Origin of the sequence: Ruminococcus sp. OA3 (assembly GCF_022440845.1) — a bacterium.
GTDB lineage: Bacteria > Bacillota > Clostridia > Lachnospirales > Lachnospiraceae > Ruminococcus_G.
Genome location: NZ_JAKNTO010000001.1, coordinates 1,555,517 through 1,670,859, shown reverse-complemented (window position 1 = coordinate 1,670,859; position 115,343 = coordinate 1,555,517). Strand labels below are relative to the sequence as shown.

102 protein-coding genes, 1 tRNA gene and 1 riboswitch (2 of these 104 running past the window's edge) are annotated in these 115,343 nt (G+C 47.1%); of the genes, 14 read left to right on the top strand and 89 right to left on the bottom strand.

The genetic code is table 11. The features are described from left to right. The 11 genes from MCG98_RS07550 to MCG98_RS07500 form a co-directional block, all read right to left on the bottom strand. A protein-coding gene (locus tag MCG98_RS07550) for a 5-deoxy-glucuronate isomerase (protein WP_240301419.1) crosses the window boundary here: on the bottom strand, positions 1-258 show its 5' end (the start). It extends 558 nt beyond the left edge of the window; 258 of the gene's 816 nt are visible here — the first part of the coding sequence; the start codon lies at positions 256-258; its stop codon lies off the left edge, out of view. Continuing rightward, complete coding sequence (locus tag MCG98_RS07545; RefSeq protein ID WP_240301418.1) at positions 230-1,123, bottom strand: class II fructose-bisphosphate aldolase; 894 nt, start codon at positions 1,121-1,123, stop codon at positions 230-232. Before MCG98_RS07545 ends, MCG98_RS07550 begins: the two co-directional genes overlap by 29 nt. 96 nt (positions 1,124-1,219) lie before the next feature. Further along, positions 1,220-2,239 (bottom strand): 5-dehydro-2-deoxygluconokinase, encoded by a 1,020-nt coding sequence (iolC, locus tag MCG98_RS07540; RefSeq protein ID WP_240301417.1) that lies wholly within the window; start codon positions 2,237-2,239, stop codon positions 1,220-1,222. 117 nt (positions 2,240-2,356) lie between these two features. Next, the gene (locus tag MCG98_RS07535; RefSeq protein WP_240301416.1) at positions 2,357-3,193 is read right to left on the bottom strand and encodes a 3-hydroxyacyl-CoA dehydrogenase NAD-binding domain-containing protein; all 837 of its coding nucleotides are present in this window, start codon (positions 3,191-3,193) and stop codon (positions 2,357-2,359) included. Beyond that, positions 3,190-3,870 carry a 3-oxoacid CoA-transferase subunit B gene (locus tag MCG98_RS07530; protein WP_240301415.1) on the bottom strand — a complete coding sequence of 227 codons (681 nt, stop codon included), beginning with the start codon at positions 3,868-3,870 and terminating at the stop codon, positions 3,190-3,192. Before MCG98_RS07530 ends, MCG98_RS07535 begins: the two co-directional genes overlap by 4 nt. After that, positions 3,867-4,541, bottom strand: a complete 675-nt coding sequence (locus tag MCG98_RS07525) for a CoA transferase subunit A (RefSeq protein WP_345891632.1) — start codon at positions 4,539-4,541, stop codon at positions 3,867-3,869. Before MCG98_RS07525 ends, MCG98_RS07530 begins: the two co-directional genes overlap by 4 nt. A 31-nt stretch (positions 4,542-4,572) precedes the next feature. Beyond that, positions 4,573-5,463, bottom strand: a complete 891-nt coding sequence (gene iolE / locus MCG98_RS07520) for a myo-inosose-2 dehydratase (RefSeq protein ID WP_240301414.1) — start codon at positions 5,461-5,463, stop codon at positions 4,573-4,575. 22 nt (positions 5,464-5,485) lie between these two features. After that, positions 5,486-7,345, bottom strand: coding sequence for a 3D-(3,5/4)-trihydroxycyclohexane-1,2-dione acylhydrolase (decyclizing) (gene iolD / locus MCG98_RS07515; protein ID WP_240301413.1), 1,860 nt, complete (start codon positions 7,343-7,345; stop codon positions 5,486-5,488). Positions 7,346-7,486: 141 nt separating this feature from the next. Beyond that, positions 7,487-8,290 carry a DeoR/GlpR family DNA-binding transcription regulator gene (locus MCG98_RS07510; protein ID WP_240301412.1) on the bottom strand — a complete coding sequence of 268 codons (804 nt, stop codon included), beginning with the start codon at positions 8,288-8,290 and terminating at the stop codon, positions 7,487-7,489. 114 nt (positions 8,291-8,404) lie between these two features. Further along, positions 8,405-8,722, bottom strand: coding sequence for a hypothetical protein (locus tag MCG98_RS07505; protein WP_240301411.1), 318 nt, complete (start codon positions 8,720-8,722; stop codon positions 8,405-8,407). A gap of 11 nt (positions 8,723-8,733) precedes the next feature. Next, positions 8,734-9,996, bottom strand: coding sequence for a DNA polymerase IV (locus tag MCG98_RS07500; RefSeq protein WP_240301410.1), 1,263 nt, complete (start codon positions 9,994-9,996; stop codon positions 8,734-8,736). A gap of 203 nt (positions 9,997-10,199) precedes the next feature. On the opposite strand from MCG98_RS07500, the gene MCG98_RS07495 reads away from it, so the two are divergent. Continuing rightward, complete coding sequence (locus MCG98_RS07495) at positions 10,200-10,928, top strand: helix-turn-helix transcriptional regulator (RefSeq protein WP_240301409.1); 729 nt, start codon at positions 10,200-10,202, stop codon at positions 10,926-10,928. 70 nt (positions 10,929-10,998) lie between these two features. Here MCG98_RS07495 and MCG98_RS07490 read toward each other — a convergent pair whose 3' ends face one another. Then, positions 10,999-15,534 carry a chitobiase/beta-hexosaminidase C-terminal domain-containing protein gene (locus MCG98_RS07490; RefSeq protein ID WP_240301408.1) on the bottom strand — a complete coding sequence of 1,512 codons (4,536 nt, stop codon included), beginning with the start codon at positions 15,532-15,534 and terminating at the stop codon, positions 10,999-11,001. A 132-nt stretch (positions 15,535-15,666) separates the two neighbouring features. Then, on the bottom strand, positions 15,667-17,052 hold the full coding sequence (locus tag MCG98_RS07485) for an MATE family efflux transporter (protein WP_240301407.1): 1,386 nt from the start codon (positions 17,050-17,052) through the stop codon (positions 15,667-15,669). Between the two features lie 183 nt (positions 17,053-17,235). Here MCG98_RS07485 and MCG98_RS07480 point away from each other — a divergent pair, with 183 nt between their 5' ends. Further along, on the top strand, positions 17,236-18,102 hold the full coding sequence (locus MCG98_RS07480; protein ID WP_240301406.1) for an AraC family transcriptional regulator: 867 nt from the start codon (positions 17,236-17,238) through the stop codon (positions 18,100-18,102). A 58-nt stretch (positions 18,103-18,160) separates the two neighbouring features. Here MCG98_RS07480 and MCG98_RS07475 read toward each other — a convergent pair whose 3' ends face one another. The 21 genes from MCG98_RS07475 to MCG98_RS07375 form a co-directional block, all read right to left on the bottom strand. Continuing rightward, positions 18,161-21,913, bottom strand: a complete 3,753-nt coding sequence (locus MCG98_RS07475) for a phosphoribosylformylglycinamidine synthase (protein WP_240301405.1) — start codon at positions 21,911-21,913, stop codon at positions 18,161-18,163. A gap of 41 nt (positions 21,914-21,954) precedes the next feature. Continuing rightward, positions 21,955-22,332: a RidA family protein gene (locus tag MCG98_RS07470; RefSeq protein WP_240301404.1), complete on the bottom strand. Its 378-nt coding sequence runs from the start codon at positions 22,330-22,332 to the stop codon at positions 21,955-21,957. Between the two features lie 89 nt (positions 22,333-22,421). After that, the gene (locus MCG98_RS07465; protein ID WP_240301403.1) at positions 22,422-24,788 is read right to left on the bottom strand and encodes an ATP-dependent DNA helicase; all 2,367 of its coding nucleotides are present in this window, start codon (positions 24,786-24,788) and stop codon (positions 22,422-22,424) included. Between the two features lie 135 nt (positions 24,789-24,923). Continuing rightward, positions 24,924-25,151 carry an HPr family phosphocarrier protein gene (locus tag MCG98_RS07460; RefSeq protein ID WP_240301402.1) on the bottom strand — a complete coding sequence of 76 codons (228 nt, stop codon included), beginning with the start codon at positions 25,149-25,151 and terminating at the stop codon, positions 24,924-24,926. Positions 25,152-25,308: 157 nt separating this feature from the next. Further along, positions 25,309-26,124 carry an Mrp/NBP35 family ATP-binding protein gene (locus MCG98_RS07455; RefSeq protein ID WP_240301401.1) on the bottom strand — a complete coding sequence of 272 codons (816 nt, stop codon included), beginning with the start codon at positions 26,122-26,124 and terminating at the stop codon, positions 25,309-25,311. A gap of 13 nt (positions 26,125-26,137) precedes the next feature. Then, complete coding sequence (locus MCG98_RS07450) at positions 26,138-26,488, bottom strand: metal-sensing transcriptional repressor (protein WP_240301400.1); 351 nt, start codon at positions 26,486-26,488, stop codon at positions 26,138-26,140. A 49-nt stretch (positions 26,489-26,537) separates the two neighbouring features. Next, entirely contained in the window at positions 26,538-26,765 is a 228-nt protein-coding gene (locus MCG98_RS07445; RefSeq protein ID WP_240301399.1) for a hypothetical protein, read from the bottom strand. A gap of 104 nt (positions 26,766-26,869) precedes the next feature. Further along, positions 26,870-27,097, bottom strand: coding sequence for a hypothetical protein (locus MCG98_RS07440; RefSeq protein ID WP_345891710.1), 228 nt, complete (start codon positions 27,095-27,097; stop codon positions 26,870-26,872). Continuing rightward, complete coding sequence (locus tag MCG98_RS07435; protein WP_240301397.1) at positions 27,045-28,016, bottom strand: cation diffusion facilitator family transporter; 972 nt, start codon at positions 28,014-28,016, stop codon at positions 27,045-27,047. Before MCG98_RS07435 ends, MCG98_RS07440 begins: the two co-directional genes overlap by 53 nt. Before the next feature lie 132 nt (positions 28,017-28,148). Next, the gene (locus MCG98_RS07430; protein WP_240301396.1) at positions 28,149-28,643 is read right to left on the bottom strand and encodes a QueT transporter family protein; all 495 of its coding nucleotides are present in this window, start codon (positions 28,641-28,643) and stop codon (positions 28,149-28,151) included. 635 nt (positions 28,644-29,278) lie between these two features. Beyond that, a complete protein-coding gene (locus MCG98_RS07425; protein ID WP_240301395.1) occupies positions 29,279-30,607 on the bottom strand; it encodes a hypothetical protein in 1,329 nt (442 codons plus the stop codon). A gap of 340 nt (positions 30,608-30,947) precedes the next feature. Further along, entirely contained in the window at positions 30,948-31,898 is a 951-nt protein-coding gene (locus MCG98_RS07420) for an NAD(P)-dependent oxidoreductase (RefSeq protein WP_240301394.1), read from the bottom strand. 58 nt (positions 31,899-31,956) lie between these two features. Beyond that, a complete protein-coding gene (locus MCG98_RS07415; RefSeq protein WP_240301393.1) occupies positions 31,957-32,742 on the bottom strand; it encodes an SDR family oxidoreductase in 786 nt (261 codons plus the stop codon). Between the two features lie 22 nt (positions 32,743-32,764). After that, a complete protein-coding gene (locus MCG98_RS07410; RefSeq protein ID WP_240301392.1) occupies positions 32,765-33,082 on the bottom strand; it encodes an L-rhamnose mutarotase in 318 nt (105 codons plus the stop codon). Next, on the bottom strand, positions 33,079-34,095 hold the full coding sequence (locus MCG98_RS07405; protein WP_240301391.1) for an ABC transporter permease: 1,017 nt from the start codon (positions 34,093-34,095) through the stop codon (positions 33,079-33,081). Before MCG98_RS07405 ends, MCG98_RS07410 begins: the two co-directional genes overlap by 4 nt. After that, complete coding sequence (locus MCG98_RS07400; protein WP_240301390.1) at positions 34,092-35,600, bottom strand: sugar ABC transporter ATP-binding protein; 1,509 nt, start codon at positions 35,598-35,600, stop codon at positions 34,092-34,094. Before MCG98_RS07400 ends, MCG98_RS07405 begins: the two co-directional genes overlap by 4 nt. 86 nt (positions 35,601-35,686) lie before the next feature. After that, the gene (locus MCG98_RS07395; RefSeq protein WP_240301389.1) at positions 35,687-36,697 is read right to left on the bottom strand and encodes a sugar ABC transporter substrate-binding protein; all 1,011 of its coding nucleotides are present in this window, start codon (positions 36,695-36,697) and stop codon (positions 35,687-35,689) included. A gap of 19 nt (positions 36,698-36,716) precedes the next feature. Beyond that, the gene (locus MCG98_RS07390) at positions 36,717-37,712 is read right to left on the bottom strand and encodes an aldo/keto reductase (protein ID WP_240301388.1); all 996 of its coding nucleotides are present in this window, start codon (positions 37,710-37,712) and stop codon (positions 36,717-36,719) included. Between the two features lie 36 nt (positions 37,713-37,748). Further along, positions 37,749-38,681 carry a dihydrodipicolinate synthase family protein gene (locus tag MCG98_RS07385; protein WP_240301387.1) on the bottom strand — a complete coding sequence of 311 codons (933 nt, stop codon included), beginning with the start codon at positions 38,679-38,681 and terminating at the stop codon, positions 37,749-37,751. Positions 38,682-38,693: 12 nt separating this feature from the next. Next, positions 38,694-39,602: a TIM barrel protein gene (locus MCG98_RS07380; RefSeq protein ID WP_240301386.1), complete on the bottom strand. Its 909-nt coding sequence runs from the start codon at positions 39,600-39,602 to the stop codon at positions 38,694-38,696. Then, on the bottom strand, positions 39,580-40,338 hold the full coding sequence (locus tag MCG98_RS07375; protein WP_240301385.1) for an aldolase/citrate lyase family protein: 759 nt from the start codon (positions 40,336-40,338) through the stop codon (positions 39,580-39,582). The genes MCG98_RS07380 and MCG98_RS07375 overlap by 23 nt, the downstream gene beginning before the upstream one ends. Positions 40,339-40,707: 369 nt before the next feature. Between MCG98_RS07375 and MCG98_RS07370 the strand changes: the two genes are divergently transcribed. Continuing rightward, entirely contained in the window at positions 40,708-41,517 is an 810-nt protein-coding gene (locus MCG98_RS07370; protein WP_240301384.1) for an IclR family transcriptional regulator, read from the top strand. 88 nt (positions 41,518-41,605) lie between these two features. Here the strand turns inward: MCG98_RS07370 and MCG98_RS07365 are convergent, their stop codons facing one another. From MCG98_RS07365 to MCG98_RS07265, 21 genes are all read right to left on the bottom strand, one after another. Beyond that, on the bottom strand, positions 41,606-42,721 hold the full coding sequence (locus MCG98_RS07365) for a substrate-binding domain-containing protein (RefSeq protein WP_240301383.1): 1,116 nt from the start codon (positions 42,719-42,721) through the stop codon (positions 41,606-41,608). A 94-nt stretch (positions 42,722-42,815) separates the two neighbouring features. Further along, the gene (locus tag MCG98_RS07360; RefSeq protein ID WP_240301382.1) at positions 42,816-43,781 is read right to left on the bottom strand and encodes an ABC transporter permease; all 966 of its coding nucleotides are present in this window, start codon (positions 43,779-43,781) and stop codon (positions 42,816-42,818) included. Continuing rightward, positions 43,778-45,289 (bottom strand): sugar ABC transporter ATP-binding protein, encoded by a 1,512-nt coding sequence (locus MCG98_RS07355; protein WP_240301381.1) that lies wholly within the window; start codon positions 45,287-45,289, stop codon positions 43,778-43,780. Before MCG98_RS07355 ends, MCG98_RS07360 begins: the two co-directional genes overlap by 4 nt. A 278-nt stretch (positions 45,290-45,567) precedes the next feature. After that, positions 45,568-46,554, bottom strand: coding sequence for an AraC family transcriptional regulator (locus MCG98_RS07350; RefSeq protein WP_240301380.1), 987 nt, complete (start codon positions 46,552-46,554; stop codon positions 45,568-45,570). Between the two features lie 78 nt (positions 46,555-46,632). Continuing rightward, entirely contained in the window at positions 46,633-47,964 is a 1,332-nt protein-coding gene (locus MCG98_RS07345) for a hypothetical protein (protein WP_240301379.1), read from the bottom strand. A 215-nt stretch (positions 47,965-48,179) separates the two neighbouring features. Further along, positions 48,180-49,403, bottom strand: coding sequence for a hypothetical protein (locus tag MCG98_RS07340; protein ID WP_240301378.1), 1,224 nt, complete (start codon positions 49,401-49,403; stop codon positions 48,180-48,182). 225 nt (positions 49,404-49,628) lie between these two features. Continuing rightward, positions 49,629-50,597: an AraC family transcriptional regulator gene (locus MCG98_RS07335; RefSeq protein ID WP_240301377.1), complete on the bottom strand. Its 969-nt coding sequence runs from the start codon at positions 50,595-50,597 to the stop codon at positions 49,629-49,631. 115 nt (positions 50,598-50,712) lie between these two features. Next, the gene (locus tag MCG98_RS07330; RefSeq protein WP_240301376.1) at positions 50,713-51,846 is read right to left on the bottom strand and encodes a sugar ABC transporter substrate-binding protein; all 1,134 of its coding nucleotides are present in this window, start codon (positions 51,844-51,846) and stop codon (positions 50,713-50,715) included. 55 nt (positions 51,847-51,901) lie between these two features. Next, a complete protein-coding gene (locus MCG98_RS07325) occupies positions 51,902-52,870 on the bottom strand; it encodes an ABC transporter permease (protein ID WP_240288937.1) in 969 nt (322 codons plus the stop codon). Continuing rightward, positions 52,857-54,368 carry a sugar ABC transporter ATP-binding protein gene (locus MCG98_RS07320; RefSeq protein WP_240288938.1) on the bottom strand — a complete coding sequence of 504 codons (1,512 nt, stop codon included), beginning with the start codon at positions 54,366-54,368 and terminating at the stop codon, positions 52,857-52,859. The genes MCG98_RS07325 and MCG98_RS07320 overlap by 14 nt, the downstream gene beginning before the upstream one ends. Positions 54,369-54,386: 18 nt before the next feature. Then, entirely contained in the window at positions 54,387-55,415 is a 1,029-nt protein-coding gene (locus MCG98_RS07315; protein ID WP_240288939.1) for a zinc-binding dehydrogenase, read from the bottom strand. Positions 55,416-55,618: 203 nt separating this feature from the next. Beyond that, on the bottom strand, positions 55,619-56,623 hold the full coding sequence (locus MCG98_RS07310) for an AraC family transcriptional regulator (protein WP_240288940.1): 1,005 nt from the start codon (positions 56,621-56,623) through the stop codon (positions 55,619-55,621). Between the two features lie 167 nt (positions 56,624-56,790). Next, positions 56,791-57,429, bottom strand: coding sequence for a corrinoid protein (locus MCG98_RS07305; RefSeq protein ID WP_240288941.1), 639 nt, complete (start codon positions 57,427-57,429; stop codon positions 56,791-56,793). 103 nt (positions 57,430-57,532) lie between these two features. Then, entirely contained in the window at positions 57,533-58,345 is an 813-nt protein-coding gene (locus MCG98_RS07300) for a methyltetrahydrofolate cobalamin methyltransferase (protein ID WP_240288942.1), read from the bottom strand. A 29-nt stretch (positions 58,346-58,374) separates the two neighbouring features. Next, entirely contained in the window at positions 58,375-59,340 is a 966-nt protein-coding gene (locus MCG98_RS07295; RefSeq protein WP_240288943.1) for a transketolase C-terminal domain-containing protein, read from the bottom strand. Between the two features lie 14 nt (positions 59,341-59,354). Then, a complete protein-coding gene (locus MCG98_RS07290; RefSeq protein WP_240288944.1) occupies positions 59,355-60,194 on the bottom strand; it encodes a transketolase in 840 nt (279 codons plus the stop codon). Positions 60,195-60,386: 192 nt separating this feature from the next. Next, positions 60,387-61,562 carry a malic enzyme-like NAD(P)-binding protein gene (locus tag MCG98_RS07285; RefSeq protein WP_240301375.1) on the bottom strand — a complete coding sequence of 392 codons (1,176 nt, stop codon included), beginning with the start codon at positions 61,560-61,562 and terminating at the stop codon, positions 60,387-60,389. Positions 61,563-61,594: 32 nt separating this feature from the next. Next, positions 61,595-62,845: a nickel-dependent lactate racemase gene (gene larA, locus MCG98_RS07280; RefSeq protein WP_240301374.1), complete on the bottom strand. Its 1,251-nt coding sequence runs from the start codon at positions 62,843-62,845 to the stop codon at positions 61,595-61,597. Positions 62,846-62,854: 9 nt separating this feature from the next. Further along, on the bottom strand, positions 62,855-64,105 hold the full coding sequence (locus MCG98_RS07275; protein WP_240286124.1) for a phosphoglycerate kinase: 1,251 nt from the start codon (positions 64,103-64,105) through the stop codon (positions 62,855-62,857). A 33-nt stretch (positions 64,106-64,138) separates the two neighbouring features. Next, complete coding sequence (locus MCG98_RS07270; protein WP_240286122.1) at positions 64,139-65,173, bottom strand: type II glyceraldehyde-3-phosphate dehydrogenase; 1,035 nt, start codon at positions 65,171-65,173, stop codon at positions 64,139-64,141. Between the two features lie 461 nt (positions 65,174-65,634). Further along, positions 65,635-67,056 (bottom strand): glycoside-pentoside-hexuronide (GPH):cation symporter, encoded by a 1,422-nt coding sequence (locus MCG98_RS07265; RefSeq protein WP_240286121.1) that lies wholly within the window; start codon positions 67,054-67,056, stop codon positions 65,635-65,637. A gap of 302 nt (positions 67,057-67,358) precedes the next feature. Between MCG98_RS07265 and MCG98_RS07260 the strand changes: the two genes are divergently transcribed. Further along, positions 67,359-68,243, top strand: a complete 885-nt coding sequence (locus tag MCG98_RS07260; protein WP_240286119.1) for an AraC family transcriptional regulator — start codon at positions 67,359-67,361, stop codon at positions 68,241-68,243. A 78-nt stretch (positions 68,244-68,321) separates the two neighbouring features. Here MCG98_RS07260 and MCG98_RS07255 read toward each other — a convergent pair whose 3' ends face one another. From MCG98_RS07255 to MCG98_RS07245, 3 genes are all read right to left on the bottom strand, one after another. After that, positions 68,322-69,458, bottom strand: a complete 1,137-nt coding sequence (locus MCG98_RS07255) for a Gfo/Idh/MocA family oxidoreductase (protein WP_240286117.1) — start codon at positions 69,456-69,458, stop codon at positions 68,322-68,324. Then, positions 69,448-70,299 carry a TIM barrel protein gene (locus MCG98_RS07250; RefSeq protein ID WP_240286115.1) on the bottom strand — a complete coding sequence of 284 codons (852 nt, stop codon included), beginning with the start codon at positions 70,297-70,299 and terminating at the stop codon, positions 69,448-69,450. Before MCG98_RS07250 ends, MCG98_RS07255 begins: the two co-directional genes overlap by 11 nt. 227 nt (positions 70,300-70,526) lie before the next feature. Next, complete coding sequence (locus MCG98_RS07245; RefSeq protein WP_240301373.1) at positions 70,527-71,366, bottom strand: AraC family transcriptional regulator; 840 nt, start codon at positions 71,364-71,366, stop codon at positions 70,527-70,529. A 351-nt stretch (positions 71,367-71,717) separates the two neighbouring features. On the opposite strand from MCG98_RS07245, the gene MCG98_RS07240 reads away from it, so the two are divergent. The 3 genes from MCG98_RS07240 to MCG98_RS07230 all read left to right on the top strand — a co-directional run bounded on the left by MCG98_RS07240 (position 71,718) and on the right by MCG98_RS07230 (position 75,291). After that, positions 71,718-72,743 (top strand): sugar ABC transporter substrate-binding protein, encoded by a 1,026-nt coding sequence (locus MCG98_RS07240; RefSeq protein ID WP_240301372.1) that lies wholly within the window; start codon positions 71,718-71,720, stop codon positions 72,741-72,743. 66 nt (positions 72,744-72,809) lie between these two features. Then, positions 72,810-74,315 (top strand): sugar ABC transporter ATP-binding protein, encoded by a 1,506-nt coding sequence (locus MCG98_RS07235; RefSeq protein WP_240301371.1) that lies wholly within the window; start codon positions 72,810-72,812, stop codon positions 74,313-74,315. Further along, positions 74,308-75,291, top strand: a complete 984-nt coding sequence (locus tag MCG98_RS07230; RefSeq protein ID WP_240301370.1) for an ABC transporter permease — start codon at positions 74,308-74,310, stop codon at positions 75,289-75,291. Before MCG98_RS07235 ends, MCG98_RS07230 begins: the two co-directional genes overlap by 8 nt. 78 nt (positions 75,292-75,369) lie before the next feature. Here MCG98_RS07230 and MCG98_RS07225 read toward each other — a convergent pair whose 3' ends face one another. From MCG98_RS07225 to MCG98_RS07215, 3 genes are all read right to left on the bottom strand, one after another. Then, the gene (locus MCG98_RS07225) at positions 75,370-76,350 is read right to left on the bottom strand and encodes a hypothetical protein (protein WP_240301369.1); all 981 of its coding nucleotides are present in this window, start codon (positions 76,348-76,350) and stop codon (positions 75,370-75,372) included. 14 nt (positions 76,351-76,364) lie between these two features. Continuing rightward, positions 76,365-77,849: a sugar ABC transporter ATP-binding protein gene (locus MCG98_RS07220; protein ID WP_240303392.1), complete on the bottom strand. Its 1,485-nt coding sequence runs from the start codon at positions 77,847-77,849 to the stop codon at positions 76,365-76,367. A 105-nt stretch (positions 77,850-77,954) separates the two neighbouring features. After that, positions 77,955-79,091 (bottom strand): substrate-binding domain-containing protein, encoded by a 1,137-nt coding sequence (locus MCG98_RS07215; protein ID WP_240301368.1) that lies wholly within the window; start codon positions 79,089-79,091, stop codon positions 77,955-77,957. Positions 79,092-79,527: 436 nt separating this feature from the next. On the opposite strand from MCG98_RS07215, the gene MCG98_RS07210 reads away from it, so the two are divergent. Further along, entirely contained in the window at positions 79,528-80,421 is an 894-nt protein-coding gene (locus MCG98_RS07210; RefSeq protein ID WP_240301367.1) for an AraC family transcriptional regulator, read from the top strand. A gap of 75 nt (positions 80,422-80,496) precedes the next feature. Here MCG98_RS07210 and MCG98_RS07205 read toward each other — a convergent pair whose 3' ends face one another. From MCG98_RS07205 to MCG98_RS07100, 22 genes are all read right to left on the bottom strand, one after another. After that, positions 80,497-81,762, bottom strand: coding sequence for a uroporphyrinogen decarboxylase family protein (locus MCG98_RS07205; protein ID WP_240301366.1), 1,266 nt, complete (start codon positions 81,760-81,762; stop codon positions 80,497-80,499). 461 nt (positions 81,763-82,223) lie between these two features. Continuing rightward, positions 82,224-83,399 (bottom strand): scyllo-inosose 3-dehydrogenase, encoded by a 1,176-nt coding sequence (iolM, locus tag MCG98_RS07200; protein ID WP_240301365.1) that lies wholly within the window; start codon positions 83,397-83,399, stop codon positions 82,224-82,226. An 87-nt stretch (positions 83,400-83,486) separates the two neighbouring features. After that, positions 83,487-84,542, bottom strand: a complete 1,056-nt coding sequence (locus MCG98_RS07195) for a zinc-binding dehydrogenase (protein WP_240301364.1) — start codon at positions 84,540-84,542, stop codon at positions 83,487-83,489. An 82-nt stretch (positions 84,543-84,624) separates the two neighbouring features. Then, the gene (gene iolN, locus MCG98_RS07190; RefSeq protein WP_028529797.1) at positions 84,625-85,587 is read right to left on the bottom strand and encodes a 3-dehydro-scyllo-inosose hydrolase; all 963 of its coding nucleotides are present in this window, start codon (positions 85,585-85,587) and stop codon (positions 84,625-84,627) included. A gap of 49 nt (positions 85,588-85,636) precedes the next feature. Beyond that, positions 85,637-86,458 carry a sugar phosphate isomerase/epimerase gene (locus MCG98_RS07185; protein ID WP_240301363.1) on the bottom strand — a complete coding sequence of 274 codons (822 nt, stop codon included), beginning with the start codon at positions 86,456-86,458 and terminating at the stop codon, positions 85,637-85,639. Between the two features lie 275 nt (positions 86,459-86,733). Further along, positions 86,734-87,738 carry a M14 family metallopeptidase gene (locus tag MCG98_RS07180; RefSeq protein ID WP_240301362.1) on the bottom strand — a complete coding sequence of 335 codons (1,005 nt, stop codon included), beginning with the start codon at positions 87,736-87,738 and terminating at the stop codon, positions 86,734-86,736. A 109-nt stretch (positions 87,739-87,847) separates the two neighbouring features. Next, on the bottom strand, positions 87,848-89,857 hold the full coding sequence (locus MCG98_RS07175; RefSeq protein ID WP_240301361.1) for a molybdopterin-dependent oxidoreductase: 2,010 nt from the start codon (positions 89,855-89,857) through the stop codon (positions 87,848-87,850). 93 nt (positions 89,858-89,950) lie between these two features. After that, a complete protein-coding gene (locus tag MCG98_RS07170) occupies positions 89,951-90,874 on the bottom strand; it encodes an SH3 domain-containing protein (protein WP_240301360.1) in 924 nt (307 codons plus the stop codon). Positions 90,875-90,924: 50 nt separating this feature from the next. Continuing rightward, positions 90,925-90,997, bottom strand: a tRNA-Arg gene (locus tag MCG98_RS07165). Positions 90,998-91,073: 76 nt separating this feature from the next. Next, entirely contained in the window at positions 91,074-91,991 is a 918-nt protein-coding gene (locus MCG98_RS07160; protein WP_240301359.1) for a DUF5688 family protein, read from the bottom strand. Between the two features lie 216 nt (positions 91,992-92,207). Continuing rightward, entirely contained in the window at positions 92,208-92,765 is a 558-nt protein-coding gene (gene efp / locus MCG98_RS07155; RefSeq protein WP_240301358.1) for an elongation factor P, read from the bottom strand. A gap of 86 nt (positions 92,766-92,851) precedes the next feature. Next, complete coding sequence (locus MCG98_RS07150; protein WP_240301357.1) at positions 92,852-93,370, bottom strand: shikimate kinase; 519 nt, start codon at positions 93,368-93,370, stop codon at positions 92,852-92,854. A gap of 1 nt (position 93,371) precedes the next feature. After that, positions 93,372-93,875, bottom strand: coding sequence for a YqeG family HAD IIIA-type phosphatase (locus tag MCG98_RS07145; RefSeq protein WP_240301356.1), 504 nt, complete (start codon positions 93,873-93,875; stop codon positions 93,372-93,374). A gap of 16 nt (positions 93,876-93,891) precedes the next feature. Continuing rightward, complete coding sequence (locus MCG98_RS07140) at positions 93,892-95,250, bottom strand: citrate/2-methylcitrate synthase (protein ID WP_240301355.1); 1,359 nt, start codon at positions 95,248-95,250, stop codon at positions 93,892-93,894. Between the two features lie 175 nt (positions 95,251-95,425). Beyond that, positions 95,426-96,334, bottom strand: coding sequence for a LysR family transcriptional regulator (locus MCG98_RS07135; protein ID WP_240301354.1), 909 nt, complete (start codon positions 96,332-96,334; stop codon positions 95,426-95,428). Further along, positions 96,325-97,677, bottom strand: a complete 1,353-nt coding sequence (locus tag MCG98_RS07130) for an MATE family efflux transporter (protein WP_240301353.1) — start codon at positions 97,675-97,677, stop codon at positions 96,325-96,327. Before MCG98_RS07130 ends, MCG98_RS07135 begins: the two co-directional genes overlap by 10 nt. A gap of 104 nt (positions 97,678-97,781) precedes the next feature. Next, on the bottom strand, positions 97,782-98,771 hold the full coding sequence (locus MCG98_RS07125) for an ABC transporter ATP-binding protein (protein WP_240301352.1): 990 nt from the start codon (positions 98,769-98,771) through the stop codon (positions 97,782-97,784). After that, positions 98,761-99,549, bottom strand: a complete 789-nt coding sequence (locus MCG98_RS07120; protein WP_240301351.1) for an ABC transporter ATP-binding protein — start codon at positions 99,547-99,549, stop codon at positions 98,761-98,763. The genes MCG98_RS07125 and MCG98_RS07120 overlap by 11 nt, the downstream gene beginning before the upstream one ends. An 11-nt stretch (positions 99,550-99,560) precedes the next feature. Beyond that, entirely contained in the window at positions 99,561-101,162 is a 1,602-nt protein-coding gene (locus tag MCG98_RS07115) for an ABC transporter substrate-binding protein (RefSeq protein ID WP_240301350.1), read from the bottom strand. A gap of 72 nt (positions 101,163-101,234) precedes the next feature. Continuing rightward, the gene (nikC, locus tag MCG98_RS07110; RefSeq protein WP_240301349.1) at positions 101,235-102,059 is read right to left on the bottom strand and encodes a nickel transporter permease; all 825 of its coding nucleotides are present in this window, start codon (positions 102,057-102,059) and stop codon (positions 101,235-101,237) included. A gap of 1 nt (position 102,060) precedes the next feature. Next, on the bottom strand, positions 102,061-102,999 hold the full coding sequence (gene nikB / locus MCG98_RS07105; RefSeq protein WP_240301348.1) for a nickel ABC transporter permease: 939 nt from the start codon (positions 102,997-102,999) through the stop codon (positions 102,061-102,063). A gap of 39 nt (positions 103,000-103,038) precedes the next feature. Beyond that, positions 103,039-103,953 (bottom strand): LysR family transcriptional regulator, encoded by a 915-nt coding sequence (locus tag MCG98_RS07100; RefSeq protein ID WP_240301347.1) that lies wholly within the window; start codon positions 103,951-103,953, stop codon positions 103,039-103,041. A 299-nt stretch (positions 103,954-104,252) separates the two neighbouring features. Then, a riboswitch (cobalamin riboswitch) is annotated at positions 104,253-104,436 on the bottom strand. A gap of 257 nt (positions 104,437-104,693) precedes the next feature. Here MCG98_RS07100 and MCG98_RS07095 point away from each other — a divergent pair. Continuing rightward, complete coding sequence (locus MCG98_RS07095) at positions 104,694-107,300, top strand: heavy metal translocating P-type ATPase (RefSeq protein WP_240301346.1); 2,607 nt, start codon at positions 104,694-104,696, stop codon at positions 107,298-107,300. A gap of 186 nt (positions 107,301-107,486) precedes the next feature. After that, the gene (locus tag MCG98_RS07090) at positions 107,487-107,771 is read left to right on the top strand and encodes a metalloregulator ArsR/SmtB family transcription factor (protein WP_240303391.1); all 285 of its coding nucleotides are present in this window, start codon (positions 107,487-107,489) and stop codon (positions 107,769-107,771) included. A 79-nt stretch (positions 107,772-107,850) separates the two neighbouring features. On the opposite strand, the gene MCG98_RS07085 is transcribed toward MCG98_RS07090, so the two are convergent. Then, the gene (locus tag MCG98_RS07085; protein WP_240301345.1) at positions 107,851-108,225 is read right to left on the bottom strand and encodes a NifB/NifX family molybdenum-iron cluster-binding protein; all 375 of its coding nucleotides are present in this window, start codon (positions 108,223-108,225) and stop codon (positions 107,851-107,853) included. Beyond that, a complete protein-coding gene (locus tag MCG98_RS07080; protein WP_240301344.1) occupies positions 108,203-108,586 on the bottom strand; it encodes a DUF134 domain-containing protein in 384 nt (127 codons plus the stop codon). The genes MCG98_RS07085 and MCG98_RS07080 overlap by 23 nt, the downstream gene beginning before the upstream one ends. Before the next feature lie 189 nt (positions 108,587-108,775). Here MCG98_RS07080 and MCG98_RS07075 point away from each other — a divergent pair, with 189 nt between their 5' ends. From MCG98_RS07075 to MCG98_RS07060, 4 genes are read left to right on the top strand one after another with little or no spacing between them, the layout of a single operon-like run. Continuing rightward, positions 108,776-109,699, top strand: a complete 924-nt coding sequence (locus MCG98_RS07075) for a rhodanese-like domain-containing protein (RefSeq protein WP_240301343.1) — start codon at positions 108,776-108,778, stop codon at positions 109,697-109,699. Further along, on the top strand, positions 109,692-109,838 hold the full coding sequence (locus MCG98_RS07070; RefSeq protein ID WP_240301342.1) for a CD1871A family CXXC motif-containing protein: 147 nt from the start codon (positions 109,692-109,694) through the stop codon (positions 109,836-109,838). Before MCG98_RS07075 ends, MCG98_RS07070 begins: the two co-directional genes overlap by 8 nt. Continuing rightward, on the top strand, positions 109,831-110,709 hold the full coding sequence (locus MCG98_RS07065; RefSeq protein ID WP_240301341.1) for a 4Fe-4S binding protein: 879 nt from the start codon (positions 109,831-109,833) through the stop codon (positions 110,707-110,709). Before MCG98_RS07070 ends, MCG98_RS07065 begins: the two co-directional genes overlap by 8 nt. After that, positions 110,706-111,131, top strand: a complete 426-nt coding sequence (locus MCG98_RS07060; RefSeq protein WP_240301340.1) for an Rrf2 family transcriptional regulator — start codon at positions 110,706-110,708, stop codon at positions 111,129-111,131. The genes MCG98_RS07065 and MCG98_RS07060 overlap by 4 nt, the downstream gene beginning before the upstream one ends. 89 nt (positions 111,132-111,220) lie before the next feature. Here the strand turns inward: MCG98_RS07060 and MCG98_RS07055 are convergent, their stop codons facing one another. The 4 genes from MCG98_RS07055 to MCG98_RS07040 form a co-directional block, all read right to left on the bottom strand. Beyond that, complete coding sequence (locus MCG98_RS07055; RefSeq protein WP_240301339.1) at positions 111,221-112,435, bottom strand: aminotransferase class I/II-fold pyridoxal phosphate-dependent enzyme; 1,215 nt, start codon at positions 112,433-112,435, stop codon at positions 111,221-111,223. Positions 112,436-112,448: 13 nt separating this feature from the next. Next, positions 112,449-113,243 carry an ABC transporter ATP-binding protein gene (locus tag MCG98_RS07050; protein ID WP_240301338.1) on the bottom strand — a complete coding sequence of 265 codons (795 nt, stop codon included), beginning with the start codon at positions 113,241-113,243 and terminating at the stop codon, positions 112,449-112,451. A gap of 2 nt (positions 113,244-113,245) precedes the next feature. Beyond that, complete coding sequence (locus MCG98_RS07045; RefSeq protein WP_240301336.1) at positions 113,246-114,160, bottom strand: ABC transporter permease; 915 nt, start codon at positions 114,158-114,160, stop codon at positions 113,246-113,248. A 196-nt stretch (positions 114,161-114,356) separates the two neighbouring features. Next, positions 114,357-115,343, bottom strand: the 3' portion of a protein-coding gene (locus tag MCG98_RS07040; RefSeq protein WP_240301334.1) for an ABC transporter substrate-binding protein. Its footprint extends 84 nt past the window's final position; only the last 987 of its 1,071 coding nucleotides appear in the window; its start codon lies off the right edge, out of view; its stop codon occupies positions 114,357-114,359.

Sequence of the window (115,343 nt, the reverse complement as noted above, 5' to 3'; positions counted from 1 at the left end):
TTCCGGGACGTTCAGACACCACAGATCGTCATCGAGGAAGCTCTTTCTCTTCGCCCGCACCGTCTTGCCTTCAAACGTGACCTCTATCTCACCGTACAGTAACAGATACGCACGTTCCAGCATAAGCGCGTCCTCAAACTCTGTACCCGGTTTTAGCTTTAAGACGCCAAAATCCATCATCATATCACTGTGCTTCCCCTGAAGCTCTGTAATTGCCTGATACCCCGTCTTAAACGGTTCTTTCTGCTGAATTCTCATTTTTTCCTCCTTCGCCGCACTTGCCGCGGCTCAAATCTGGTATGCCCTGCAGCATGCTGATAATCTGATATGCTTCCTGCTCTACCCTGGTGACAGGATACGCAAATAATTTCAGCCGGTCAAATTCCTCCGGATGTTCCTGCATCTCCATTCTCAGCGCATCAGAAAAAGCTTTTCTGAGAACAGTTCCAAAGTTCATTTTACCGATGTGCTCATGTTTCAGCCTTTTAATATCGCCGCTGCTAACGCCGCTGGATCCATGAATGACAAGCGGAAGCCGGCAAACCTTCTGTATCTGATGCAGCACTGAAAAATCTATCGTGACCGTACGGTCCACAAGCCGGTGTACATTTCCGACAGACACAGCCAGCCAGTCCGCCTCTGTTTCAGATGATATACCGGCAGCCTCCTCCGGTGAAGTATACCGTATCTCCGTCTCTCCCAGGTCACTGTACGGCACCTGTCCAAGCTCTGCTTCCAGCAACACCCCGCAGGCATGTGCATATTCTGCCATCTGCTGTGTGATCTCCCGGTTCTTTTCAAACGAAAGTTTTGACCCGTCATACATGACCGAACTAAATCCGCTGTCAACTGCACGTCTGATGATATCCGTATCCGAACAATGGTCCAGATGAACCCCGACGGGAACTGCGGCACGCTGTGCAATCGAGGAAAGCAGCTTTCCCCAGCATTCTGCATCCATCGCATCTACTGCGCCTCTGTTCACCATCAGGAGCACCGGACACCCGGCTTCCTCCGCCGCACGTGTGACTGCGAGCGCATCTTCATATCCAAAAATGTTGAATCCCGGTATCACCCTCCCTGAATCAGCGGCCTCTTTTACATAATCTCTATCCCATCTCATGTTTACCTCCCATGCGGCACTTGCTGCGGCTCATACAATCGAAAGCCACCCTGCGCCTTCGATTGTCAGGAATCAGGGATGGGGGAAAGTTTTCTTTCACCCTTTATTCCTCTCAAAGTATGCCGTCCTGACCTGCTCTGCCTTCTCGAGCTTTGGAATCCCATCCGCACAGCTGATATTTGTCAGTGCAATGGATGCACATGCCGTTCCCAGCTGCATCGCATGGCGCAGACTGCAGTCATTTAAAAGTCCGTACATCAGCCCCGCAGCATAAGCATCCCCTGAGCCGAACGTCTTCAAAGCCCTGGTCGGTATGACCTGGCACTGCACGGCAGGTTTCTCTTTTACATATCCCCATGATCCTTTCGCTCCGTCTTTTACAATGACGAGCCGCACTCCCTGTTCGATCAGTGTCCTGGCAGAATGTTCGTTGTCTTTGTTGTCCGGCATTGTCAGATACTCGACCGCATCGAATTCCTCCCGGTTGCCGATCACGACATCTGCCTGCACAACGACCTCCGTATAGCAGCGTGCGGCTTCCTCCCTGCTCTTCCACCCGAAGGGTCTGTAGTCAATATCCAGAATCACCGCAGTCTCATGCTTCTTTGCATGTTTGATTATCTGAAACATGGCTTCGCGGGACGGACTGGCAGAAAACGCAGTTCCCGAGAGCAGCACTGCACGTGCATCCGCTATATAAGCCTCATCAATTTCATCCGGACTGAGCAGCAAATCTGCTGTCCCTTCCCGATACAGATAGGTTCCATGGTGAAACGCCTCTGAACTGCTCTGATAGGTGCCGCTGTTGTCCGGACTTAAAATTTCCGTCAGTGCAATGCAGTTGCGCGCTCCCGTATGATCCACCTGAATCCCAAATGTATCAATTCCCTGTTCCTTAAAACTCTGTAATATGTACTCTCCCATACCATCTTTTGCTACTTTTCCTACGAACCCGGTTCTCAGACCCAGCCGGGCTGCGCCCTGTGCAATATTTGCCGGAGAACCTCCAATTGATTTTGTAAAAGAAGGTATCTGTGCAAACGGACAATTAAGCACCGTCGTATTCAAATCAATTCCAGCACGGCCCGCCAAAATCAAATCCAGTTTTTTCACCATATCCGTCCCCAGCCTTTCCTTTCATTTTATTTTATTCTAATGTATTATATTTATGATTATATCATTTCGTTTTCCTTATTTCAAGTTTGGTTTCTTTTCTTTCATCGATCCGTACTCCTAAGCATACCGATAAAAACCACTGCCGCTTTTTCTTCCCAGTTGCCCCGCGCGCACCATCTTTTTAAGCAGCGGGTGCGGTCGGTATTTAGAATCCCCGGTTTCGTTCTGCAGAACTTCCATAATTGCCAGCACAACATCCAGTCCAATCAAATCCCCCAGCTCCAACGGTCCCATCGGGTGGTTTGCCCCTGCTTTCATGGCAGCATCGATCTCTTCGGCTGATGAGATTCCATTGGCATAGAGCAAAATTCCTTCGTTGATCATGGGAATCAAAATCCTGTTTACAATAAAGCCTGCCGATTCCTGTACCTGAACCGGTGTCTTTCCAATACTCCGGGCAATCTCTGTTACCCGACTGACCAGAAATTCCGGCGTATTCATTCCAGCCACAACCTCAACCAGCCTCATCATTTCCGCAGGATTAAAAAAATGCATTCCCACAATTGGCCGTTCCAGATCCTGTCCCATCTCCGTGACGGACAACGCGGAGGTATTCGTAGCAAAAATGCAGCCTTTTGGGCAGATTGTCTCCAGCTCCCTGAACAGATTTTTTTTGGTATCCATATCTTCCTTCACGCTCTCAATGACCAGATCTGCCTGAGCGCATATTTCTTTCGTCCCTGTTTTTATCCTTTCCAGGATCTTCTCTGATGTTTCCTGTGTCAACTTGCCCTTCGCAACGCGTTTTTCCAATGCCTGCCTGATTTTTTCTTTTCCGTTCTCTGCACCCGCTTCTTTTCTGCTGCAAAAATGCACTTCATAACCCTCCGTCTGTGCAAACGCAAGCGCAATGCCCCTCCCCATGGTCCCGCTTCCAATTACTCCTGTGATCATCCTGCCACCCCGCAATCTTTCAGTCCTTCATCTGTCATTGGTTTTAATTCCCTGCTTATCAGCAGTTTGCATCCTGTAGCCTCCTGAATCTGTTCTATGGTATATGCAGGATGATACTCCGTAAGAATCATTCCCTTTTCTGTCACCTCCATAACGCCCATTTCTGTAATGATCGTATCGACGGCGCCCACAGCCGTAAGAGGAAGCGTACATTTCTTCAGAATTTTATGATTTCCTTTGTTTGTATGTTCCATTGCAACAATTACTCTTCGTGCGCCTGTCAGAAGGTCCATCGCCCCTCCCATCCCCGGAACCATCTTACCCGGTATGATCCAGTTGGCAATGTCACCATTTTCGTCAACCTGCAGTGCTCCCAGAATCGTCACATCAACGTGCCCGCCGCGGATCATGGCAAATGATGACGCACTGTCAAAGAATGCACCGTCCTTTGCAATGGATGCAAAATTTCTGCCCGCATCGACTACATTGCTGTTCTCCCTGCCCGCCTCCGGCCGTCCCGACAAGCCGATAAACCCGTTTTCAGACTGTATCATAAGGCTGATCTCCTGCGGTACGGATTCTGCCACGAGTGTGGGAAGTCCGATTCCAAGATTCACCACATCCCCGTCCTTTAATTCTCTGGCCGCACGCGCTGCAATTAACTGTTTATGATTCATACTGCCGCTCCTTTCCCGGATTTGCTTTTTACAAGATAATCCACATAGATTCCCGGTACGTGCACATGCTCCGGCCCAATTTCTCCTGCCTCCACGATTTCTTCAGCTTCCACGATCACAAGATCAGCAGCCGGAGGCATGATCTGTCCAAAATTTCTGGTTGCCCCCGCCAAAAACAGATTACCGGACTTATCCGCTCTGGCTGCCTTAATCAGCGCCACATCAGCGCGCAGCGGTTTCTCCAGTAAATATTTTCTGCCGTCAATTTCCATGACCTGCTTTCCCTTCTCAACCACAGTCCCGATACCGGTCGGTGTCAGAAATCCTCCGAGTCCTGCTCCGCCCTGGCGCACTGCCTCTGCAAGTGTCCCCTGTGGGATCAGCTCTACCTGTGTCTCTCCATTCTGCATCTGACGCCCTGTTTCCGGGTTTGTACCGATATGGCTTGCCAATATTCTGGTAAACTGCCTGTTTACAACCATTTTTCCTACACCCTCATCCGGAAATGCCGTATCGTTACAGATTAAGGTTAGTCCGGACACTTTTTTATCAATCAGCTTATCCAGAATACCGTTGGGTGCTCCGCATCCCAGAAATCCTCCAACCATCAAAACTGTATTTTCTTTTATGAAATCCGCCGCCTCATCAAGACATATGATTTTACTTTTCACAGTCATCCCCCCTGTCTGCTCCTTTGGAAAGCTAAACTCCCAGTTTTCCTTTCATATAAGCTCTCGCCCGCTGTGCATATTCCAACGGATCGGCCATCGCAGGGTCCTGCTCTGCCTCCACGACAATCCATCCCTCGTATCCGCATTCCCTTAACGTGTCAAATATTCCGTCCCAATCCACTTCTGTTCCGTCGCCCGGCACTGTGAACATCCCCGCCAGCACTCCCTGCAGGAAGCTCAGATTTTCTTCTCTGACCCTGCGCAGAACTTCACCTCTCACGTCTTTCACATGGATATGTCCAATTCTGTCGATATACTTTTTCAGGATCTCCACTGCGCGCTCCCCTGCAACGGTACTGTGCCCTGTATCGAAGGTCAGAAATACCAGTTCCGGTTCTGTATGTTCCATCAGCCTGTCGATTTCTTCAAGCGTTTCGACCCCTGTGCCGACATGTGGATGAAAACAGACTTTCATCCCTTTTCTTTTTGCCCTGCGTCCCAGCTCATTCAAACCTTCACAGAGGTTCTCAAACTGTTCATCTGTCAGAACCGGTCTGTTTGCCACAAGCGGCTGATCGATATCTCCATGGATCGTCACACCGCATTCGCCCACACCGATGACTCTGGCGCCCAGATCGTATGTATAGTCCATATGCTCTTCAAATGCTTGATACGTCTTTTCGTTTTCAAAGCTGGTAAAATAGCTGCTGAACCACATATTGCAGATTACCAGCCCCCTCAGGTCCAGGGCCTTTTTTATGACTGATGATTCTTTCGGATATTTCCATCCCCCTTCGCTGCCCTCATATCCTGCCAGTGCCATCTCACTCAGACATTGCTGATATGTCAGTTCGGCACCGAGAGAAGGCAGGTCATCGTTGGACCAGTTGATAGGTGCACAGCCGTATTTAATATTCAACATCGTATGTTCCTCCATTTTAAAATTAATACTGTCTTAATTCCCGGACGGTTTCCTCGAGTTTCCGGTAACATGTCCGTACACTCTCTTTATCTGATACAGAAGCCAGTCCGACACGCCAGAATGACTCATAGCCATCTGTCATCGTTCCCGGGAGCACAGCAATTTCAATTAATGTGGATCTGCTGCTCTCTCTGCTCTCCCAAAAGGCCTGTTCAAGTTCTTCCATGGTGGAAACTTTCCATACATCCGCACCGTAAGCACTGGCTACACCGGCAAAATCTATCTGCGTATATTCTCCGGTCAGTTCCCCGGTTTTCGGTTCCCGGTAGCGAAATTCTGTCGCAAAGGAGCCGATTCCCTGATTCTGCTGCAGATTATGAATACATTGATGTCCCCCATTGTTAAACAGCAAAATGTTGATCTTAATATTTTCCTGAAGACTTGTTACGAGATCAGAGTGTGCCATAAGAAAGCTTCCGTCCCCCACAAACGCGTACACTTCACATTTGGGGCATGCAATTTTAACTCCCAGGGCACCCGAGATTTCGTATCCCATGCAGGAAAATCCATACTCCAGATGATACCTCCCCTTTTGTTTCGGCCTCCAGATTCTTTCCAGATCCGACGGAAGACTTCCTGCGGCAGCCACCACAATATCTTCTGTTCCGAACATGTCGTTTAATGCCAGCAGCACTTTTGTCTGACTCAGGCCCTGTTTACAGTCTGTTTCCACCATCTCGCCGCGTATATGATCCCATTGTTCTCTTGCTCTGTCAATCTCTCCAGAATACGCTGACCGGTATCCCTCCTGAGCCAGCCTCTCCTTTAGCACTTCCAATCCTCGTTTTGCATCTGCCGCGATTGAAAGCGCATCCAGTTTCATGCTGTCCATTACACTGGTATTAATTGATATTACCGCGGCATCTCTTCCAAATGCCGACTTGGATGAAGTCACGAAGTCATTTAGCTTTGTACCAACAGCAAGTATCAGATCTGCATCTTTTGCCATAAGATTGGCGCTGAGAGTTCCACAGACACCGACACATCCGAGATTATAAAATTCTTCAGACGTATTTTCTCCTTTTCCAGCCTGGGTCTCCGCAAACGGTATGTGAAACTTCTTCGCAAATGCTAAGAGCTGTGCTCCTGCATCGGAATACCGAACCCCGCCTCCTGAGATGATCATCGGTTTTTTCTTTGTCCTGATCAGTGCCACAGCACGGCTGACCGCCTGATATGAAGGTTCTCTTCTCTCTGCATACCAGATCCGCTTTTCGAGAAACTCTTCTGGATAATCATAAGATTCGCCCTGCACATCCTGTGGCAGACAGATCGCAACAGCCCCTGTCTGTGCAGGATCCGTCAGTACACGCATTGCGTTCAGGCATGCTCTCATCAACATTTCCGGCCTGCTGATCCGATCCCAGTATTTTGTCACGGGCTTAAACGCATCATTGACCGAAACTGTGGCATCAGACTCACATTCCATCTGCTGGAGCACTGGATCAGGCTGCCTGTCAGCATAGGCATCCCCGGGCAGAAACAGTGCAGGTATTCTGTTAACGGTAGCCGTTCCCGCAGCAGTCACCATGTTCAGAGCACCCGGACCAATGGAGGACGTACATGCGTATATTTTTCTTCTTCTGTTTTGTTTTGCAAATGCAATACAGACATTCGCGATATCCTGTTCGTTTTTTCCCTGGATATATGTAATTTCATTTTTATACTGTTCCAGTGCCTCACCCAGTCCTACGACATTTCCATGTCCAAAGATACCCATTACACCCTCTACAAACTTGATTTCCTCTCCATCAACACTCAAATATTGGTTGTTTAAAAATTTAACCAGTGCCTGTGCCGTTGTTAATCTGATTTTTCTCATGCCGCCTCCTCTTTCTTTTTATTGTGTTTTGTTTGATTATATTCTGTTTTGTTTTATTTGTCAACGATTTTGTTTGATTTCTTTCCAGACAACAAAAATACGGCCGCACCGCGATGCAAAATCGCAGGTACAGCCGCACTTTTAACTTTCTGTTCCGTTCTCCAATAACCGGATATTATGTTCTTTTAAATAATTCTGATACGGATCCGGGACTTCATCCGCAATCACACAGTCTACCTGTTCCAGTTCCGCCACCTTATAAATCCCGATATGCCCGAACTTTTCTTTATCCACCATCATATACCAGTTCTCATGGATATCTGCAATTGCCCGGTAGATATAAGTACTGATGATAGAATTCACAGTGATTCCCGCGTTCAGGTCGAGTCCCGAACAACTGGTAAAAACCTTCGATACATAGATACTTTTCAAATACTGCGACGCATTTTCAATACTTGAAAAATATGTTGCTGAATCTACCGAGGTGACTTCCCCCCCGATCACAAACAGTTTGCAGGGAAAACAAAGTAAATCCGCCAGAGCTGAAATATTGTTCGTCACAACTGTAAGGTTTTTATACCGCTTCAATTTCTTTGCCAGCATGCAGCAGGTAGAACCCGACCCGAGAAACAATGTATCGCCATCCGTTATCCTGGAGGCAGCCAGTTCTGCCACCTTCATCTTTCCGGTATAATTTCCGTCTTTCGGATATTTCCTGCCCGAATCAGCCAATGCAAACGGCGTTTCCGCCTTACGTGTGCCATCCTCGTTCAGCAGCGCCCCCCCGTATATTTTCTTCACCAGGCCTTCTTTCTGCAAAATCTGCAGGTCTTTCCGTATGGTTACATCACTCACCTGGTATCTTTCGCACAATTCACTTACCAGTACTCTTTTATTTTCAATTACCAGCTTTCTGATTTCATTTACACGCTCTTCCTGGAGCATAACACTCCCCCTTATCTTTCTGATAGCAACATTTTATTTTTGATATGTCATATGTTATCACATTCAAATCCAAAACACAATCCATTCAAACCGATCAGAAGAAGTACGCGTCTTCTATCTTTTGTCCTCTGTCATAATCCACCTGCACTCTTCCTGCAGAAAGATCAGTTTTACTTCCTTCCTGATGCCCTCCCAGACGATCTCACAGCCGTATTCCGTGGAGGGGATTCCGGAATATGACTTTTGTTCACAATATCTGACCCCGATCTCCCGAATCGTCCGGATTATCCCGTCTTCATCCTCCAGTTTGATCATCAGGGGAATCCCCTCCCCTTTTCTGGTAAACCAGCATTTGCAGGCGATGTCCCGCACCTGCCCGCGGATTGCTCCTGCATCCCCCGTCTGTATCTCACTGCCGATTTTAAAAGTCACATTCAAACACCTCACTCTATTTTCAGCCTGCTGTAGTCCACGTTTCTCTTTTCCCGACTGATTCCTCCGCTCATGTGATCAACCGGCGTTTTTAAAAATGCCGCCCTCTTTACCGCATCAATCCCGTATTTTGCCCTGATCAGGTCAACAGTCCGGTCCATCCTTTCTAATTTTCCGTAATCGGTCCTGTCAAACATATCCGCCTGTCTGTATGTCTCTCCATCTCTGATCCTGCTGGTATGGATACCGAGATGCCTGATAGGGTTGCCATTCCAGAGTTCGTCAAAAAGACGGCTTGCGGCAGCATGTATTTCAATGGTAATATCTGTGGCTGACGTTAACGTCATCTGATGTGATGCATAACACAGGCTGCTGTCCTTGATGCCCACACAGATGACTTCTGCTTTGACGCTATGCTTCCTCAGCCTCGCTGAGACAGTCTCTGAGAGGGCAAGCAGAACCATTTTTGCCACAGCTGCGTCTGTCACATCAAAGGCGATCGTGGTAGAATTGCCATATCCCTTATTGGGCGGCGCTTCGGCTTCCACAATCGATATGTCTTTCCCATTCGCAAACTCCCATATCACTTCCCCATGTTTTTTCAGATGGTATCTCAAAACCGCCGGATCTGACCGGGCAAGCTCCCCGATCGTACGAATCCCAAGACTGTGCAGTTTTCTCGCTGTTGCTCTTCCCACAAAGAAAAGCTTCCCTGCCGGCAGCGGCCACATTTTTTGTTTTGCCTCTTCCGGAAACAGAGTATGCACAAGATCAGGTTTCTTCAGTCCGGAAGCCATCTTGGCCAGCAATTTATTTTCTGATATCCCGACATTCACTGTGAAGCCCAGCTCCCGGCAAATCCTGCTGCGTATCTGCTCTGCCGCCTCTTCGGGACTTTCCCACTGTCCTCCTGTGCCCGTCATATCCAGAAACGCTTCGTCAATACTATACTGTTCTACATCCGGAGTATATTCCCGCAAAATCTCCATCAGTGCACAGGAAGCTTTTTCATACAGACTGTAGTTGGGGGGGACAAGCAGCAGCCCTGGACATTTTTGCTTTGCCTCCCATATAGCCTCTCCTGTGTGTATCCCATGCTTTTGAGCCGGTATGGATTTTGCCAGTATGATCCCATGCCTCATGGCTGTATCGCCTGCCACCGCCGACGGAATTTCACGCAGATCCAGTCTGCCCCCCAGATGATGCAGCCGATGGGCGGCTTCCCAGCTGAGAAATGCCGAATTCACATCAATATGAAAAATAAGTCTTTTCATTTTCCCACTCCATTCTCATACTTTCTAACTCGAATATACCAGAACATCTGTTCGTATTCAACCGGTAAAAAATTACAGAAAGACAAAAACAGGAAGGATTGATTGAATCTTTTGCCTCCGGGTGGTATGCTCTATAAGTGGATAATCTGAAAGACACCCTACAAAGTAAAAAGCCTGTAAATACGGGCAGGAGAAGTAAGTTTATGGATTACAAAAAAATAAAAGAAATTATGAAGGACAGGAAGTATACGCTCGAGGAATTATCCGAACTGAGCAAGATTCCTCTGAGTACACTTTCAAAAATAACAAGCGGCATCACACCAAACCCCAGATACGACACGATGGCCGCAATCGCCCAGGCACTGAACTGTTCCCTTGATGAGTTTTCTGAATCCGCCCCCAAGATATCTTACACCTTCAAAAAATACTCTTCAAAATTCGAGGCACTTCCTCCGTACTGGAAAAATTATATCACCTTTAATATTGATCTTGAATATAATCGCCTGATTCATAAAGTGTCAAAAGATAAGATTCTGCTGAAGTGCTTTGAATTTTTCAATCCCGAAGACGGAAGAGTTGAATACAGCATCCGTATTACGCGAAATCTTGTGGTGGACTGTAATTCTCTGACTGTGGAATGTACGTTTGGTGTGATCCTGCACACCAACGAACTTTCCCCCAGTTTTTTCAAAAATTCTATTCTGGGATTTCAGTACGCTGACTGGATTCAACCTAAAAACGGAGAAATATGGTTGTTTCTGCACAATGGATACCTGATCATCGGACGATTTTACCGGAAAAGAAATATGACGCTGCTGAAATCCCTTACAGATACCCAGCATGATCTGGTGATGACCGACCCTGATGCTTATAAACGGATGGGGCGTTATCTTGGAGTTATCCCCTTCCCGGAAAACTTTTCGCCAGGCTGAAGATCTTTAAGAATATTTTCCGACATCTGCAGAAAAAGACGGCTCGTATCCGAACCGTCTTTTTCCATTGTTACCTTTCACTCTTCTTTCTTCTGTATATGCTTATAACGATACAGCTCCCGGCAGCAGTCATCAGTGCAAGACTGCGCATGGGGCTTTTGTCATCTCCGGTCTTTACATCTTTTCTGCCGCTTCTGTAAGCACTGTTTCCGGTGGTTCCCGGTTTCTTCCCGGTCCCGGAATCATCGCCGCCATTGCCCCCGGGAGTATCATCTCCGCCAGGTTTAACAGCAGGAGTCCCTTTCACCGTAATCTCTGCCGTCGCCTGCACGGTTCCGGCCTTTGCAGTGATGACAGCCGTTCCCCCGGAAAGAGCTGTCACAACGCCGTCTTTGTCCACATTGGCGATCTCCGGATGGTCACTTGACCACAGAATCGTCTGGTCAGCGGCATCCGCCGGTTCTGTCACTGCGGTCAGGCTGGCTGTCTCACCCTTATTCATCATCAGCTTGTCAGGCTTTAACGTAATGGTCTCTATCCCCTGTACGGTGATGGTGACCTCACAGCTGGCGGTGACCGTCATATCCGCCTCACTGGCAGCCGTCAGTGTAACCACACCGGGTTTCCGTGCCGTGATCACCGGCACGGCCTCACCGCTTGCACTGGCAGTATGCTCGAGGCGGACACTGTCCACATCACCGCTCACGCTCCAGTTGACCCTTGTGCTGGACGGACTGTCCGCATCCATGAGGCTGGCGGTCAGGCTGACCGTCTGTTCCGGCGCATCTTTTGTCAGAAGCACCGTTTTTTCACTGGCACTCAAACTGATGCCGCTGGGATAGTCCACAGCAAAACCACCGTTTCTGGCAATATTATTTTCCACACATGCTGTGGCGGCAAAGGTCCAGCAGCTTCCGAGTGATTCCTGATCGCGCACCGGTGTCAGCGTCCCCGTGTCCCGAAGGTCAAATCTGTCCGGAAGGTCTGCCCTCGGTGCAGGGGTGTCTCCTGCTCCTTCGATGGAAGCAGCCAGCGCACCGTTTACTGCAGTGGTATCCTGACCTGTCAGACGCACATTCTGCAGCTGCCCTGCGACCTCCACCTGACGGTCGTCTTCTGCATAATGCGTACCTTCTCCTGCCCCGATCATCTTCTCCGTATAGGTTCCGGAATTCACGTCACAGGTGTAGGCTCTGATATTCGGAAAGACACTATCCATTCCCACGTCGGTCTTCTGCCCGTTCACAGTGATAAACGCCACATTTTCCACCGGTTCACACCCGCTGACCTGCCCATATATATTCGTGCTGCAGCCAATGGACGGACTCAGGGACGGATCCAGCGTTTCCAGACGCACGTTCACGGAGAACTCACTGTCCGGCAGAACCGTGATCGCCTGATTCAGGCGTTCGGTGTAAAAACCCGCATATTTTTTAATCCCCTCGGCCACCCTGCTGGTCACCCCGTTCTGAGTGATGCTGATCTCATAACGGGTGTCGGCGCTGCCGGTGACAAACGACACCGCTTTTAACAGTTCCGGTGTATCGTTTTCATTGGCAAAGCATTGTGTTGCGGTAAAGCTGCCGCTCTCCCTCCAGAAATCAGCTGTGCCGAAAGGATCATTCATATACTGATGATTGTAGTTATCCGGCATGTCGTCGGCAATAAAAACCGCAGGGTTGTTCGTCATTAAAAAGGCATCCTCATAGGACAGATAGAAATAGCCGTTTTCCCCCATGGTTTCTCCCCAGGAGTTTTTAACAATAAACGCGCCGTCACCGTCTGGTTTTGGGATCTCGACCGTCTGGTCCGGATAATAATTTTTTGCAAGTTCAGGGTTTCCCGTGAAATGTTCTCTGCTGTAATTATCATCCCATCCCACAACCGTCACGATATGTCCTCCGTCAGCGTAAGAGACAGGATATCGATACTCCGAATCGACATACAGGTTTTTGTATTCCGGATCCCAGTACGCATGGGCAGACTGGATATAAATGTCAGCGGCACCGTAACTGTATACCGCATTTTTCACGTGATCGATATAGCTCTCACGATTATCATTCGGCAGGTACAGCGCGTTCTGCACATGGTACCGTGGATAATCGGAGAGATTTTTGTATGTAAAATCCCCATACTCACGGTATGGGTCAAGTCTTTCTTCTACCGGGCCGCCCCAGTGGGAGAAATACGCCATGGACATAAGGAAGTGTCCGCCTCCATTGATTCCAAAATCCCATGCGTACCCGCTGCCTGTTGTGGTATCCTGATCATTCAGGGCGGTCAGCATATTCATTTCAGACAAATCCAGACCCGCAACAGATTCCTCATCCATCTCCTTCATCAGACTCAGAATATACGGCTGACGCTCAGAAGAACTGCCTTCTGTCCCCGCAACTTTTACCAGATATCTTCCGAAGGGAACCGAACTGCGGATGCTCTGGCTTTTCCCGTCCATGGCAGATTCCGCAAGCATATTGCCCGCCGCATCATAAAGTGTCAGACTGAAGGAGGAGCCCGCAGGAGGTGTCAGTGTCAGGCTCAGATCCGCACTGTTGTCCAGTGAAAACGCATAGAAATCCACATCCTGAGGATTGTGAATCGTCGCTTTGATCCTTCCCGGAAAACTTACAGCCACGGCATCCGCAGTGCTGTTATTCGGTTCATAATTGTCACCGTTTCCCTCTCCCGTCTCATATACAAAGGTGCGGATGTCGCCCGGCAGCACGTCTTCCCTTCCTGACATTACACTGACGGTTTTGATCGTCACAGTCTGATCGATCCTGACAGGTCCGCTGTATACAGCACCGTTATCGGCGGACGGGTCGCTGCCATCCGTCGTATAACGGATCCCGGCTCCCGGCGTATTACAGGACAGCGTCACCTCTGTCCCCGTCTCCACCCGCCCGGATGGTATATCTGCATTTACCGCATCCGTTTTCACCATATAATCCCAGGTGTTTACCGGTGAATACCGTCCGTCCGCTGCGATCGTACATGCTGACAATGTCATCTGCCGTGTCACAGGAATCGGCGCCTCATATTTTACGCCGTCATATATCGGATTGCTGCCATCCGTCGTATAGTAGATATCCGCATTTTCATCAGAGGTGCCTAAAGTAACCGTCTCTCCGTAAAGCAGAACCCCTTCCGCTGATTCCAGATATGCTCCCAGCAGAACATCCGCTGTAATGCCCGCAAAGTACACATCAGCGCCGTATCCCTCCGGCGTCACACTCTGGCCGTCAAGATTCAGGCAAAAGCTGGCAGCCCCGCCACCGGGAAGTGTCTCCGGCATACTTTGGCTGTGCATAATGCGATCGGTTATTACGCCGTCCACATCGGAAGGATCTTCGGCATTCCCGCTCAGACTGTAGATCCCGGACGGTTCCCGCAGGTAAAGCGCCAGATTATAGTTTGTGATCAGATCATTCATGTCCGAAGCCAGGCCGTCTGCTCCCAGATATCCAATGTCTGTAAGCGCCGCTTCCAGAGCAGCCATGGTACAGCTTCCGTTCTCCAATACCGTGCGGTAAATATCTTCTCCTCCGCCCGGCAGCCCCCCGGTCTGATAGACCAGATACCTCCCAAAGAGATACCAGCTTCCGTAGGGAACGGCCGCCGTATAACCGCTCGGAACGTAAAAATCTTTGAAGATAAACGGATGTGTATAGCCGCTTGATGCAGCAAAGTCTGTCAGACTCCCCACTTCATATACGCTGTGAGTGCTGGCAAGACCACAGACCGCAATGGCGCTTTGCGAAAAGGTCTCATTCAGCCAGCTATCAAAATCCCCCCCGGTCTGTGCATAGTTGATCAGGTGCTGCAGCTCATGTGCAAGGGTGCCCAGAGTGGTGTCTATATCCTCCGCCTTACCACTGTCCATATGAAGCATATCCATGACATTCCCGCTGGCCCAGTCATACTGCTCCTTCGCATAGAGGTCAGAACTGCTGAAAAGACCCGCGTAGTCCATCGGATAAAATACAAAGGCGGTTTTGCCGTCGCCGTCTACATCTGCACTGCTCCATTCCCCAAAAGCGGCTTCCATCGGATCATGGATTCCGCTGTCGATGGCATCTGCATAAGCCTGAGCGGTTTCGTCACTCAGCTGTTCTCTGTTATCAGCGTCTCTCCAGACCGTACAGGTCTCTCCGACAGCTGCCACCTCTGCTGTAAAGCTTTCCGGATGTTCCGGGGAATAATCCGTGTAAATCGTTTTCTGATCCCCGATCTGATATTCCAGGGGAACTGCATTTCTGGCGGAAGGCTGCTTTGTTAATTTCGCACCCTCGTGTCCGGGAAGGAACTGCATCCCGCAGCGCACATCTGTGTACTGCTGCCCGTCCCCTCCCCCTTCCGGTGCCTGGCTGCCTCCCGGTGAGCCGGCGGCCTGTTCCGGCATACCAATCTCCTGTACCGCCTCCATCTCTTCATTGGAAGCAATATTATAATTCAGATTCTCCGCCATGATCACATTTCCGGTATAGTCAGGTCCCTCCTTGTCCACCGTGGTCTCCTGCTGTGCCGATACAGGGACTGACCCGACCAGAACTGCCGAAAGAACAGCCAGTGCAATCAGGCGTCGACTTACTTTTTTCTTTTTCATTACATCGCCTCTCCCTTTTCTGTAAAAATAGTTGTATCTATTATAGCAGATTTACGTTACACTTTCATTCATAAATGAAAAAATGGTCCCCCGAATTGTCCGGAAACCATCTCCTCATTTTCAGTCCGCTCCTTATGCCGTCATCTCTTCCGCCCCCGACAATGCCTCAGGAGCACTCCGGGTTACCTCTTTTACCCATTTCCAGCTGTGCAGCCGGATCGTGACGGGTATAATTTTGTAGATCTGATCCCATTTCAGCAGAAAGAATACGACGACCGGCGGCCAGTGGAACACAAATGCAGCCAGCGCAGAGAACGGCACAATGATCAGCCACATACTGATCAGATTCATTTTCATACTGAACGCAGTGTCTCCGCCTCCTCTGATGATACCGTTATCGCACGGCAGCTGGAAGGAAGTACCCACAGTAGTGATCGACATAACGACGATGAACTGCAGCGCCAGGTTATGTGCCTCCTCAGATATATTATAGAGCATCAATACCGGATTTCTCACAAGATAAATCACGATGCCGGTCACGATTCCGATACCGATAAAAAGCACCTCCATTGTATGTACCATCTGGCGAAGCTTATCCCGTTTTCCCTCACCGATCGTCTTTCCGACAAGGACGCTGGATGCACTCGTTGAGCCGTACGCAATGACAGAAATGATCTGATATACGATTGTCGCGATCGAATTCGCTGCGATCGCCGCGGCTCCCATATGCCCCAGAATACCCGTCTGCACCATCTGAGCGATTCCCCACTGTGCCTGATTCATAAGCACCGGAAGCGCTACTCTGCGGTAATCTTTATAATATGATTTATCGATCATCACCAGTTTCTTCAGTGTCAGCTTCAGCTGTTTCTCCTTATACTTCAGATACCAGATAACAATCAGGAGTTCCACACATCTGGATACCAGTGTAGCGATCGCCGCCCCCCGTATACCGAGCATCGGAAAACCAAAGTTACCATAGATCAGGCAGTAATTCAGCGCAATATTGATACACAGTGTCGATGCTGAAATGATATATCCGATCTTTACGATACCGATCGCCCGCAGAGAGGCTGTCAGGATATTCGTCGCGGTAAATATCAGATAGGTAAAGCAGATGATCCGAAGATACTTTGCACCTTCTGTGATCACTGCGGTATCACTCGTCAGCAGTCCCAGTACCTGTGTTGGAAAACACAGCACCGCCAGAAACATCACCGCGGCCATCCCCACGCCGTACCTCAGGGCGACGCCGATAATGTGGGGAATCGGTCTCAAATCTTTCTTCCCCCAGTACTGGCTGCCCAGCACCACAACGCCTTCTGCCGCCCCCATCACCAGCATCTGCAGCAGGAACTGAAATTGATTACACAGTGCCGACCCGGACAGCGCCGTCTCGCTGTAGGCACCCAACATCACGTTGTCCATCAGGTTTACGCTGTAGGTCAGCAGATTCTGCAGCGCCAGCGATAACGTCAGAACCGTAAATGTTTTATAAAATCCTTTTTCGTGAACCATCTTCCCTCACCTTTCTCCGACTTTCTTCGTGCTTTCATAGTAATCGTTTTTCTTCGAAAAGGCAATGATATTAACTTGCAATTCATTAATATTTTGTGCTATTCTTTTTACTATGAAAGTCCCGGACAGCGGCTGACTTTCATTCATGATAATGACCGTTTAGCTTAATCAGGAGGCACGATTATGAAAGTTTTAAGTGAGCCGGGGGTCCTGCCCCAGTCAGAACGTTACTTTTCCACTCCTTCTGCTCTCGCACGGCAGCTGTTTTTCTACGTCACCCGCTGCGGGCACTATTACTTAAGTGAAGCCTATGATTTTCGTGATTCCTGTGAAGTTGGCCGCATGGAGAGTCACCAGACTTATCTTCTCGACTATGTCCAGAAAGGCGCCATGCATATTGAGGCCGACGGAACCACCTTCACTGCAGAGGCCGGTCAGCTGGCTATCACAGACTGCCGCAGGCCGCACCGCTACTATACCAGCGGCTATACAGAAAGAATCTGGATCCATATCGACGGTGCCAATATGGATGACTTTTGTCAGCAGATCCTCTCATTCCGCGGACGCCATGCGTTTACTCCGTTTCCGGGCAGCCATACGGAACGCGCCATGACGGACCTGGTGGCTGCAGTCAAGAACAGCGCCGTCCACTCAGAAGCTGACATATCCCAGCAGATCTACAGTCTGCTGTGCGGACTTTTATTTCCCCCGAGGAATCAGGATACAGAACAGAAGGACCCTGTTGTCCAGGCACTTGCTTATATCAACGGACATCTGTTTGAAGATCTCGCAATTCCGGACATTGCCGCGCATGTGGGGCTGAGCCCTTCACACTTTTCCAGGCAGTTCCGCAGTCAGACCGGGTTCTCTCCGCATGAGTATATCGTGGTCCACCGGATCGATGAAGCCAAGGCACTTCTCCACGATACAACTCTCTCTGTTAAAGAAATCGCTTACCGCACAGGGTACCACAGTGAAGTTAATTTCATCGCTTCGTTCACGGGAAAGGTAGGAATTTCCCCTTCCGCATTCCGAAAGATTCCACTGTGATCAGAAACTGCAAAAAGAAGAAGGTACCTCAGGCGGTACCTTCTTCTCACTTCTCTTATTATCTGAAATATTCCACACCGGATTCGAAGATCTGAATATCCTGTTCTCCGTAAATATTGACAGCCACAGAATCATCGCGGCGTTCTGAATGTGCCATCTTTCCGAGCACGCGTCCGTCAGGACTTGTAATACCTTCGATCGCTGCATAGGAGCCGTTGACATTCCACTCTTCATCCATGGACACATTCCCGTCCAGATCACAGTACTGCGTCGCCACCTGCCCGTTAGCAAACAGTTTCCGGATCCATTCGTCACTTGCAACGAAACGTCCTTCGCCGTGAGATGCCGGATTCGTATAGACACCTCCCAGCTGCGCCCTGGTAAGCCATGGGGATTTGTTCGTAACCACCTTCGTATATACCATTTTGGAAATATGGCGTCCGACTGTATTGTACGTAAGTGTCGGTGAATCTTCTGTCTGTCCCACGATTTTGCCGTGAGGAACGAGTCCCAGTTTGATCAGCGCCTGGAAACCGTTGCAGATTCCAAGTGCCAGTCCGTCCCGCTCATCCAGCAGCTTCATGACGGCTTCTTTGATCCTTTCATTGGAAAACGCCGTCGCAAAGAATTTGGCAGAGCCATCCGGCTCGTCACCCGCGGAGAAACCGCCCGGGAACATGATGATCTGCGACTGCCCGATCGCCTCCTCGAAGATGCGGACAGAATCACGGATATCTTCCTCTGTCAGATTCCTGAAGACCTTCGTCACGACATCTGCTCCGGCGCGCTCAAATGCCTTCCTGCTGTCGTATTCGCAGTTGGTGCCCGGGAATACCGGAATAAAGACCGTCGGCCGTGCAACTTTATGCCTGCAGACATATACGCTCCCTTTGTCGTACAGGGGGCTTTCCACCGGCTGCACATTGTCTGTTCCTTTTGTCTTAAATACGGATTCGAGAGTGCCTGTCCATGCATCCAGCGCCTCATCCATACCGATGTTCACACTGCCGTATGAGAATGCGGCATCATCCGTCACTTCACCGATCACAGTATAGGTGGATACCAGCTCACCGACTTTTCCATCCGCAACCTCGCAGACGACATCTCCAAAGCCCGGAGCGAAGAAGTCTCTCGCATCGAGATTATGTTCAATCTTCACACCCAGTTTATTTCCAAATGCCATTTTGCTGACTGCAGCGGCAATTCCATGACGGTCCAGCGCGTATGCAGAGACGATCCTGCCAGCCTGAATGTCCTCATGGAGCCGCTCATACATCGCCATCGCCTCCGCATAAACCGGCATATCATATCCGTCTTTCGGCAGGGCAAGCCATACCAGACGGTTTCCTGCTTTTTTCAGCTCCGGAGTGATGATATCCTGCTCCTTCGCGATATCCACTGCAAAGGATACAAGCGTCGGCGGAACATCCATATCATTAAAAGTTCCGGACATACTGTCCTTTCCTCCGATGGACGGCAGACCAAATCCGAGCTGTGCGCTGTATGCGCCCAAAAGCGCTGCGAACGGCTGGCTCCAGCGGGAAGGCTCCTCTGTCATACGGCGGAAATATTCCTGGAATGTAAAACGAATCTTCTTATAATCTCCGCCGGAAGCTGCGATACGTGCAATGGACTCTGTCACAGCATAAATTGCTCCGTGATACGGGCTCCAGCTGGAGATATACGGGTCGAACCCGTAGCTCATCATCGTCACGGTATTTGTGCTGCCATTTGCCACAGGCACCTTGGCAACCATCGTCTGCGTCTCCGTCAGCTGATATTTTCCGCCGTACGGCATAAATACGCTCGCCGCACCGATGGAGCCGTCAAACATCTCCACAAGTCCCTTTTGAGAGCATGTGTTCAGATCCTTCAGCGTATCCAACCACTTCGCCTTCACATCAGAGACTTCTCCGCGTACCATTACATTTCCGTCACGATTCGGGATATCCACAAGTACTTCTGTTTCCTGATGTGCACCGTTGGTATCGAGAAAGGCTCTTGAGATATTTACAATCTCTTTGCCTCTCCAGCAGAGTACCAGGCGCGGGTTTTCGGTTACAACTGCGACCTCAACAGCCTCCAGATTCTCTTCCTTTGCATATTTCAAAAACTCTTCGACATCTTTCGGGTCCACGACAACAGCCATACGCTCCTGAGACTCGGAGATTGCAATCTCTGTACCGTCCAGGCCCGCATACTTTTTCGGTACCTTATCCAGGTTTACCCTAAGTCCGTCTGCAAGCTCTCCGATTGCAACGGAGACGCCGCCGGCGCCAAAATCGTTACATTTCTTGATCAGCCTGCTGACCTCTTCCCTGCGGAACATTCTCTGGATCTTGCGCTCCGTCGGAGCGTTACCCTTTTGTACTTCTGCTCCGCATGTCTCGATAGATTCCTCCGTGTGAACCTTGGAAGAACCGGTAGCTCCGCCGCAGCCGTCACGTCCGGTACGCCCGCCGAGCAGGATGATGATATCACCCGGATCAGAAGTCTCCCTGATCACTGCGCGTCTCGGAGCTGCCCCCATGACGGCACCGATCTCCATACGTTTTGCAGCGTAATTCGGATGATAGATTTCTTTCACGTAACCGGTTGCCAGACCGATCTGGTTACCGTAGGAACTGTACCCGTGTGCGGCGGAACGGACCAGTTTTTTCTGCGGCAGTTTACCCTTCATCGTCTCCTGTACCGGAACCGTCGGGTCTGCAGCGCCCGTCACACGCATTGCCTGATATACATACGTACGTCCCGAGAGCGGGTCGCGGATCGCGCCGCCGAGGCATGTGGCGGCTCCACCGAACGGCTCAATCTCAGTCGGATGGTTGTGTGTTTCATTTTTGAAATTGATCAGCCACTCCTCTTCCACGCCGTCCACGTCGACCGGCACTATGATACTGCAGGCATTGATCTCTTCTGATTCTTCCTGGTCCTGAAGTTTTCCTTCTGCTTTCAGTTTACGCATCGCCATCAGCGCCAGATCCATCAGGCAGACAAATTTGTCATTGCGGTCTTTAAAGATAACCGCACGATCCGCCAGATACTGCTCATATGTGGCGACGATCGGCTCTTTATAATCACCGTCTTTGAAATCCACTTTTTTAAGTTCCGTGGAAAATGTCGTATGGCGGCAGTGATCAGACCAGTACGTGTCCAGCACACGGATTTCGGTCATGGAAGGATCACGTTTTTCTTCCTTTGTATAATAATTGTGGATATGCAGGAAATCTTTGAAGGTCATCGCCAGATTCAAAGAATCGTACAGGTCTTTCAGTGCGTCCTCACCCATACCGAGGAATCCGTCAAAAATCTTAACATCTTCAGGCTCGTCAAACACCGTCACCAGAGTTTCCGGTTTCACCATATCAGTCTCACGGGAATCTACAGGGTTGATGCAGTGATTTTTAACAGCCTCAAATTCCTCATCTGAAATGTCCCCCTCGATCACATATGTCGTCGCAGACCGGATGATCGGTTTTTCATCTTCTTTCAGAAACTGCACACACTGCACTGCCGAATCCGCACGCTGATCAAACTGCCCAGGCAGATATTCTACTGAAAAAACACGTGCACCGTCAGCGACCGTAAACTCTTCACGGTAAAGAACATCTACCGGCGGCTCGGAGAACACACTTCTGCACGCCTTCTCAAAAATATCGTCAGAAATATCCTCCACATCATAACGGATCAGTACCCTTACGCCTGTTACACCCGGAATGTTGAGGTAACTGCCGATCTCGTGTCTCAATTCCTTTGCCTGTACTGCGAAATCCGGTTTCTTTTCTACGTAAACTCGTCTTACACTACCCATTTTCTCCTCCTATGTTTCCACACTTGCTGCAACCTGCAGCCTCATTCGTTGGTGACTGCGATAACTTCAACTTCACAAAGTACATTTTTGGGAAGCGTTTTCACCGCCACACAGGAACGTGCCGGTTTCCCGGTAAAATACTTTCCATACACTTCATTAAAAGCCGCAAAGTCATCCATATCTGCCAGAAAACAAGTCGTCTTGACCGCCTGTCCATAGCTGCTGCCCGCCTCTTTTAAGACCTCTCCCAGATTCTGCATCACCCGTTCTGCCTGTTCGGTGATATTTGCCCCTGTTATCTCACCCGTCGCCGGATCGATCGGTATCTGCCCTGAAGTAAATACCATATCCCCCGTGATAATTGCCTGTGAGTATGGTCCGATCGCTGCCGGAGCTTTTGTGGTGCTGACTGTTTTCATGTCCTGTTCTCCTCTCTTTACGTTGCTTCCGTTCATTCTTCTAAGAATGCAGTCTTCATGCCTATTATAGCGAATAATGTCCTTGTACGTCAAGAAGTCCCCTCCCAGAATTCACGCACCAGATTCTCCACCTGTGTCAGAGAGCACCCTCTGTAATCAAGCCACTCCCGCGGAAACAGTTTCCGGTAGTCCGCCGTCAGGAAACGCTCGTCCAGGAGTGCAATCACCCCCCTGTCCTGATCAGTCCGTATGACTCGCCCTGCCGCCTGCAGAACTTTGTTCATTCCGGGAAAACGATATGCATAGTCAAAGCCATTTTCACCTGCCTGATCATAATAATTCATCAAAATCTCTCTCTCGATTCCGATCTGGGGAAGTCCCGTACCTATCAAAACTGCGCCGATCAGCCGCTCTCCCGAAAGGTCGATCCCTTCCGCAAAGATCCCTCCCATCACACAGAATCCAACAGTAGTATGCTCCCCGTCAAGTGCAAATGCCTCCAGAAACGCTTCCCTCTCTGCTTCATTCATGGACGTATACTGCACCAGATAGCGGGTGGTCCCGCCTTCCTCGTCTGCATATTGTTCACGGTACACTTCATAGACATCACTCAGCATCCGGTAAGATGGAAAGAAGATCATGTAATTCCCCTTTTTCCCCGAAATGATCTCATGAATATACGAAGATATTCTGCTGTACTCCTCATATCCCCTCCGTCTGTATCTGCTGCTCACATCTCTGCCGATCAGCAGCGCCCTGTTTTTGCGCGGAAAAGGTGAATCCACATAAATCGCATAATCATCACCTTCCCTGCTTCCGAGCAGCTTCCTGTAATACGTGATGGGAAGCAGCGTGGCCGAAAAGAACACGGTACAGCGTCCCCTGCTCAGGCATTGCTGCAGGTTCTGAGCAGGATTGACGCAGAACAACCGAAGGTAAAATTTTCCATCCCCATCGTGGTACGCATACGTCACATAATTTTCATCGAGCAGATCACAGATATTCAGAAAGGTCCGAACCTGAAAATAGAACTCCAGAACGTCTTTTCTAAGCTCTCCCTCCGCCAGTTCTTCCAGAAATGTCTCCAGCTCTCCCTGGAGATTCATCAGCGAAATCCCAAGAGCTCCCGGTCCGTCCAGCACCTGGTATGATTCACATTCCCGCTTCAGTTCCAGCAGCTGGCGGTTGCTCCTGCCCAGGTACCGTTCCAGCTTTTTATTATACGGGGCAACCTTTTTCCGTATCGACAGAAAATCTTCCTTGCACAAAACAGCACTGAACATCTCCCTCCCCCGCTCCACCAGATTATGTGCTTCATCGATCAGAAACAGATACTCCCCCTTTACTCCCTCAGAAAAAAAACGGCGCAGATGAGCCCTGGGATCAAATACATAGTTGTAGTCACAGATTACCGCGTCCGTCCAGATTGCCAGATCCAGACTCATCTCATATGGACATACCTTCCATTTTTCGCTGTGTCTGAGCAGTGTCTCCCTGTCAAATGCACTCTCACCGGTCAATATTTCGTACACTGCATCATTGACGCGGTCAAAGTGTCCCCTGGCACGCTCACAGTGTTCCGGGCTGCACTCCATCTCTTCACAGGCGCACAGCTTCTCCTTGGCCGTCAGTGTAATGACCTTAAATGCGAGTCCATGATCTTTCAGAATGCCAAAGGCCTCCTCCGCAACAGTCCTTGCGATCGTACGTGCCGTAAGATAAAAAATTTTATCTCCATGTCCTTCCCCCATCGCGCGGACAGCAGGAAAAACAGCTGACATCGTTTTTCCTACCCCTGTAGGCGCCTGTATAAACAACTCTTTTTTCCGCAATATGGTCCGATATACACTGCTTACGATCTCCCGCTGGCCTTCACGGTAAGAAAAGGGGAATTCCAGGCCCTGCATCGATTCATTCCGGCACTTCTTCCAGCTCACACAAAACTCAGCCCACGGATAATAGTCCTCCAGCAGCTCCCCAAACCATCGCTTTAGTTCCGCCTGCGTATACTTCTCATGAAAATAGCGGATATCCTCGTCCTCCATATTACAGTAGGTGATCTGTACCGTAATACTGTCGCAGGGGTGATTTTGCATGTACATCCATGCATAGCACATCGCCTGCGCCGTGTGAAGCGGATCCGGCCCTTTTAGATCTTCCAGGTTACGAAATGTCCCCTTGATCTCGTCAATCAGAACCTCTCCCTTTTTATCAACGATCCCATCTGCGCGCCCTTCGAGCACAAACAGAAATGTATCATATTCCTTTTCAAAACGCAGCGGTACTTCAGCCTGATACTCCGCCCCCATACTCTTTTGTATCTTCCGGTGTATCTTGCTTCCCAGCTGCATTGCCTCTTTATCCGGTGCTGCCCCGGTCCTGCTGTCCAGATCTCCGCTGCGCAGTATAAACTCTACCAGACCGCGCACGGAAATTTTGACCACTTCTTTTTTCATGTCTACCCTCGTCCTCTGCATATAGACAGCATTGTATCACATTTTCCCAAAAAACAAAACTGCTGCAAATGCGGATAGTTCACTATCCGTTTTGCAGCAGTCTTTCAGTCTCTTCTATCGTTTATTCTTTTTTCTTCAGGCTATCGCATACTTTTTCAGCATACGTGTAAATTCCGGATTTTCGCCATAGCTCTGTACTGTCAATGGCTTCGTCAAATCCATGCTCAGAATCCCAAGAATTGATTTCGCATCGACAACAACACGATTATAAAAAATGTCAATGTCAAAATCGCATTTGCCCGCAACGGCTACAAATTCTTTTACTTCTTCTGCAGCGCTCAATTTAATCTTACATTCTGCCATAGTTATCATTCCTCTCTCGTGACCCGCATTAATCTTTTTATTTAACACATTATGGCACCTTGCAACGAGAAAGTCAATTCAAAATCCTGTATAAATTCAAGCCTCAAATCGGCAGATTTATGTGATTTTACACAATTCCTGTCTGAGTCTGTATCTGTTATCCCAGAATACTTTGTATGTGCTGATTACTGACTGTGTGAAATTTTCCTTCGTCCGCCGCTTTCGCATATTCGGGATGAACAGGGACTTTTCCAAGTACCGGAAGCCCATACGCCGACGCAACCTGATCCACTTGGCTCTCCCCAAAGATAGGTATCGCCTTCCCGCAGTCAGGGCAGACCGCGTAACTGTAATTCTCCACGATGCCAAGTACCGGAACCTTCATCATCTCCGCCATTTTCACCGCTTTTTTTACGATCATCTTCACCAGATCCTGCGGTGAGGTAACGACAACCACGCCATTCACCGGAAGCGACTGGAATACCGTGAGCGGTACATCGCCGGTTCCCGGAGGCATATCAACCAGCAGGAAATCCAGTTCTCCCCAGATGACGTCTGTCCAGAACTGTTTTACCATATTGGCAATGACCGGGCCCCTCCAGATCACAGGGTCATCCGCGTTGGGGAGCAGAAGGTTAATGGACATAATTTTAATTCCATTTTCCGCTGCTATTGGCTCAATCCCGCGGTCACCGGCTTTTGCAGGTCCTTTGATGCCGTACATTTTCGGAATGGACGGGCCCGTGATGTCCGCATCCAGAATCCCCACCTTAAAGCCCTGCTCGCACAGCTGATTTGCAATTGACGCCGTGACGAGAGATTTACCGACTCCTCCCTTTCCGCTGATGATTCCGATCACCCGTCCAATCCGGGAGTCTTCATTCATTTTTTCCTGAAAGCTGTGCTGCTGTTTGCTGGGACATCCCTCACAGCTCTCTTTGCTGCATGTTGTACTGCTGCATTCTTTTGCCATTTTTTCCACCTTCTTATTTAATAAATCTGTCTATTGCTTTATGAAGCTCTGCAAGCGTTTCCTTATCCCCGCTCTCCACTGCATCTACAATACAGTGTTCGATATGATCCTGCAGGATCACCTTCCCCGTATTGTTGATCGCAGCTTTTACTGCGGACAGCTGAATCAGCACCTCACTGCAGTCTCTTCCATCTTCCACCATCCGTTTAATTGATTCCAGATGGCCAATCGCCCTTGACAGCCGGTTGATAACCGCTTTCGTATTCTGATGAGTGTGGGTATGCGTATGATTGTGTGTATGCTCCACCACTGTTCCATCTTCCAATACATGCATATGCTTTACACTGTTCTCATGCTCTGCCATCGGTTTCCTCCTGATGTACCTTTGTCCCTTTTCTATCCGCAGGTTCTGTTTATACCTCTGTAAATGTCATGCGCTGCTTCATCCCGGAGGTCATGATCTCAAACACAATACTGCCGTCTTCTTTATGAATGATATCATATTCCAGAACCTTGTCCCTGAATTTATGCCTGACATATTCTTCCGGATCTTCTATCTCGATCTCATCAATATAAACATCCCGCATCTGATTGTTTGAACATTTATTATATATTTCCCAAATGGCTTCATAACGTTTCATTCGTTTCTCTCCTCCCATAAATAAAACCGTATTTTTAATTATAGCAGGATATCTCCGTTCCTACAAGCAGGGGTGGGGGATATCCTGTCAAAATAATTCCGCCTTTACTCTTCCTCAGAGAATTCCACAAGCGTATAAAACCCTCGTTCTGTCTCATTAATCTCTTTCACGATTCCACGTGTGGCCTTTAAACGCTCATGCGGCTGATAATTTTTGCTCATCGCTATGGCAGGTATGATCGTATAATAATAGGAAGTGGGAAGCGCACTTTCCGATATCTCAACTTCCTGCCCGATCTCCAGAAGCCCCTGTCGTTCCATCTTGAATTCCATCGTTTTCAATCTTTTGTCCCTCCCTGCAAATATAAGGATTCACATGCACCATGCAGTGCTTCACTCCTTCTATTTCACTCTCAATTCTATCATGTACAGCTTCCGCAATTCCATGCGCTTCTTCCAGTGTTTTTTTCCCATCCTGACTGATCTCCAGATCCACATACTTTTTATTTCCAAACATCCTGGTCTTCACGTCATCTACCGCGATCACTCCCTTTTGTTCTATCGCAATCCTGTATATCTGCCTGACTGTTCTCTCATCACAGGCCACATCCGTCATCTTGCATATCGCATCACAGAAGATACTCACTGCGGCTTTGACGATAAAGAGGCAGATCACAGCTCCGGCAGCCGGGTCCAGCACAGGATACCCGAGCCTCGCTCCTAAAATCCCGATAAAACTCCCCACTGACGACATCGCATCAGAGCGGTGATGCCAGGCATCCGCCATAAGGGCCCCTGAATTGATCTGTGTTGCGGCGGCCTTCGTGTACCAGTACATTGCCTCTTTTACTATGATGGACATCACCGCAGCGAAAAGCGCCAGCAGCCCCGGTGCTTCCAGTGCCTGATAGTCCGCATCTATGATCTTAATGATTCCTGAATATCCAATTCCAACCCCTGTAGCCGCAAGTGCGATCGCAAGGATCAGTGAAGCTACACATTCCAGGCGTTCATGCCCATACTGATGGCGGACATCTGACTGTTTACCGGCCATTTTGACACCGATCACCACAACAACCGTACTGAAGACATCCGAAGCGGAATGCACGGCATCCGAAATCATCGCACCCGATCCGGAGATAATTCCGGCTGCAAATTTGGCTACAGACAATACCACGTTAACGATAATGCTGTTCACTGATACACGTACTGCAATACTTTCTTCTATGGTACGTACTGCCTGTTTACCCAAATCAGTTACCTCCTGACAAACGGGGATGCATATCTTATTCTATGCATCCCCGTTCGGAAGGTTCCTGCCTCACAGGCACCACATTTTATAATATGATACCCACGGACTGCCGGGCACAATGTGCCCCCGGTATCATGACATTACTGTATTTTTAAATATCACGTGTTTTACTTTATTCAGCGCAAACATCAGTATATACCCGAGTACTCCGCATGAGATAATTTCTCCAAGCCCTACTGTCAGCATCATAAATGGAATCGGGAGCGGCACTCCGTACCCATAGCGAAGAACAAACGGTACGATCAGTACGTTCACGATGATCGGCGGAATCGGAACCAGATACCTGTGCTTCCGAAGCAGCCAGGAACCCACAGCCCCGACCAGGGTCGCAATACTTCCGAATACCACGTCCAGCACGATCGCGCCGCCCATCGCATTCCCAATGATACACCCAATAAAAAGTCCCGGGATCGCTGCCGGCGTGAACAGTGGAAGAATCGTAAGTGCCTCAGAAATCCTCACCTGCACCTCGCCGAAGCTAAATGCTGAAAACACGACAGTTACAACCACATAGATGGCGGCGATCATTGCCGCCTGGGTGATGAATAGTACTTTTTTGTCTCTCATTCTTGTCTCTCCTTTAGTTTTGTTTAGCGTGTGGAAGGTCTCGAACACACGGTTATTTAGTTATCTCCATCCCCTGTTTATCAGGGTTTTGGCGATTATTACTATAGCACGGTTTTGGGGGAAATGCAAGCTGTGCCCTGTCCCGGATTATCTTGTCCGCATAACCAGGTCCAAGTGCTCTTTGGTGAGAAATGACTGCAATCGAAAGCCGCTGTTTTTGCTCTCCCGACAGAAAAGCGGGAAGCCGTTCCCTGAAACACAAACCGACCAGATAGCTCTCTGCGCAGTCCGCAAATACCGTGTCAGCAGGCTTTGTCTTTTTGTAACCGTCAGCTTTTATTTCTTTTAGACGCTGGAGGAAACAAAGTGGCTGTGCTGATGATGACAACAAGCAATAACTTCATTCGGGGGTCTAAATTGCGTACCCTGTTTGAATGTTGGATCCGGGACATTGCCATCATATCCCACATTTTCATAAGCGATATGATACTGGTCAATATGTGGAAGGCTGTTTCAATGAAAAATCAGAAAAAACCAAAAGAAAAACTCCATGCAAATGGTCTGGCCATTCACATAGAGTTTTTTATGTCCCGTTTACCTGGCGTAAGTCAGTATATTCGTAATACTTCTATCTGTTACAACTGGTCTTTGCACAGCTCAGACACGATCTCAACCCATCTCCACAGTCTCTGCGGATCATACCGGATTGTGCTCACATCCTTGATAATAATCTCCACATTACAGTTCTTCAAAAGCTTCAGTTTCCCTTCCACATCCCGTCGGACGGCATCCTCATCGAATGTATCAAAGGCAAAGCATGCCGGACTCGGCTTGAGTGACACTACGTAATCCCGTCCCACAACTTCCGCCATATGTTCCGTGTTACTCCACGGACTGCAGGAAATCTTCCGCAGGTTTTTAATCTGCCGCAGCTGATCCATTTTGATATCCAGACGCTCGCAGCATCCATAATAGCTCAGTCCAAACCGTTCCATCCACGGTTTTTCATAAGCGATCGAAAATTCATCATGCATTTCCGGAGACACAGAAGTGAAGAACTGACTGGCGGATGCCCCCCACATGTCACAGCACTTCATATTTGTCATGGTTCCTCTTTTCAGTTCTTTCGAATATCCATACGCACCGGATCCCATTCGATAATTGAGGTTGTTGGAACCGAGACATCCGAGAGCCTCATACTGATCCAACGCCGCCATATAGGCTTCTGAGATTTTTTTCATGGATGCATGGACAAGTTCCGGTTCCATCACAACATTCAGCAGCAGTTCATTCGTACCCATCAGCTGCACCAGGTCGTCCACCGGAGCGTACCAGAATCCCTGAACACCTTTGATCTCCACCGGCATCACCGGTCCCAGAATATCCTGATAAGCTTCATATGTAGCCTGTGTCGCATCTTTGTCCAATGTCACTTTCGGCGCTGTGATTTTCTCGGTATCTTCTATTGTGACAATCTGCGGAATAAACTTATGGCTCACAATGTTATTGTCCGCATCACTGGCAATTGTTTCCTCTGTGATTGCAATGCCCATGCCGGAGTTCTCAATAATCATCGGCGAATAAAACACCGGCTCCAGCACCATGTCTCCCGGCATGTGTTTCCACAGATAAATTTTTCTGCGCAGCTCTTCCTCAATCCTCTGCGCAAACGGCGTAGAGGTTCGCAGTGTCAGCTCATCATTTACATTCATCTCGTGCCAGGGCAGTTCATTATGCCACACGACTGGACGGGCAGATTCCAGGTCATTGACTCTCTCCCAGAGTTCTGCCGTCTCCTTCTGTTCAGGAAGATTTGCGATCTCCATAAATTCACGGGCCAGTTCCCTGATGACCTCCGCATCCTCACTATTGTATTCAATCGGCAGGAACATATAAGTCGTATCATTGGATACCGCCGTCCCCGGTGCATCAAACGCTGCATGTGTTGTCATATTTGTTGCCATCTTTTTATCCCCTTTCCATCTTTGGATCTACTTAATTATACATTTTGATTTTTTGTAACTTTCACTGTTTCTTTTCCTTTGTTAGTGTTATTGTACGTTTTACGATAATATTTCGTCAATATCTTTCTATTATTTCATCAAATTCACGATTCTCTCTTTTTGTGCACGCGAACATCATTATTGTTTTTGTCTACATTTACGTTCCATTGTAAATAAAAATAGGGTTTTTGCATTTTTAGTTTACATTTTTATTTTTTGTCTATATGGTCATTGCCGCCGAAACAAATAAAAATGCCGGAAGTGCTGATTTTTTCAACACTCCGCGGCATATCACACAGGACTAAGAATTCAGCAGGAAATAAGGCTTTTGTCCATTTAACGAATCAACAACCGCCTGCGCAGCTGAAACAGACATCGCTTCCCTGGCTTCATAATTATTCCCTCCTATATGAGGCGTGGCTATAAAATTATCAAGGGTCAGCAATGGATTGCACGGATCGGCCGGTTCCGGGTCCATCACATCTACAGCAGCCCCCGACAGTTTTCCACTCTTTAATGCATCATATAAATCATGTTCATTGACAAGCATTCCACGTGCGGTATTTACAATAAATGCCCCTTTCTTCATCTGACTGAAAACCGCTGTATTAAAAATGTGCCTGTTTTCAGGAAGTGCGGGAACATGAATACTGATGATATCACTTTCAGCAAGCAATTGCTCCTTTGCCACCAGCTTCACATTCAGCTGGTTAGCAGCCGCAGGGTCAGGATACATGTCACAGGCAATCAGTTTTACCCCTGCTGCCGCAAGCTGTCCCGCAAGCGCTTTTGCTATTGCACCGAATCCAAACAGACCAACCGTTTTCCCGCAAAGCTGTCTGTTTTCTGTAATCTGCCTGAATTCTTTTTTTATGACATATTCCGAATATCTCTGCGGTATATGATAAAGCATAGTCATCATTAGTGCGTAAGCAAGCTCCGCAACACCATTGATATGTTCCATAACTCTTGTGATAGTAACTTGTATCCCATGCTGAGCTGCTGCTTTCAGGTCAATTTCATCAAAACCCACACCCAGCCTGGATAATATTTTTAACCGTTTAGCCGCTGAGAAAAATCTGGCATCAGGAGAAAATCCCCCACAGTAGATCACGGCATCATACTGATCAATTATTTCCAGAATTTCTCCATTATTTAAATAACAAGAAGCCACTGCCGTCTCAATACCGTTTCCTTCCAGTATTTTGAGTCCGTGCCCTGAATGCATCGGATCATAATCATCATATGGCATGGCAATCAGTACTTTTGATTTAATCTTAGAACACCTGCTCTCTTTTATTATTTTTAAATCAATCGCTGCCTTTTAATGGACGCTCCACTTTCCATCCCTCCACTCCCATCGACAGATATCCTCCGTCAACTCTCAGGTCTGTAGATGTGATCGCGCTGGCATAATCGCTCAGCAGAAACAGGATCGGCGCCGCAACCTCTTCAGACTCAATCACTCTTGCTATCATGTGATATCTCTCAAAAAAAGGATCCTCGTGATCGCGGTCACATTCATCGGTCCATACAGCAGCGGGTGAAACGCTGTTGACTCTTATGTAAGGTGCCAGGTCCATCGCAGCACATTTAGTCAATTGGCCTACCGCACCTTTTGCCGTATTGTACGTCCACCGGTGAGGCTGCGCAATGTATTGCGAAATGCTACTTACATTTACTACCGCCCCCGGCCTTTTGGCTCCATGGACCCGCACATATTCCTTAATCATCGTTGCATAGGCAATCGGACCCGCACTCATCACGTGTTCCCAGTCGGATCTCTTTGCATCCAGGTATTTTGCTGTGAACGGGAATGCATTATTTACCAGATAATCAACCTTTCCAAAAAGCTCTTTTGCCTTATCAGCCACATTAACGCAGACGCTTTCCTCTCCCATATCTCCCTTAAAAAAGAAGACAGGCGCATCATATGTTCCACGCAGATGCTCTACCGCTTTATTTCCAGCTTCCTCATTGCGTCCTGTAATTAAAACACTTGCTCCGTTTCCCAGCAGCAATTCCGCTACAGCTCTTCCTATGCCCCGTGTTCCTCCCGTAACAATTGCCGCTTTCTCCTGAAAACAATTCATCATGAACCTTCCTTCTATCTATTCGCTATTCATGGAAAAATACACATTCCAGTTCTAATGCTTCCCCGGTTTCCGGATCTGTTACTGCTTCAATCAGATCACCTGTATGCTCCGCCCAGCGACTTTCCAATTGAATTTCTTCCTCTGTCGAAGGTACGGCAAAGGCATCTTTATCCAATTCATAATAGGCGAACAGATTATTGTCATAAAACCAGATCGTATAATTATGGATCCCCTTTTTTGTCATCTGCCTGCTTAATTCCGGCCAGATATTATCATGCCTTTTTCTGTATTCTTCCTTCATGCCAGGTTTTAATTTATACACATAGGCTTTTCTCGTCATCTGATATTCCCCCTGTTTTTATGTAATTGCTGGTACACTTTTTCCTGTTCCTGAAGCATTTTTCTATTTCCAACATCATGCCTTACAATATCAACCAGTACAGCCAAAAGCAGCATCAGTCCCAATGCAATCTGCTGAGCACTCGAGCGTGCCCCCAGAAGATTCAAACCGTTATTCAAAAGTGCAATAAATACTGCACCTATAAATGTTCCGACTGCACTTCCCTTTCCTCCCGCGAAAGAGCCACCGCCAATGACAACAGCCGCCACCGCCTGCATCTCCAGTCCCTGACCGGACGAAGGATAGGAAACTGTCAGTCTTCCAATCAATACAAGTCCCGCCAGTGCTGCAAGGAATCCCGACACCATAAACACAAAATTAATTACCCTGTCCGTTTTCACCCCGGACAACCGTGCCGCCTCAAAATTTCCGCCGGTGAGATAAATATTGCGCCCCATAGTCGTTCTGTTCAAAAAGACAGAGGCAAACACCGTCACAAACAACGCGAGCAGGAAACAAATCGGCATAAATCCGATATCATTCCGTCCAATGTACAAAATAGCATCGGTGAAATTATTGGTCGGTCCCTGATTCGTCAGCAGCACACAGCAGCCCCGCAGAATCTGCATCATAGCCATTGTAGATACAAACGAGTTTGGCAGCCGCAGTTTTGTGTATAAAAGTCCATTCACCAATCCGCAGATAACGCCAACTGCCAGGCATACTGAAATCAGAATAAAAGGATTGTTCACTCCCGTATCACGATAGAGCACAGCAAGCACGGAAGATGAAAAACCAAGGATAGACCCAAGGGATAGATCAATCTGCGCCGTCAGCAATACAAACATCATTCCTGTTCCCAGCAATAAGTTGACGGACATCTGTCTCAGGATATTAATCTGATTGGTAAATCCTAAAAATTTCGGGTGAAAACACAACAATACATAGAGTATAACCGTAGCAACAATGGGTCCCAACAGATGGGAACCTCTTTTTAATGTTTTTTTAATCAAGCTCTCAACTCCTCTCCCCATGCAGCCCTCATGATATCCTCCTGATTAAAATGTTGACTGTCACGGTCAATTGCAGCCATAATTTCGCCTTCCCGCATCACAACTACCCGGTCACACATTCCAAGGATTTCCGGAAGCTCAGATGAAACCATAATGATGGCTTTTCCTTCTTCTGCAAGCTGGTTCATAATGTTATAGATTTCCAGCTTGGCGCCCACATCGATTCCCCGTGTCGGCTCATCAAAAATATAGATTTCCGTATCTGTATTCAGCCATTTTCCAATGATCACTTTTTGCTGGTTTCCGCCGCTCAATTCTCCGGCAATTTTATCAATCGAATTTGTCTTGATTTCCAGCTGCTTAACTGTTTCTTCTGCCTGTAAACGGACTTTTTTTTCGTTGATAATGCCGAACTTCTGGTAAGACTTTAAATTTACCATTGACATATTTTTATAGATCGGAAACTTCAGCACCAGGCCTTCTTGCTTCCTGTCTTCTGTGATAAATGCAATCTTTTTAGCAATCGCCTGCCTTGTGTCACGAATATTCACCTTTTCCCCATGGATATAAATCTCTCCCTCATCGTACGGGTCTGCTCCAAACAGGCATCTCATAAGCTCTGTCCTTCCCGCCCCAACCAGTCCGGAAAATCCCAGAATCTCTCCCTTTCGCAAAGAGAAACTGATATTCCTGATCACACCTGTACGCCTCAGATTCCTGACCTCAAATACTGCCGCACCAGGTTTAGAAGTTTTTTTTGGATAAATATTTTCCATCTTACGCCCGACCATCATCGTAATCAAATCGTCTTTGGTGACTTTTGACACCGGCGTTGTGACGATATGTTTTGCATCACGCATCACCGTCACAACGTCGCACAGCTCAAAAATTTCTTCCAATTTATGAGACACAAAAAGAATCGCGACGCCCTTCTCCTTCAGTCTTTTTACCGTCTGAAACAGGTTGTTGATCTCTCCCTCGCTCAATGACGCGGTGGGCTCATCCAAAATCAGGACTTTCGCATCATGCAGCAGCGCTTTCCCTATTTCAATCATCTGTTGCTGTCCTACGCCAAGAGTTTGCACTCGTGCAGAGACCTCAATCTCCTGATTCAATGATGCCATAATTTCTCTTGCACGGCGGTTCATATATGTATAATCCAACAACGGGCTTCCCTTTTTTCTTTTGAGACTGCCGGCAAACATATTGTCCGTCACCGACAGCGGCTGTGCAATATTCAGCTCCTGATAGATGCAGGCAATCCTGTGCTTTAAAGCATTCAGTGGATTCCTGATTTTAAGTTCTTTGCCATCCAGACGGATGCTGCCCGAGGTTGGCTGATAAACACCAGAAAGAATCTTAATCAAGGTAGACTTTCCTGCCCCGTTTTCTCCCACCAGCCCATGTATCTCCCCATATTTCAATACAAGGTGCATACTATCAAGTGCAGTGACGCCGGGAAATACTTTTATAATGTCTTTTAATTCGACTGCCGATTGATTCACACTGTTCCACCACCTTTCTTCACGATCCTCAGCATGAACAAAAACTGTTTCTGTTGAGGATTTCATGAACCTGACATCTTCCGCCGTTACTCTAGCCAGTCATAATCCAGCGTCTTGTAGTTGTCGATGGTGGCGGCTTCTCCGATAAAGTCGATCGTTCCAAAAACCTCGTCCGTCTTTACGCCTTCAAGTGCGCAGTCCACGGCTTTTTCTCCCATCGCAAACGGCAATTGTGTGGAAACAGAATAGAGCCATCCCTTCTCCAGCAGATCGCGTTCAATCTCAAATCCCCCCTGCGAACACAAAAGAATATCTCCCGGTTTAGCCCCTGCATTTTCAAGCACTGATGCAATGGCAGTCGTAATAGAAGGCGCCCAGGCACAGATAGAATCAATTCCATCTAATCCAAACCTTGTGATCGCATCCTCAGTCACATTTGTCGTGGTGTCTCCGGTTCCACTGGTGCACACAACATCCAGCACTTCAATGCCATACTCCTCTGCCGCCTGTTCATAGCCTTCGGCTATCTGACGGCAAGCTTCAAACTCCTCAGGTCCGGTGATAATCAATGTGTTTTTTCCCTCCCCCAGATGTTCAAACATCGGCGTGGATCCTGCAACCATCCTTTTTGCATAGTCACCGCCAATATGAGCCGTCATTCCCTCCATATCAATCGGATCACTGATGGAGACAACCTTCACTCCCTGTTCAAAGAGTTGCGGCAGTACACCCATGGCTGCAGCCGGATGCTGGCTGTCGATCACTACCATATCCACCTCCTTAGCCAGTGCATCTTCAAGACTTCGTGCGGTAGCCTGTTCGCCATCATCCGGAAGATAACCTATCGCATCATAATTGATGCCCAGCTCCTCACACCTTGCTTCCACACCTTTAAATAATGTCTGTGTATAAACGTCTCCCTCATAGCTGATAGCCAGCAGCGTCAGAGAATCATGTGACACCTCTTCCCCTGTTTTCTCTGTTTCTGATTGTGTACCTTCTGAATTTTCCTGTTGTTTATCATCGCTTTGGCATCCCTGCATAAACATCAGTAACATTACACAGCACATCACCCACGCTAACCTCTTTTTTCTCATATACATTCTCCTTTACGGTCTAATCCCGGTATCCAAGCGCCCATGGATTGCTCCTCTGCCTGCAATAAGTTTCCTGATCCCCCAGAAAAACATCTATTTTTTCATCAATGGAAATCATCTCATCGTCAGAAAGTTCCCAATCCATACACGCGCAGTTTTCATCTGCCTGCTGCGTATTGATGACACCTACCAATGAAGTATCCACAAATTCTTTTTTCAGATTCCAGTTAATTGTCACCTGGGCAACGGGCACTCCGTGTTCTTTAGCGACAGTGTCCATCACCTTAAGGATTTCCATCACCTTTGAAAATTTCGGTTCGTGGAACGAATCATAGGTGGAAAGCCGTATGTCGTCTTTGTCAAAATCCGGAAGTGTCCGAAATGCTCCGGTTAAAATGCCACCGCCCAGCGATCCCCATGACATAATTCCAATGTTATGATCGTGATACCATTTCATAAATCTTTCCTGAGATCGGTTTACCATCGAATAAGGGACCTGCGCCACATCAATTTTTGCATATTTCTCTGCTTCAAAAATCTGTGTGAGTGAAAAGTTAGAAACACCAATGTGGCGGATTTTTCCCTGTTCTTTGAGTCTCTCCAGCGCTGTAAATGTTTCCTCAAACGGTACATTATAATCCGGCCAGTGAATCATATACAAATCAATATAATCCGCGTTTAATCTTTTTAAAGATTCATCGCATTGTATAACCAAATTTTCACCGGAACTGTCTCTTACGGTACGACCGCCAATGTTTGTAACCCCTCCCTTCGTAGCCACAAAAACCTTATCCCTGATTTTGGGAAGTACCTCTCCAACCACACATTCAGCGAATCCGTGATTATATGCCGGTGCCGTATCTATAAAATTTACTCCATGATCGACCATCCGGTATATCGCATCCACCGACTGCTGTCTGTCTACATCTCCCCAGCCGGCACCGCCAATTGCCCACGTACCGATTGTAATTTGTGATACTTCCATGTCCGTTGTACCCAGTTTCGTGTAGCGCATTTTGCATCATCCTCCTTCTTTCATGTATTTATCCTGTTAATAGTTTCTTCCAACATCGATAATCTGTTTAAGATTCTCTCTATATTCGTCAAACATATTCCACAGCCTTTCGTCAAACGAAACACAGGTTGGCTTCCTGCAGCAGGAACTCTTGATGATGCCGCGCTTTACCATCATCATCTTTTCATATTTTACAAGCGTCTCAATATCCTGATTGATAACAAGGACCATCGGCATCACGGCATCATATAACTCTTTTGCCTTTCGTCTGTCGCCTGCCATATAGGTGTCAAATATGGTACGGAAAATTGGTACAAGTGAGACTCCCGGCATAAATCCCAGCACTCCTCTATCCATAAGATCTATCATATGCAGACACATATTTCCGGCGAAAATTCTGATTTTCCCATCGGTAATCTCGCGAACCTTGTCCACAAAAGGAGCTGCTGGTATTGCTTCCGCTTTAATGCAGAGCGGATTATTAATTTTCTCACAGATCATTTGAATTGCCTGTGCAGTCAGTGTTCCGCCCCCGGAACCCGGTGTATATTGGATCACACACGGCAGAGCGGTGCTGTTCCCAACACTGATGATATGTTCGGCAAGTGCCGGTGTGGAAGGAGCAATCACACTGGGAGAAAGCACCATTACTGCGTCCACGCCTGATTTCTCATAATGCTGTGCTGTCTGAACAGCGACTTCTGTAGAGCCGCACGTAATCGACGCAATCACCGGTACACGGCCATCCACTGCTTTAACTGCAGTCGTTACCATGTCTTCCCGCTCGCGGTCCGAAAGTTTGTAAAATTCTGTGCCATAGCCAAACAAGGCAATCCCTTTTGCCCCGTCACAAACGGTCGCATCACACATACTTGCAAAATCATCGTAATCCACTGCACTTCCATCGTCTGTAAAAGGTGTCTGCATAATCGGGATGATTCCCTGCATATCATCAAATTTTGCTTTCATTTTCTCTCCTTATCACTCTGTTTCTTTCCACAATTTCAAAAGGTGTTCTCTTAAGCTGACGGTTTCTCCAATTGTATCCACTCTGTTTTGATTTTCCCACGGGCTGGAACAGAATTCGATTGCCATCTCCCCCGAATAACCCTGCCGCTTTATCAAATGCAGCATTTTTTGATAATCTATGCATGATTCGTCAAAAATCGTCTGGGAGCTTCCACTGCATGCGTTCCTGAAATGCATATGTGCCGCAAAAGGCAGCAGCCTGTCAATCTCTTCTTGTTCTTCTCCATTTTTTATAAAGTGGGAGTAATCCAGGGTAACGGTTGCACTTCCCGCCCGTTCTAAAAGTTCGAGGGTTCTCTCCGTCGTATCAGCGATCGACCCTATATGCGGTTCAAAAGAAACGACAATCCCGTGTTCCACCCCATATCCAGCACGCCATTTGAGTTCCTGTGCAGCCCGCTTCAGTGACTCACCATAATCATTATCAAAAACCACCCCCGGAACAATTGTGATATGGCCGCTGCCGCAGGCTTTTGCATAGGTGACCGCTTTTTTAAAGTAATCCGCATTCACCAGCCGCCGTTCCCTGTTTGGAGAGTTAATGGCCCATTTTTCGTGATCACCCAAAAATATAAAAAGATCTGTCGGCACGAAACCCTCTCCGGAAAGCTTCTCTGCAAGTATTTTCCCATTTTCCATAGGATGATCCAGTTCTTGAAACGTATGTAGATGACGATTTCCAGCATATTCATTCAGCACAACATCAATTTTGTCAAATGACAACAGCTTAAACATCTTCAGTGAAGTCTCAAAATCAAGTTTTGGAAATGTATGATCAACGCATGAAAAATCCGGAATATACAAATAATCATCCCCCTTTCTTCCGATATCTTCCTGATTACCGGATTTTCTCCAGCTCATCAAACAGGTTGTTATAAGCGGTTTCAAATATATTCATTTCCATCGAGGTCCATAGCAGATTGGCACCCTGTTCATAATATTTTCTGGCATCACGCGCATCCTGACAGAAAATTCCCACAGACTTTCTCTTTTCATGGCATATATCGAAAATGGTTTTCACCGCCTTATTCATCTCGTCACTTCGAAGCACCAGTGGTGTGCCTATCATAATCGAAAGATCACACGGGCCCACCAGAATGCCGCTGATGTAATCGCCAAACCTGTCAAGTATCTCCGATAAGTTTTTGATGCCCTCCGGCGACTCTATCTGCAGGAAAATAAGCCGCTTAAATTCATAAATGCTCTCGTTTTTCCGGAACTGATTAAAGTATCCAAATCCCTTTTTCCCCACCGGTGCAAAGTAAGAAGCATTTACAACCGTTTCAACCTGCTCCACGGTTTCAACTCTCGGTATCAGAACCCCATCTGCTCCCATATCGATGACTTTTGAAACCAGATAGTACTCCGGATTTTGAATTCTGACGATGGACGGTATTTCTTCCTTTCTGCAGGCATTCAAAATCTCCGGAAGTGTTTCCGTGTTGAATCTTCCATGTTCCATATCAAACACTAAAAAATCCATCTGATGATGCGTCATTTTTTGAACAAGGCAGATTTCATTCAGCATACTGATCGTAGTAGCACATATCTTTTCTCGGTTGTTGCATTTCTCATCCAGTCTTTGATACCTATCCATTCTTTCTACCTCTTGCTAGCATAATTAAACTTCGCTGTTTCTCTTTTTTTGTTTCATATTATGAAACTCATTTTCATATTGTGGAATATACTTTATTTTTATCACAGATAATACAAAATGTCAACCGTAAATAACAAACATTTTTACTTTTCTTTTTCTTATTTATCTGATAATATATTTTTGATGCAATATTTATCAGTTACACTTTATTATTTTCCATGCTTAACCTTTGTCTCTCCTCCTGCAGATTGCTAGAATCACAGGGCTGTGATACAATAGTCGTTAATATATACATTTTTTTCCAAATTTCACTGTACTATTGAGGCTTGAAATAATCTTGTTATAGAATTGGAGGTTTACATAGTTACCATGACAAATCAACCACAAAAAAGTCATTCGCCAACACCCGTACAGTCCCTTGACCGGGCATTTGATATCATCGAAGCGCTCGCCAGTACTCCTCACGGTACATCTCTCACCAACCTGGCACAGGAAGTTTCTTTGAACAAAAGCACGGTGCACCGCATACTCGCTACGATGATTTCCCGTGGCTACGTACAGCAGACCGCCGATTCCGGCAAATATCACCTTACGATGAAATTCTTCAAAATAGGCAGTTATGTTGTGGGGGGATTAGATATCTTATCGGCCTCACGCATATATCTGGAGCAGCTTGCATCACAAACCGGCCACACCATACATTTAGCAGTAAGAGATGGCGATGAGATATTTTATCTTTACAAAGAGGACCCATTGAACGGAATCCTGAAAACGTCTTCCCGAGTAGGTTTACATTTGCCAATGTACTGTACAGGACTCGGAAAAAGTATACTGGCGTTTTTACCCGAAAAAGAAATCGAAGCAATCTGGAGTCGCTCAGACATTAAAAAATTCACACCCAATACGATCACCGACTGTCAGATTTTCCTTCGGCAAGCCGAACGTATCCGTAAATGTCGTTTTGCTATCGATGACGAGGAACACGATGCAGGAATTCGCTGTGTCGCATCCCCCATCATAGATTATTCCGGCAAACCGGTTGCCGCAGTAAGCATTTCCGCTTCCGCTTCCCTGCTGAGCAACGCCGAAATTGAAAATTATTCCGGTATTGTCAAAGATGCCGCTGCCAATATTTCGAAAGCGATGGGAGCCGATGAATCGGCCTTTGAGTTTAATTAAGGATATTAAAAATGGAGAAGGGGATGAAATCCGAATATCGGATTTCATCCCCTTATTAAGGAAGTGAAATGAATAACTTTATTAAGAATTAATACTGATCAACATTATCAGCTGTTACCAGCTCATAAGGAATATCGAGCGTTGCGAAATCTTTGCCCTGCGATGCTGCGTAAGCTGCGATCGCACCCCATTTTCCCTGGCCTTCTGCTGCCTGGAATACTGTACATCCGAAAGATCCTGCCTTTACTGCCTCTTTGGCATCATCGTTTGCATCGATACCACATACAATGATATCACTCATGCCTGCACCCTGGATTGCGTTCAGTGCGCCCATGCCCATCTCGTCGTTCGCTGCAACGATGACATCGATATCATCGCCGTACTGGATCAGCCAGTCTTCTGTGATTTCCATGCCGCGGTCTCTCAGGTATTCTCCTTCCAGATCTGCCAATACTTTATAGTTGTAATTTGCTTCATCGAGTGCCTCATAAAAGCCCTGACGACGCAGTGTCGTATGTGTAAATCCATCAGTACCGCCAAGATAGCAGATATTAACGGTTTCGGAATCATCAATGTTGTCCCTTACATACTCACCCTGCAAATGACCCGATACATAGTGATCGGAACCTACAAACCAGTGATCGATCGGGTCACATGCGATATCTGAGTTAACCACTACGAAGGGAATCCCCGCTTCTTTTGCCATATCACAGATAACAACCTCACCGTTTGAGTCTGATGCTGTCACGATCAGACAGTCAACTCCCTGTGTGATAAAGTTTTCTGCCAGCTCAATATGGGTATTTACTTCCTGCTTTCCATCTCCGACATTCAGTGTCACATTCGGATAATTCTGTTTCGTATAATCTTCCATCGCTTTTTGTACCCTGGAACAGAAGGTATCGGTAAAGCTCTGTGCCACATATCCCCAAACATATTCTTCGTCGCCGCTGATGTCATACGTCTTTGCATATTCTTTTTCCCAGTCCTTCAGATCTGAAGTATCTGCTGCTGACTCATCACCGGAAGCATCCTCTTTCGCTGCATCACCCTTCGGTGCCTCTGTAGTGTCTTCCGCCGCTGCGTCGTCTGCTACTGCTGTATCATCAGCCGGCGCTGCCGCATCCTTGTCTCCTCCACCGCATCCAAACAGGCTGAGTGCCATCACAAATGTAAGACCAAGTGCCAATACTTTTCTCCGCATTTTTTCTCTCCTTCTCAATACTTCATCTTCGTTTTTGCTGCTTTTCTTTCGTTTCATGCCGCTTTCTTATTCTCTGTCCGTGCATCACCTCTTTTTATTTTGCATTCGCCTTACGAACCTGAACATCGATGATAACTGCCACGCAGATCAGGATACCCAGTACGATGTCCTGGAACGATGAGTTGATGTTCTGCAGGTTCATGAAGTTCTTGATGATACCGATGATCAGGGAGCCCACGATCGTGTTCAGGATATTCCCCACACCCCCGCTCATACTCGTTCCTCCCACGATTACGGCTGTGATCGCATCCATCTCCATCCCTTCACCGGCTGCCGGCTGCCCCGAACTCATCCGCGCCATCAGCAGGATTCCTGCAAGCCCCGTACAGACTCCGCCGAACGCACACGCGAAGAACTTGGACCTCTTTACACGGATACCGGATGCCAGCGCCGCCGCCTGGTTGCCTCCGATCGCATACAGCGACCTCCCCATCGGCGTCCACGCCAGGATCAGGTACGTGATCGCCAGCACGAGGATCATGATCACCACCGGGAACGGGATGAAACCGATGTAACCCTGCCCCAGGAAGTTAAACGATGCCGGGAGGTTCGAATAGTTCTGGCCCCCCGTGAACGCCATGATCGCACCGTCCGCCATCTGCATGGATGCCAGCGTTGCGATGAACGGCGGGATGTCAAACGCCGTGATCAGCGCCCCGTTAATCGCACCGAACAGCAGGCCGCATGCCAGGCCTACCACCAACGCCAGGAACAAATTTCCCGTCTTCATCATGCAGTACGCCGACAGCGTTCCCGCAAACGCCAGCACGCGCCCCGGCGACAGGTCCACCATCCCCGAGATCAGCATCAGCTGCTCCCCGCATGCCAAAATCGTGATCACCACGACCTGCCGGACAACGTTCCTTAAGTTCACCCCCGAGATAAAGTTCCGGTTCACGGCCGACATGATCACAAACAACAATACAAAGATCAATACGATCCCAAATTTACTGTAACATTCAGCCACCGAAAAACTGCCTTTTTTACTCTTCACCATCATGCCTGCCCTCCTATTGCAAAACTCATAATCCTCTCCTGCGTCAGGTCGTCCCCCTGCACCTCCCCGGTGATCCGGCCTTCCGCCATGACCAGTGCCCGGTCACAGACACCGATGATCTCCGGGAGCTCAGACGAGATCATGATCACCCCTGCCCCCTGCTGGGCCAGGTCGCACATGATCTTATAGATCTCATACTTCGCACCGACGTCGATTCCCCGCGTCGGCTCGTCCATGATGAACACCGTCGGGTTCTGCAGCAGCCATTTCGCGATGACCACCTTCTGCTGGTTCCCTCCGCTCAAAGATCCTGCGCTCGTCTTGATCGACGGCGCCTTGACGGTCAGCTTTTCGGACATCTGTGCTGCCTCCCGGTCCTCCTGCTTCCGGTTCAGCAAAAATCCGCGGCTGAAATGCTTCAGGTTCGCCAGCGCGATATTCTCCCCGATCGAGCGGCACAGCACCAGGCCTTCGCCCTTCCTGTCCTCCGACAGGTAGATGATCCCCGCCCGGATCGCATCCGGCACATGGCGGATCTCCACCTCTTTCCCCTTCAGCCAGATCTCGCCCGACTGCAGCTTATCCAGCCCGAAGACCGCCCTCGCCACTTCCGTACGCCCTGCCCCTACCAGCCCGGACATCCCAAGGATCTCCCCGGCACGCAGGGTAAACGACACGTCCTGAAACACGCCCTCCCGCGTCAGGTTCTTCACTTCCAGGATCGTCTCGCCGATCTTCGGGTGTTTCGGCGGGTACACGTTCGTCATCTCGCGCCCCACCATCTTCGCGATGATCTCATCCGTCGTGATCTCCCCGACCTTATGGGTCGAGATCGCCTTCCCGTCCCGCAGGATCGTCACCATATCCCCGATCTGCCCGATCTCATCCAGCTTGTGGGAGATATAGATGAAGCTGATCCCCTGCTTTTTCAGCATCCGGATCTTCTCATGGAGCACCTCCACCTCGCTCTCCGTGATCGAGGAAGTGGGTTCATCCATGATGATGACCTTCGCATTTACGGAGATTGCCTTGATGATCTCGATGATCTGCATGTCCGATACCGTCAGGGAACGCATGGTCCGCCTGGCATCATAGTGGAACCCGAAGTTGTCGATCAGCTCCTGCGCCTGGGCATACATCTTTTTCCACTGGATTGTCCCAATCCTTGTCAGCGGTGCACGGCCCAGAAAGATGTTCTCTGCGATCGTCAGGTCCAGTACCGGGCTTAACTCCTGATGGATGGTCGCCACGCCGATGCTGTTCATATACCTGGGGTTATGCGCCGTGATCTTTTTTCCGTACAGGAACAGGTCGCCTTTATCTGCCACGTACAGCCCGTTGATGATCTTGATCAGTGTGGACTTTCCGGCGCCGTTCTCGCCCGCGAGTACATGTACCGTCCCCTCCCTGACTGTGAAGCTGACGTTGTCCAGTGCCTTTACCCCAGGAAACGATTTGGAGATGTCCTTTAATTCCAGCACGTTTTTCCCTTCTTCTCTCTCCTTTTCCATTTCCCTCCTCCTTCCGATTTCATTTCTTTTTTTGGTCATTTATGACCTTTTGCGCTGCTGTTCCCCACGCTTTTTGTGCATTTTGAACATATTATTATCATACCACAATCACTCTTTTGTCTTCTGGATAATCCGGATATCTATTAGCACAAAAAAGATGTTTTCCCCACATTTTTCTCATAAAAAGATTGCAATTCAGCGCAATTGGTGCATTTTTTAGCTGCACAAAAAAGTGCAGAAAAACCTTTATCAGGTTTTCCTGCACACTTCTGTTTTACTCACCGGATGCTTTTAAAATATTTGGGTGAATAACCCAGTATTTTTTTAAACAGGCGGGTATAATAATTGGCATCATATATACCTACACTGGCGGCTGCATCCGCTATATTACATTGATTCCGTTCCAGGTATTCCAGTGATTTAATGATACGGATCCTGTTCAGATATTCTACCGGAGTCATACCGGTCTCTTCCTTGAAGACAGTCCTGAAATGACGGCTGCTCCAGTAAACACTCGCTGCCAGTTCTTCCATATCCATTTTTTCTTCCAGATGATTTTCCATATACTCGATCGCCCGGTAAATCGCATCCTTACGGGTATCTTTAATTACCCCTTTTGCCTCTTCCTTCTTGCAGTGGATCCTCTGAAAAAAAACCAGAAGCATCTGAAGACAGGCCGATTTTACACATTTAATTCCTTCCTGCTGATATTCCTGTTCCTGCATCATCTTATTCAGCCAGTATTCAATCTCACGCCTTTCCTGCATATTGAGATGAATAATGCCCTGTTTATTTAATTTCACCTGATTCAGTTTTCCATTCTGAAAATCTTCCTCCTTGCTGAACATCTCATGGACAAGATCATCCCACTGCTTGCCCAGCCCTTCATTCTGATACAGGCGTCCTATGCTGCTTTTTGCCTTATCCAGGGTCATATTACATTCTTCCCCCAGCATCTCAGGATAGAACTGGCAGTTAATGAGCTCAAGGCTTGAATTTACTTCATACCCATGCCGCTCTCCCGGCTCAATAAAGAAAATATCTCCCGGTGCAAGAGATACCTTAACTCCTCTGTACTCATGAAGACAAGAACCTTTCGTTATCATGGCAAATTCATGAAAATGATGTCGGTGCGGCTTTACCGAAACCTTATGTGCCCACATGGTCACAGCTATCCCGGTATCGTCCTGTTTCGGAAAGTCCAGAAACTCTCCGTTATGACTGATTCCCCATCCATTGTCTTTATCTACAACCCGCATTTTCATTTGTAAAAACCCCTTTTGCAGTAAACGCGGTGAACACTGCCCCACCAGTTCTCACCGCGTCCTCATCAATACATATGATCAGTACTTTCTCTCAATCTCCTCTCTCATAATCTGTGTCCATCGAATTAGATTATTTGGATTGTTGCCGATTGTATGGTTGTCTTTCATAACAAATTCACAGATACCCCCGTAAGTCTCCTCCACTGCCCTGCGGCATTCTCTTCTGACATGCTCTTCATTCATATCCGGCATCGCAAGGGGCGTTGGTTTCAGTTTAACACTTGCTATATAATCTTTGCCGAGATAATCCGGAACTGTCTTATAATCTGCCCAGGGTGATACAGATACGTGCCTCAGGTGCGGAATCTGTTTCAGATATTTCCAGCGCACATCGTACGGTTCACAGCAACCGTAATGAGCCAGCCCAAACCGCTCAGCCAGACGTTTAAAATGCGGCAGGATAAATTCACCGAACATATCCGGATTACAGGACACTGTCTCCTGCGCCTGCAGTGTAACCCACATATCCTTCGTACGCACTTTCCCGTCAAAATCAGGAGCCGGAAGTGCCGTTGTATATCCCTGACCACCGGTTCCGAGATACGTATTGTCATTATTCAGGGACAGAAGTCCCTGTTCTTCCAGATAATCGAACCGTTTCATGATGCCGTCCGTCATAAATGTCATCAGACGCTCAATCCATTCCGGGTCCGTCACAAAGTCACACATGAAATCTTCCATACCGCGGAATGCAACAAATTCATTTAAGAAATCGTCTGCCCAGTGCCATTTCATGGAGAATCGGCAGTTCAGGATATCCCCAAAGGTATCTTTGGCAAGCTCCATAACCTGATTGCTCTTATCCCAATCCACTGTTATCTGCGGAAAATGCATTTTAGGAAAATCTTCCTCGTAATCCTCGATGGCGGGCAATACATGGTAAGATCCGCCCTTTTGACCGGTATACTCGATTTTTGGAGTAATACCAAATCCATTATCTGTATAATACCACGGCACGTTGAAATCTTTTGTGATCACCCGGTCATCCTTAATCATCTTGGCCGAATAGATATCTTTGCGAAGTGTATTCTCCCATGTCCTGGCCAGCGGATCTTTACATTCAAACACATCATCTGTCATAATCTCATTCCAGCCATTTTCCGGATCCACAAAAATAACCGGATATGTGCTTTTCAGGTCATGATTCTCTGTCCATAACTTTCTTTTGATTTTCATGCTGTCTGTCTCAGCAATGGCAGCAACTTTTTCCGCCAGTCTCCGAAGTACCGCCTTATCTTCATCAGAAAACTTCAGTGCCGTGTGTATCTGTGCAACCGGGGGATGCTTGTACATATACTGTTCTCTGAACAATTCCCCTCCGCTTACGGATATTTCTGTATCTACACTCATTAAAACAATCTCCTTTCAGGTCTTTTCATCAGGTTTACGAAATCGATTTCAGCTCTTAATAATATTTATAGCACAAACCACGATACGATGCACTACAGCCTTTTTGTGAATCCTATCATTTTTTTTAGGTTTTCCCAACTCCTTTTGCACACAAAAAAAGCAGTTCAGAATTATGCATAAGTTCTGACCTGCTTTTTTATAAAATTTGACGAAGATTATCCGATTACTTTTCTCATGATCTCAGACCATTTTGTGAGACGCTGCGGTTCATAACAGATTGTAGAAATATCCTTTAAGGTGAACTCAACCGGACAATGATATTTCTGTGCGGCATTCAGGCGCGTACGAAGATCTTCCTCGACTGTTTCCGGGTTCCAGTTCGGTGCAGCCACAAGAGCCGGAGCCGGTTTATTTGAGTATACATAGTTTCCTTCCATTTCCTCCGCGATCCGTTCAAAATCCTTAACCCAGGCACTGACTGAAATCTTGTGGATTCCTTTGATCTGTTTCACATATTCCATACGGTCATCCAGAGGTTCACAGCACCCATAGTAGCCAAGACCAAACTTATCATACCACTCGCCGGCATACTGGAATTCAAATTCATTGTGCATTTCCGGCGATACAGTATACAGAATCTGTGCCATACCATATGTCCATACATCCTTCAACTCCGGTTTTTCCGGATTCTCCGGCAGCAGATCTGTCCATGCACCAGTGCAGTGAACCACCTGCTGCTGACGCATCAGGCAATCCATATCCTTAAGCCTGTTGATCGTCTCCAGATGAACATCAATAGTTTTACGCATCAGCGCATGTACCCAGTCCTCATCAAACAACATTTTATCGTACAGCGTATCGATATCCGACCACTCCATAAAATGATCCCACGGGCGGTATTCATATTCCGGGCCGTCCATGATGACTTTCAGGATATCTCCGACCGCCTCATTCGCCATCTCTTCCCTGCGTTTTGTCTCCTCTTCATCCAGATAAAAATCCGGAACCTTAATCTTTTCAATATCGTCCCAGTCCTGCAGCTGGCTTACATAAGAATGCGCTTCTACCACGTTCCCGTCATCCCTGGTCAGTTTTTCTTCGATGATATCCAGACCAAAATTCAGGCCGCGAATTACTTTTGGTATGTAGATGAAAGGTTCGTATACCCAATCATCCTGAATGTGTTTATGCCGGTACAGAAGCTGCCTGAGTGTGGTCTCCATTTCCTGATAAAAAGGATCCTCACACCGAAGCGTCAGTTCATCATTTACATTCATCTCATTCCACGGGAATTCTCCCATTAAAAACATTGGCTTGTCAACTTTCCGGGCATTCAGATTGTACCACTGCTGTTTTCTCTCTTTCATAATGGGAAGCGTCGACAGTTCCGCCAGTTCATTCGCCAGGTTCCTCAGTACCTGAATATCGTTTTTCAACATTATACATTTCCTCCTTACATTGTATGTTGATTGCACCACAGCTCCTATGCATCATAGCATAGCACAGACGGATATGAAAATGTTAGGACACCGCGGATTAAAACTTGGACAAAACACAGATTTCTCTCGGGTTACTATTTTTTATCGCTACGAGCATTTAGCGACCATTTTTGGTCGCTTACGTGCGATGCATAAAAAATAGTTGGCGAGGTCTTCTCGAGGTTACTATTTTTTAAAATATCTCGGCGAATACCCCATGATCTTTTTAAACAGCCGGCTGTAATATGCAGGATCGTAATATCCGACACGTTCAGCTGCCTCCGATACATTTAAGTTCTCTTTCTGCATATATTCCAACGACTTCAGGATTCTCAGCCTGTTCATGTATTCAGTAGGAGTAAGCCCCGTCACGTCCTTGAATACCGATCGGAAATATCCAACACTCCAGCAAGCGTTGTCCGCCATCTGCCTGAAATCCAGCTCTTCCGCTATATGCGTCTCCATGTAAGCCAGTATCTCATAAACCTTTTCTTTTCGGCAGTCCTTGTGATAACTGCTCTGCTCGAGCTGACGCCTTTGAATCCTCCTGAATTTCACGAGAATCATCTGAAGACAGGCAGTCTTGATATGCTCCATCCCTTCCTCACGTTTCTCCTGTTCTTCCATCATACTGTTCAGAAGATATTCAATCTCCCTGCGCTCCTGCATTTTCAGATGGATAATCCCCTGACGGTTCAGATTACTCTGCCGGGACTGAAAGCTAAAGTCCTCCTCCGAGTCAGATAACCCCTGAATCAGCTCATTCCACCTGTTCTGTATTTCCCGTTTTTCATAAACGGTATTGGTTCTTTGTTTCACACCTTCCAGCATCTCATTGCATTCCCGGCTCAGCTCCTCCGAAAAAAACTGACAGTTGATCAGTTCAATCGGAGCCTGAATCTCATAGCTGTGTTCCTCACCGGGCTCAATCAGAAATACATCTCCCGGAATCAGCGGGACCTGAACACCCTTGTATACATGAATGCAGTATCCCTTGGTAATCAGTGCAAATTCTAAAAAGTTATGTCGATGTGGTTTCACAGAAATCATATGATTCCATACCGTCACGGCAATTCCGCTGCTGTCCTGCCTGGGAAATTCCAGATAACCGCCATGACAGGGTACCATCCAGCCATTTTCGTCCCGTACATCCATTTTTCATCACTCCGCTTTTATTTATCCATCAACGTATAGTATTCAAAAGACACAACTCCCCCTGCAGGAAGCTGTGTCTTTTATTTTACCAAACCAGTTGGCTTACTGCCAGCAATTAATCCAGATACTCATCAACATTTTTTGCGTCAACCGTCTCGAACGGAATCGAAAAGCTGACCGTTTCTTTCTTGTTGTTCACACATGCATCATATGCGGAGATGGCACCCCATTTTGCCTGACCCATGGCATTCTGAAATACGGTACAGGCAACGTTGCCTGCCTTCACTTCTTTCAGACAGTCCTGATTCGCATCAATACCCAGTATTTTTACTTTGTCGGCAAGCCCTGCCGCCTGGTAGGCCTGAAGTGTACCCATCGCACTCTCGTCATTGCAGCAGGGGATAACCTGTACTTCATCGCCAAAAGATGTGATCCAGTCCTCAGCGTTTGTCATCGCAATATCTCTCATATATTCAGAGATCAGCACGGCTTTGAGGTCATAGTTATAACCTGCTGCATCGAGCGTCTCAAAAAGTCCGTTGTGCCGCTGCGCGGAGTGATCGTAACCGTCAGAACCTTTCTGGTAGCACATGACCACCGGTTCTGTATCATCCACATTTTCAATAAGCCATTCAGCCTGAAGCTTACCTGCCTCATAATTGGAAGATCCGACATAACCAATTTCTTTTTCCAGATGGTCACTGTGAATGACTGAATTCAGACAGACAAGCGGCATCCCCTCTGCCATACAGGTATCCACCACCCCTACACATCCATCTGCATCCTGAGGTATGATGATAATACAGTCAACACCCTGGGCGATAAAGTTCTCAGCAAGCTGAAGCTGAACATTGGGATCCAGTTCGCCATCCGCCTCCAGGACCTTCACATTCGGAAAATTTTTCTTACAGTAACTCACGAACGTATTTCGAATCTTCGTTGTAAATGTGTCCTCGAAGCCCATATCGATAAATCCCCAGGTGTACTCTTCCTCTCCGCTGGGCGCATATTCCTCCGTGTAGGCTACTTCCCAGTCTCCGAGTGTCTCCTCCGATGCGGCCTGAATCTTGTCCTCCGAAACCTTAATATCTGTCTCCACCTTACCTGCACCGCCTGACGCTTCCGTCCCCTCACTCAATGCCGGATCATCGCCTGGCGAACCACCCGCCGTTCCTGCCGAGCCGCCAGAACACCCCGTCATGCCCAGCACCAGTCCCATTGTCAAAAGCACTGCCAAAAGTTTCTTCATTTTCGTCTTCCTCCTGTTTTTTTATTTGTAAAATAAATTGAATTTGTAACCTTCTCTACCCCTTCGACCTTGATTTGCGGACCTGAATATCAATGATAACCGCCAGCATGACCAGAAGGCCCAGTACAATTTTCTGATAGGAGGCATTGATATTCTGCAGGTTCATAAAGTTCTTGATAACACCGATGATCAGAGAACCGACAATTGTGTTTACGATGGTTCCCGTGCCGCCTGACATGCTGGTACCTCCGATGATAACAGCCGTGATGGCATCCATCTCATAGCTCTCGGCAGCGGCCGGCTGACCGGAATTCATGCGGGACATCAGCACGATACCTGCAATGCCTGACATCACTCCGGCAAACGCAGCCGCAAAAAACTTCGTAAAACGCACGTTGATCCCGGAAGCTCTCGCTGCAGCTGTATTGCCGCCGACAGCGTACATGGCGCGTCCAATAGGGGTCCACGAAAGAATATAATATGTAATTAAAAGTATAAATGCCATGATAAATACCGGAAATGGAATCGGTCCGATATACCCCTGTCCGATGAACTGGAAGGCAGCTCCCAGGTTTGAATAGTTCTGACCACCGGTAAACGCCATGATCGCACCTTCTGCAACCATCATTGATGCGAGTGTTCCGATAAACGGCGGGATATCGAAAACGGTGATGACAAAACCGTTGAACGCCCCGAATAAAAAGCCTGTCAGTATACCTACGGCAATTGCCAGAAACAGATTACCGGTTACCAGGACCACGTATGCTGAGAGTGTACCGGCACATGCTAGGACACGCGAAGCCGAGAGATCGATCATACCGCAGATAATCATCAGCTGCTCACCGCAGGCCATGATCGTAATAACAACAATCTGTCTCAATATGTTTCTGACATTCATTCCGGACAAAAACGACCGGTTCCACACCGAAAATATAATGAACATCAGCAAGAACACAAGAAATATACCAAATCTGTTATAAAATTCACCAATACTAAACTGTTTTTTTTCTCTACTCTTTTCCATGAACCGCCGCTCCTCCTAACGCAAAACTCATAATTCTCTCCTGCGAGAAATCTACCCGTGCAACCTCCCCGGTTATTCTTCCTTCTGCCATAACGAGCGTCCGGTCACACACACCGATGATTTCAGGAAGCTCCGAGGAGATCATGATGACCCCTGCACCCTGTGCAGCTAAATCGCACATAATCTTATAAATCTCATATTTGGCGCCAACGTCGATTCCCCGGGTTGGCTCATCCATGATAAAGACCAGCGGATTCTGAAGAAGCCATTTTGCAATAACCACTTTCTGCTGATTTCCACCGGAAAGGCTCTGCGCCTCCGTATGGATTGTAGGTGTCTTGATCGCAAGTTTTTTCTTCATCTCTTCCGCATCCTTCCGCTCCAGTTTCTTGTTGAGCAAAAAACCACTGTAGCGTTTCAGATTCGGCAGCCCGATATTTTCAGCAATCGAACGGATCAGCACAAGCCCTTCCAGTTTTCTGTCTTCCGACAGCATGATGATCCCTTCCTTTATCGCATCCGATACCTTTTTGATCCGGACCTGCCTGCCATCGATATAGACCTCCCCGGTTTCATGCGGATCGAGTCCGAAGATTGCCCTCACCACCTCTGTACGTCCCGCCCCCACGAGCCCTGCCATTCCCAGAATTTCACCTCTGTGCAAAGTAAATGACACATTTTGAAATGCCTTATGCCGGGTGAAGTTTTTGACTTCAAAAAGTTTCTCCCCTATGCCGGTGTTTTTGACCGGATAGACATTATCCATCCTGCGCCCAACCATTTTGGTGATAATCTCCTCCGTGGTCAGTTCATCGACTCCATGTGAAGATATCACTTTGCCGTCCCGTATGACTGTCACTCTGTCCCCCACCTGTTTAATCTCCTCCAGTTTGTGGGAGATATAGATTATGCTGATTCCCATTTTTTTCAACTTATGTATCTGTTCATGCAAAACTGCGACTTCTGATTCTGTGATGGAAGATGTCGGTTCATCCATGATGATCACCCTGGCATTGACTGAAATGGCTTTGATGATCTCCATAATCTGCATATCTGAAACCGTGAGCGACCGCATGATGCGTCTCGCGTCATAGTGAAATCCAAGCTCGTCGATAAGCTTTTGGGCCTCTTTCACCATACGTTTTTTATCCACTGTTCTGGGACCGCGTGTCGGTATCCGACCCAGGAAAATATTCTCTGCGATTGTCAGATCCGGAACCGGATTCAACTCCTGGTGAATCGTCGCAATTCCGATTTCCTTCATATACCTGGGATTATGTGTTGTGATTTTTTCCCCGAATACGTAGAGTTCCCCCTGATCTGCGGTATACATCCCATTAATAATTTTGATAAGCGTAGACTTCCCTGCACCGTTTTCCCCCACCAGAATGTGAACACTGCCCTCCTCCACAGCGAAACTGACATCGTCAAGTGCTTTTACGCCCGGGAATGACTTGGAAATACTTTTTAACTCCAAAGCTGTTTTTTTCTTCTCCACCTTATCCCTCCTCAAACACTAGAATCGAATCGCACCTTTTATGTAAGCCGGATCCTTTCCGGTCATAACCTCGAATGCCTCATTGATATCCTCCAGTTTAAATTCATGCGTTACATATTCATCGATCGGCATCACACCGTCAATATAAGCCTGAACCGCGATCTCCCGATCCCTCTCCAGATCCTGCGAATACCAGGGATGGACGGAATGAAGCTGTGCGGATTTGATCATCAGGTTATAACCCGTCTCTGCATCCCACATTTCTGTCTTTCCGTACATGGAGGGGATCAAAATTTTTCCGCCCGACAGTGATCCGAAAAATTCTGCATTTCGTACAATTTTGGATGCAGTCTTAAGCCCCCCCAGGCTTCCGGTAATCTCAATGACAACGTCCACACCGCGATTCCTGGTGACTTCATAGATTATTTCATCCAGATCCTGTTTCTTCGGATTGATCAGCAGCGTAGCCCCGAGCTTTTTTGCATGCTCCAGCCTGCTGTCATCAAAATCTATCGCTATGATCTCTCCCGCACCACTGTTTTTTAAGCCTCCGATCGTCATCAGTCCCATAATTCCACATCCGATGACAGCACAGGTGTCATAAAACTGCGGGTTCGCCGCCCGCACGATATTCACACAGCACTGCATCGGCTCCACCAGACATTTTTCAATGTTTCTGGTTCCCTCCGGTATCCTTGCCATCTGCACTTCTTTCACGATAATATAAGTTGCAAAAGCTCCCTGAAGAAGCGTCGGGCCAGACACATAATCACCTTTTTTAAATTTTTTGATATTCTTCCCCGTCTCAACGACAATACCTATCGGTTCATGACCAAATTCAACCGGATATTGCATATCACCCATGCACATATTGCCATATTTATTGTATATAATATTGGCTTTTCCCATATATACGTTCACATCCGAATGACAGAGTCCGGAAGATATCGTTTGAATCAGCATTTCATCATCGGCAATCTGACGCAGTTCCTCATCAAACAGTTCAAATCTTTTGGGTTCAACTAAAAAAGCAATTGTTCTTTTCAATTCTGTTTTTCCTCCCTGAATATTTTGTCTTTTATTTTAAATATGCATATTTATCTAATAAATAAAGTATATCATTTAAATTTTTGCTTTTTTAGGACGTTTCAAAGATTAACTTGGACTTTTTGCAGATATTCACATTTGTCAATAACCCGGGGCATAAAAAATGGAAGCAATGCTTCATCTGCATCACTTCCATCTCTCAACTATATACTCTTAAAATAACGCGGCGAATACCCAATCACTTTTTTGAACAGCCGGCTGTAATAACTGGGATCATAGATTCCCACTTTTTCGGCTGCCTCCGAAATCATCAGATGATCCTTTTCCATGTGTTCAAGCGATTTTACGATCCTGAGCCGGTTAAGATATTCTACCGGTGCCAATCCGGTCACATCTTTAAATATCGCCCGGAAATAACCTTCACTCCAATAACTCTTCTTAGCCAGCTCTGTCAGGTCTATTTTTTCAGCCAGATGTTCTTCCATGTAGTCGATGACCTGAAAAATCTGTTCCCGTTTGTCATCCTGGTGCTGTGTTAATTTCTGAAGACGTCTCTTCTGAATTCTCTGAAGCATTACCAGAATCATCTGAAGGCAGGCTGATTTCACATTTGCAAATCCCTGCTCTTTTTTGCGCTGCTCGCGCATCATCCGCTGCAAAAGATACTCGGCATCCCGTCGTTCTTCTGTCTCCAGGTGAATGACACCCTGTCTGTTCAGATTATTCTGTCGTGTCTGTTCGTGCCCCTCACATGCAATTTCCGCATAAGCGGAAACATTCTGCAGCAACTCATTCCAGCGTTTTTTCAGTTCAAACTTATCATACGGGATTTTCCGTTCACCGCTGACCTTTTCCAGCATCTGACTGCACTCATCATTTAAACCCTCTCCATAAAACTGACAGTTGATAATTTCAATCGGCATCTGTGTTACATACCCATGGAACTCATGAGGAGCAATCAGAAAGACGTCTCCGGGTATCAGAAGTACATCAACCCCCTGATAACTGTGCACACAGCTTCCCTGTGTCAACAGTGCAAACTCGTAAAATGCATGACTGTGCATGCCGACCGCCAGATGGTTCCAGGTTGTGACAGAAATATTGCTGGAATCCTGCGTCATAAATCTCATATAACCATCCCGCTCCGACATTACCCAACGCTCGGCATCAAACTCCTGCAACGGCACATTTATCTGAAACTTATCCAAATATACCCCCCCCCCCCGCAAAAATAGGTTTAATTATTGGAATTTATATTAAATTATACCATATTTTCTCATAATTTCAACAGATAAAAAATATAAGATTTTAAAAAAATGCCGCGACTTTTTATTGTCGCGGCATCCAAGGTTTGATGATTATTTTTTCAGTTAAATTATTTTACTAATTCTTTTGCAAGAGTAGCTGCTGAAGCTGCATCCTCTGAATATCCATCTGCTCCGATTTCATCAGCAAATTCCTGTGTGATAGGTGCTCCGCCTACCATGATCTTGATGTTGCTTCTGAAGTCTGATTCGTTCAGCGCTGCTACGGTGTCTCTCATGGACGGCATCGTTGTTGTCAGCAGTGCGGACAGGCATACGATCTTTGTATCCGGGTTTGCTTTGTAGCACTCGATGATTTTCTCGATCGGCACGTCTACTCCGAGGTCGATCACTTCGAATCCTGCACTTTCGATCATCATCGCTACCAGGTTCTTTCCGATATCATGAAGGTCGCCTGCTACTGTCGCGATGATCAGTTTTCCCATTGCCCCTGTGCTTCCTGCTGAAAGGTGTGGTTTCAGTACTTCTACACCTTTTTTCATTGCTCTTGCTGCTACCAGCATCTCCGGTACGAAGATCTCGTTGTTTTTGAATTTCTCTCCGACAACTGCCATTGCATCGATCATTCCGCCGTTCAGGATCTCTGTAGGATCACATCCATCATCCAATGCTGCCTGTACTGCCGGTCCAACTAATTTTGCTTTTCCCTTTGCTACTAAATCTGCTACTTCCTGAATTTTTGGTGACATGTTAAATTCCTCCGCTTCTTCATATAATGTTTTGATATTTAAACCGAAGGATAAGTCTTCCTCAAAACTTATCCTCCGATTACATCACCACTGATGTTTTTTATTATGCTTTCTGTACCGGTCCGATCAAACCTTCCCTGTAAGCTCCGATGTATTCCATGCAGTAATCATCCAGTCCCAGAAGCGCCTCTGTCGCATAGATGAGTCCCATCATATCCCTGTTCAGCGGATCAAGGATCGCGCTGTCGAGTCCTGCGTTCATCGCAAGTACGGTGAATCCTAAGTTCACCAGTTTTCTTGCCGGCAGGTTGAAGGAGATGTTGCTGACTGCCGCCGTGATATGTATGGTCGGGTACTGTGCGCGGATCGTGCTGATCACTTCTGTGATCATTGCGATGCCGTCCTCTGATGTACACAGCATTTCGATCAATGGATCAATATGGATCCTGCTCGGATCGATCTTGTACTCTTTTGCTTTCTCCATGATCCTTCCGAATACTTCCAGTCTCTTCTCGGCTGTCTGCGGGATTCCGGTGTCATCACACAGCAGTGCGACTACTTCCCATCCCGGATTTGCCGCTACGATCGGGAACAGCTCATCAATCTTATCACCTTCCATGGATACGGAATTGATGATACCCGGTCTGCTGCAGCACTTGTATGCTTCACTTAACACTTTTGCACTCGGGCTGTCCACTGCGATCGGAAGATCCGTCACGCTCTCCACGAGACCGATCATCCATTTCAGCGTCTCAACTTCCACTGCCTCGTCAACAGATGCACACACATCGATAAATGTTGCGCCCGCCTCTGCCTCTTTTTTTGCAATATCTTTGATCCATTCCTCATCACGTGCGGCGATTGCTTTTGCCATGGATGGAATGGAACCGTTTATTTTTTCACCAATAATAATCATGTTGGGTAAACCCTCCTAAAAGTATTTTCTTATTTAGCCTTACGGGAAATTGCTTTCTTTACTTTTCTCACGATATGATCAGAGGTAAGGTCAAATCTCTCTCTCAGATAATCCTGAGGACCAACTTCACCGTATACATCTTCAACTGCAACGTATTCGACCGGAACTTCCATTTCTGTAGCCAGAGCTTCTGTTACAGCGCTGAACAGACCGCCGATTTTGTTGTGGTTCTCTGCTGTCACAACTGCACCTGTCTCTTTTGCATACTTCAGTGCGCACTCTTTATCAAGAGGTTTTACCGTAAACATATCTACGATGGCAATTTCAACGCCCTCTTTTGCCAGCTCTTCAGCTGCCATGAATGCCTCATGAATCATGATACCCGTTGCAAAGACAACGGCGTCTTTGCCTTCACGCAGAGTGATACCTTTACCGATCGGCATCTCTTCTCCGTCTCCGTAAACTTTTGCAGCCATTTTACGTCCGCAGCGGATATATTTTACGCCTTCAATATCGTTTACCTGATGCAGAACGCTTGTCAGCTGATTTGCATCCGCGATATCGATAACAGTAGCTGTCGGGATCGCACGGTACAGTGCCATATCCTCAAACGGCATATGTGTACCACCGTTGAAAGCTGCACAGATACCTGCGTCAGTTCCGATTACCGTGATATCATTCCCTGTGTATCCTGCAGATAAGAATACCTGGTCGAAACAACGACGGGATGCAAACGGTCCGAATGTATGTGCAATCGGTTTAAATCCCTGAGAAGCCAGCCCAGCTGCGACTCCCATCATGTTGCCTTCTGCGATACCGCAGTTGATCGCTCTGTCAGGATTGGCAGCGCCCCATTTTGCGGTTCCGATACAGCTCATAAGGTCTGCATCCAGATAAATAACGTCAGGATCCTTTTCTGCTAATGCAGGAATCTCTTTTCCAAGAATATCCTTGAATGCGCGGGATTCCATTTCACCATTATATACTATCTTCATCTCTTTCCCTCCGCTTATGCCATAGCAGCAAGTTTTTCATTTAACTCGCTTAACCATTCGTCAAACTTATCAGCGCCTACAGCCATACTATGATTGCCCATAGTCTCTTCGATCTCTTTTACACCTGCACCTTTTACAGTATCCATTACGATGGCATACGGCTTGTCACCGCCCTTTTTCGTATTTTCCAGTGCATCGTAAAGAGCTTCAACATCATTTCCGTTTACTGTCACAGTCTCGAATCCGAATGCAGCCATTTTCGCACCCAGATCTCCTGTCGGCAGTACATCAGCAACATAGCCGTCCAGCTGTTTCTTATTGTTATCAACCAGAACAACCAGATTGGACAGTTTCTTGGCTGCTGCAAACATAAACGCTTCCCAGCACTGTCCTTCATTGATTTCACCATCACCTACGATCAGGAAAGTACGGCTGTCTCTGCCTTTTAATTTATCAGCAAGTGCAATACCATCTGCCAGGGAAGTACCCTGTCCGAGAGAACCTGTGGTAATATCGATACCAGGTGTCTTCTTGCAGTCACAGTGGCTCGGGAAATTTGTTCCAGGCTGATTCAGAGTTTTAATCTCCTCATAAGGATAGAATCCTTTCAATGCCAGTGTTGCGTATATAGCCGGACCTGCATGGCCTTTGGAGCAAACCAGTTTGTCCCTTTCCGGCATTTTTGGGTTTTTCGGGTCTACCGTCATCTGTGATCCGTACAGTACAGCCAGTGCATCACATACACTTAAAGCTCCGCCGATATGACCAAATCCACGGGATTTGATAGACTCAACGGTGCCGATACGAATCTCGGTTGCAAACTTCTGTAAGCTTTTCTTTAATTCAGCATCCATGTTCTTTTCTCCTCAACTATTATTCATTTATTTGTATTCGCTGCTGCGCGCTCATACCTGGTGGTACCGGATTGTCCAGAAGGACAATCCGTAGCAAAATTATTCGCCGCTACGCGCTTGTACCTGATGGAACCGGCTTGTCCAAAAGGACAATCCGTAGCAAAATTATTCGCCGCTACGCGCTCATAATTTTTATATCCTGGCTACACCAGATTTTCTTGCCGCTTCTGCCACTGCTGCTGCTACCGCTTTACCAACGCGTGGATCAAACGGTGCCGGAAGAATGTATTCTTCATTGAGCTCATCATCACTGATCAGGCCTGCGATCGCATCTGCTGCGGCGATCTTCATCTCATCATTGATATCTCTTGCGCGCACATCAAATGTACCGCGGAAAATCCCCGGGAACGCGAGTACGTTGTTACACTGGTTCGGGAAATCACTTCTTCCTGTCGCGATAACCCGTGCGCCGCCTGCTTTTGCATCATCCGGGAAGATCTCCGGAGTCGGGTTTGCACATGCAAAAATGATCGCATCTTTATTCATGGTCTTAACCATATCTGTCGTAACCATACCCGGTGCACTTACACCGATGAACAGGTCCGCACCAACCAGCATTTCCGCCAGAGTGCCTGCTTTTTTCTCGGCATTTGTAATTTTCGCCATCTCTTCTTTGACCGGATTCATGCCGTCTGTTCTTCCTTCGTAGATCGCGCCTTTTCTGTCGCACAGAACCGCATGTTTCACCCCTGCAGAAAGCAGCAGTTTTGTGATGGAAATTGCAGCAGCACCTGCACCGTTGACTACAACCTTGATCTCATCGATCTTTTTGCCTACCAGTTTCAGCGCATTTTTAACGCCTGCAAGTGTAATGACAGCCGTACCGTGCTGATCATCATGGAAAATCGGAATATCACATTTTTCTTTCAGTTTTTTCTCAATCTCAAAACATCTTGGAGCTGCAATGTCTTCCAGGTTAACGCCGCCGAAACTTCCTGAGATCATATAGATTGTATTTACAATCTCATCTACATCTTTGCTCTTAATGCACAGCGGAAACGCATCTACATCGCCGAACGCCTTGAACAGCACGCATTTACCTTCCATAACCGGCATACCTGCTTCAGGTCCGATATCTCCCAGTCCCAGAACAGCAGTGCCGTCAGTCACAACAAGACACATATTATGGCGTCTTGTGTAGTCGTAGCTCTTATCCACATCCTTCTGGATTTCCAGACACGGCTGTGCAACACCCGGCGTGTATGCCAGAGACAGATCGTCTTTGGTTGCTACCGGCACTCTTGAAATCACTTCAATTTTTCCCTTCCACTCATCATGGAGTCTCAGGGACTCTTTTGCATAATCCATAATTGTATACGCTCCTATTTTTATTGTTTATTCTACTCCGCTACAAAAGGGAGTGTAGAACCTCCGTACGGCATCGCCAGTACTTTGGCATCTTTTCCAAGCTTTTCAAAGGCACAGTCCAGCGCTTCCTGTGCGGATGCTTTCGGCTCCAGGAAAATCCCGCGCACAAAATCATCTTCCAGGTCGGATACAAGATAAATATCTGCGTTTTCCAATACCATGGCAATTGCAGCAGCCTTATGTCCTCCCAGCTGAAAGTCCTTCTGGATCCTGGGGATCATAGACTGAGCTGAAGGGGATTTCGTCATCCACTCCTCAAATACATGCTCACCGAGTCCCTCCTTACAGGATCCGATCAATATAATAATTCCGCCTTTTCTGACGGCATGTTTTGCATTATCCAGCGCTTTCTGCGTCTGATACAGATTCAGGTCCTTCGGAGCCCCGCCCTGTGATACCAGCACGATATCAGCCCTCTCAGGAATCTCTTTTCTGTAAATCTGATCCAGAAATCTGCAGGCCTCTCTGTGTGCTTTCACAGCATCGCCGGCAGCAGCCATAATCACTTTTTTATGTTCGTCCAGCACAACATTCACGATATAATCAATACCGCAGATCTGTCCGGCCTCCTCAATATCTTCACGAACCGGATTGCCTTCCAGTTTTCCTGCACAAGCCTCCGGTTTTACCATCTGACTGTGGTTGGACTGAATCGCATCACGGGTGGAAACGCCCGGCATGATAGCTTTAGCTCCCCCGCTGTACCCGGCAAAATAATGGTATTCGATATTACCCAGACAGATTCTTCTGTCCGCCTCTGCAACAACACGCACAACATCGACCGGGGTACCATGTGAAGTAGTTCCCATATGTACACAGTCTGTGGCATCACCGTCTATACAGGTGATTTCTTCATATGCACGCTCTCCAGCCAGTTTCTTCATCTCCTCCGGAGTATGCATTCTGTGGCTTCCAAGCGCAAATACCAGCGTAATATCCTCTTTTTTGATCCCCACATCATACAACGCATCCAAAAGTGGAGGCATCACAACATATGTGGGCATCGGACGTGTGATATCACTGGTAACAATCGCAATTTTCTCACCCGGTTTTACCACTTCGGAAAGAAGCGGGGCGCCAACAGGCTGAGAAAGTGCCCGACGCACTTCCTCTTCACCCATCAGTTCATGTTCAACCTGGTTTGCGTGCAGCACATCCATGACGTTCTCGTCCGGTAGCTCCACCGTCTGAACCGTAGTTCCAAAACCAAATTCTAACTTCATATTATTCTCCTAAGCAAATGTTTTTGCAGCATAGCGCAGCGCCTTTACAACCGGAAGTTCTTCTCCCGAAAGAAATCTGATCAATGCGCCTCCTGCCGTACAGATATAGGACATCTGATCTTTCAGATCATATTTCTCTGTGGCGGTTACGCTGTCGCCGCCGCCAATCAGAGTATAGCCCTCTGTTTTTGCCAGAGCTTCCCAAACCATTTTCGTCCCGTACTCGGTGATCTCTTCTTCAAAGATCCCCATGGGTCCGTTTACGCATACAGTCTTCGCACCGAGAATAATCTTCTGATACTCATCGGATGCTCTATGTCCGATATCCACAAGCCCTGCATGAGCCGGTATCGAACCAACACCTGCTTCTTTTCTTTCTCCGCCTTCTACGTAAGCGAGATCGCATGGAAGCACAATTTTATCTTTATACTGTTCATAAAGAGGTTTTGCTTTCTCGATCCAGTCCGCGTAGTTGGACTTTACGATAAAGTCCATACTGCCTTTACCGATTTCTTCACCTGCCGCTGCCAGCAGGATATTTGCCACGAGTCCGCCTGTCAGCACCTTGTCAGCAATCCCACGGCTGAGAACAGTCTCCATCATCATAAACGCATCAGAAATCTTCGCTCCGCCCAGCACAAACACGCATGGACGTTCCGGTGTTTCCATGACCTGGGAAACTGCACAGTATTCTTCCTCGAACAGCCTTCCCATTGCCGACGGCATTACCTGTTCAAAGCCGCACAGCGACGGCTGATCGCGATGTGCAGCTGCAAATGCATCGCACACATAGAGATCACCCAGAGGAGCAAGCTTGCGCACCATAAGGGTCTGCGCCTGCTCCTCATGAGACAGATTCAGTTTCAATTCAAACAACGTCTGTTCCTCCGAGACAAAACGAACGTTGTCCAGCAGAAGGATCTCTCCTTCCTGCAAATCGGCAATTGCTTTGCGGGCAGCCGGTCCGCATACGTCATCAATAAATTTGACCTGCTGACCTAATAGTTCGGTCAAAACCTTTGCATGAGGTTCCGTGGTATAAAAGTTTTTATACTCGATATCACTTCCCTGGTGAGCCATCAGTACAACTTTTGCACCCTTGTCCACCATCTCTTTAATTGTAGGAACGCAGGCCTTTATACGATTGATACTCTTCAGCGTATTGGTCTCTTTGTCGACCGGCTGGTTCATATCAACACGGCAGAGCACTGTCTTCCCTTTTAAATCATATTCATCTAATGTTTTTATTCCGAAACGCATTCAATTTTCCCCCGCAAATTCAAACTATTCTGATTAAAGGTTTTTAAAAGCACCGATGTTCAGGTATTTGTTTGTTTCTGCGGTACCTTCTTCACGTGTTGCCTGCATTCCGCATGCTGCACGGATACCATCCATTGTCTCCGGAATTGTTACAGATTCCTGCGGAATGTGGATTCCGAACATGATATCATTTCCAGTCTCTACGATACTGTCAGCCCACAGACCGATTTCATACATATCGCCTCTTGTGTGTCCGAGATCACGGGCATATTTGAAGAATGATGCATTACCCATAAATCCTTCTTCCAGTGTCACGACACGGATACGAGGATGTTTCTCGAATGCCTCCAGCGCCATCTCTTTTGTGATCTTTTCTTTACCTGTTGCCACAACAGTGATGAAATGTCCGTGAGTTACCGGTGTATGTACGAGGATACCTGTCGCATCAACGTGCGGCATGATCGTCATAAGGTCAACTGCCTGATGAGTAGGAGCTTTTTCTACCTGAAGCGCATTTGTCAGTCCACGGTTGTAATCGCCCGGGTCAGCAACACGGCGTACGATTGTGATCGCAACTTTCTCAATGCCGTATGCACGATCCAGACAGTCTACAGTACGGATCAGACCTGTTGTATTACAGGATGTCAGTTTCAGGTAATCTTTATTAACACCTTTTTCAAAGTTAGCATAACCATGGAAGAAAACGTCGGCAACATCATTTTTCTCGCCGCCCTGGAAAATAGCTTTTACACCTTTTGCAGCATAGATCTCTTTGTTTTTCGCTCCAACACCTGCCGGTGAAGAGTCAAGCATGATATCTACTTTGTCCACTAAATCATTAAAGCTTCCGGCTACCGGGATATTATATTTGTCGAAAGCTGCTTTGTCAGCACCATCAACCAGATATAAATCATAAGGCATACCTTTTTCTTTCAGTGCACGTACAGCTAATGTCGGCGCAAAATCTGCAACACCTACCAGCTCCATATCGCCCTGAAGTGCAACACCGTCAGCAAGACGCTGTCCGATGGTACCATAACCTGCTACTCCAACTTTAACTTTTCCCATTTTAAAAACTTCCTCCTTAAAATAATTTACAACAATATCCGTACTGTATTACCATCAAAACCCGGCGCAAATCCTAGCGCTTCACGCCTGTCCTCTATCTGATAATACTCCGATTTTCAATCGTTGTACGCTACTAATATTATATTCTGTCCCCCTTTCCATGTCAACACTTTATTTGGCTGAATTCCACAAGCAGCCATGCCGAAAAATGGTGAATTTTACTGCATGTTTTACAACATGCCAACAGTAACCATTTATAATTGTTTGTGACTTTTTTTGATTTTTTTTGCCCTTTTTTGATTTCTTTTCTATATAAGGAAAGGTCTGTCCGGCCAGACTCCTGACCTTGACAGACCTTTTCTACTTATTCCAATGTCTTAAACTGAATTACTTCATATGACAGCTTATGTAAAATGTGTTTCTTTCATATTATAACATCCCCGGGGAATGTTCTTTTCCTTCTAAATTCTCCCCTGCGCCTCCCGCTCAGCGAGCTCACTCATCATGCGGTTGTAGTTCTTATCGAGGCCGTAGAAGCATGCGATCACCAGCATAATAACCCATACGGCGATCGGCACATACAGATAGGCATTGGATATTGCCGCGTTGGCTGCTGCTCCCTGTACCGCCATCGTTCCATCATATCCGGCTTTCGCAAAATACATACCGAGTACGGCACTCGTGATTCCCGAGCCGAACTTCTGACCCACTGACATAGACGCAAACATAAGGCCTTCCACCCTTGCTCCCAGCTTCCATTGACCGTATTCGATAGCGTCACTCGGGAGTGAAAAGCTTACGCCATAAAAGAATGACATGCCAACGCCGCGCATTGCGGCAGTAATAATAGCAAGCGGCACACTCGTATAATTGCCAATAAAGATAAGCTGCCCGATAATCCCCAGTATGCAGCCGCCAACGATCAGATTTCTCTTTCCAAACCTTGGAAGCAGGACCGGCAGACACAGTATCACAATAACCATCGGAATCTTTTCTGCAAGCGAGATCGGCATTACCAGATCAACATTTCCAAGAATGTACTGACAGTAATAGGTGAGATCTGTCCCTATTATGATCTGATAAACGGTATAGAACAGCATCAATCCCAGTGAAATCAGGAAATAGCGGTTCTTCACCAGAAGCTTCAGCGCCCTGCCCGCAGATATCTTGTCATCCGTCTTTTCTGAAATGCGTACACGCTCACGCGTGCTCGAAAATGTGTTAAACAAGATCAAAACTGACAATACTGCATACGCTGCGGTTACCAGAATCCACGCCATCTGCTCATTCCCGGTCAGGGCGGCCACTTTGTTGATCAGCGGCAGTGTCAGAGCTGTGATGATCATGCTTCCCGTGATGGACAGTGCCATACGGATATTGCAGATAGTCTCGCGCTCATTTCGATTTCTGGTCATATTGGAACCAAGTGTATGGAACGGCTGACTGATTCCCGTGTAAATCACGGTATTCATCAGGTTATAAGTCAGAAAAATGTAAATCGTCTGACCAACAACACCCACAGGGGGCACTGTAAACAGCAGAACTGCCATCACCGCATACGGAACAGCAAGTCTGAGGATCCAGATCCTGGCTTTACCGTATTCAGAATGCGTGCGGTCGATAATCATACCCATGATAAAATCCGAAAAACCATCAAATATACGCGAAATCAGCATGATAATACCGACAATTCCGGCAGAAATCCCAATGACATTTGTGTAATAATAAATCAATAACGTTGTAGTCAACGTGTATACTATAGTTAATGCAGGGTCTCCAAAGCAGAAAGACAGTTTTTCTTTCCATGAAACCTCTGCGTATTCATCATCCTCATTTGCTAAATGTTTTTTTCCAAAACCCACTTTCATCATATCTCTCTTCATAATAATTCTCCTCAACCTTTTGAGGCATATGCCCTCTTTCCTACAAACGTCATATGATTTACGCTATTCAGTTTTAAAAATCAAGGTAACTGTTCATGACTACAGGTCATGCAAGAAGATAAGCCGTCCTGAATAGTTACCAATTCAGATTATGAAATAAGTTCCTCCTTTTTTTACAACATACGACACTATTCTAAATCAAACAGTTTCAACATGCAACATAAAATTATGATATTTTTTCTGGATTTTACAAATCCAATACTATATAATGACCATATAAGACACAGAAAGGATGGAACGTCATGATACAATGTTTTGCAAAAAATTCTTTTACACCTTCATTCAAAGACGGGAAAATGCCGCGCCTTCTGTCGGCCAGCCATATTACCATCGGTTTCAGTCAGCACTCCCGGATTCTGCACAATCACAAAGACAGACTGGAACTTCTGTTCATCAGAACAGGATCGGGGTCTTACGTTGTGGACGATGAATATTATGACGTAAAAGCAGGCAATATCATCATTTGCAATGCCGGTGTCCTGCACGACGAAGTCCCTCAGTATAATCGTGAACTTTCCATGCTCTCTATAGCCATTGACAACCTGCAGCTGGAAGGACTTCCTGAAAATCATCTGATTTCAGCAGATATCAAACCCGTCCTGAAAGTCGAGAAACATTTCGTCCTCATGGATGCAATCTTCCAGACAATTTTTGACTCCGTCGCTTTCGACAGTGAGGAACAGCAGGAAACGAATCAGTACTTGACACAGGCGCTTCTTTCCCTGTTGATCTATGCATTCAAACAGTACGGACAGCCAAATACCGAGCATTCAAAAGAAGATCCTCTGCTAAAGGACATTAAACAGTATATTGATGAAAACTATTCTGAAGACCTGACACTCCAGAAGATCAGTGACCAGTTCTTTATCAGCCCGTCTTATCTGTCACACCTGTTCAAACGGAAACTGGGCTATTCCCCGATTCATTATATCGTGAGGCGCCGGATCGGAGAGGCACAGTCGCTGCTGATCATGTCACAGAAATCAATTACAGAGATCGCGTCCATGGTTGGTTTTGACAACTTAAGTCACTTTAATGTTCAATTCAAAAAATATGTAGGACTTTCACCGCTGTCTTACCGAAAAAAATACACTCTGCGGGACCCATCAGATGAGTTGTCTGATTAGGATGCGGTACATAAGCAGGGGACAGCCGGCCCATTATCCGGCCCCTGTCCCCCGTTTTAATCTTTCACTCATGTCGCTTCACAGCTCTACCCAGACATTTCCGTTTGCATTGCTTTCTAAGCAAGCGTCCACAAAACGCACGCCCTGAATACCATACTCAATATCGGGATACGTATACTGCCTGCCCGATGCCCCGTTTTTACGCGCGATGACGTCCTTGCAGAACAATTCATAAATATTTCCAAATGCTTCATAGTAGCCTTCCGGGTGTCCTGCCGGCAGATGAGACATAGACAGGCTCTCACCGGCATTATAGTCCCGGTTCATCGTCAGATACTGCACAGGCTCCCCAAGGCGTGCCAGCTTCAGCAGGCCAGCTTTCCCATGATACCATTCCAGGCTTCCTTCTGTTCCATAGATACGGATTCTCACATCTGCATCATGTCCCACAGCCACAATGGATGACCAGAGACTTCCGGAAGCTCCGTTACTCAGCTGCAGCATTACATTGCTGTTCGTCTCAAGAGGAAGTCCATCCACCGTATAATCAAATCTCGCGAGTACTTTTCTGATTTCCAGTCCGGTCGCCGCGTGCAGCAACGCCTCCAGATGCGTACCGATATCCACAGTACAAAGAGAACCGTTCGCACGTTCCGGGTCGATTCTCCACATCTTTTTCCTGGCTTCCTCATCCCGCAGATTTAAAAGCAGCCAGTCCTGTGGATACTCCGTTGTGACATATACGATTTCACCAATTTTTCCCGAATCAATGATTTCCCGTGCCTGATGAACCATAGCATAACCAAAGTAGGAATACGTCACCCCGAAGCAAAGATTTCTTTCCCTGGCGATCCGCTGCAGATCTTTGGCCTGCTCCACCGTCGAAGTCACCGGTTTATCACAGATCACATGAATTCCGTGCTCTAAAAAGGTTTTTGCAATCACATAATGCGTATCATTTGGTGTTGTGACGGAAACAAAGTCAATGCCGTCTTCCCTCTCCGCCTCCCCTTCCGCCATTTCTACATAGTTTGCATACACACGTGTCTTGTCCGGCACACCCCACTGCTCTGCCGCCTCCCTGTTTTTCTCCGGGTTTCTTGTAAAACAGCCGCACGTCAGATCCGCGTATCCGCCCAGAAAGGCTCCTCTTCTGTGTACATCACCGATAAAGGCTCCATTACCGCCACCGATCATTCCATAATTAAGCTTCATAGTTAATCCCCCCCGCCCAGCTGTTTCTTATCGAATGTTTCAAGACCGTAATATCCTCACGCAACAGCTCAAATGGATTTCCCGCATTTAAACGCAGCGGAAGCTGATCATAATAATTCTCCAGCAGGATATAGCCCGTATAATCATTCAGCCCAAGCCACTTCATGGTTTCATCGAATCCCGAATCCCCCTTACCCAGTATCATACCGCTCATGGCATTCAATCCGTCTTTTACATGCAGCTGATCGCACATATACGGATACAGTTCATTCAGGATATCCGTCTGACGGTATCCACGAAACAGATGGTAATTCTGACTGTCATAGTAAAGATAAAAGTTATCCCGCTTCACACATTCATAAAATGTTTTAAATTCCTCCGGGTTCATCAGATTTTCACTCGCGACGCCGATCCCATATTCGCCTGCAGTATCACATAAGTACCGAAAAGCCGCCGCACTGTGTTCCATATCTTCTTCTGTCTTCACTTCACTTTTTCCAAATCCCGGTACCTGAATGATCCGAACGCCGAGTACGCTCGCCGTAACGACAGCACGCCTCAGCAAATCCCACACAATATCATACTCCCTGGTGCCTTTACGCGCATGCATTGGAATATGATCAAAATCATTCAACGCGATCGCACAGTATTCAATACCATATCTTTGTTGTTCTTCCAGGTAGATTTTTTGCATTTCAGGCTGTGTCAGCGGATAATCATTTTCATATAATCCGATTCGCAAAGACAATGCCTCCAGCCCAACGGAGGCAGCAATTGCAGCGGCATACAGCCCCGCACCCGGAAGTCCCCAGTCACATGCTCCAATTTTAATCTGCTTCATAATGTAATCCCCGCTCCGCCGCCAACCCGGCGGCATTCTTTGTAATGTTTTTCGATGCGTTTATCATTCAGAATGGTTGTCAATACTATTTTAACTGAAAATTTCCAGGGGAGTTAGATAAATCGTGCCATATTTTTGCGGATATTTCAGCGTTCTTTAACCGTTATTTTTTAAAATTATGTATTTTCTTGCTCTTAAATAATGCCATATATGCTGTTATCCCTTCGCTATACTGTGGTATTCTTGAAATACTGACGGTATTCTGTCGGCGACAGACCGGTATACTTTTTAAACATCACGTTAAAATGGCTGTTGTCATTAAAACCCAGCTCTTCGCTGATAGATCCAATTGACTTTTCGGTATTCATAAGCAGTTTCTGTGCCTCTCCTATCTTAAGCTGAACCACGTATTTCATGGGAGAGTAACCTGTCTGCTCTTTAAAAATATGCGACAGATAGTAATGGCTGACATGGAACCGATTGCCCAAATCACTTAATGTAATCGGCTCTTTATAGTATGTTTCCAGATACTTTATTACCAGATCGATAAAATCATCGACATTTTTATGGAGCACCGTATCCTCCTGATGCCGCTGCAAAAGCTTTTCACACACAATAATAAGTATTGTTTCCGCAAGCAGGTCCCGCGTTTTTGAAAAGGCTGCCGCTTCCGGATTGAGAGATGCCAGTGCAAGAATAAGATGTTCCACACACTGGCGTTCTTCCACAAAGTTCAGAATCGGGTTTTGCGTCAGTCTCTGAAAATCATTTCCAGGCAGACCTTCAATCGATATATTCTCCAGCACACAGCAATACGTCTCCATATTGTTTGCAGAAAAATACGTTTCCCCATGAAGGACCCCGGCATTACAGATGACAAGATTGCCATTATGTACTGGCCATTGCCTTCCGCCGACGATATACTGTCCTTCCCCGTTCATAATGTACAGCAGCTCCAGACAATCTTCGTGGCTGTGAAGAAGCTGAGAGTGATTGGAATGGTAATCCTGATCAACATAATGAAGCCTGGAAAACCGGGCGTGAATTGACAGTTCTTTTTTATCCATAATTTCCTCCCATACCGCTCGTCCCGCGGTTCATACAATCGAAAGTCGTGTCGCGCTTTCCATATGTCAGGCCTCAGGAAGCCCGTAAAACAAACAGTAAATACAAGTACTTTACCTATAAGTGTATTATATATTAATTTTTCACATTTTCAAATCATTCCATTTGCTTTTTTCAGCAAGAATACACAAAAAGCAGCATCAATTCCCGGAATAACAACCGGAATTATTGCAAAAATACTGAAATCTTTAACAAGAAAACTATAACTATCGCACAGTTACTTTGTTTAAAATATAATTGTAACATTCAGGGGTGGTTGCAAAAACTATATTCAGTGTGAAGGAGAGATTTCTATGAAAAGAAAAATGATTGGTGTAATGTTAGTGATCACAATGGCATTTTCGTTAATAGCCTGCAGCTCCAGTGACAAGGATACCAAACCCGCTGACGGCTCATCAGCATCAGAAGACGTTTCGGCTTCTGATGATACTTCGGCCTCAGAGGATTCGGATACAGATGTTTCCGGTTTAAAAGTCGGAATTGTGATGAAGTCATCCGATGAATTTCAGAATGCAGTAGTCAGGGGTGCAACAGAAGCCGCCGTTGATGCCGGTGTTTTGGAATCCAATATCAAGGCAGTAGCTTCAACAAGTGAATCTGATTCCATGCAGCAGGTTACAGCGATCGAAGATATGATTTCGAACGGAACCAATATTCTGCTGTGTGCCTGCCAGGAAGAAAATGCTTTGAAAGGTGTTCTGGGGCAGGCGGCAGATGCAGGAATAAAAGTTGTCATGGTCGATACCGATTGTCCATCTTTTGAGGATAAAGTGACTTTCATCGGTACTGACAATTACCAGGCGGCATATGACGGAGCATTAGAATTCGCCAAGCGGTTGGAAAAAGGATCCAGCGTTGTCATTCTGCGCGGAAAACTCGGTGATGTGAACCACGAGAGCCGAACTGAAGGTCTCAAAACCGCGCTGGAAGAATCCGGCATGAAGGTTCTGGAAGTGCAGGATGCCAACTGTGAAACCGATAAAGCCGCCAATACCATGGAGTCATTTCTCTCCAAATATCCGGATCAGATAAACGCAGTCATGGTCACTTCTGATTCAATGGCAGTCGGAGCCGCACAGGCTATCGAGAGTGCCGGCGCTGAGGGAATAAAAATCTGTGGTTTTGATGGATTTCAGTCAGCGATCGAACTGGTGGAGACAGGCGAGGTCGAAATGATCATCGGGCAGAAACCGTATGATATGGGCAGCGAAGGGTTTGCGTGCGGCCTGGGCTCACTGGAAGGCGAAACTTATGATGCGTACATCAATCCCGGCATTCAGGTCATCGACAGCGAGAACTATAAAGATTTTCTCGGTTAATAATGAGCCGGGTATCCGGCCATGATCAGGATACCCGGCCTCCATCAAAGAGAAGGAGGGGCTTAATTGGAAAATGTCGTAGTTGAATTAAAACATATACGAAAGGAATTCCCCGGTGTCGTGGCTCTGGATGATATGTCACTTCAGTTAAAAAGAGGGGAGGTCCATGGCCTTATAGGCGAAAATGGCGCCGGCAAATCGACTCTGATTAAAACGATCACAGGTGTCAACATTCCAGAACAGGGAGAAATCTTTATAAATGGCGAGAGAACGGTTTTTCATGGTCCTGCCGATTCTAAATCAAGGGGTATCGCCTGTGTATATCAGGAATTGAATATCGTCAAGGAACTGCCGATCGTCGACAATCTGTTTCTGGGGAGTCATGTAAAAAGCAAATCCGGTTTTCTGGATTATGCCTATATGAATCAAAAAACCGAAGAGGTCATGGCATCCATGGGTCAGAAAATTTCTGCAGGTGAAATATGCGGCAGACTCGGCATGGGCCAGCAGCAGATGGTCGAGATCGGCCGTGCGGTTCTCAGGGATGCCCAGGTAATCATCCTGGACGAACCTACATCCAGTTTAGGAGAGAGAGAGTCTGAAGAACTGTTTAAAACTGTTAAAATTTTAAAGAAGAAGAATATCGCGGTATTATTTATCTCCCATAAACTAGAAGAAATTTTTGAAATCTGCGATATTGTTACCGTCATGCGGGATGGAAAACATATCTCAACAAAACCTTCCAAAGACATGACGAAGGATTCTTTGATCGCTGATATGGTCGGACGTACGCTGGACAATCTTTATCCAAAGCTTGAGCACGAGCCGGGAGCAGTTGCCCTGGAAGTCTCCGGTCTCACTAAGACGGGTCAGTATTACGATGCCAGCTTTAAGGCGAGACGCGGAGAAATACTTGGATTTTCGGGACTGGTAGGAGCAGGCAGAACCGAGTTAATGCACGGTATATTTGGTTCCGCGATACCGGATTTTGGAGAGATCAAAATCAACGGCAATACCGTTGCCATCAAATCGCCGCAGGACGCGATCAAAAAAGGAATTGCTTTTCTGACCGAAGACCGGAAACAGGAAGGACTGGTTTTAACAGAATCCATCGCCAGAAATCTGTCTCTTGTAAACCTCAGGAAAATACGCAGAGGTATTTTTATTGATTTTTCCAGAATAAGGGAACAGGCAGAGGCCTGTGTTGCAAAGCTGAAGATTGCAACGCCGTCGATACAGAAAAATGCCGGAGAACTTTCCGGCGGAAACCAGCAAAAAGTTGTGATAGGAAAATGGATGAATCAGGATGCTGATATCTACATATTTGATGAACCAACCAGGGGTATCGACGTCGGCGCAAAAATTGAAGTTTATAATCTGATGAATGAACTCCTCGCAGCAGGCAAATGTGTGATCATGGTATCCTCCGATCTCCAGGAAGTGCTCGGAATGTGTGACCGTATCATTATCATGAGGGAAGGGAAAATCAGAGGGGAATTATCATCACGGGATGATCATTTCAATCAGGAAGACATTATGAAATTAGCATGGGGAGGGAAATTAGATGACTAAGAAAAAAATGCCGTCCTTTATGGGGCCGCTTATCGCAGCTATATTACTTTCAATCGTTTTGGCGATCATCTCATCCACTTTTTTGAGTATCAACAACCTGATGAATATCCTCAGGCAGGCATCAATCAATGCTATGGTATCACTGGGTATGCTGCTGGTTTTATTGACCGGCGGAATCGATATTTCAGTCGGACCTATGGTGGCCTTATCCTCCTGCGTCATGGGCGTATTGCTGAAGAGCGGAATCACAAATCCTTTTATACTGATCTGCTCCTGTCTGCTTGTAGGTGCACTCTGCGGGGAAGTAAACGGTTTTATTTTCACCAAATTGAAACTGCCGCATCCGTTCGTTTCTACCATGGGATCCAGACAGGTATTCCGGGGCCTGGCACTGCTGATTACAGCGGCCGCCCCAATCGGAGGTTTTCCAGATTCCGTTACATTTGTCGGCTCTGCAAATATCGGAGTGTTTCCCGTCTGTTTTGTAGTCGTTATTGTGATCTTTGCCCTCGTAGGTATCTTCCTGTCCAAAACTGCACTGGGCCGTAATATCTATTCCGTCGGGGGAAACAAAGAAGCATCAAGACTGGCGGGTATCAACGTACCGCGCACACTAAACTTTGTTTATGTTATGTCCGGATTCATGTGTGCGGTTGCAGGTATTATCATGATGGGCCGCGTGGGAAGCGCGACTCCTCTTGCAGGTGAAACATTTGATATGGACGCGATCGCCTCCTGCGTCATCGGTGGAGCCTCCTTCAGCGGCGGCAAGGGGACCGTCAGCGGAACGCTGATCGGCGCATTACTCATTGCAATTATCAGAAATGGTTTAAACCTGATGGGTGCACAGACAGATGTTCAGTACATCGTCATCGGTATCGTGATCATCGCTGCAGTATTCGTGGATGTGGTCCGCGGCAACGCAGATATAAAATCAAGATTGAAAACCAGAGCAAAAGTACAGGCAGATGCTTGACTGCCACTGTCAAAAAGGAGTTCGAGGCACCCTCGAACTCCTTATGTACGAACATTTCCGGTACAGCCATGAATGTTACTATGCTTTTCTTGCGTTCTTTCTCATATCCATCGCAACCGCTCCGACGATGATGAGGCCCTTGATGATATTACTGAAGTTGTCATTCACTCCGATCAGTACCAGGCCGTTGTTGATGACTCCCAGGATCAGGATACCACACAGCACTCCTGTCACGCGGCAGATACCTCCCGTATGGGATGTCCCCCCTACCGTCGCCGCTGCGATTGCATCCAGCTCGTAGTTCAAACCGGAGTTTGCAGGGTCCGCTGATCCCGCACGCCCTGCCAGCAGGATTCCGCCGAGGGCTGCACAGGCGCCGCACCATACGTATGTCAGCACCAGGTTTCTCTCTACGTTGATACCCGCTACACGCGCCGCCTGGTCATTTCCGCCGATCGCATATAAGCTCTTTCCGAATCGGGTCTGCCCAAGGATAAAGGCTGCGATCCCGAAGACGATCAGAAATACCACGATGATGATCGGGATCGGCCCGATCTTCCCGCTTCCCAGCAGGCGGTAGCCGTCCGACAGGTTCGATACCGGGCGCGTCGTGAAGATCTTCGCCGCCGCACGGCAGATCAGCTGGCCGCCCAGCGTCGCGATGAATGCCGGCATCTTCGTGTACGCAATCAGCGCACCCTGGATCGCCCCGATGGCGATACCCATCACCATACCCAGCAGGATTGCCACAATCGCCGGTACCTGCACGCCGAAGTTTGCCAGCGCTTTTGTTGCCAGGTCCACCGGCTGTACCAGCGCACCGGTCACACACGCGATCAGCGCCGCGGATGCCCCGATCGACAGGTCGATGCCTCGCGTCAGGATCGCAAATGCCACACCGAACGCCATGATCCCCTTGATGGACTCGCCCGTCAGCAGGGTCCGCAGGTTGGCAATCGTTAAGAATTTCGGGTTGATGATACTTACAAGGATGACCAGGACGATCAGCACGATCCAGATCATATTATCAGATAAGCGTTTCTTTGTTTTCGCGTTCATTTGGTTGCCCCCTTCTAATTCGCTTTCGCTTCCCCTTCATGGGAAGTCGCATATTTCATGATCAATTCCTGTGAGAATTCCGAACGGTCCAGGATTCCGCTCACGTGCCCTTCGTGCATCACCACCATGCGGTCCGCCACTCCCATGACTTCCGGCATCTCCGATGATACCACGATGATCGCTTTCCCCTGGCCTGCCAGTTCCGACAGCAGGGCATGGATCTCGGACTTCGCCCCGACATCGATCCCTCGTGTCGGCTCATCCACGATCAGCACATCCGGGTTCGTCAGCAGCCATCTGCCGACCAGCACTTTCTGCTGGTTCCCTCCGGACAGGTTCTGGATAGGGGTTTCCATCGTCGGGGTTTTCACCCGGATCTTATCTATGTACGTCTGCGCGTCCTCGCGCATCTTCTTCGCATTCAGCGGCATCCCGTACGCCTTCAGGTTCAGGTTTGCCATGACCATGTTCTCACGCACGCTCAACAGCCCCACGATCCCGTTCCCGCGCCGGTCCTCCGTCAGCAGGCTGATATGGTTCTCAATCGCATCCTTCGGGCTTTTGATGTCCAGCTCTTTCCCGTCCTTTACAATCTTTCCCGACGTCTTGTGCCGCATCCCGAAGATCGTCTCCATCGTCTCCGTCCGGCCTGCTCCCACAAGCCCTGCGAATCCCAGGATCTCTCCCTTCCTCAGCTCAAACGATACGTGCTGTACCAGCCGGCCTGCGCACAGGTCCTCCACCTTCAGCACCACATCCCCGATCGGGCACTCCGTCTTCGGGAACATATCCGTGATCTCGCGCCCTACCATCAGCTGGATCAGCTTGTCCTGCGTCAGGTTCTCCGCCCGGTCCGTCGCGATGTACTCCCCGTCACGGTACACCGTGATGTCATCACTGATCCGGAAGATCTCGTCCATCTTATGCGAAATATAAACTATGGCCACGCCTTTTTCTTTCAAGTCTGCAATTATCTGAAACAGGTCCTCAACCTCTGACTCCGTCAGCGCCGAGGTCGGCTCATCCATGATTACGATCGACGAATCATAGGATACCGCCTTTACAATTTCAACCATCTGCATTTTTGCGACGGTCAGGTCTTTCATCTTATCATGCGGGTCTATGTCAAGGCCCATGCGCGAAAACAGTTCCACGCAGTCGTCATACATCTTCCTGTGGTCGGTCAGGATCCCTTTTTTCGGTTCCCTGCCAAGCCATACGTTGTCACACACGGAGCGCTCATACACCGGGGAGAGTTCCTGGTGGATCATCGAGATCCCGGCGTCCAGTGCTTCCTGTGTGGACTTAAAGCTGACCTCTTTTCCTTTATAAATGATCTTTCCCGAGGTTGCGGGATGAATACCGATCAGGCATTTCATCAATGTGGATTTTCCGGCACCATTCTCACCCATCAGCGTATGTACAGTTCCGGGGCGTACTTTTAACTGAACGCCCTTCAATGCCCTTACTCCAGGGAATTCTTTTACGATATCATGCATCTCCAGAACGTATTCTTCACTCAAACCATTCACCTCTCATATCTCTTCTTTTTACGACAACAGGTGCCGACCAGCGGCCGACACCCTTATCAATGCCAACAATTATCATTCGATATTCAGAGTATAATTGTCATATGTGTCTACATTGTCAAGATTAACCGGCTCAAACGGAATCCATACGATGCATCCTGTCTCATCCAGCTCCCACTCTGTTCCGTCGTTTGCAGGTTTGCCCTGTACAAGGTTTGCAGCCGCTTTCATAGCTCCATATCCCTGACCTGCCGCGTTCTGGAACACCGTCATGTACATGTCACCGTCATGGATAGCCTGACGTCCGTCTGTTGTAGCGTCGATCCCAACAATCGGAACAGAAGACGGATCCAGACCCTGTGATTTCATAGCTTCGATTGCACCCAGTGACAACGCATCACAGTTACCTACGATACAGTCATACTCAATTGTTGTCAGAAGCGGTGTAATCATATCCTGTGCTGTCGCACGATCCCAGTCGGCAACCAGAGGAGATGTTGCTTCTTCTGCATTGATGCCGTTATCTTCAAATGCCTTCAGCAGAGATGCGGTACGATTTGTTGTGGAAACCTGTCCCAGAGTACCCTGGATCAGAATATATTTGATGTCCGTCTTGCCCTGCTCTTTAAAATACTCTGAAAGTGCCTGTCCCTGGAAATAACCGGAGGTCATCTCATCAGAACCTACATACACAACGTTTTCATTCAGAACTTTACTTCCCGCATCAATATCATCTGGCGGTCTGTTAACAAATACCACTTTCATATCGCCTGCCGCGTCAACGATCTGCTGACAAGCATCTGCTGCCGCGTCAACCGGATTAACAATAATAACTTTCTGATCATTATTCTTTGCAGTCTCAACAAACTGAAGGAGTTTACTCTGGTCGTTCTGTGCGTCCACGGTTGTCATTTTCACGCCCAGTGTCTCGGCCGCTTTGATTGCACCCGATTCCATCTCAGAAAGGAACTCGTCTCTGTTTGCGATAACCATTGTAATGTCCCCGAGTACTTCTGCCAGATCGCCAGAAGCCGCCGCCTCATCACCTGCTGCGTCATCTGCAGCATCATCAGTCTTTGTCTCTGCCTCTTTTGTTGTCTCTGCTTCTTTACTTCCGCTGTCACTGCTACCACTGTCCGAATTCCCACATCCAGCCAAGCTGCCCATTACCATTCCTGCTGCCAATAAGGTCGCTAATACTCTCTTTCTCATGTTTTGTCCTCCCAAAACTACGTTTTCAATTTTTTTGTTTTTGCACAGCTTTTGTATCGATACTGGTATTATTATAACGTAATCAGGCTTCTATTGCTTTTGCTAACCTGTTTAGAATTTTGCGTTTTTTTTATGGTTATTTTCACTTTTTTTGATTTCCTGCTTTCTTTATTTTAGCCAAATTTTCACTATATATACTTTATATTTTGTGCAGTTTCACGGTATTTTGACTTTTTCTGACTTTTCGCTGTATTTACCCGTTGATTAGTTTTGTTTTTCTGCTCTTTGTCTTTTTTGTTTTTCCTGCATTTTCTCATCCTTTATATCACTGGTTTTATTTTTCTGCACTTTTTTACTCTGATTTATGGATTTTATAAATTTGATGCTTTATAATAGAAACTGGAGGAAAACACAACATAAAAAAGGAGCGTTTACCATGATACTCAGTTTTGCAAAAGATTCGGTTCCTGTATCGTTCGCGGAGGGAACGACACCACGGCTTTTAACTGCAAGTAATATTACCCGCGCCTCCAGCCAGTATGCACGTGTACTGCACAGCCACAATGACCGGCTGGAACTTCTGTTAGTCCGCACGGGATCCGGTTATTACATTGTTGACGATGAAAAATTCGAGATCAAGGCGGGAAACATCGTCGTCTGCAATGAAGGATCACTGCATGATGAAGTACCGGAATACAACCGGCAGCTATCCATGATATCCATCGCCATCGATGACGTATACATCAATGGTCTTCCAAAGAATCATCTGATTCCCGATACCGTTAAACCGGTCTTAAAAGTAGGAAAAGAATTCGTACTTATGGACGCCATGTTTCAGTCAATTTTTGAGTCTCTGGCTTTCGGATCAGAAGATAAGCAGGAAACCTGCATTTATCTGACGCAGGCGCTGCTTTCGCTTGTACTGCATTCATTTGAGGAATTCGGCATCCCAAGTCCCGTTATGCCCAAGAAAAACAGTTCAGCACTGCTCCATGATATCAAAAAATACATTGACGATAATTTTGCTGAAGACCTGTCACTGCCCAAAATCAGCGAACAGTTCTTCATCAGTCAATCTTATCTCTCACACCTGTTTAAACGAAAACTGGGCTATTCTCCCATGCATTATATTGTCAGAAGACGTATCGGCGAAGCACAGCTGCTGTTGGTGTTTACCAGGAAATCAATTACAGAAATCGCATCTGAAGTGGGCTTTGACAATTTAAGTCATTTTAACGTACAGTTTAAAAAATATGTCGGATTATCTCCGCTGGCCTACCGTAAGCGTAACATACTGCCTGACCCTGATGAAAGCGAGGATGAATATTAGAACCGCAACGCAAAAGAACCTCATGAAATCCATGAGGCCCTTTTGCTTTTAAGGTATAGGAAATTAAGAGAAGCTTTATTTATCACCGTTGAATTCATGAATTGCATCAATCATGCCAACGATGTTTTCCAGTGGTACATTACACTGGATGATGTGAATAGATGCGCAGATATAACCTCCGTTTTTGGAGAAAATTTCACAGCGCTGTTTCACCTGGTCTTTGACCTCCTGGACAGTTCCAAAAGGAAGCACTTTCTGTGTGTCCACACAGCCGCCCCAGAATACCATATGATCACCGTATGTATCTTTCAGGCGCTGAGGATCCATTCCTGCAGCGGAACACTGCACAGGATTTACAGAATCAAACCCGCTTTCAATCAGTTTTGGAATCACATCAAAGATAGCCCCGCAGGAATGTTTCAGAGTATGCCATTTCGCATGCTCATGTACCCATTTGTTCATCTTCGAGTAATACGGTTTGTAAAACTCTTCAAATGTATCCAGAGAACACATCAGTGAAAGCTGATTTCCAAAATCCGTTCCACAGATATAGGCAATATCTACGACATCGCCCAGGATATCATACATTTTCGTCCAGTTCTTAATCATCATATCTGTCTGATATTCGAATACTTCATGCACATAATCCGGGTAAAGAATCGGGGCCATGTACCAGTCAGAAACCGTACGGATACCTTTCGGATGTTTCAGCTGAGGACCCGCGATAAATGCCGCATCTCCGAGAGCCGCTCCGCCCGGATCAAAGACAACAGCGCGTTCGCTCTTTCCGTTTTTGTATTCTTCCGCAACTTTTTTCAGGTAGTTCAGGTTGTCTTCTGTTACGTCACAGTATTCTTCGCAGTTATCCATGAAGTTCATATCGTCTTCATCGATCGGCTGCTGGCGCTCTACGTTGTCAAAATAGAAACCGCCTGCCGGCATATGTCCGCTCGGCGAAACACTCGTATCTCCCTGCGGATAAATGAAATAACCGCCTTTACCGTCATCCGTGATCTGGCATTCTTTCGGAACCAGCAGGTCAACACCCATGTACTCCCACTCTTTCCAGTCACCGTCCGTGCGCAGCCCAAAGCTTGCGTTAAACGGCGTGATCTGCTCTACATCCGTTCCGATCGCTGTTTTCAGGTCCTCGTCCATCGCGCCTGTCATACCAAAGATGTCAAATACTTTAACCGGACGTTTTTCCAGTCCATAATACTCCCGCAGCTTTTTCACGTTTGTTACATGGGTCGTGGAACAACCCATTCCGCCAAAATCCATCGCCATTTTGTCCGGTTGTTTATGCGCAAATGACGTTCTTACTCTTTCTTTTGATGTCATAACAATCCCTCTTTGTTTTATATTATTTTTTTGTTTCATCCTTAAGCATCGATACAACCGTATTATATCCCGGAAACCATGTTTTTGCTATGGATATTCTGCTTTGTATTTCCTTGATTTTCTTAAATACCTGTGCACTTTTTTGATTTTATGTACATTCTGAATAACAGCAGATGCCACCCCATACCCTCCGTTTTACAGGGTTTGCAGGGATACGGCGCTGATATAAAATTTGGTTTTCGCATTTCTGCACTGCTCTGTGACATCCATGCACAGATTATCTTTCTTTTTTATTATTTTTTTCTTTTCCTGTACTTTTTACCTCCCGGAAGTTTTTATCCTGTTATAATTTCATGCACACAGAAAAGAAGCGTCCCTGAAGACCAGCTTCATAAGAACGCTTCTTTCGCATTTTATTTTAAGGATTTAAGGATAAGGTTGGGATATTTCGTCAATAACTTTTATTTCAGTCTCGGGTACTCTGTAGATACCAGAACTTTACCTGCTGTGATCTTCATGCCTTCTTCGATATCTTCCAGGTTAAAGCGTCCGGTTACCATTTTGCGCATATCAATACGTCCCGATGCCATCAATGCGATAACATCCGGGTAGATACCCTGTCCAGACTGTCCGTTGGATCCGGAAATCGTAGCTGCATTCCACTGCCATCCGAATATATCAACAGGAGTCAGTCCGACAGTGTGACCAATCTGAACTGTCTTTCCACCGATGGCCAGAGATTTAGCCATTACCGGATACGTAAACTTCGTTGCTCCTGCACACTCTGCAAAAAGAGAGATTCCCGCTCCGTTTGTCATATCCATCAGCATTTCCGCCTGATCATCTGCACTCTTGAAAGAAGTCGGGTCAAACACATAGTCTGCGCCGCAGGCCTTTGCCAGTTCCACACGCTCCGGAATGCTCTCAAATGCAATTAATTTTGCAGCTCCTGCAGTTTTCATCAGAGAGATTGCTGCCAGTCCGATAGGACCCGCACCGAAAACAGCAACATGTCCGCCCGGACGGATTCCGCCGCCGCGTACGAAAAGTCCATTATAAGCCACGCCAGTCGGCTCAATCATGGCGCCCATCTCAAATGCCGCCATCTTATCGCCGCCATAGTAATTTACGATATCATTTAATTTATAGCAGTATTTTGCATGAACAGTTGCGTATTCAGCAAATCCTCCATCGTATGTAAGTCCAGGTTCTTCCAGTTCTTTACACTGATTGAACATACCACGGCGACATGCATCACATTCTCCGCACCAGTGCATGGATTCAACAGATACCAGATCACCAACTTTTAGTTTTTTTACATTCTTGCCAATTTCCACAATCTCACCGGCAAACTCATGACCTGTGATGATCGGATATTTCGTATGTCCGTCATACATGGAATATCCCATATCATCTTTCCTCAGCAGGTGTGCATCTGTACCGCAGATTCCTGCTGCACCGACTTTGATTTTTACCTGATTGTCACCGCAGACCGGTTCCGGACGGTCCGTTACAGAACCACGGATATCTTTCCAGATCTGATTGCCGCGCAGTGCACGTCCTGTGCTGGATTCACGCTCTGATAATCTATAGCCTTCTTTGGGCTGAAAATCTGCCTCTACATAAAACGCTCTCATATTCTTGCTCCTTTACGTTTTTCTTATTGGATTTTATGCCGGACATCCCTTTCGGGGTGCCCGGCAAAAGGTAAAAGGTAGTAGGATTTATTCATCGAAGGTTAACATAACCTTACGAGCGACAGCTTTGTTTCTTGCCATTTCCATAGCCTCGGCAAGATCCTCGAACTTATAGTAATGAGATACAAGATCCTCAAAATCATATTTGTCTTTAATCTTGGACATGAAACGGATTGTTCTCGGGAACCAGTTAGTTGTTCCTCCGCTTCCTGCAATATGCAGAGTTTTCCAGATTGTCTTACCAATCTCAACCGGAACTTTTCTTCCGATGGAGTGACCAACCACACCAACTCTTGCGCTGTGTCCGGCAATATCAAACAGAGAAGCGATACCGATATCATTACCGGAACACTCGATAACCACGTCAGCGCCACGGCCGTTTGTGAGATCTTTAATCTTCTGCTCAACATTTCCGTCAGATGGGTCAACCGTATAATCCGCACCATATTTCAATGCATTTTCTCTTCTGGATTCAACCGGGTCAACAACGATTACGGTAGCACCGGATGTTGCACATACCATTGATGCAGAACAGCCGATCGGGCCGCCGCCGATGATAACACATACATCAGAAGCGTCCGGATTACATCCATTGCCCCATACACCCCAGTAAGCAACGTTAAAGTTTTCTACGAAACTGCCGACCTCATTGGACCAGTCTTCCGGGATCACATGAGTATAAGCCTCTTCGAGAATCATGTACTCGCCGAATCCACCAGGAGAGTCCGGACGGAAGCCTACTTCACGCATGTTAAGGCATGCGGAAGACATCTTTCCATCTTTACAGTTCGCACACTGATGACATGGAATGACACAGTCGCCAACTACTTTATCACCAATCTTGACAGAAGTAACGTCTTTACCGATCTCAACAGCTCTTCCTACCCACTCGTGTCCAGGAGTATACGGGCCAAGGTCATAACGTCCTTCTGCAGATTCACCTTCGAAACACTCTACATCAGACTGACAGATGCCGCATGCGATAAGTTTAATCAGAATCTGGTCGTCTCTCAGTGGCGGAAGCTCAACTTCTTCAATTCTAAGGTCATGAGGTCCATACATAAATGCCTGTTTACATTTCATAATTCTTAATCCTCCATTTTAAACTTTTATTATTTATATGTCTGGCCGGACAGCCTGTGCTGCCCAGGCCAAATAATTTCAATTAGTATGTCAGTGTGTAGATATGACGTCCGCCTGGCTCATTCGGGCCTTTGATAACAGCTTCGATGTCTTCTCGTTTTCTCTGTGTCATCATATCGATTGGCGGAAGTTCTCCTGCCGGATATTTCTCCAGTATGTCGTTAACCAGTTTTTCCAGATAATTCAATGTTCTCTCGATACCTTCGCGCGCCTTTTCAGCATCTGCCAGTTTCGGATTTCCGATAACACCTTCCGGCTGTACGATACATTCCATTGCGCAGGAGCCGAATGCGTTGTACCATTTGATCGGTCCTACACCGCGCTCTGCAGAGTTGTTGATATGTCCCGGAGGAAGCAGAGGATACGCTTTCGTCTCGACTTCTTCGCCTCTCTTGATAAGTTCCGGGAACAGACCCAGACACCAGGACTGTTCTACTTCGTCTGCATGGATAAACGGTGTATCGTATGGGCCGCCGCCTTCTTTTGTATCCAGCTGTTCTTTCGCCGCATTCCAGAAGTGCGTATAGAGGATAATGCCAGGAACCTGGAATTTCTTTCCAAATTTATGGATTGCCAGCGGAATTACATAATCCTGTCCATGACCGTTGACAACGATCATCTTGCGGAACCCTGTGTTCCAGAAACCTGCGAATACATAGCAGAGGTAATCAGCAAGGATTTCTTCCGGAATCATGATGGTACCTTTCTGTCCCAGATGATGGTATGGATGGGATCCGTACCAGATAGGCTGTGCCACTGTACATCCGGTTGCCTTCGCAACCTGTTCGCAGAGACGTGTATCGAGGTATGTATCTTCTCCATACGGAGCAGATGGTCCATGGTTTTCCGTAGATCCTACAGGAATCAGGATAACATCGTTTGTTTTTAAGCGTTCTGCCACTTCTTTGTTTGTCATGTTCTGGTAGTAAATACCATTTGGGGCTTCCATATTGCCGCCGGTTGCCGGGATTTGCCATTTAGACATAATTCTTTTTCCTCCTTATTGATAGGTTTTTAGGTTTTATAGTTATTTTTTAATTTTGTTCCACTTGTTTCATGTAGGCAATTGCCTGTTTCGCCGCTTCCTGTTCATTCGGCCACGGCAGGCATTCCACCGATAAATATCCATCGTATCCGGCCGCTTCCAGTGCCTTCAGAATTTTAGCAAAGTCAAACTGTCCTGTTCCCGGATATCTTCTGGAATTGTCCGCCAGATGAAAATATCCAATGTGTCCTGCGCACCGCTCAATCGCTTTTACGGGGTCACACTCATCGATTCCCATATGGAATGTATCGAGATGAACATAGAGATTGTCAATCTGATACTCTTCCAGAAATTCCATCGTCTCATCAGCTGTCGTAAAGATGTTTACTTCATACCGGTTGATCACTTCCAGATTCAGTTTCACGTCCCGCTCTTTCGCATACGCTGCAAGTACCCGCAGGTTTCTTGCAAGACGGTCTATGTATTTTTTACGGTTTCCGCCGGCAGGAACGTTTCCCTTTACCCATCCGATTACGATATCTGCTTTCATCTTATGTGCCATGTCGATGTAACGCTGCATCTCTGTCACCGCGGTGTTCATCACATATGGCCTGTCATCAATCAGACTGCACAGCCCTTCTGTGTTCAGACGCCCTGTGATTATCATTCCGACCTTGGCTCCATAGGTATCTTCTGCCTTTTTGATCGCCTCGTAATCAAATTCCTCATCCGGTCTTGTATGTACTTCGATCGCCTGATACCCAAGCTCTGCAGCCTTTTTCAGATTGTCACATACATTTCCTTTTAAAAGGATAGGGGCGGTAGAAGGTGCATCATCCGCGGAAGATATCGCATATTTCCAGTTCTTCACCTGACTGCCTCCTTAATAATTCTTACAAAGTCAGATAACACGGTATTTAAGCCTTCTTTGTCTGACTGCCGTTTGTGTTATCCTCTGTTGTTAAATACATTATAGGATGAAATGCTCTTTTCGACTACAGATATCCTGCTTGATAAACCCTTTGAAATCTACTTCTTTCCTCCGTTATTTTTGTGGAGTTTATAATTCTTGCAATTGGCGGTAATTTCACCTGCAAAAAGAGGGCAGCTGTACATAATACACAACTGCCCTCTTTGTTTTCTTCATTATTTATCATTTTTGCACTGCACGCATTCACTGCACCGGCAGATTCTCGCATACGCTACCACTTCCACGCTCTTATCCACCCATAGCGTCTTCGTCAGATAAAGCACATTGCCATCATGTTCCGCCACACACGTCTCCAGTAATTCTCCATGATATCCGCGAATCTCTCCGAGAACCTGTCCCTGGTAAATTCTCTGCCCGGCTTCCACGCAGGGGTACCAGAGCCCGGACTCATGGCATTCATGGTAAACCGGATTTTCCAGCCGGTATGGCTGCTCCAGCGGCATCAGCGGTTCTCCGTCCATTACCCCCCAGCATCTCATGATATTAAACAGGTCACGGATATTGGCTCGGACTTCCTCTTCCGTCCATCGCCCCGAACCTCCCCGCTCAATCAAAATGCTGGGAATCCCCAGACGCCCTGCATAATTGTAGGCTCCCGTGGAGGCGGAAGACCTGACCATAAACGGCACATCCGCCGATGCCGCTGCCCGCTGCGCTTCCATCGAGGTTTCATCCGGGCAGTTTCCCACGTAATATACGTACGGCGTGAGTTCCTCATATATTCCTCCAGAATGCAGGTCTACATAGTAGTCCGCCCTTGAGAACAGTTCCTGTTCCATGTACCAGGCAAGTTTCTGAGACTCCGTACCATCCTCAGCTCCCGGAAAAACGCGGTTCAGATTCTTCTCATCCTCAGGGACCACCGTGGGTCTTCTCGCTTCAAACCCGGTTCTGTTCACGACAGGAATGATAATTACATTTCCAATGATGCGCGAAGGTTCCAGTTTCGCGGCCATTTCGATCAGTGTCTGAATACCTACGTATTCGCAGCTGTGAACACCCGCCGTCAAAAGCAGCGTCTTTCCGGGACGCTCACCACACATCACCGTCGCGTGAAGTACATACGGAGTTCCTGTCACACGAAGGTGCCCGCTTCGCTTCTCCCCGCGCGCAGCACGAAGTTCCCCGAGTTCAAAATATTCTGTCTGTTGTTCTCTCATATTCGTGATTCGCCTTTCCTTTATACTCTGCACCTATTATATAGTAGAAATACGATCCCTGTCCATGAATTCTGTCAGCTTTGTTATATCAATTTGGAATATCTCCGAATCATCTTAACGGGCAGATATCCACTGTATTATCATTCAGCGTGGTAGCCTCCCCGCAGTCCGACAGACGCTCATGGTGCAGCGCATTGACCGTCAGTCCGTTCAGCGAATGAGCTATATCATAGACTCCTTCCGCTATCACCGTACCTTTTTTTACCCGAGCCGTCACTTCCGCCTGAAATTCCACTTCCGCCAGATCATTAAAGCACAAAATGCGTTCTCCGTCTTTGATATTACGCTCTTTGGCATCATCCGGATGAATCAAAAGTGACATGATCCCTCTGCGCGCTCTGAGATCTGCGCGCTCTACGAATGTACTGTTCAGCGTATGTACCGAAGGTGCCGCTATCAGGTGCAGCGGATATGTGTCGTTTTCCACCGGCATATACGCCGGAACCGGTATCTCCGCTTCCCGGTTTACGATCTCTATTTTTCCGCTCTTCGTACGGTATATCCGATGATTTGCCGCAGGAAACAAGACACATTCGCCACTCTGAATTTTTGCCCTTTCGTCCTCAGGCCGCTCTCTCAGATAACTCCCCGCCTCCTGCAGCACTTTCCGGACCATTTCCTCTTCCGTCATTTCAAAATAGGCTTCCCGATACCCCATCGCTCGGGCCAACAGGCGAAACGTATCCCAGTTGCTTTTACACTCTCCGGCAGGCTCGACAATTTTCTTTGCATATCCTGCTGTAAAATAGCCGTATGACCGGTATACATCAGATTGCTCCACAGAGAATGCAGCGGGCAGTAAAATATCTGCATACCTGGCAGTGTCTGTCATGAAGCGCTCATGCACGACTGTAAATAAGTCTTCTCTTTGAAGCCCTTCCAGCAGCTTCTTCTGATTGGAAACTGTATTTGCAGGGTTCAGTCCGTATACATACAGCCCTTTGACCGGCGGCCCCTGAATATCCCCCGTCAGAGCAGAAGCCAGCTGATTAATATTGATTTTCCTGCACCGCTTTTTTCGAAAATCGGGTCTCCGGATAAGGTCCATCTGAAACACTTCACCCCCCGAAACCGTACATCCGCAAATCCCGCCTCCTTTATACTTCCAGGCACCCACAAATGCAGGAAGAATGGTGATCAGCCGAACCGTCATAGCCCCATTTCGATGTCTGGAAATACCACTCCCCAGTAAAACAGACGCCGCCTGTGCGGCCGCATATGCCCTTGCCACTCTTCTCACCTGCGCCGGCGAAATCCCTGTAATCTGCTCCGTTTTCTCCGGCGTATAATCCCCAAGTGTTTCTATCAGTTCACCTGCCCCTTCTGTCTCCTCTTCCAGAAACTGCACATCTGCCAGTCCTTCTTCCACCAGCACCTGCATCATCGACAACGCCAGCGCGCCATCCGTGCCGGGCCGGATCAGCACCACCTCATCGGCAGCCCGCGCTGTGGGATTCTCATACGTGTCAATCAGAATCACTTTCTTCCCATGCTTTTTGCCATTTACAAGGTCAGCCATACTGTGTATCCGTGTGGCCGCCGCATTGCACCCCCATACGAGGATGCAGTCACTGTCTTTCAGCTCCCCCGGATCAAGAGACCGTGTTTTACCCATAACCTGTGCATAGCCCTCCCCCTTTGCCGACGAACACAGGCTCATCACAAGCTCTGAAGCTCCCATATAATTAAAAAACGCATGTCCGCAAAATCTCTGTATATCACTCATTACACCGGAATAAACTGCCGGAAGGATTGCCTGAGCGCCATCCTTTTCAATAATTTCCCCAAACCTGAGAGCAATGATCTCCACTGCCTCTTTCCAGGATATCTGAACAAATTCTCCGCTGCCTTTCCTTCCCGTCCTTTTCATCGGCATAAGAAGACGACCCCTGTCATAGAGCGAACGCACATATCCTCTTACTTTAGCGCAGGTCACACCATGCGTTGCCGGATGATCGGGATCCCCAATGATACGATATATCCTGTTACCGTCAGTTTCTGCGATCAGTCCGCAGGACGCGGGACAATCATAGGGACAAACTGTTTTCTTGAGCATCATGGAATTTCCTCCTCTTATAATTTATGATACAACGATACAAAAAGAGCTCTTGCCATCAACCCGCGGGCCTTAAGCAACAGCTCTTCACAATACCTATTTAAATAAATCACTTCTGACATAACCGGTCTGGTCTTCATAGGAGATTTCAATCCACTCCCCCTGACTGCCGGTCTTTGTCACCTGCTGGCCTTCGCCCAGTTTCCCGAGCACTTCAGCATCTTCGCTGGCCTGTGCACGCACATTGCAGTCGCTTCTGACAGTGATGAGCGAGCCATTTTCAGCCGATGCGGCTTCTGAGGTACCAATCCCCAGGCTCTCGATAAAACTCTTCAGAGATTCATCACTTTCCAGCGCGGACTCATATTCGTTCTGGACTCCGGATATTAACGCCTCAACATCTTTTTCCTTCATCGTCTCCTGGATATAGGCCTGCGTTTCGGCATCCTGTTCCTGCGTCGCAATATAAAGCCTGCCGTCGTCACCAGTGCAGACATACAGCTGACTAAGTCCCGGTACTGCCGTATCAATCCCATTGAACTTATAAGAATAGCAGGCAAATACAACATAGGTACCGTCTTCCGGTCCTTTTATAGTATATGTCTCAACATTACCATAGCTCTCAATATTCTGATCCTTAGTGATCTTAGCTTCTTCTGTCGCGTCAAGACTATCCACTACACTTTTAATTCCGGCAATATCTTTGCTCCCAAGCGCAGTATAATATGTCTGAATGACAGCATTTACATCCGGATATGCCTCTTTTTCCAACCGACTCTCTTCTTCCGGTGTTACAGTCGGTTCCGGATCATCTCCGGTTCCTTCTGGATCTTTTTCATCAGCGGCCTCGTCAGATTCCTTCTGGCTTTCCTGCTGAGTCTGGCTGTTCTCATCCTGAGCGCCCACCCTGGAAGAAATAAACTTAATTCCCAGGAACAGCACTGCCAGCACAAGAATAATAAAAAGTCCAAGCAGGATATATCTGAGATTGTCAGAAAGCCATTCTCTAAAATTATCCAACTTATCTGACCTCCTTTGTCAATTGGTACACTAATCTTTAGCTATACCGACGCATCTGGAGGGATTCGAACCCCCGGCACGTGGCACCGGAAACCACTGCTCTATCCCCTGAGCTACAGATGCCTGCCATGGTATTTCATACCACACTACGCTATAATATCATAAATTCAGGGAATTGTAAAGTATTTAAAATTTCCGGTCAGATCATCACACTTTTCTTCCCCCACCAGAGACTTCTGCCTTTTCGGTCATAATAATACACATGATCCGACAGAAATTCCTCCTCCGATACATATACCCTGTTCACATCCCGGACAAGTTCCTGAAGATCCGCTTCAAAGTCCTCCCCCGTCTCCGGTACAATAATGCACTCATGAATACTGCTCGGCAGCACAAAAAAGCTGCTGCCGAATGTATCGGCAATCCGCTTCAAAACTTCCGGATAAAAGATGCATACCGCGCCCAGGTACTTTTCTTCGTTCGTCAGAACATACATCCCCTCATCATCCCGGCATTCATCCGCCAGACTCCCGATCTCTTCATCACCCGAGAGTCCGGCGATCACCTGCCCGATGCTCAGAAAATGATGGGGCAGAAGCTTTTGTGTGTTTTTTGCAGCTGCCTCATACAGTATTTTTTCTGTTACTCCCCAGTTCTCCATGTGTTCTCTGCGAATCAGTATCCGCGCCGAATTGCAGAAAGGATGCTCCGTGCGGTAATAATATATCAGTGCGAGGTCCAGGAATTCTCTGTGCGGCGTCCTCGCCAGCAAATCCCTGTTTTTTTGAAAATTAACAAGCTGATAACAGATGCTGGAAAATGCTTTGCGAAAATCCTCAAAAACTCCGACGGGTCCCTTCTCGTCGATACGATTTTCTTTCCACTCCGTGACCAGCAGTTGTCCGAGTTCTTTCAGAGTCCTCCCCTCTTCAAACGCCTGGTAGTACGGTTCCAGATAAATAACCGGTTCCAGGTTCGATCCGGCGCCCATAATTGCCATACCATCCTGAAACCCTCCGTTATTCTTCGGTATTTCCTGCAGCCTGATACTCACCTCCTCTCCCAACTGGTCTTTTACGCAGGTTAGCATAGCTGTTTTAAATGTCGTGTAATCCAAAAGATCACCCCTTCTAATTTATTTTTTCAGTGGTACCTGTTTTGGATACACAAACAAGACCACGGAAAATCATACTGTGGTTTTAAAACTGCCTTTTCATTTATTGTTCTTGTCTCTGTTGGAAAGTCCGCACGAATGTGCGAAAAAGATATACTGCAAAAATCAGATTAGAAATTGCTGCCCGGACAATAGGCCCGGGCATGCAAACACGTTTCATTAAACGCGGGATAAGTACTCTCCCGTTCTGGTATCGATCTTAATTTTATCTCCCTGTTCTACAAACAGCGGAACGTACACAACCGCGCCCGTCTCTACTGTTGCAGGTTTTGTTGCACCCTGTGCGGTATCTCCCTTGAAGCCCGGTTCTGTCTCTGTAATCTCCAGCTCTACGAACAGCGGAGGCTCAACCGCAAATACGTTGCCATTGTGGGAACAGATCTTTACCATCTCGTTCTCCTTCACGAATTTCAGCGCATCTCCGATCGCTTCTGCGTTCAGGGCAATCTGGTCATATGTCTCCATATTCATGAAATTATACAGATCTCCATCACTATACAGGTACTGCATGTCTGAACGGTCAATCCGTGCTGCCGGGAATTTCTCGGTAGGACGGAATGTTTTTTCCACTACACCGCCGCTGATGATATTTTTTAATTTCGTTCTTACAAACGCTGCACCTTTTCCAGGTTTTACGTGCTGGAACTCAATAATCTGAACGATATTGCCATCTATTTCCAGTGTAACACCATTCTTAAAATCTCCTGCTGATATCATACTGATATTCCTCCTTAATCGTATGCGTCAAATCCGCACATTACTTCACTATGCTATATTCTATATTATCTGCGGCTTTTTTTCAACTAATTTTTTACGCAATCTACGATTTTACGGATCTCATCGACAATCTGGCAAAATTCCTTATCGTCAGTTACCACCCGGATATCACTGACCTTTTCATACTCCGCCTTACGCTGTCTCTGCAGTGTCTCAATATTCTTCTGCAGATCTTTGCCCTTAAGCATCGGGCGGGAGCTGTCATACTTCAGTCGTCTTTGCAGCGTCTGTACAGAAGCTTCCAAAAGTACTACCGTTCCCATCTTCCTCAGATACGGCTGATTTCGTGGCTGAACCGGAAGTCCTCCGCCCACAGAAATCACCCTGCGTTCTTCTTCCTTACTGAGTTCTTCCAGACATTCTGATTCTATTCTCCGAAAATGTGCTTCCCCGTATCGCTCAAAAATTTCTGTGATTTCCATACCGGTCTTTTCGACGATCAGCTGGTCCATATCAACAAACGGAAGCTGCATTACTTTGGCAAGCTGTTTTCCGACACTTGTCTTTCCGCTTCCCATAAATCCGATTAAAATAATATGATTCATCTCAGGTTCTTCCTCCGTGATGTCTGTAGAAAAATAATACGATCTTTTCAAGATACCGCTTAAGAACGATCTGAATTTCTTCTTTTGGATGTATGGGTTTCACCAGAATATTGCGTATTCCGCTCCTTTTGGCACCGTAGACATCCGTAAACAGCTGATCACCTATGAACACTGTGTTGTTGGTGTCCGTCCCCATCATCCGCATTGCCTTCTGATAATTTTTCCTGGAAGGCTTGTGTGCATCTTCAATAAAAAAGACCCCGATCTCCCGGTTAAAAGAATCGACACGCTCCCGCTGATTATTAGAGAGCAGACAGCTGGAAAAACCAAGTTCCTTCAGACGGCCAAACAGTTTAACTGCCCGGTCATCTGCCGGTGCGCCGTGCGGAACCAGCGTATTATCAATATCAAAAATCAGCCCCCTGTATCCATCCCGGTAAAGCTTTTCAAAATCTATCTGATAAGTGGAATCCACACACTCATCGGGATAAAACTGCTTAAACATGCTGCTGTCTCTCCTGTTATCGTTCGTGCAGAGGTACGTACAGTTCATCCGCTTTCACATTCTTATATGCCGGCCGAATGATCTTGTCTGTATTGATCAGCTCTTCCATCCGGTGCGCGCTCCACCCGGCAATACGGGCGATGGCAAACATCGGAGTATACAGTTCAAGCGGAAGATCCAGCATGCTGTATACGAAACCGCTGTAGAAATCCACGTTTGCACTGACGCCTTTATAGATATGGCGCTCACGTGCGATAATCTTGGGCGCCAGTTCCTCCACCATAGAATACAGGCGAAAATCTTTATCGCGTCCTTTCTCTCTTGCAAGCTGCTCTACAAACTTTTTAAATATGGTCGCCCTCGGGTCTGAGATGGAGTATACCGCATGCCCCATGCCGTAGATCAGTCCGCGCTTATCAAACGCCTCTTTTTTCAGAAGCTTCACCAGATAATCCTCAACCGCATCCTCGTCATCCCAGTCTTTAATGTTTTTCTTCATATCGTCAAACATTTTCACGACTTTAATATTAGCACCGCCGTGTTTTGGGCCTTTCAGGGACCCCAACGCTGCCGCGATCGCAGAATAAGTGTCTGTCCCCGAAGAAGAAACGACGTGTGTTGTAAAGGTCGAGTTATTTCCTCCTCCATGCTCCATATGCAACACGAGTGCCAGGTCCAGTATCGTTGCCTCCAGCTGTGTGTACTGCTTATCCGGGCGCAGCATCCGCAGGATATTCTCAGCTGTGGAAAGATTTCTCGAAGGATGATGGATGTACAGGCTCTTACCTTTAATATAGTGATTATATGCATGATATCCATAGACAGAAAGCATTGGAAATACACTGATCAAAGTCAGACACTGGCGCAGTACATTCGGCAGCGATATGTCATCTGCGTTGGAATCATATGCATACAAAGTCAAGACACTCCGTGACAGAGTATTCATCATATCCTTGCTCGGTGCTTTCATTACGACGTCTCTTACAAAATTTGTCGGCAGTGACCGCTGCGATGCGAGAATCTTCTTAAAATCAACCAGCTGCTGCTCATTCGGCAGAACCCCGAACAGCAAAAGATAAGCCACTTCCTCAAAACCCTGACGGTGTTCCGTCAGAAAACCATTGCTCAGGTCTTCAATATTAATCCCCCGGTAATACAGCCTTCCGTCGCACGGCTGCATTTTTCCATCTACTTCTTCCGAAGAAACAATATTGGAAATCTGCGTAAGGCCGGCCAATACGCCTTGACCATTAATATCCCTCAGTCCCCGCTTCACATCATACTTGCCGTACAGTGAAACGTCCATTTTACTGTTCTGGACACAGATATCCGTCAACATTTCCATCTCTGGTGTTACTTTTAATTTAAATGCCATAGTCATACCCCTTTCAATAATTCCGTTTTTTAGTTCCCCCCACATTCTTTCTTTTTCTGAATACGTATCAGACGTCGGCTATCTTTTTCAGGCAGACATCTTCTCAATAGTATATCACCAATTCACCTCAGGATACAACTTCACAATTCTAAAAAATTTATGAATATTTCTGTTTTCAGCGTATAATATTCTTTAAATACTCAATAAACGTCTCAGCTATCGGGCTTAATTCATCCCTCCTGCGCTTGATATATCCAAAATATATACTGTCTATCCCCGTGGTGATCGGAATGCCGTGAATATTGTTGTATTCATATTTCCCCTGGAGCATTGAACTTCCTATATTTGCAAGCTTAGTGTTTGTCAAAAACTGCATCAGTACATGGTCGCTGTCCGTAACAACAGCCTTCGGAAGTTTTTCATATGCTCCCAGTTCATTTTTGAGATGCCCGAGATGACTTGTGAGAGAGAAAAAATCTTCCCGCATCTGCACAAGTTTCAGTTCTTTCAGCTGCTGTTCATCCACACCCTGCGCCTTGTAGAGCGGATGCTGCGGACCTACATACAGATACGGTTCTGTTTTTTTCAGCATTCTGAATTCCAGTCTCCTGTGCCCAAGTACTTCCTGGAATGCAAAATACTGCCGTTCTGATATAAACACAAACCCAATTTCTGACCTGTGCTTATGAAGATGCTGCATAACCTCCTCAACAGTCCCTTCCAGATACTGGAACCTGACCGGGAGGTTCTCCTTTTCCTGATAAAAACTGGCATAAATTTTTGTCAGCTTATAGCTGGGGTTGGACGAAATCGAAAATTTTTCCAGCTGGTTCTCTTCCTGAAGATTACTGATCATCTCGACATTGCGCAGGATCCTGTTGGCATATTCGTAAACTTTACGTCCCTCTTCCGTCATGACAACGCCCGTAGCCTGACGGTTCAGCAAGGACATATTCAGCTCTTCTTCCAATGCTTTGATTGTCTTGCTGATATGCGGCTGGGATGTATACAGAACATCGGCTGCCGCCTTAAAGCTCCCCATATCTACGCTGACTACAAAAAACTGTAGCTGTTTTAACTGCATATGACTGCACCCCATTTCTTTTTTTTCGTATGTTTATAGCATATTATAAGTGCTGCTGTCGTGACAAGCCATGTGAACGGATAGCTCACATAGATAATTCTAGGATCATAAACGATCTGCAGCAGGAGGATGATCCATCCCACCCGAAGCCCGCACATGGTAAACAGTGAAATTACCATCGGTGCGGCTGAATTCCCCACTCCGCGCATTGTACCCGTCAGTGTCTGATTCACGGCATAAAGTGAATAAAACGGTATCAATATCTTCATAATCTGCATCCCGTGGTCTGCCACTTCCATGCTGGAGTCAAAGATCCCAATCAACTCTTTTCCAAAGTACAAAAGAAGTCCCCCCAGAACCACCGTAACGGCAACACTGAGCAACATCGTCACTTTTGTTCCCTTCTCTGCACGATCTCTGTTGCCTGCGCCATAATTCTGTCCCACAAAACTGGATACTGCGAGGCTGAAAGCTTCGATGGGCATATACAGAAAACCCTCCAGCTTCAGATATGCCGCAAACCCCGCCATAGCCTCAAGCCCAAAAAGATTTACCCTGCTCTGTACAATGACATTAGACAGACTGACCAGCACCGACTGAAGCCCGGCCGGAACTCCAATCCGGATAATCATGATACATTCCTCCCGGTTCAGTCGTATTCTGCGCGGACTCAGCTTGTATTCCGCATCACTAGCAACCAGCTTCAAAAGGATAAGTACGGCGCTGACCGACTGTGCGATCGTTGTCGCCAGCGCCGCCCCCCTTACTCCCCATGAAAGGCCTGCAACAAACAAAAAGTCAAGGATCACATTGACTATCCCTCCAGCTGCAAGACAGTACAGACCGGTTCTTGAATCCCCGGCCGCTCTCATTATGGAACTGCCCATATTAAATAACATCATCGGCATCATGCCAAGAAAGTAAATCCGAATATACGGAACCGCATACCTCATGACACTATCCGGAATGTTGAGCAGTCCCAACAGCAAAGGAGCTGCACAGACTCCAACGACCATCAAAACGATCCCGGCCAGTACTGCCAGTGCAATTGCCGTATGGACCTGCACTTCCACTCTATGCCGATCCCTCTTTCCGATTGAATGAGAAATGACAACACCCGCGCCAATTGACAGACCGATGAAAAAGTAAATCAGAAAAGCCGCAAGCTGACCTGCCGATCCGACCGCCGCCAGAGCTTTGGTTCCTGCATACTGTCCGACCACCGCGACATCTACAGTATTATAAAGCTGCTGAAACAGATTTGTTGCCATGACCGGCAGCGCAAATGCGGCAACACTCCCAGCGATACTTCCTTCTGTCATCTGCCGGATACATTTATTCATATTATTTCTTCTCCTTAAATCATTTTGTTACACATCTCATCTACGCAAAGAACGGCAGGAAGAATGTAAAAACATTCTCCTGCCCATATTTCTTTTTTGCTCTCTCATACAGCCGCAGCCTCTCTGCGTTGCCAATCCGCCGCCATGCGGCATGCTGCCAGATGTCCTTCCGAAATCTTTTTCAGCTCTGGCTTCTGGCTCCTGCACTCTTCCGTACAATAATTGCATCGGTCCTGGAAGGGGCACCCCGACGGCACCTCCAACGGACTTGGAACCTCTCCTTCGATACTCTCGATCTTCGTTCCAGGCTCCATATGAATGGAAAACAGTGCTCCCAGCAGTGCCTGTGTATAAGGGTGACAGGCATATTGCGCAACCTCTTCTCCCGGTATTACCTCTACAATATTTCCCAGATACATCACCGCCAGCTGATGAGCAAAAGATTGAACCAGGGCAATATCATGGCAGATAAAAACAATACTGATATTTTTTTCTTTCTGCAGACGCACCAACAGTTCTATGACGTTCTTCTGAATTGATACATCGAGCGCGGAAGTCGCCTCATCACATACGAGTATCTCCGGTTCCAGCGACAGTGCGCGTGCAATGCTGACGCGCTGCCGCTGTCCTCCGCTCATATTATGCGGATAACGGTACAGAAATTCTTCTGATAAATCCACCATCTTCAAAAGCTCTTTTGCCTTAACTGCTTTATCAGCCTTTTTCAGCATTCCAAAGTTCAGCAGAGGTTCTGTCAGGATATCTATGATCTTCATCTTTGGATCAAAAGAAGCCAGCGGATCCTGGTAAACCATTTGCATATGGCGTCTGTTATTTCTTTTCTCCGGTCCTGAGACACCAAGCAGATCTTTTCCATGATAAAGGATTTCCCCCCTGGTCGGGTTTTCCAGCTGCATCAGCATACGCACAAACGTAGATTTACCGCATCCGCTTTCTCCAACGATTCCAAGCGTCTTTCCCTTATAGACATTCAGACTGATATCATTACAGGCTGTCAGACTGCGTTTTCCTGAAGCAGGATACACTTTTGTGATATGGTTTGCCTGCAGCACAATATCTGAATCACGAAACAAAACGCTCACCTCCCATTTCAGGGACAGCCTTCAGCAGATTCCTGGTATATTCACTGGAAGGATATCTGATGACTTCTTCTCTCGTTCCGCTGTCAACTACTTTCCCATACTGCATCACAATCAGCTGATCTGCCATATAAGATGCCACACCCAGATTATGAGTGACGATGATAATACCGGTTCCAAATGTATCCCGAAGTTCCATCATCTGACGAACAATCTGTGCCTGAGTTGTCACATCCAGCGCACTGGTAGGTTCATCAGCCAGTAAAAGCTGCGGCTCAAATGTCATCGCCATGGCAATCCCCACTCTCTGCCGCATGCCCCCGCTCAATTGATGGGGATAGCTTTTCATGATATTCTCTCCGTCTGGAAGCCGCATCTTATTCAACATTTCAACTGCCTTACCCCACGCCTCAGTCTTTGACATCCTGCTGTGGGTGCATATGTACTCCACATACTGACTGCCGATCTTCCGTATCGGGTTCAGCGTCCCCCCGCAGTCCTGAAATATCATGGATATCTTAGTCCCGCGGATCTTCTGCCATTCATCTTTGGATTTTGACAACATGGATTCTCCCTGAAAAAAAATATTTCCTTCCGTGACTCTGCCCGCACCGGGCAGAGCTCCAAGTACAGCGCGGATCACTGTCGTCTTCCCGCTTCCGCTTTCTCCCACAACGCTGATAATCTCTCCTTTTTTCATCGAGAGGTTGAAATGTTCCATTGTAGGTTCCTGTTGTCCATACTGTACTGTTAGATCTTTTATTTCCAGCATATTATGCTCCTTTATTCTGCCAGCGCGATATCCTTCGTCAGCCAGTAATAATCCATCGGATACATGGTAACGCCGGTAACTCTGCTATTCGAAAACAGATACGTCGTCTCATATCCAAAGAACACCGTAGGCGCGTCGTCCATGATCAGCTGCTGAATCTGAACCGTCAGATCCTTTCTTGCATTTTCATCGAATTCCGCCGCCAGCTGATCCAGTAAGCTGTCTACTTCCGGGTTATGATATCCAGTCTGGTTGGATGAGGATGTGCTGTACCAGTTCTCACGCAGATATTTTTCAGGATCCCCCGTATTTGCTACCAGTACATTCCAGATCAGCATGTCAAAATCCCCGGAATCCCTCATATCCAGCAGAGTCTCATAGCTCACCGTATTCAGCGTTACTTTAATACCGATATCTTTCAGACTCGCCTGTGCTGCCTGCGCATAAACGTTCAGTTCTTCACGGCTTGTATAGATTACAAAGTTCAGGTCCAGCGGTTCACCTTCCGGTGTCTCCACAAAACCGTCACCGTCAATGTCCTTATACCCGGCTTCTTCAAGAAGTGCTTTTGCTCCTTCCGGATCGTATGCATTCTCATCTTTCAGTTCATCAAATCCAAAGTCCAGTGTAGGCGGAACCGGCGCTTTTCCCGGAGTCGAACCGCCTTCGAGCAGCGTACTGCAGTATGTCTCTTTATCAAGGCCGCGGATGATCGCCTGGCGGAGCCTGATATCCCCCAGCACACCGTTCTGATTCATAAATGCATACGTGGAACGCAGTGACTGCAGTTCCTGAATCTTGATATTGTCATCTCCTTCAAAGTCAGCGATATTCTCAGTCTTCAGATTATATGCAATATCAATTTCCCCCGTCTGCAGAGCCATGGAGCGTGTCGTCTGATCATCAATACATTTTAATGTTACTCTGTCAAGCGGAACTTCGCCGTCCCAGTAATACTCATTTTTAACGACAACACAGGAATCTGTCGGGCTGAAGCTCTCCACGGCATACGGTCCCGTACAGATTGGTCCGCTCATTGCAAAAGAATCGGTGTCAGCAGAAGTATCTACGATCAAAAACAGCGGATCTGCAAGACTTCCCGGTACTACAGCTACCGGGTCCTTTGTCTTTATCAGCAGATTCTGCCCGTCAACTTCAATAGATTCCGGATCGAAGAACGTAGCCGCCCTGTCACTCAATTCAAATGTACGCTCAAGTGAAGCCTTAACGGCCTCGGGTGTCATATCATTGCCATTGGAGAATTTTACACCCTCTCTGATCTTAAATGTCCAGGTGAGCTGATCTTCACTCACCGACCACTCTTCTGCCAGACACGGCACGATTTCACCTTCTTCATCAAATTTGGCCAGCGTTTCTCCTACCCCATAGCGCGTAACCACCCAGCTGAAATACTGTTCCGTCGGCTCCAGCGTATCAGCAAAGCTTGTCACACCGATGGTAACCTCCCCGCCCGCGGCAGTCTGTGCAGAGTTCTCCTGACTTTCTGCAGCTCCTTCTTCGGTGCTCTCTGATTTCTGGCATCCTGCCAGCAGTGATATGCTCATCACAGACACAAGCGCCAGACCTATTGTTTTTTTCATCCACTTACACATAGATTTTTTCCTCTCTTTTCTCACTTAACATTTATTCTTATTCTAAACCGCCAGTGCGGATTTGAATCTGCCCTATTCCTGTTTTGGATCCAGGATATCCCGGATACTGTCGCCCAGCATATTAAAGACGACCACCACAATGACAATTGCAATACCGGGATAGATCATAAGCCACGGTGCCTTACTTATGTAAGTTCTCCCCTCGTTCAGCATCAGCCCCCATTCCGGGGTCGGTGCCTGAGCTCCAAAACCCAGAAAAGACAGCGCCGCCAGTTCCAGCATCATCGTACCAATATCCGTTGCGGCAGTCACAATCATCGTCGTAATCATATTCGGAAGTACATGTTTTAAGATTATGTTTTTTGTACTGGTTCCGGTTACGACAGCCGCTTCCATATACAGATTACTTTTAATCTTCAGTACCATGCTCCTCGCCAGTCTCGCATACTTCGTCCAGCTCACAGCTGCTATGGCGATCACCGCATTTACCATATTGGGTCCAAGAAGACCGGCTATTGCAATCGCCAGCACCAGCCCGGGAAAGGAAATCATCATATCTGCCAGCCGCATGATAACGGCATCGACAGCACCGCCAAAATACCCGGCAATAACGCCGAGAGCCGTACCCGTCACCAGAATCACTGCCACCAGGATCAGCGTCATCGTCAGCGATGACCTTGTTCCATAGATCACCCTGGACAATACATCTCTTCCCAGCTTATCTGTCCCGCACATGTAAGTGCCGCCTGGAGCTTTTAAAGAATCGGACATCACCGCATGATACGGATCATGCGGTGAGATCAGCGGAGCCAGTACCGCCACACCTACAATAATCAGTGCCAGGATGGAGAATATCGTAAACTGTTTATGCGATTTTAAAAAATTCAGTACCTTCACTTTATCTTTCCTCCTTCAGTCTGGGATCCAGGCGGTTATAGGAAAGATCCACAAGCAGATTGATCCCCATATATAACAGTGCAATCCACAGCACATATCCCTGTACCAGTGGGTAATCCCGGCAGGAGATTGCTTTGACCGCCATACTTCCCAATCCCGGCCAGTTATAGATGATTTCGACAACCGCAGTACCCCCGAGCAGACTACCCAGAGAAATACCCAGAAGCGTAACCAGCGGAAGCATGGAATTCGGCAGCACATGTTTCCAGAGAATCGTACTTTCCCTGATGCCTCTCATTCGAGCTCCTGTTACATAGTCCTGGCGAAGCTCTTCCAATACCGCAATGCGTACCTGCCGCGTATACTTTGCCGACATGGAAAATGCCAGCGTTACCGCCGGAAGGATCAATGATTTAAAATCAGTGCTGCCGCCGGATACGGTAACCCATCGGAGTGTAACGCCAAAAACACTCAGCAGAATCAGCCCCACCCAGAAGCTCGGAATTGAAACCCCCATGAAAGTCAGCCCCCGAACCAGATAATCCGGCCATCGATTCTGATATACAGCCGACACAATCCCCAAAGGAACAGACACAACTAACATGATGACCAGTGAAGCCAATGCCAGTTCCAAAGTAGGCCAGAAACAGGAAGTCAGTTTCTCTACGACCGGGACTTTCATCGAATAGGAAGTACCCATATCGCCGGTCAAAACTCCCTTCAGCCAGTTTCCATACTGAATAAGAAATGGTTTATCCAGTCCCAGTTCTGCCCGTGTCTGTTCAAGAAGTTCCGGAGTCGGCACATTTCCACACTCCGTCAGCATAATTTCGGCCGGATCTCCTGGGGAAAGATACGTCAGTCCAAACGTAAAAAAACTGATGCCAAACAGCACAACTAAAATCTGTAGCAATCTTCTTCCCAGTTGTTTCTTATTCACAGTCTCTTATCCTCCCGCAGGTTGTCTTTTGTCATCATGTTATCTCTCCTCTCTGATCTGTTCTTCCAGATATCTGATAAATTCGTCTGCTATCTCCGTCAGAGAATCTTTGATTCGTTTGATATATCCAAACGAAACACTGTTTTCACTCCCTCTGACAGGAATCGCCTTGATATGATACTCTTTATACTTATCTTTCAGAAAACTGCTGTCGACCGAACAGTAATCAGTATTTTTCAACATCTGTATAAGGAAATGATCACTGTTCGTATAGGCAATCTCCTGTCTGCCGGATCTGCTCAAACCATCTCCGTTCAACACTCCTAAATGGTTGGACAGGGAATGGATTTCTTCTCTTCTCTGAATCAGCTTTACAGCCTCTAAATCCTTTTCTGAAACATAGCGTCTGTCAAACAGGGGATTTTTTTCGCTGCAGAACAAATAAATAGAAGTTCTCGCCAGTTCATGAAACCCCAGTCCTTTTGTTTTAAGCCTGCCCTCAAATACCAGCTGGTTTCTTCTGGATATATAAGTAAAGCCCAGCTCTGTACTTCTCCTGTGCACCCATGCCACTATATCCTCAAAATCACCTTCCCGAAGATCCAGATGTGGTTTTCTATATGATTTCAGCCCGTAAAATTCCGCAAGAAGTGTTGACAGATTATTGCTTGGAGTGCAGCATACAATCAGACTTTCTTCTTTTTCTCCTTTAAGAGCATTAAGCATTTCAAAATTCTTCAGCGTGCTCAGAGCATACCTGTAGACCTGCTCTCCTTCTTTCGTCAGGGTAACCCCGCTTCTGTTACGGGCGAGCAGTGTCATCCCCATTTCCTCTTCCAGTGCTTTCATAACCTTGCTGACATTCGGTTGTGTGGTGATCAGTGCCTCGGCTGCTGCATGAAAACTTCCCAGATCAACACTTGTCACAAAATACTGCAACTGCTTGATATCCATATATCCCCCTGTTATTTACACTCTTTAACCAATGTTAAATTTACTGACACTGTCTTCAGGATAAAAACAAAATAATTAAGGGAGGAAGGTTATTATATACCTTTCTCCCGGTGTCTGCAGTGCGATCCCCCCTCAGGGGTTAAGAAACGGAAAAAAATTTTCCGCCGCAGTATGTTCCCGCAAAGCGCTTTGTTATATGTAGAACAAAGTATCCCATATAATAAAAAAATGCGCACAATAAGTGCGCATAAGGACGTAATCAATTTACATTCGCTTCGCTCACACCTATACACCGTAGGTATTGCATTTCACATAAAAGCAGGTCTCCTGGCTTAAAAGCATTGTCTACTTCCCTTCCCGGATATTATATAATCATCCAGTGGTAATGAAGTCGACCCTTTTTTCACAGTGACGGGATCGCATTGGATTTTCACCAATTTCCCTATTAATCCTAAAACAGGAACTTTTATGACTCTATTTAAACCAAAATTACTATAACACACTTTTTTGTATTTTTCTCTCTTTTTTTTTGTTTTTCCCATTCCATTTTGTTATCACCCTCGCTGGATTCCGTTGATTTTCAGGATAGATACAGATCCTTTTGACTATCCGGCAGAATTTTTTTAAAGACTTTCACAAATGATATTGACTTTCCAAAGGATTCGACTTATAATCAACATATGAACAGTTATTCATATGTTTTATCATTTGATTATTTATAGAAATGGAGAGGATAAGTTATGAAACGTATGGAAGATTTGCCTGAACATCAGCACAAAGAAACCTGCGGCTGCGGACATGATCATCATGAGCACCAACATGAGGCCTGCGGCTGCGGGCATGAGCACCATGACCATCATGAGCACCAACATGAGGCCTGCGGCTGCGGGCATGAGCACCATGACCATCAGGAGCACCATCATGAGGCCTGCGGCTGCGGGCATGACCATCATGAGCACACCCCTCACAGCAGCAATACTGTAGAACTGCCGGATGACGGTCACGAAAAAAGGGTATATATTTTAGAAAATCTCGGCTGTGCCAACTGTGCAGCTAAGATGGAGCAGAAAATCCAGGAGCTTCCCGGAGTATTTGCAGCCAGCATTACTTTTGCCACAAAACAGCTGCGCATTTCCGCAGACAGTCAGGCTGCATTGGTCCCTCAGATCCAGAGTATCTGCTCTTCTATTGAATCAGAAGTGCGGGTTATACCGAAAGATACTTCTTCTGCAGGCAGCAGCAAAACAAAAACATATATCTTACAGAATCTAGGATGCGCCAACTGCGCTGCCAAGATGGAGCAGAGAATCAATCAGATTGCCGATGTGGAGAACGCTACCATTACTTTTGCTACTAAACAGCTGAAACTTACAGCAAAATCGCCGCAGCGTCTGATTCCTGAGATTAAGAAAATCTGCAATTCAATTGAAGATGGCATTGAAATTGTCGAGAAAGAAACCTCTGTGCGCAGCCACGAAGCGGTTGCTGCAAAAAAGGGAATGTCAGAGAGCACTCGCGCCCTGACAGAGATTATCATTGGAGCGGTTCTTTTCATCGCCGGTGAGATTCTGGAACACATGGGGTTCGGAACTGCAGTCACACTCCCCGTCTATGTTGTCGCTTATGTTGTCCTCGGCTGGAAGGTCATCTGGACAGCGTTAAGAAATATTACCCGGGGGCAGGTATTTGATGAAAACTTTTTAATGAGTATCGCAACACTGGGGGCTTTTGTCATCCGTGAATACCCCGAAGCAGTTGGCGTTATGCTCTTCTACCGTGTAGGAGAATTCTTCGAAGAAAAGGCAGTTGCAAAAAGCCGTTCACAGATTATGGATGCCGTGGATCTCCGCCCTGAAACCGTTAATCTGGTTTCCAATGAGGATGTGCAGATCATTCCTTCTGAGGAAGCAAGGATCGGCGATATTCTGCTTGTACGGCCCGGAGACCGAATTCCGCTTGACGGAATTGTCATCGAAGGAAACAGTCAGCTGGACACTTCCCCCATCACAGGCGAACCTGTGCCCGTCAAAACCGGCATCGGTGATTCTGTCTTGTCGGGATGCGTCAATACCAGCGGTCAGCTGAAAATCCGTGTTGAAAAAGAATTATCCGAATCCATGGTGACACGAATCCTGGATTCCGTAGAGAATGCAGCAGCAAGCAAGCCCGTAATCGACCGTTTTATCACTCGTTTTGCCCGTATTTATACACCGTTTGTTGTTGCCCTGGCCATTGTAACTGCTGTACTGCCTTCCCTGATCACAGGCGACTGGCAGCACTGGATCTATACGGCGCTTACCTTTCTGGTCATGAGTTGCCCGTGTGCACTGGTCCTCAGCGTTCCCCTGGCATTCTTTTCCGGTATCGGTGCCGGTTCCAAAAAAGGTATTCTGTTTAAAGGCGGAATTTCGATCGAGGCATTAAAAGGAGTTCGTGCGGTCATCATGGATAAGACAGGCACGATCACTCAGGGCAATTTTGTTGTTCAGGAGACGGTCCCCTCTGGTCTCATCACCCGGGATGAGCTCCTGACTCTGGCCGCAGGCTGCGAGCAGTCGTCTACACATCCGATCGCTGTCAGCATTGTAAACGCTGCGAAAGCCAGAAATCTGACTCTTTCCAAACCGGAAGCCCTTCAGGAAATTGCCGGTCACGGTATCAAAGCAAAAATTAACGGCAAAGAGGTTCTTTGCGGCAACAGTAAACTTATGGAAGCGCAGCACGTTGACCTCAGCAGTTACCACCCGTCCTCATTTGGAACAGAAGTACTGGTTGCCATTGACGGTATTTTCTCGGGACATCTGATGATCTCAGATACGATCAAAGAAGATGCCAAATCAAGCATCGCCGCTTTGAAAAAGCTGGGTCTGACTACGATCATGCTGACCGGCGATGCGCAGGAAAGTGCAGAATCTGTCGCAGAACAGACTGGAATCGACGAAGTTCATGCAAAGCTCCTCCCACAGGATAAACTCGACCGCTTAAATGATCTGCGAAGCAAATACGGCAGCGTCATGTTTGTCGGTGACGGCATCAATGACGCCCCGGTACTGGCCGGCGCCAATGTAGGCGCCGCAATGGGAAGCGGTGCCGACGCGGCAATAGAAGCTGCAGATGTTGTATATATGACTTCAGGCATGGAAGCAATCCCGCAGTCTGTACAGATCGCCCGTTCCACCAGCCGGATTTCCTGGCAGAATGTTATCTTTGCTCTGATCATCAAAGGAATCGTGATGGTGTTGGGACTCTGTGGTTTTGCCTCCATGTGGCTGGCCGTATTCGCAGATACAGGAGTAGCTTTTCTGTGTATCCTGAACTCAATCCGTATTCTTTACAAACGTATATAGGCATTTACGCCATTGACCAAATTGGATTTATCAGTTAAACTAACAATAAATCAACAGTAATCCGGACTGCTGCATCACATCTGCAGCAGTCCCGGTTTTCTTAAAGGAGATATAAACCATATGTCGAAAGAAAAGATTGAAGTCTGCACAGAGGCCCATCATCACCAGAATCTGAAAAATACCCCCATGCCCGCAGAAAATATCCTGTACCGGCTGGCAGATCTGTTTAAAGTATTTGGTGATCCTACCAGAATACGAATATTGTATAAACTCTCGGAACAGGAATTATGCGTATGTGACATCGCCGAGGTTCTGGATATGACACAGAGCGCGATCTCACACCAGCTTCGTATACTAAAACAGATGTCCCTCGTAAAGTTTCGCAGAGAAGGAAAAACCGTTTACTATTCTCTTGCAGATGACCATGTGGCAACAATTCTGGCCCAGGGACTTGACCATGTAGAAGAATAATAAAACCCAAAAAAATGAAAAGCCCCGGAATATCCAGGGCTCCTATGCCGTATTCATATACTGGCTCCTAAAGGTATATCTAGTGGCTGCAATTTCCGCCTGCACACTCACCGTGATGTTCGTGATGGCTGCACACCGTATCAGGATCATAAGAAAGATTATCATTCAAAAATTCATGAACCGCCTGATCCGCCTCACCATTTACACCCGGGTACAATTCAATACCTGCCTGCGCAAGCGCCTGCCTCGCACCTTGTCCGATCCCCCCGCAGATAAGAACTTTCACAGCTTTTTCTGCAAGAAAATCAGCAAGTGCCCCATGGCCGTTTCCGTTGGTGTCTACCACTTCAGAAGATACCACTTTTCCATTCTCTGCCTCATACACCTTGAATTTTTCTGTATGTCCAAAATGCTGAAAAACCTTTCCCTCTTCATACGTTACTGCTATTTTCATCACATTTTCCTCCTTTAAAATTCGGTCGCCTTCGGCAATGCCCGCAGCCGCATCCTCTGTTTTCTCCTTCACACAGGATGTAATCACCTCCGTCCACGTAGAGCTCTTTCCCTTCAACCAGACACTCCGCCAGTTTTCGGCGCGCACTGTTATAGATTGCCTGCACAGTGGTACGGGCAACTTCCATGCTGCGTGCACATTCTTCCTGATTCATTCCCTCAAAATCAATCAGCCTGATTGTCTCATACTCGTCCAGCCCCATAATTACAGTTGCTTTCTTTTCCTGTATTATGTCTGAAGGTAAAAATCTTCTGTTCTGCGGCATCCCGCAGATTCGGCGGCGTTTACACGGCCTTGGCATTTTGCTGTCCTCCTGTTGTTGACATATGTCACTTACAAATTTTATTATATCCCGGTTAATGTCATATGTCAATAACTTTTTTTCAAAAAACGCTTGACTTTTTCAACTGAAACATTTATCATTACAGTATAACTGAAACCATATTTTATACAGTTAGCAGCAAAATTCCAGATTAAGAGGAGGACATTTATGAGACAAATAAAAACAGCGGCCGCATTGACCGGATTACTGATTCTGGCCGGTATCCTGACTGCCTGTTCGCCCGGTGGGAAGACGGATGAGACAGGGACTTCCAGGAACACCGCATCGCCCCAGAAAATCACCGCCGAGGAAGCCAGGGAGCGCATGGATTCCGGCGATGATATCGTGATTCTGGATGTACGTACAAAGGAAGAATATGAAGAAAAACATATTCCCGGGGCTATACTGATACCAAACGAAGAGATTGGAGAAGAACCGCTTGCCGATCTTCCATCACTGGACCAGGAGATCCTTATTTACTGCCGAAGCGGAAACCGAAGTGCTCAGGCTGCAAATAAAATGACCGCAGCCGGTTATACCAGAATCTATGATTTCGGAGGAATCATCGACTGGCCCTATGATACCGAAAGCGGAACAGCTGATGAACAAAGAAAAGAGGCTGCAGAACCGCAAAAAACCGATGCTCATGCGGATGGCCCGTTTGGTTCATTTGAAACCATGACGCTGGAAGGCGATCCGGTGACGCAGAACATCTTTGGCGATGCAAGTCTGACCATGGTAAATTTCTGGGCCACCTACTGCGGAGCGTGTATTCAGCATATGCCATACCTCACAGAATTAGACGGTGAGTACCGTGACCGGGGATTACAGATCTTAGGCGTTATCACAGATGTCGATGAGCCTGAAAACGATGCCGCATTAACGATTGCAAAATCAGCCGGGACCGATTATACTCAAATTATCGCATCAGACGATCTGAGGCTGGGAGTCCTCTCAGAGATCCAGTATATACCGACAACGATATTTCTGGACCAGAACGGCACCCAGCTGGGGGAAACTTATGTAGGCGGTAAGACGAAAGACGAATGGGCAAAAATCGTGGAAGAATTACTGGAGCAGGTCAATGAGTGAAACGAAGAAAAAATGGATGAGAAGATTGCTGCTGCTGACCGCTGTTTTCTGGATCACCCTGGGTGTTCTGAGAGGCGAAGCTGATACGGTCTTTATGAAGGCAGTCAATGTATGTCTGGAGTGTATAGGAATTGGATAAACAAACAAAAAGAAAAGATTCAAGAATACGGCTGTGGGTACAGGCTGCCTTCACCGCACTTACAAACGGATATGTATGGGGCTTTGTTGAAGGAAGGATTTTTACCGGACCGACAAAATCCCTGTGTGTCCCCGGTCTCAACTGCTACTCCTGTCCCGGTGCTCTTGGTTCCTGTCCGATCGGATCACTCCAGGCAGTGCTGGGCAGCAGAAATTATAAATTTTCCTTTTATATTTTCGGATTTCTGGTTCTCGTTGGTTCACTGCTTGGAAGGTTTGTCTGTGGCTGGCTGTGCCCTTTTGGGCTGTTCCAGGACCTTCTCTATAAAATCCCATTTGTTCGAAAATGGAAAAACCTTCCCGGTCACAGAGTCCTTGTATGGATGAAGTACCTGATACTTCTCATATTTGTGATACTGCTCCCTCTGCTGGCACTGGATATAACCGGGCAGGGAGCCCCGTGGTTCTGTCAGTACATATGTCCCAGCGGAACATTTATGGCCGGTATTCCACTGATGTTCGGAAATGAAGCGCTCCGGGGGGCAGCCGGGTTTTTATTTGCATGGAAGGGACTGATCCTGGCAATTATTGTGCTGCTATCCCTTATGGTCTACCGTCCATTCTGTAAATATCTCTGCCCTCTTGGCGCAGTGTATGGACTTTTTCATCCCATAGCCCTGTACCGCTATCGTGTGGATGCAGAAAAATGTACACATTGCGGAAAATGTGAAAAAGTCTGTAAAATGGGCATCCAGGTGTGGAAAACGCCCAACAGCCGGGAGTGTATCCGCTGCGGCGACTGTATCCGCAGCTGCAGCTTTGGTGCTGTAGACTCAACATGGAAAAAACGAAAGGATGTAACGGGGAAATGACAAGTGAATTTGCTATCGCAGTGCATGCACTCGTATTTTTAAACCACAAGGGAGAAACGTTGTCCAGCGACGCACTGGCAGACAATGTCTGTACCAATCCGGCCCGTGTGCGAAAGGTGATGGCTCCCCTGAAATCTGCCGGCCTGGTGGGAACCAGGGAGGGGGTAAAGGGCGGTTACTATATGACGATACCGGCAGAACAGCTGACGCTCGCCCAGATCAGCGATGCACTGCGAATACCGCTGATCAAAGCTTCCTGGAAAACAGGAAGTGTGGATAAGGAATGCCTGGTGGCCTCCGGCATGGCCGGGATCATGGACGGTATTTACGGGGAATTAAATGAGCTCTGCCTGTCACACCTGGCTCATATCACAATCCAGGATATCGATGACCAGATTTTTCACCCCCGCAGCTCAACATGATCTGCCACCCTGTCGTTTGAAAAAAGGTGCGGTTCCATAACTTTAGGTCACATCGTTTAACCAGTTATGGAACCGCACCTTTTTTCTGCCTATTGATGATAATTCTCAAGGAAATCCCGCATCTTTTTCATGGATTTTTCCAGTATTTCCACAGCCGGCAGATATACAATCCGGAAATGGTCCGGCTTCTTCCAGTTAAATCCGCCGCCGTGTACAAGCAGTACTCGTTTGCTGCGAAGGAAATCCAGCACAAACTGTTCATCATCCTTAATATTAAACTTATTTGTATCGATCTTCGGGAAGATATAAAATCCGCCCTTCGGTTTCACCGCTGTGATTCCCGGTATATCATTCAGCGCTTCATAAATGTAGTTGCGCTGTTCATAAATCCTTCCGCCCGGCACAATATATTCCTCAACGCTCTGATACCCCCCGAGTGCAGTCTGCACAATTGTCTGAGCAGGCACATTGGAGCACAGACGCATATTGGAGAGCATATTCAGCCCCTCTATATATCCTCGCACATGAGATTTACTGCCGCTCAACACCATCCAGCCAATCCTGAATCCCGCGATCATATGGGATTTGGAGAGTCCGGAAAACGTTACGCAGAACAGATCGGGCGCAAGAGAAGCGATTGATATATGCTCCTCTCCATCCATCACCAGTCTGTCATAGATTTCATCCGAAAAGATAATCAGCTCATGTTCACGGGCAATATCCACGATGTCCTGCAGGACATCTCTGGGATAAAGCGCTCCTGTCGGGTTATTCGGATTGATGATTACAATGGCCTTTGTTTTCTCTGTGATCTTATCCCGTATATCGTTGATATCCGGATTCCAGTCAGACTGCTCATCACAGATGTAATGAACCGCTTTTCCGCCGGAGAGATTTGCTGTCGCAGTCCAAAGAGGATAATCCGGCGCAGGTATCAGGATCTCGTCCCCGTCATTGAGCAGGGCCTGCATGCAGAGTGTAATCAGTTCACTCACACCATTCCCGGTATAAATATCATTCATTCCAACATTCGGGATCCTTTTCAGCTGGCAGTACTGCATGATTGCTTTTCTGGCCGCAAAAATCCCTCTTGAATCAGAATATCCCTGACTGTCACGCACTGACTGACGGATATCAAGGATCACTTCTTCCGGTGCCGAAAAGCCAAACGGCGCCGGATTTCCGATGTTCAGCTTCAGGATCTCAAGCCCGGCTTCTTCCATCCGTCCGGCCTCTTCCACGACAGGTCCCCTGACATCGTACAAAACATTGTCCAGCTTCGCCGATTTATCAAATGTTCTCATCGTCCTTTACTCCCTATGCCAGCATCATACGGTCATTCGCAAATTCTCCGCCGCTGGCCTGTTCAAATTTCTTAAGCAGATCTTCCACCTTCAGCTTTTTCTTTTCTTCGCCGTCCACATCATAGATAATCCTGCCCTCATGCATCATGACCAGACGATTGCCCATACGGATCGCATCCTTCATATTATGTGTGACCATCATCGCAGTCAGCTTCTGTTCCGATATTATGCTCTCTGTCAGTTCCAGCACCTTGGCTGCCGTCTTAGGATCGAGTGCCGCCGTATGCTCATCCAGCAGTAACAGCTTCGGCTGCTGCAGTGCCGCCATCAAAAGCGTCAGCGCCTGCCGCTGGCCTCCGGAAAGCAGACCCACCTTCGAAGTCATACGGTCCTCCAGACCCAGACCCAGAGTTTTTAATTCCTCATGGTACCGCGCTTTTTCCGCCCTGGTGATTCCCCACCGCAGCGTCCTCCGCTGGCCTCTTCGGTATGCCAGTGCCAGATTCTCCTGAATCTCCATCTGTGCAGCCGTGCCTTTCATGGGATCCTGAAATACCCGTCCGAGAAATTTTGCTCTTGCATACTCCGGCTTTCTTGAAATATTCTCACCGTCCAGAATGATTTTCCCGGAATCGATCGGATACACTCCCGCTATCATGTTCAGCATCGTTGATTTGCCGGCACCATTTCCGCCGATGATCGTCACAAAATCCCCCTGCCTCAGATGAAGGTCAATGCCTGTCAGCGCTTTCTTTTCATTGATCGTCCCTTTATTGAACGTCTTCTGTACATTCATTAGTTTTAACATGTCTATTTTCCCCCTTCAGAATAGGATTTTCTGATCCGCAGTTTCTCGATTGCCACCGGTATACACAGTGCAAGCGCAACTATGATCGCTGAAAGCAGTTTCATATCATTTGCACTCATGCCAAGCTGCAATACAATCGCACGAATCAGGAAATAGACAACCGAACCTACAATGGCCGAAGTCAGCTTGCTTCCAAAAGAGCGGAGCCGTCCCATCAGTACGTCACCGATAACTATTGCTGCAAGACCGATCACAATGGCACCCGTGCCATTGTTGATATCACCGTATTTCTGACTCTGACAGACCAGACCTCCTGAAAGGCCAACCAGACCGTTGCTGATCATCAGAGCCAGCATTTTTGTCTTTTTGATGTTGACACCCAGCGCCCTGATCATATCCTCATTGTTTCCTGTGGCACGGAGAGACGCTCCCAGCTCCGTTCCGAAAAACCAGTATAAAAGAGCAATACACAATACCGCGATCACTGCCCCGAGTATCATACTGGCATGAGTCTGTGAAAGCCCTGTCGCCTCCACCATCCATGAAAACACAGTATCTGATTTGAGCAGCGGAATATTGCTCTTTCCACCCATGATCCTGAGGTTTATAGACCACAGGGCAATCTGCGTCAGGATTCCCGCCAGAATTGCCGGTATCTCAAATACCGTATGCAGAAACCCTGTCACACCCCCTGCGATCACACCCGCCACCAGCGATACCAGAAGCGCTGCCACCGGATTCCAGCCATGTGCAACGATCAATGTGGCGCATACGCATCCCCCGAGCGCAAAGCTTCCATCAACTGTTAAATCTGCGATATCCAGAATTTTGAAGGTGATATAAACTCCCAGTACCATAATCCCCCAGAGAATTCCCTGTGATACCGCTCCCTGCATTGAAACAAAAAAACCACTCATATTTTTATCCTCCTACGTGTACGTGGTACCTTTTTTAAGAAAATACTTTCACGAAAACACAATGCTTCTCATTATTCTTTCGTCAAAATCTTTTCAGAGTTGAATAATCTTAAAGAACAGAAATACCAAGGGAGCCGAAGATGGCTCCCTTGGTCCAGTTGTTTTCCACTTTCGATACATTTGCTGCGCCTGTTTCTTACTCTTCGCTCCCTGTATCCAGTGCAGATAAGTCAAGTCCCAGTGCCTGCGCTGTCTCATCATTAACCTGCAGTTCACATTTTGATGCGTCCAGATAACCAATCGGTATTTCTGCAGGGCTCTTTCCATCCACAAGAATCTCTGCTGCCTGCTGTCCTGCCATGTAACCCAACTGATAATAGTCAATTCCGTAAGTAGCCAGACCGCCTTCTGTCACCATTCCGCCCTCACCGCAGATTACCGGCATCTTATTATCGTTAGCAATCATCGCTACCGTTGCCATACCTGCTGCAATAACATTATCCGTAGGAGCGTACAGAGCATCTACTTTTCCGATGGATGATTCTACAACGGACTGGATTTCATTTGATGAGGACACCGTGTAATCTTCGCACTCGATCCCCAGCTCTGCACATGCATCTTTAGCCATCTGCGCCTGAATCGCAGAGTTTGACTCAGCGGAGCAGTACAGAACACCAACTTTTTTCACATCAGGAAGAATCTGTTTCATCAGATCAATCTGTTCTTTAACCGGAGTCAGGTCAGATGTGCCGGTTACATTCCCGCCCGGAGCATCGTTGGATTCAACAAGTCCGGATTCTGCAGGATCTGTAACAGCTGTCAGAACTACCGGAATATCAGATGTTACGCCTGCAACAGCCTGTGCTGCCGGAGTTGCGATGGCAAAGATCAGGTCACTTCCATTATTCACCAGTGTCTGTGCAATTGTCTGGCAGGATGAAGCCTCTCCCGCTGCATTTTGCTGATCCGCCTCATACTGGATTCCCATTTCATCAAGTGCCGCAAAAAAACCTTTGTTGGATGCATCCAGCGCATCATGCTGTACATATTGGATGACACCGATCTTATATACAGTGCCGTCCCCTGTCTCTTTATTTTCTTCTTCAGCTGCGTCATCTGCTGCTTCTGCCGTAGGCGTAGTTTCGGCTGACTCATCTGCAGACTTGCTCTCATCGTTGCTCTT

Coding starts and splice junctions, on each gene's coding strand:
- MCG98_RS07545 (WP_240301418.1), bottom strand. CDS start 1,123: ATGAGATGGGATAGAGATTATGTAAAAGAGGCCGCTGATTCAGGGAGG.
- iolC (WP_240301417.1), bottom strand. CDS start 2,239: ATGGTGAAAAAACTGGATTTGATTTTGGCGGGCCGTGCTGGAATTGAT.
- MCG98_RS07535 (WP_240301416.1), bottom strand. CDS start 3,193: ATGATCACAGGAGTAATTGGAAGCGGGACCATGGGGAGGGGCATTGCG.
- MCG98_RS07530 (WP_240301415.1), bottom strand. CDS start 3,870: ATGAATCATAAACAGTTAATTGCAGCGCGTGCGGCCAGAGAATTAAAG.
- iolE (WP_240301414.1), bottom strand. CDS start 5,463: ATGTTGAATATTAAATACGGCTGTGCACCTATCAACTGGTCCAACGAT.
- iolD (WP_240301413.1), bottom strand. CDS start 7,345: ATGAGAAAAATCAGATTAACAACGGCACAGGCACTGGTTAAATTTTTA.
- MCG98_RS07510 (WP_240301412.1), bottom strand. CDS start 8,290: ATGCTCCAGGAAGAGCGTGTAAATGAAATCAGAAAGCTGGTAATTGAA.
- MCG98_RS07500 (WP_240301410.1), bottom strand. CDS start 9,996: ATGAAAAGACTTATTTTTCATATTGATGTGAATTCGGCATTTCTCAGC.
- MCG98_RS07495 (WP_240301409.1), top strand. CDS start 10,200: ATGGATTACAAAAAAATAAAAGAAATTATGAAGGACAGGAAGTATACG.
- MCG98_RS07490 (WP_240301408.1), bottom strand. CDS start 15,534: ATGAAAAAGAAAAAAGTAAGTCGACGCCTGATTGCACTGGCTGTTCTT.
- MCG98_RS07485 (WP_240301407.1), bottom strand. CDS start 17,052: ATGGTTCACGAAAAAGGATTTTATAAAACATTTACGGTTCTGACGTTA.
- MCG98_RS07480 (WP_240301406.1), top strand. CDS start 17,236: ATGAAAGTTTTAAGTGAGCCGGGGGTCCTGCCCCAGTCAGAACGTTAC.
- MCG98_RS07475 (WP_240301405.1), bottom strand. CDS start 21,913: ATGGGTAGTGTAAGACGAGTTTACGTAGAAAAGAAACCGGATTTCGCA.
- MCG98_RS07470 (WP_240301404.1), bottom strand. CDS start 22,332: ATGAAAACAGTCAGCACCACAAAAGCTCCGGCAGCGATCGGACCATAC.
- MCG98_RS07465 (WP_240301403.1), bottom strand. CDS start 24,788: ATGAAAAAAGAAGTGGTCAAAATTTCCGTGCGCGGTCTGGTAGAGTTT.
- MCG98_RS07460 (WP_240301402.1), bottom strand. CDS start 25,151: ATGGCAGAATGTAAGATTAAATTGAGCGCTGCAGAAGAAGTAAAAGAA.
- MCG98_RS07455 (WP_240301401.1), bottom strand. CDS start 26,124: ATGGCAAAAGAATGCAGCAGTACAACATGCAGCAAAGAGAGCTGTGAG.
- MCG98_RS07450 (WP_240301400.1), bottom strand. CDS start 26,488: ATGGCAGAGCATGAGAACAGTGTAAAGCATATGCATGTATTGGAAGAT.
- MCG98_RS07445 (WP_240301399.1), bottom strand. CDS start 26,765: ATGAAACGTTATGAAGCCATTTGGGAAATATATAATAAATGTTCAAAC.
- MCG98_RS07440 (WP_345891710.1), bottom strand. CDS start 27,097: ATGGAATTCAAGATGGAACGACAGGGGCTTCTGGAGATCGGGCAGGAA.
- MCG98_RS07430 (WP_240301396.1), bottom strand. CDS start 28,643: ATGAGAGACAAAAAAGTACTATTCATCACCCAGGCGGCAATGATCGCC.
- MCG98_RS07425 (WP_240301395.1), bottom strand. CDS start 30,607: ATGGCAACAAATATGACAACACATGCAGCGTTTGATGCACCGGGGACG.
- MCG98_RS07420 (WP_240301394.1), bottom strand. CDS start 31,898: ATGCCATATGATGATTATGATCCGATGCATTCAGGGCACGGACTCAAA.
- MCG98_RS07415 (WP_240301393.1), bottom strand. CDS start 32,742: ATGATGAATTGTTTTCAGGAGAAAGCGGCAATTGTTACGGGAGGAACA.
- MCG98_RS07410 (WP_240301392.1), bottom strand. CDS start 33,082: ATGACGAGAAAAGCCTATGTGTATAAATTAAAACCTGGCATGAAGGAA.
- MCG98_RS07395 (WP_240301389.1), bottom strand. CDS start 36,697: ATGAGAAAAAAGAGGTTAGCGTGGGTGATGTGCTGTGTAATGTTACTG.
- MCG98_RS07390 (WP_240301388.1), bottom strand. CDS start 37,712: ATGCGCTACACGAAACTGGGTACAACGGACATGGAAGTATCACAAATT.
- MCG98_RS07385 (WP_240301387.1), bottom strand. CDS start 38,681: ATGAAAGCAAAATTTGATGATATGCAGGGAATCATCCCGATTATGCAG.
- MCG98_RS07380 (WP_240301386.1), bottom strand. CDS start 39,602: ATGAGCTGGAGAAAATCCGGTAATCAGGAAGATATCGGAAGAAAGGGG.
- MCG98_RS07375 (WP_240301385.1), bottom strand. CDS start 40,338: ATGGATAGGTATCAAAGACTGGATGAGAAATGCAACAACCGAGAAAAG.
- MCG98_RS07370 (WP_240301384.1), top strand. CDS start 40,708: ATGACAAATCAACCACAAAAAAGTCATTCGCCAACACCCGTACAGTCC.
- MCG98_RS07365 (WP_240301383.1), bottom strand. CDS start 42,721: ATGCGGAGAAAAGTATTGGCACTTGGTCTTACATTTGTGATGGCACTC.
- MCG98_RS07360 (WP_240301382.1), bottom strand. CDS start 43,781: ATGATGGTGAAGAGTAAAAAAGGCAGTTTTTCGGTGGCTGAATGTTAC.
- MCG98_RS07355 (WP_240301381.1), bottom strand. CDS start 45,289: ATGGAAAAGGAGAGAGAAGAAGGGAAAAACGTGCTGGAATTAAAGGAC.
- MCG98_RS07350 (WP_240301380.1), bottom strand. CDS start 46,554: ATGAAAATGCGGGTTGTAGATAAAGACAATGGATGGGGAATCAGTCAT.
- MCG98_RS07345 (WP_240301379.1), bottom strand. CDS start 47,964: ATGAGTGTAGATACAGAAATATCCGTAAGCGGAGGGGAATTGTTCAGA.
- MCG98_RS07340 (WP_240301378.1), bottom strand. CDS start 49,403: ATGTTGAAAAACGATATTCAGGTACTGAGGAACCTGGCGAATGAACTG.
- MCG98_RS07335 (WP_240301377.1), bottom strand. CDS start 50,597: ATGGATGTACGGGACGAAAATGGCTGGATGGTACCCTGTCATGGCGGT.
- MCG98_RS07330 (WP_240301376.1), bottom strand. CDS start 51,846: ATGAAGAAACTTTTGGCAGTGCTTTTGACAATGGGACTGGTGCTGGGC.
- MCG98_RS07325 (WP_240288937.1), bottom strand. CDS start 52,870: ATGGAAAAGAGTAGAGAAAAAAAACAGTTTAGTATTGGTGAATTTTAT.
- MCG98_RS07305 (WP_240288941.1), bottom strand. CDS start 57,429: ATGTCACCAAAAATTCAGGAAGTAGCAGATTTAGTAGCAAAGGGAAAA.
- MCG98_RS07300 (WP_240288942.1), bottom strand. CDS start 58,345: ATGATTATTATTGGTGAAAAAATAAACGGTTCCATTCCATCCATGGCA.
- MCG98_RS07295 (WP_240288943.1), bottom strand. CDS start 59,340: ATGAAGATAGTATATAATGGTGAAATGGAATCCCGCGCATTCAAGGAT.
- MCG98_RS07290 (WP_240288944.1), bottom strand. CDS start 60,194: ATGGATGCTGAATTAAAGAAAAGCTTACAGAAGTTTGCAACCGAGATT.
- MCG98_RS07285 (WP_240301375.1), bottom strand. CDS start 61,562: ATGGATTATGCAAAAGAGTCCCTGAGACTCCATGATGAGTGGAAGGGA.
- larA (WP_240301374.1), bottom strand. CDS start 62,845: ATGAAGTTAGAATTTGGTTTTGGAACTACGGTTCAGACGGTGGAGCTA.
- MCG98_RS07275 (WP_240286124.1), bottom strand. CDS start 64,105: ATGCGTTTCGGAATAAAAACATTAGATGAATATGATTTAAAAGGGAAG.
- MCG98_RS07270 (WP_240286122.1), bottom strand. CDS start 65,173: ATGGGAAAAGTTAAAGTTGGAGTAGCAGGTTATGGTACCATCGGACAG.
- MCG98_RS07265 (WP_240286121.1), bottom strand. CDS start 67,056: ATGAAGAGAGATATGATGAAAGTGGGTTTTGGAAAAAAACATTTAGCA.
- MCG98_RS07260 (WP_240286119.1), top strand. CDS start 67,359: ATGATACAATGTTTTGCAAAAAATTCTTTTACACCTTCATTCAAAGAC.
- MCG98_RS07255 (WP_240286117.1), bottom strand. CDS start 69,458: ATGAAGCTTAATTATGGAATGATCGGTGGCGGTAATGGAGCCTTTATC.
- MCG98_RS07250 (WP_240286115.1), bottom strand. CDS start 70,299: ATGAAGCAGATTAAAATTGGAGCATGTGACTGGGGACTTCCGGGTGCG.
- MCG98_RS07245 (WP_240301373.1), bottom strand. CDS start 71,366: ATGGATAAAAAAGAACTGTCAATTCACGCCCGGTTTTCCAGGCTTCAT.
- MCG98_RS07240 (WP_240301372.1), top strand. CDS start 71,718: ATGAAAAGAAAAATGATTGGTGTAATGTTAGTGATCACAATGGCATTT.
- MCG98_RS07230 (WP_240301370.1), top strand. CDS start 74,308: ATGACTAAGAAAAAAATGCCGTCCTTTATGGGGCCGCTTATCGCAGCT.
- MCG98_RS07225 (WP_240301369.1), bottom strand. CDS start 76,350: ATGAACGCGAAAACAAAGAAACGCTTATCTGATAATATGATCTGGATC.
- MCG98_RS07220 (WP_240303392.1), bottom strand. CDS start 77,849: ATGCATGATATCGTAAAAGAATTCCCTGGAGTAAGGGCATTGAAGGGC.
- MCG98_RS07215 (WP_240301368.1), bottom strand. CDS start 79,091: ATGAGAAAGAGAGTATTAGCGACCTTATTGGCAGCAGGAATGGTAATG.
- MCG98_RS07210 (WP_240301367.1), top strand. CDS start 79,528: ATGATACTCAGTTTTGCAAAAGATTCGGTTCCTGTATCGTTCGCGGAG.
- MCG98_RS07205 (WP_240301366.1), bottom strand. CDS start 81,762: ATGACATCAAAAGAAAGAGTAAGAACGTCATTTGCGCATAAACAACCG.
- iolM (WP_240301365.1), bottom strand. CDS start 83,399: ATGAGAGCGTTTTATGTAGAGGCAGATTTTCAGCCCAAAGAAGGCTAT.
- MCG98_RS07195 (WP_240301364.1), bottom strand. CDS start 84,542: ATGAAATGTAAACAGGCATTTATGTATGGACCTCATGACCTTAGAATT.
- iolN (WP_028529797.1), bottom strand. CDS start 85,587: ATGTCTAAATGGCAAATCCCGGCAACCGGCGGCAATATGGAAGCCCCA.
- MCG98_RS07180 (WP_240301362.1), bottom strand. CDS start 87,738: ATGAGAGAACAACAGACAGAATATTTTGAACTCGGGGAACTTCGTGCT.
- MCG98_RS07175 (WP_240301361.1), bottom strand. CDS start 89,857: ATGATGCTCAAGAAAACAGTTTGTCCCTATGATTGTCCCGCGTCCTGC.
- efp (WP_240301358.1), bottom strand. CDS start 92,765: ATGATATCAGCAGGAGATTTTAAGAATGGTGTTACACTGGAAATAGAT.
- MCG98_RS07150 (WP_240301357.1), bottom strand. CDS start 93,370: ATGAATCATATTATTTTAATCGGATTTATGGGAAGCGGAAAGACAAGT.
- MCG98_RS07145 (WP_240301356.1), bottom strand. CDS start 93,875: ATGTTTAAGCAGTTTTATCCCGATGAGTGTGTGGATTCCACTTATCAG.
- MCG98_RS07140 (WP_240301355.1), bottom strand. CDS start 95,250: ATGGCATTTAAATTAAAAGTAACACCAGAGATGGAAATGTTGACGGAT.
- MCG98_RS07135 (WP_240301354.1), bottom strand. CDS start 96,334: ATGCAGTTAAAACAGCTACAGTTTTTTGTAGTCAGCGTAGATATGGGG.
- MCG98_RS07130 (WP_240301353.1), bottom strand. CDS start 97,677: ATGAATAAATGTATCCGGCAGATGACAGAAGGAAGTATCGCTGGGAGT.
- MCG98_RS07120 (WP_240301351.1), bottom strand. CDS start 99,549: ATGCTGGAAATAAAAGATCTAACAGTACAGTATGGACAACAGGAACCT.
- MCG98_RS07115 (WP_240301350.1), bottom strand. CDS start 101,162: ATGTGTAAGTGGATGAAAAAAACAATAGGTCTGGCGCTTGTGTCTGTG.
- MCG98_RS07100 (WP_240301347.1), bottom strand. CDS start 103,953: ATGGATATCAAGCAGTTGCAGTATTTTGTGACAAGTGTTGATCTGGGA.
- MCG98_RS07095 (WP_240301346.1), top strand. CDS start 104,694: ATGAAACGTATGGAAGATTTGCCTGAACATCAGCACAAAGAAACCTGC.
- MCG98_RS07090 (WP_240303391.1), top strand. CDS start 107,487: ATGCCCGCAGAAAATATCCTGTACCGGCTGGCAGATCTGTTTAAAGTA.
- MCG98_RS07085 (WP_240301345.1), bottom strand. CDS start 108,225: ATGAAAATAGCAGTAACGTATGAAGAGGGAAAGGTTTTTCAGCATTTT.
- MCG98_RS07080 (WP_240301344.1), bottom strand. CDS start 108,586: ATGCCAAGGCCGTGTAAACGCCGCCGAATCTGCGGGATGCCGCAGAAC.
- MCG98_RS07075 (WP_240301343.1), top strand. CDS start 108,776: ATGAGACAAATAAAAACAGCGGCCGCATTGACCGGATTACTGATTCTG.
- MCG98_RS07070 (WP_240301342.1), top strand. CDS start 109,692: ATGAGTGAAACGAAGAAAAAATGGATGAGAAGATTGCTGCTGCTGACC.
- MCG98_RS07060 (WP_240301340.1), top strand. CDS start 110,706: ATGACAAGTGAATTTGCTATCGCAGTGCATGCACTCGTATTTTTAAAC.
- MCG98_RS07055 (WP_240301339.1), bottom strand. CDS start 112,435: ATGAGAACATTTGATAAATCGGCGAAGCTGGACAATGTTTTGTACGAT.
- MCG98_RS07050 (WP_240301338.1), bottom strand. CDS start 113,243: ATGTTAAAACTAATGAATGTACAGAAGACGTTCAATAAAGGGACGATC.
- MCG98_RS07045 (WP_240301336.1), bottom strand. CDS start 114,160: ATGAGTGGTTTTTTTGTTTCAATGCAGGGAGCGGTATCACAGGGAATT.